The organism is Vibrio sp. V04_P4A5T148, from assembly GCF_963875605.1.
GTDB lineage: Bacteria > Pseudomonadota > Gammaproteobacteria > Enterobacterales > Vibrionaceae > Vibrio > Vibrio anguillarum.
In genome coordinates, this window is record NZ_CAWNMS010000025.1 from 173,015 (window position 1) to 253,974 (window position 80,960).

The window sequence follows — 80,960 nt, forward strand, 5'->3', positions numbered from 1 at the left end:
GCATCGATAATCATTGAGGAGCCCGGTTTTTCTGTTGCATCAAATGAGATTTCATCCATCAAACGCTCCATCACGGTATGCAGGCGACGTGCGCCGATATTTTCCGTGGTTTCATTCACTTTCCACGCGGCTTCCGCAATTTGAGTGATGCCATCCTCAGTGAATTCAATACTCACATCTTCCGTCTTCATCAGCGCAATATACTGCTCGGTCAGAGAAGCTTTCGGCTCAGTCAAAATACGTTTAAAGTCATGGCTCGATAATGCTTCAAGTTCGACGCGAATCGGCAAGCGGCCTTGCAACTCGGGGATTAAATCAGAGGGCTTCGCCACTTGGAATGCACCCGACGTAATAAAGAGGATATGATCAGTTTTAACCATGCCGTGCTTAGTCGAGACGGTACTGCCCTCAATCAAAGGTAGCAAATCACGTTGCACCCCTTCACGCGATACATCTGGACCTGAGCTTTCGCCGCGTTTACAGATTTTGTCAATCTCATCGATGAAGACAATACCGTTATTTTCAACATTAAAAATAGCTTGATCTTTCAGCTCTTCCTGATTGACCAATTTTGCCGCTTCTTCCTCAGTCAAAGCTTTGAAGGCCTCTTTGATTTTGAGTTTGCGTTTTTTCTTGGTATCCCCTGCAAGGTTCTGAAACAAACCTTGCAGCTGATTGGTCATCTCTTCCATGCCTGGAGGTGCCATAATTTCAACCCCCATTTGAGGGACAGCGACATTGATTTCAATCTCTTTGTCGTCGAGCTTTCCTTCACGCAACTTTTTACGGAAGATTTGGCGAGTGTTCGAGCTCTCTTCGCCCTTTTCATTCTCTCCCCAAGCATCACGAGCTGGCGGCAATAAAGCATCTAAAATACGCTCTTCTGCTTGCTCTTGCGCGCGAAATTGCACTTTTTCCATCGCTTGCTGGTGAGTCATTTTTACCGCAACATCGGTTAAATCGCGAATAATGGTTTCCACTTCTTTACCAACATAACCCACTTCGGTAAATTTGGTCGCTTCCACTTTAATAAATGGTGCGTTGGCAAGCTTGGCGAGACGACGAGCAATTTCCGTTTTTCCCACCCCAGTTGGACCAATCATCAAAATGTTTTTCGGCGTTACTTCGGCGCGCAAGCTCTCTTCGAGCTGCATGCGACGCCAGCGATTACGCAGCGCAATCGCCACCGAACGTTTGGCTTTATCTTGACCAATAATATGGCGATTTAATTCGTGAACAATTTCACGTGGAGTCATTTCAGACATCAGATTTTCCTTAATTCTTTACCCTAACACTGTCTTTATTTTTCGGTGGTCACTGTTTGTTGCAGTAGCAATTCCGCCGGTATTTCTAGTTCTTCGATAGTGTGGAAATGGTTGGTAAACACGCAAATGTCGCCCGCAATTTTCAGTGCTTTTTCAGCGATTTCACGTGCATCTAAATCGGTATTTTCTAATAATGCGGTCGCCGCAGCTTGGGCAAAATTACCACCCGAACCGATAGCAATCAGGTCGTTTTCTGGTTGAACGACGTCACCATTGCCCGTAATAATGAGTGATGCCGTTTCATCTGCCACCGCTAAAATCGCTTCTAGCTTACGCAGTGCTCGGTCACTACGCCAATCTTTTGCCAGCTCAACCGCGGCCTTAGTAAGATGACCTTGATGCATTTGCAGCTTACTTTCAAAGCGCTCAAACAAGGTAAACGCATCGGCTGTGCCACCTGCAAACCCTGCCAAGACTTGATTATTGTACAGACGGCGAACCTTGCGCGCGTTGCCTTTCATTACGGTATTACCGAGCGATACTTGTCCGTCACCGGCGATGACAACTTTATTATTACGACGTACAGAGACGATGGTAGTCACGACAGGACCTCTTATTTGTTTTCACGATGGAGTTAGCAAATATATGAGGATGGTTGGGGAAGATTTCAAGTCACAAAAAACACTCACCGCGAATCGATTGGATGCGGTGAGTGATCGCTCTTATTGTGGTTCAGTCCAAATGGCGCACGGCTCAATTTTAGCGCGTTGTAATTTATGCTCGTCACGCTGCGCATCACGCTTATATTTGTATGGCCCTAATACCACGCGATACCAACTGCTGCCTTCCGTTTTTCGGATTTCACTTTTTAAACCCTGAAACGCGATATCAAGTTTACGGCTTTCAGCCTGTGCCGAGGTTTTGTACGCCCCACACTGCATGATATAAGGGATTTCAGACACTTTTTGTTCTTTGGCTACCACTTCTACTTCACGTTTCGGCAAGCTATCCACGTAATCCCATTTTTCCTCTGGGGGCGGTGGGATCACTTTCTCTGGCTTAGGTTTTGCGACTGGTTTTGTAGGAACCACAACCGCTTGAGGCGGCTCAGGATCACGGCTGAGTAAGAACAGCCCATAACCAAAACCGGAAACGAGCAACAGTGCCAATAAGCCACTACGCCAAGGTTTACGACGTGGAGCTGTTTTTTTCGGGGTAGGCTTTTTCGGACTACGACCGCGCCTTACATAATCTTTATTAGCCACAGAGAATTCAAAAGTTGATGGTTTGTGCCAATGTTAATGCAGTTTCCAACGACTTAATAGTGTTGAAAGAGTTGCAGCGCATCAAAAATGCGCTGCATGTGGTTAGCTCAAGCGAGGAGGCGCTGCGCTTTCTCGAATCACTAACTTGGTTTCTAATAGTCGAGAACCTGCGCCAACCTCTTGACCGCGAAGAAGATCGAGCATCATGAGCATCGCTTGACGCCCTATCTCATAGCGCGGCTGTGAGATGGTCGTTAACGGTGGATCGCAGTAGAGCGCAAATTGAATATCATCAAATCCCACCACTGAAATATCTTGTGGAACGCGCAAACCCAATTTTTTGGCTTCCTTAATGACACCGATCGCCATACTGTCATTATGACTAAAAATGGCTGTGGGTGGCTCAGATAACGCCAATAATTGGCGCAGTGCTTTAGCCCCAGCTTCAAAAGTAAAATCACCATAAGTGCAATAATTAGGGTTCATGGTAATTCCTGCGCGGCGTAAAGCTTGTTGATAACCTTGATGGCGGAACTTACACAGCGTGGCCTCTGCTGGCCCCGATATTTGCGCGATGCGTTTGTGCCCGAGCTGCGTCAAATAGTTCACCGCTTCAAACGCTGAAGTAAGGTTATCAATATGTACCGTCGGCAACTCAAGTTCTGGCGCAAATTCACATGCCATGACCATAGGTGGCAGGTTTTTTTGCTCCGGCTTACTAACATCAAACGGCAAATCAGTTCCCAGCAACAACATGCCATCGGCCTGCTTAGTAAATACGAGGTTAACTAACGAACTTTCTCGCTTTTTCTGCTGACCACTATCACCCAACAGTACTAAATAACCATGTTCCATCGCCGCATCTTCGATACCACGAATGATCTCTGTGAAGTAAGGGTCACAAATATCAGGCACGATAGCGACAATGGTTTTAGATTCATTACGGCGTAAGTTGCGAGCGAGAGAATTTGGTGAGTAACCAGCTTCCAAAACAGCATCTTCGACACGCTTTCGCGTTGAAGATGATACTTTTTCAGGGTTCATCAACGCCCTAGATACTGTGGCGGTTGATACACCTGCAAGCTGGGCAACATCCTTCATTGTCGCCATAGAAATTAACCTCTTTAAAAGTTGTTACTGGGCTGAAATCACCCGTTGTTATGTTTATAAAATCCGGTTGTAAAATCTGGTTATCCATTTTGAACGCTGAGCTGTTATTCACAGCGGATATATGAGTGATAGTCTATTCATTTCCACCCAGAAAGTTACGGTCAGATTAACAAATTTTACATAATAAGCGTGAAGCCACTCACATTAGAGAGGATTAAATAGGCTGACAAAAATAACAGTAACCGTTTTAGCACTCGATTGCTTCAATATGTTACATCTCATTTCATCGAAAACGCTACGGAGGTTTAACTGAGATCTTGCGGTTCAATATCTAACGACCAGCGAATTTTCTTGGCTAATGGTAACAGTCCAATCGCAGGCTTAGCACTCATCAATAGTTTTTGCATTTTGGAGCGATGCTGAGTTTGCAGTAATAACTGCCAGCGATATTTGCCCGCTCTTTTCGCCAATGGGGCTGGGGTTGGCCCTAATACTAAGCACGAATCATCAAATAACGGATGCGCTTCTAACGTATGCCTAATTTGGCGTAAAAACTCTTCCACCATCGAAGCTTGATTGGATTCCGCTTTAAACAGTGTGAGATAGGTGTAAGGTGGCAACATCGCTATTTTCCGCTCTTCTAACGCGGTTTCTGCAAAATGACGATAATCCTTTTGCAACAATGCTTGCAGCAAACTGTGTTCCGGGTGATGCGTTTGTAAAATCACTTCGCCGGGTTTACTAGCGCGCCCTGCTCGACCTGCCACTTGAGTAAATAGCTGCGCCAAGCGTTCGGCGGCGCGAAAATCACTGCTGTATAGCGAACCATCCACATCCAATAACGCTACTAAAGTCACATCGGGAAAATGGTGCCCTTTAGCGAGCATCTGCGTGCCAATTAAAATCTGATACTCACCTTGGCGAATCGATGATAACGCACTTTCTAAACTGCCTTTACGACGCGTACTATCGCGATCAATACGCACCGTTTTATATTCGGGGAAAAGCTGCGCCAGTTGCGCTTCAAGTTGCTCGGTACCTACCCCAACCGTAACCAACTGAGTGGAACCACAACCTTGACACTGATGAACCACCGGACGTTGCGAGCCACAATGGTGACAACGCATGTCACTGCTATATTGGTGAAAGGTATAGTACGCATCGCAACGTTTACACTCGGCAATCCAACCGCATTCATGGCACATCAGCGCGGGCGAGAAGCCGCGGCGATTGAGAAACAGCATCACTTGGTTACCTGCGCTGAGGTGTTTTCTCATCTCAGCAATCAGCGGCGCTGATAAACCACTCTCTAAAAACAGGCCTTTCACATCCAACACCTTGTTTTTAGTGGGAACCGCTACGCCCGCACGCTGAGTTAAGCTTAAGTGATGATATTTGCCGCTCAATGCATTATGCAACGTTTCTAATGCTGGAGTGGCAGAACCAAGCACAATCGGGATCTGCTCAAGGTTTGCACGCATTACCGCAACATCTCTTGCATGGTAGCGTAGGCTATCTTGCTGTTTATACGAAGCGTCGTGCTCTTCATCAACAATGATGATACCTAGGTCTGCAAAAGGCGTTAGCAGCGCTGAGCGAGTACCAATGATAATGCCCGCAATATTATCACGCGCCGCTAACCACGCGTTGAGGCGCTCGGTTTCATTGAGCCCCGAGTGGACCACGGCAACTGGCACATTAAATCGCTTACGAAAGCGGTTAATGGTTTGTGGTGTTAGACCAATCTCAGGCACCAGTACCAATGCCTGACGTCCTTTTTCTAAAACGGGCTTGATTAAGTTTAGATAAACTTCGGTTTTCCCTGAACCGGTGACTCCTTCAAGTAAATAGCATGCGAAATGGTGATGGCTATTAATTGAAGCAATCGCGATCGCTTGTTCTTGGTTGAGCTTGGGCTTTTCCACATCCGCTTCAACATTTTGCGGCCAAGCCGTCAGTGTCGGCCGTTTTTCCAGTGATTCTATCCAGCCTTTCTCTTGTAAGGTTTTGAGTACGCTGCTACCTACCTCTTCATCAATAAACAGTTGATGGGGCACAGCGCCAGACTCAAGCATCGTCATCACTTTGGCTTGCTTTACCGCTCGCCCGAATCCTTGCATGAGTTGATCGCGCCCACTGGGCGTCAGTTGCCACTCCACTAAGGTCGAAAAATCGGCCGCTTTCCCTTTGCGTAATGCGCCAGGCAATGCATTAAATAGCGTGTCGCCTAATGGGTATTGATAAAACTGGCTACACCACAACAGCAATTGATAGAGTTTCTCTGGCCAGACTGGCTGGCTATCGAGCACCGCTTTTAGCGGCTTTAATTGATCGACTGAAAACTCAGACTCACTGACTATAGCGGTGACGATACCCACCAGCGTTTGCCGACCAAATGGCACCGACACTCGTCCACCAACAATCGGAAACAGATGACTTGGGATCTGATAATCAAACTGCTTATCCAATGGGACAGGTAAGGCAACGCGTGCAATGGTGGGGCGCATAATCGACCGTTCGTTCTACAAAAAATGTGAAAAGACAGTCTACTGGATGCGTCACCGAAATTCGAGCTTCGTCATTGGACAAAAATGTGGCGAAAATAGCGGCGAAATGGCTTGATCCACTGAAGAGGATTCATTAATATATCGCGCCTTGATGATATGGCTTCTTGCTTGATGTTAAGCAGTCAGCGGTATCAACATTTTTTTATTAACTACGTGTGGTGTCCGGCTTCGATTCGGATAGCGACGCGGCCCAATTTGAGGTTATCCCATGAAAGCTGGTATCCATCCAGAGTACAAAGCAGTTAGCGCGACTTGTTCTTGCGGCAACTCTTTCGAGTTCAGCTCAACGCTAGGCAAAGATTCTATCCACCTAGACGTGTGTGACAAATGTCACCCATTCTACACTGGTAAGCAACGTATCGTTGATACTGGCGGCCGTGTAGATCGCTTCAACAAGCGTTTCGGTGCTCTTTCTAGCAAATAATCTCTTTTTTGCTAGAAAATTAAAAAAGGATGCTTCGGCATCCTTTTTTGTTGGCATTTTTTGTATAGTTGTCAGTACGCACTGGTCTTATCTGCGACATTTTCTCCATTTTTTGATGAAGCACGTCAGGTTCCCGCCTAGGAAGTTTGAGCGACATCCATTAGAATTATGGACCTTTTCCAATCCAACACGAGCACTTATACCTATGTCTGATGACACTCACCAAGAATTAACGGCAGAAGAACAATTTCGCCAACGCGCACTCGATTACCATGCTTACCCAACCGCGGGTAAAATTGCCATTTCACTAACTAAGCCTGCCGACTCGGCTGAAGACCTTGCTTTAGCTTACAGCCCGGGCGTTGCTGAACCGGTTCGTGAAATCGCACAGAACATCGACAACGTTTATAAATACACTGCGAAAGGCAACACCGTCGCTGTGATCTCAAACGGCACGGCTATTCTTGGTTTAGGTAACTTAGGTCCGATGGCTTCCAAGCCCGTCATGGAAGGAAAAGCGCTACTGTTTAAACGCTTTGCTGGACTTGATTCAATTGATATTGAAGTAAAACACCGCACAATCGATGAATTTGTCGATACGGTTGCCAACATCGCCGACACCTTTGGCGGCATCAACTTAGAAGATATCAAAGCACCAGATTGCTTTGAGATTGAACGCCGTTTGATCGAACGCTGTAATGTGCCTGTTTTCCATGACGATCAACACGGCACTGCGATTGTTACCGCAGCTGGCATGCTCAATGCGATTGAACTGCAAGGCAAGAAACTCAACGAATGCACTATCGTCTGTCTTGGCGCTGGCGCAGCAGCCACCGCTTGCATGGAACTATTGATTAAGTGCGGCGCAATGCGTGAAAAAATCTACATGCTTGATCGCAAAGGTGTGATTCATACTCGTCGCGATGACATTAATGAATATAAGCAGTTGTTTGCTAATAACACCGACAAACGCACACTGGAAGATGTGATTGAAGGCGCTGACTTATTCCTAGGTGTGTCAGGCCCCAACCTGCTGCCTGCCGAAGCGCTAAAATTAATGGCCGATAAACCGATCGTATTTGCTTGCTCAAACCCGGATCCAGAAATTAAACCGGAACTCGCACGCGCGGTACGTGACGATTTAATTCTCGGCACAGGCCGTAGCGATTATCCAAACCAAGTCAACAATGTGTTGTGCTTCCCATTTATTTTCCGTGGCGCTTTGGATGTCCGTGCTAGTGAAATTAATGACCAAATGAAGCTAGCCGCAGTTGAGGCGATACGTGAACTGGCTAAAGAAGAAGTGCCGGCTGAAGTGTTGAAAGCTGCAGGCGTAAAAGCGTTAAGTTTCGGCCCTGAATACATCATTCCAAAACCGATGGACCCACGCCTACTGCCTCGTGTTGCTAAAGCGGTTGCTCAAGCAGCGGTTGACTCTGGCGTCGCTCGAATCGAGATGCCTGTCAATTACATGCAAGAATAATCACAAGCTTGAGCGGCTAAATGCCTCGCTCGAAAAAAAACCGCTGACTTTCAGCGGTTTTTTTATATTCTGAGACACAGAGCCAAAGTCACAATGGCAACTTACCCAGTATCCTCTCGATTTTATCTCGTTGTACCGCAATTACGCGCTACACTTCTTCATCATCATACGCTTCAAATTCAATGCCCATGGCGGTCATTAATGCTTTTGCTTCCGTCGGAATATCGTCTGGACGATCTTTTCTCAAATCTTCGTCGGTCGGTAAAGGTTGACCGGTATAAGCATGCAAGAAGGCTTCACACAGCAGCTCACTGTTCGTTGCGTGGCGTAAGTTATTGATTTGACGGCGAGTGCGCTCATCAGTTAATACTTTCAACACTTTCAATGGGATTGAAACGGTGATTTTTTTGACTTGCTCACTCTTCTTCCCATGTTCAGCATATGGGCTAATGTATTCCCCATTCCAGTCTGCCATTGCGCACCTTCGTTATCGTAATTGGTCGTTAAAAATTTGAAAGTTGGATTTTAGCGGGATTTACCGCCACAAGCAAAGACATATAGACGTCTAGATATATTGACGTCTTCTTTTGAGTTCAGTAAAGTGTGCCATTATCGACAAAGAGATACCCGAAATACTTGAAATTTCAGCAGAGCGGCAAGTCAAGGCAGCCAGACTATGTGATTGAAGTAGGTGAACCTAGCCAACATCGCAGCAACTTCAAGTTAGAAAGGGGATAGCAATCTCACGCACTATCGGATATAGCTAATACTCGAGACAATGGACGTTGCCCTTTCGTTGTCCCCAGATAAAGCAGGAACCCCTCAATAAAAGTCAGTTTATTGAGTTTAATTAAGTAAGGAAACCGTCATGACCACTCGCAAGCCAGCCACCATCGCCGTTAGAACCGGTATTGAATCCGACTCTCAATATCATGCTGTTGTGCCTCCAATTTATCTTTCGACAAATTATAGCTTTCCTGCGTTTGGTGAAGTGCCTAAATACGATTACACACGCTCTGGCAACCCAAATCGAGGTCTGCTCGAAAAAGCGTTGTTTGAACTCGAATCGGGTCAAGGCGCAGTGGTGACTAACTGTGGCACTTCGGCGCTGAATCTATGGGTTTCCGCCTTTTTAAGTCCTGACGATCTGATCGTGGCCCCGCATGACTGTTACGGTGGCACATATCGACTGTTTAATACACGCGCCAAAAAAGGCGATTTTAAGACACTCTTTATTGATCAATCCGATCCAAACGCTTTGCAGGCCGCTTTGGCGAAAAAACCCAAATTGGTACTCATTGAAACCCCATCCAACCCATTGGTTCGCGTGGTAGATATTGCTGATATTTGCCAACAAGCACACGCCGTCGGTGCATTAGTGGCGGTTGACAACACCTTCTTAACGCCAGTTTTCCAAAAACCATTAGAGTTGGGCGCAGATTTTGTCATCCACTCCACCACCAAATTCATCAACGGCCACTCCGATGTGATTGGCGGAGTTGTTATCACCAAAACAGAGCAGCACGCTGAAGAGCTAGCATGGTGGGGCAACTGCCTTGGCTCAACGGGAACCCCTTTTGATAGCTATATGACGCTGCGTGGCATTCGTACCTTAGGCGCAAGAATGCGCGTCCATGAGGAAAGCTCACGTGCCATTTTGGACTATCTGCAAAGCGAAGCCTTAGTAAAGGTCATTTATCACCCGAGTTTGCCAGAGCATCCTGGCCATGAGATAGCGAAAAAGCAGCAATCTGGCTTTGGATCTATGCTAAGTTTTGAGTTTGCGGGCAGCTTTGAACAGCTCAAATATTTTGTCTCTCAGTTAACATTATTCTCACTGGCAGAATCATTAGGAGGCGTGGAGAGCTTAATCTGCCACCCCGCTTCGATGACTCACCGAGCGATGGGCGAAGAAGCGTTGGCCGAAGCCGGTGTTTCACAGCAGCTATTACGCCTATCGGTCGGCTTAGAAGATGCCCAAGATTTGATTGACGATCTCGCTCAAGCCTTTGCTAAAGCGAAGGAGGCCTATTAATGACTGCCCTACGTCAATTACACAAGTTTGGCGGTAGCAGCCTTGCCGATCCTGAATGCTACAAACGGGTCGTTAATATCTTAAAAGAGTATTCTCAAGCTGATGATTTGGTGGTGGTTTCTGCCGCAGGAAAAACCACCAATCGTTTAATCGAATTTCTCGACGCTCTCAATAAAGATGGCCGAGTGGCTCATGAGAACTTGCAATCGGTCCGTCAGTACCAAATCGATTTAATCAACGCGCTGCTCGATGAAGATGCAGCGCAACCGCTCATCACTTTACTCACCAACGAAATTCGCACCTTGGGTCAGCTTTGCGCGCCCCTATCGCCAGCTCAACAAGCGGCGGTACTTGGCCATGGTGAAGTGTGGTCATCACGCTTATTGGCGGCGTTACTCAATCAACATAACCTTGCGGCTGTGGCACAAGACGCCCGCGAATTTCTTCGCGCGCAAGCAGGCACACAACCGGAAGTGGATCGCGCTCGCTCCTACCCTTTGCTGAAAGAAATTTTGGCACAACACGCGCATCACCGAGTGATCATCACAGGCTTTATGGCTCGCAGTGAACAAGGTGATACTGTGCTACTTGGGCGCAATGGTTCCGATTACTCCGCCACTATGATCGGCGCACTTGCGGAAGTAAACCGAGTAACGATTTGGAGTGATGTGGCCGGTGTTTATAGCGCCGACCCGCGCATTGTTAGTGATGCCTGTTTACTGCCGCTACTGCGTTTGGACGAAACCAACGAGTTAGCGCGCCTTGCCGCCCCAGTATTGCACAGCCGAACTTTGCAGCCCGTGGCGCAAAGCACCATGGATTTGCACTTGCGCTGCAGTTATCAACCCGAAGCAGGATCGACTCGTATTGAGCGTGTATTGGCATCGGGACGCGGTGCCAAAATCATTACTTCACTTGATGATGTGCTGTTGATTGAGCTTAATTTTGCTCACGGGCATGACTTCCAGCGCCTACAAAATGATGTACTGCGCAGCTTGCGTCGTGCTCAACTCGAACCGCTAGCTTTCGATACTCAAGCCGATCAACACCAACTGCGTCTTGCCTATACTGCTGAGATTTCAGGCGGAGCCCTAGCCCATCTGCAAGATGCCGCTTTTGAAGCGGAAATTAAACTCAAAGAAGGCTTTTCATTAGTGGGTGCTGTGGGTGCGGGAGTGACGAAAAACCCCAATCACTGCTACGGCTTTTATCAACAGCTACGTTCATCACCGATCGAGTTTATCTGTGAAGCCGAATCTGGGCTGAGTTTAGTCGCGGTACTGCGTAAAACGCCGATCACCCCCTTAGTGGTGGGTATGCATAACCAACTATTTCAGGCGCAAAAACGGGTCGCACTGGCACTGTGTGGCAAAGGCAACATTGGTTCGAGTTGGTTAAAACTTTTTGCTGAACAAAAATCAGAGTTAGAAAAACGCCATGGCATGAACTTTGAGTTGGTCGCGGTGGTCGATAGCCAAACCTATTGGTTTGATGAGCAAGGGATTGATGCGGCATCGGTTTTAAAGCATTTTGACGATGAAGCGATTGCCAGTGAAGGAATGGCTTGGCTACAACGATTAAGCAATATTCAAGGATATGACGAAGCGGTTGTGCTCGATGTAACCGCAAGCAAAGAACTGGCTGATCACTACCTCAACATTGCTGAAAATGGGATGCACCTCATCTCAGCGAATAAAGTCGCGGGCTCTTCCTCTAGCGTCGATTACCACCAAATCAAAGAAGCGTTCGCGAAAATTAGCCGCCATTGGCTCTACAACGCAACGGTTGGCGCAGGCTTACCCATTAACCACACGGTACGTGATTTGCGTGAAAGCGGTGATGAAATCGTCGCCCTCTCTGGTATTTTCTCTGGCACTTTATCTTGGTTATTTCAGCAATTCGACGGCTCAATACCGTTTAGCGAACTGGTCGATTTAGCATGGCAACAAGGACTTACCGAGCCTGATCCGCGCAGCGATCTGGATGGTTCAGACGTAATGCGCAAACTGGTGATCCTAGCCCGTGAAGCGGGATTACATATCGAACCGGAAAATGTCAAAGTTGAATCACTGGTTCCTGATGAGCTCAAGCACCTCTCACTGGATGACTTTTTAGACAAAGGCCAACTACTGAGTGAAAAATTAGCAGAGAGACTAACCAAAGCACAACGTGAAGATAAAGTGCTACGCTATGTCGCAAGGCTTGAGAAAAATGGCAAAGCAACGGTGGGGGTTGAAGCTTTAGAGCGTGAACACGCTTTGGCTAACCTTTTGCCTTGTGACAACATTTTTGCTATCGAGAGTAAATGGTATCGCGATAACCCGTTAGTGATTCGTGGCCCGGGCGCTGGTAGAGAAGTGACAGCAGGAGCTATCCAATCGGACCTCAACTTGCTGTCAAGCTTGCTGTAACACTCCAGCTTATTCCAGATTAAGGGGCCACTAGGCTCCTTAATTTAACTGCGAAAGGATGATATTAGGTCATGCATACCGAGGTTGAGCATGACTTGAAGGTCACTCACAATCAACATGAATAATATTCATAATTACAGTGTTGACATTAAATGCTATTCAATACATTCTGTGGACATATAGACGTCTAAACGTCAACTTAAGGAATGATAGATTGGCGCAAAAACGCCACAGGGAGAAATAAAATGGGATACACGCACGCCGGTCATATTGATGCACTCAACCAGAACGTGGCTGAGCTATCAGATAATATCAATGTCTCATTTGAGTTTTTTCCACCCAGCTCAGCGCAAATGGAAGAGACATTGTGGAATTCCGTTCACCGTTTAAAAACCCTGCAACCTAAATTTGTTTCTGTAACTTACGGAGCAAACTCTGGCGAGCGCGACCGCACCCATTCGATCATTAAAGAGATTAAAGATCAAACTGGCCTTATTGCAGCACCGCACCTCACTTGCATTGATGCCTCTCGCGATGAGCTGATTCAGATTGCCGATGACTACTGGCACAACGGCATCCAGAATATAGTTGCACTGCGTGGCGATATTCCCGCTGGTGGCGGCAAACCAGAAATGTATGCTTCCGACTTAGTTACTCTACTCAAATCTCGCCATGATTTTGATATTTCTGTCGCGGCATTTCCAGAAGTCCACCCTGAAGCGAAAAGCGCGCAATCCGATCTGGTCAATCTAAAACGCAAAATTGATGCAGGTGCAAACCGCGCAATTACTCAATTCTTTTTTGATGTTGAAAGCTACTTACGATTTCGCGACCGCTGCGTAGCTGCTGGTATTGATGCTGAAATTGTACCGGGCATTCTACCGGTATCAAACTTTAAACAAGCTTCTCGCTTTGCCGCGCAAAACAACGTTAAAGTCCCCGGATGGATGGCGAAACAATTTAATGGATTAGATGATGACCCAACCACACGCCAGCTCGTGGGTGCAAGCCAAGCAATTGACATGGTTCGCATTTTAAGCCGTGAAGGCGTCAAAGACTTCCATTTCTATACGCTCAATCGCGCTGAAATGACCTACGCATTGTGCCATACGTTGGGCGTAAGACCGAAAGCATAAACTTTCTCTGCACTCATAACGCTATTATTGGTAAATGTTGCTCGTGATAAAACGCGATGATTGATTAAAAGTAACGCCGACTTGATGTCGGCGTTGTGGTATCACTTAAGTGTGCAGATTATTCCACGTCGTCCATTTTACCAAGTAAGCTACGAATACGATCTTGCCATGCACTCTGCTCTTGCTCCATTTGTTGCGCTTTTTGCTCAAGCTCTTCACGCGCTACTTTTAGCTCATTCGCTTCATTCACGAGCTGCTGTTTCTCTTCTTTAAGCTCTTCCACTTCCATTTGTAGAAGTGCGATGGTGTCAACTGCGGTTTGAATTTTTGCTTCTAGTAGTTCTAATACTTCAAAAGACATGGTGCATACCCTTAGTTATTCGGTTGAGGTGAACAAAATTTCACTTATTGGTTCATTCTACTCAGCACAGCGCTCAGAAACACTCACTATATGCAAATTTTCTCGCTATTTGGCTAAAAAATCGGCTCAACTTAACCGTCAACTCACTTAAGCGCCAAACCTAGGCCGAAAAACACTTTATCTGACCATAGATTTGCTCAATTTGAGGCTTAGCTTTGATCAAGTGCAACCCTTGCGAACTAAAAAAGCAAACGTTTACTATTTGATATGCTAAAATTCCCGCCGAAATTTCCTATTCCCTTTTCTTTGGAGCTAGCATGAAACGCGATTTAGCAATGGCATTCTCTCGAGTCACTGAAGGTGCCGCACTGGCAGGTTACAAATGGCTTGGTCGAGGCGATAAAAATGCGGCCGATGGCGCAGCGGTAGAAGTCATGCGCAACCTACTCAATAAAACCGACATCCAAGGTGAAATTGTAATCGGTGAAGGCGAAATTGACGATGCTCCAATGCTCTACATTGGCGAGCTTGTTGGCCTTGGTGGCGATGCGGTTGATATCGCAGTGGATCCTATTGAAGGTACGCGCATGACGGCAATGGGCCAGTCAAACGCATTGGCTGTTTTGGCGGCTGGCGAAAAAGGCAGCTTCCTTAAAGCACCTGATATGTACATGGAAAAATTGGTGGTTGGCCCCGGCGCTAAAGGGTGCATTGACCTCAATAAGCCTTTAAAAGAGAATTTAGAAAATATCGCCGCCGCGCTGAATAAACCATTAAACACTCTAGTTGTGATCACCTTAGCGAAACCTCGCCATGATGCCACCATAGCGCAGATGCAAGAGATGGGTGTTCGCGTGTTTGCTGTGCCAGATGGCGATGTCGCCGCCTCGATCCTAACTTGTATGCCTGATAGTGAAGTCGACGTGATGTACTGCATCGGCGGTGCACCTGAAGGAGTGGTTTCAGCCGCGGTCATCCGAGCTCTAGATGGTGACATGCATGGCCGTCTACTACCACGTCATGAAGTCAAAGGCGATACGGAAGAAAACCGCATTTACGGTGCAAAAGAGTTAGCTCGCTGCGCGGAAATGGGTGTCGAAGCTGGCATAGTGTTGAAAATGGAAGAGATGGCCCGCAGTGATAACGTCATTTTCTCAGCTACTGGTATCACCAAAGGGGATCTGCTGGAAGGTATTACCCGCAAAGGCAACATCGCCACCACAGAAACGCTATTAATTCGTGGCCGCTGTCGTACCATTCGCCGTATTAAATCAATTCACTACTTAGAACGCAAAGACCCAGAAGTGCGCGCGATCATTTTGTAATCCGCCAGTGCTTTGCTCTGTTTTATTTTAACGACAAAGCATAGAGAGACAAAAAAGACCGCAATGCGGTCTTTTTTATTTACTCACTTTATACCGAGATGGAAGAAGCGATTAAAACAGCTCTTCAGCCACTTTATACAAATCAGTGCGAACTGGACGCTTCATATTTTCAATTGCGTCGATAATATCGTGGTGAACCAACTGCTCTTTCTGAATACCAACACAACGACCACCGTGGCCATCAAGCAGTAAATGTACCGCAAAATTACCCATGCGTGACGCAAGAACACGGTCAAACGCCGTCGGGCGACCACCGCGTTGAATATGACCCAGCACGGTAGCGCGAGTTTCACGTCCCGTTGCTTTTTCAATTTCTTTCGACAGTTGGTTAGCATCCATCATCAACTCAGTCAGTGCAATAATGGCGTGTTTCTTACCTTTCTTAATACCGTCTTGAACATTTGCAATCAGTTGCTCCATATTCAGGCCAGTTTCAGGGGTGATGATGTATTCACAACCGCCTGCAATCGCCGACATCAGAGTCAAATCACCGCAATGACGACCCATAATTTCAACAATAGAAATACGTTGATGAGAAGAGGAAGTATCACGTAAACGGTCAATCGCATCGATAACCGTATTTAATGCTGTTAAGTAGCCAATGGTGTAATCGGTACCTGCAATGTCGTTATCAATCGTGCCTGGTAAACCAACGCATGGAAAACCCATTTCGGTCAGCTTTTTCGCACCCATGTAAGAACCGTCACCGCCGATGACAACTAAAGCATCAATACCATGCTTTCTTAGGTTTTCGATCGCTTTTTCACGTACTGCGACTTCACGAAATTCAGGGAAACGCGCAGAACCTAGGAAAGTACCACCTTTATTGATAACGTCAGAAACGCTTGAACGATCCAATTTTTTAATACGATCTTCATAAAGACCAAGGTAGCCATCGTAAATACCAAATACTTCCAAATCAGCACCGAGTGCCGTACGAACAACACCACGGATTGCTGCGTTCATGCCAGGTGCGTCACCGCCACTAGTCAAAACACCGATCTTCTTAATCATGCTCACCCTCGATTTTTTGGGAACTTAATACTAATTTTTACGCTGTCCGTTAGCGATAAAACCGACAGCAAAATCTTTCTAATCTGTGCATAATGTTACCTTTCCTAAAGAGGAATACTACTGTTATTTGCACGAAATTATGTAAGTTTGCTACTTATGTAAGAGTATTACAGTTTTGAGTTAATGCTTTGTTGATTCATATCAGAATCAGGCTTATTTATTGTTCTTAAAAAGATAGTTAATAAGCGCGTTTTTGTCGCTACCACCCTTGTGATTTTTGCTTTTTTTCTGGTCCAAACACCACAGAATAAGGATCTTGGTGGATTAATACATCAGCTCCGGGAAAAGCCTCGAGTAGCTTATCTTCCACCTCATCGGAAATGCGATGCGCCTCAATCAAGCGGATATTGTCATCTAGTTCCAGATGTAACTGAATGAATCTTACAGGTCCAGACATGCGAGTTCTTAATTGATGCACACCCAACACACCAGCCACAGAAAGACATTCTGTGCGGATTTGCTTCAATTCTTCATCAGGTAACTTACGATCCAATAAGGTCTGAATGGCCTCTTGTACCATACGAAAAGCACTATAAAGAATATAAACGCCAATGCCGATCGCAAAGATGGCATCGGCCTGTTTAAAGCCAAACCAGCTCAATATAAGCGCGATCATAATCGCCGCATTCATGAACAAATCGGTTTGGTAATGCAATGAATCCGCAGCAATGGCTTGGCTGCCCGTTTTTTTCACCACATGCTTTTGGAACAACACTAAGCCAAAAGTCACTAGCATTGCAAACAGGCTGACATAAACGCCATATTCAGGAGAGGTTAATTCGTGTGGGCGGAAAAAACGGTCAACCCCATTGAGGATAAGAAAACAGGCTGAGCCTGAAATGAACATCGCCTGAGCAAGGGCTGCAAGCGATTCCGCCTTACCATGACCAAAGGCGTGCTCTTTATCTGCGGGCTGCAGTGCGTAACGCACCACAATTAAATTGACCACGGAAGCGGCAATATCAAGTAAGGAATCAATCAAGGATGCGAGTAGGCTGACCGAGCCAGTAACCCACCAAGCGATCACTTTTACTATCAGCAACAATGAGGCCACAAGGGTTGCTGTCCAGGCAGCAAGCGTAACAAGGCGTGCGTATTCTTGTTTCATATCACTAAAATCAACTTGAGAATGAGCAGGTAGTATACCTTCTCAAATTAAGAATGAATATGACACAAAAATGAACAGGCCTCACCCGAGGCCTAGTATCAATTATTAGCGGTTATCAATGACTAGCTATTTTTTTTCATGTGCTTAGGACCATTTTCCATGCACTTCTGCATGCGATCTTGTTGTAGCGTTTGCAGTTTTGCTTTTTGTTCCGGAGTTAGCACACTCATCATGTCATGACGTTTTTCTAGCATCTTGACACGGTGAGCGACCTGTTGATCGACCATCTCTTTGGCTAGTTCATTTGCCGCTGCCGCATCAAAGTTCTCAGCGAGCACGAGAGCCTGTACTTTGTCATGGTGCGCTTTCATTTTCGCTTGGCGTTGACCTTTGTGCTCACCCTTCATCGCTTCGCGATTCGCCTCACGCATTCCTTTCAACTTTGCTTGTTGATCAGACGTCAAATCAAGCTGCTGCATCATGCCGCGATCAAAACCGCCACAGTCATCATTTGGGCCTTTATGCTGCTCTTTACCACCAAATGCAAAGACGCTTGCTGTGCTAAGAGTCAGAGGAAGTATCACCGCCGCAAGTACTAATTTTTTTGCCATTTTCATCATCTATTCCTTCACTAAGTGGATTCTAACAAGCTGTATTCACAGCGCTTGAGTGTAGAATAGGGCCTGTACGGTAAAGCAACGTATAGTGAGCGTAAAGAATCGTAAAGAGCTTATTGCTCACTGAATATCTTGCCTATTTCGCAGTAAACTGTACCCATAACTTCCCCAACGACGAGGCGACACATGGCGCATATTCTTCTGATTGATGATGATACTGAGCTCACCAGCTTACTAAAAGAAGTCTTGAGCTATGAAGGCTTCGATGTCTCTGAAGCGAATGATGGAGAGAGCGGGCTCGCGGCCATTCATGATCGCATTGATCTTGTCTTACTCGATGTAATGATGCCTAAACTTAATGGGATGGAAACGCTGAAAAAGTTACGTGAAAACTGGCATACCCCGGTATTAATGCTCACCGCCAAAGGAGAGGAGATCGATCGCGTCATCGGTTTAGAACTCGGCGCGGATGACTATTTACCGAAGCCTTTCAGTGACCGAGAACTGCTGGCACGCATTCGCGCGATTTTGCGCCGAACCCAAACCACCAATGGCACCAAACATAATGAAGTCATTGAGTGCCAAGATATTCAAGTATACCCCAGCAAGCAGGAAGCCTATTGCCAAGGGCAATTGTTGGACCTTACCACCACGGAATTTGCCTTGCTGACTCATTTTGTGCAAAACCCAGGCGAAACCTTAACTAAAGAAGCGCTCAGCCTTGATGTTCTAGGAAAACGGTTGGCGGCCTTTGACCGCGCGATTGATATGCACGTCTCGAATTTACGCAAGAAATTACCTGAGCGTGTCGATGGTAAATCACGGATTAAAACGCTGCGTGGTCGTGGCTACCTCATGATTCTGGAGGATTAATGCGCCTACCTAAAATCAATAGCCTTTATGGCAGAATTTTTGCCATTTTTTGGTTTACGATGCTGCTGGTGCTGATCGCAGTATTAGCACTGCCGCACCTTGATCCTCGTAAAACCCGTGATATACCTAGCGATGAATACCAACGTCTTACACACTTAAAACAGAAAATAGAGAGTATGTTTAAAGATGAGCATGAACTCACACGCATCCTCTTTCGTTTAGAAAGTAGCAGCAACAAGCGTGGTGAAGGGCACATGCGCGAGAAGAACGGCACTCCACAATTCTTTATCACAACGCCAGATGGCACAATCCTCACCACCAAAACTCAAGCCGACTTTAAGTTTAAAGCACTCCAAAATTTCGTGACCAGCATTGAATCCATTGATAAGCCACAACAGAAGCTCTATGGCCGTTATATGATTTCAGGTCCATTGCCAATCACCCTTGCCAAGCAAGATCTACTCATGTTTGTCGGTATTCGCTGGAATGAGCCCCCCCCGTTCTTATTGCAACTGTTTGACCGTCCGTTCGGCCTACTGCTTGCCGTGATGCTCGTCAGTACACCACTACTCCTATGGCTCGCATGGGCATTGAGTCAACCCGCCAGCCGCCTCGAGCAAGCAGCCAAACGGGTCGCTCGCGGCGAATTTGTGGTCGACCCAAGCTTAGAAAAAGGCACCAGTGAATTTCGCCAAGCGGGACGAAGCTTTAACCAAATGGTAGAAGCCGTCAATCAGATGATTTCTGGCCAGCAGCGATTGCTGTCGGATATTTCACACGAACTGCGCTCCCCTTTAACGCGACTGAGAATGGCCAATGCACTTGCCACTCGAAAACAAGGTAGCAGCTCAGAATTGGAGCGGATCGACACCGAAGCACAGCGTTTAGAGCAGATGATCGGTGAACTTCTGACGCTTTCGCGTATGCAAACCAATAGCCATCTCAGCCGAGAAACTCAACCGCTATCCAGTTTATGGGAGGAATTATTGAGTGATGCCCAATTTGAGGCGGAGCAGATGGAAAAAAGACTCACCTATAATGCGATTCCACCGCACACGATTTCCGGCACACCAAAACTGCTGATGAGCGCATTGGAAAACATTGTGCGTAACGCCATTTACTATGGCAAAGATGAAATCAATATTACCTTTTCGGTCGAAAAAGGCAGACTATCGATTTGCGTGGAAGACAATGGTGAAGGCGTTCCCGAAAACGAGTTAGACGATATTTTCCGCCCCTTTTATCGTGTTTCCACTGCGCGTGATAGGCACAGTGGTGGTACAGGGTTAGGTTTAGCCATCACCGAAAGTGCCATTCGTCAACACAGCGGTACTATTCACGCAAGTCGCAGCCAATTAGGTGGGTTAAAAGTACAATTCACGCTCCCATTGGATAGTTAAATTCCACTTATGCCTATATCGCCAAATAACAGGTGACTTGTACTCAATAGGCTCGTCACCTTATACTTCCGGCCCACACTCTTTAAGAGCAGCTATACCATGTTTGATATCGCACTTTACGAACCTGAAATCGCCCCTAATACCGGAAATATTATTCGCTTGTGTGCCAATTGCGGCGCTAATTTGCATCTTATTGAACCGCTAGGCTTTGATCTAGAAGAGAAGAAAGTGCGCCGCGCAGGGCTTGATTACCACGATTTAGCGCGCGTAACGCGTCATGCCAACTTGGATGCCTTTATGGACTACCTCAATGCAGAGCGCGAAACGTACCGGATTTTTGCTTGTACCACTAAAACCACGGGGCACCACGTCGATGCGCAGTTTCAAAAAGGAGATGTGTTGATGTTTGGCCCAGAAACTCGTGGATTACCAGCGCAAGTCATCGCAAGCCTACCGATGACACAACGTATTCGTATTCCGATGATGGCAGAAGCTCGCAGTTTAAATCTCTCTAATGCGGTCGCTATTATTGCGTTTGAAGCGTGGCGTCAAATGGGCTTTGAAGGTGCGCAATAACAGCGCTAGTGCTCTAAAACGGTAGGAAGATAAATCACCAAATAGCAAAAAGGCCGCCTAGGCGACCTTTTTATTAATTCTAGATATTAGGCTAGATTACAGAACAGTTACTTGAGCTGCTTGTAGGCCTTTTTGACCGTTTTCTACATTGAAAGACACTTTTTGGCCTTCAATTAGAGTTTTGAAACCGTCAGAAGCGATTGCATTGAAATGTACGAACACGTCAGCGCCGCCGTTATCTTGAGTAAGGAAGCCGAAACCTTTAGTTTCGTTAAACCATTTTACAGAACCAGTTGTTTTGTTAGACATAATGTGTCCCTTTTATTTAAATTCATAAAGTTATCGCGCTTATGCGCAATGCACTGATAGATTGAATTATTTAATGTTACTAATAAGGTAAGGGAAACACTGAGGACATCAACTTTTACGATGGGATTCTGAGAATTTACTTTTACTTTTATTTTTTGTTTCATTAATAACCCCTGAACAACAGAGCGAGGTAACTATATTCGCTAACGTTGCACTAAGCAATCTATTTCGGCATTTAATTTTTACAACTCAAAACAATAGAGTAAGGAACACCATAAAAAGTCTTTTATTTCAAACTATTATGCTCATCATCTTTACGTTCAAATTCACCTTCGAAGGTTTTTCCCGTTTCAGATGGTTCAAAATCACGATCAAATGGGGCTTTGTTATGACGGCTATCATCAAACTGCGCCTGAAAACGGCCTGATACACCATTCACCACTACTTTATTCATCAAATAGTTGGCAAGCAAAGCCCGAGGTGCAGGCAATAGCACCACCATACCAAGTGCATCGGTCAAAAAACCCGGTACTAAAAGCAGCACACCCGCCACCGCCAGCATCACGCCCTCAATAATTTGCTGCGCAGGTAGCTCACCTTGGTGCAAATGGTGTTGAACGCTAAGTAAAGTTTGTATCCCTTGACTACGAACCAATGATGCACCAACAAATGCCGTAATCAGCACCAAGGCGATAGTTGGCCACATACCTAGCAAGCTGCCTACTTGGATAAAGAGACCAATTTCAATGATTGGCACAAAAATAAAAGCCAGAAGTAAGATTGGAAACACACGCCCTCCTTTGTTTATTGCTCTCACCTTACCGTCAACCACAGGCGACTACAACACTCAACGCTCAATCAAAGAGCACCACCTCACAGCCTAAATGACTAAATAGAGCCAGTATCTATCTTAAAATAGACCGAATATTGGCTCTATCTGAAATCCATTCATTCGCTCATTTTGCTAACAAAACCTGAACAAATCTCATACCACACAGACAAATCCAACCGCCGGCATCACAACTATTTATCAACGCGATAACTGTTTTTAAAACCTAAAAATAACGCATGTGAGTGCGTATCAAATTTTCATAAAATATTGACCTAAAAGGTGATCCACTTACTATTTTTTAAATCTAGGTTGAGTATGATGTGCCACAGAAGTCAGGACGGATTTTCCAGCCTAAAATTCTGACGAATGGATTCTTAAACTGCAGAAATGGCTAATAATTTCACTAATTATCAGAATAATTCTCTAAGGATCCTGTTATGGCTACCCTATCAGAAACGACAGCTGCTACAGCTAACTCGGCCACTCGTATTGAAGAAGATCTATTAGGTCAACGTCACGTTCCTGCTGACGCGTATTACGGCATTCATACGCTGCGCGCTATCGAAAACTTTAATATTTCAAAATCAACCATTTCTGATGTGCCTGAATTTGTACGCGGTATGGTGATGACCAAAAAAGCTGCCACGCTAGCCAACAAAGAGCTCGGCGTCATTCCAAGCCAAGTGGCCAACTACATCCTCCAAGCGTGTGACTTGATCCTAGAAACAGGTAAGTGCATGGATCAATTTCCGTCAGACGTATACCAAGGCGGAGCCGGCACTTCTGTCAATATGAACACCAACGAAGTGATCGCGAACCTTGCTCTGGAATTAATGGGTAAAGAAAAGGGTCAGTACGAGTTCATCAACCCGAACGACCACGTCAATAAAAGCCAATCGACCAACTGTGCTTACCCTACCGGTTTTCGCATTGCGGTATACAACAGCATCCTGAAACTGATTGATTCTATTGCGTACCTAAAAGGTGCGTTCGAGCTAAAAAGCCAAGAATTCTCAGGTATTTTAAAAATGGGTCGTACCCAACTGCAAGATGCCGTACCGATGACTGTAGGACAAGAGTTCCGAGCTTGGGCGGTCACTATTAATGAAGAGATCCGCAACCTAGAGTACACCTCTAAACTGCTGCTTGAGATCAACCTTGGTGCAACAGCGATCGGTACTGGCCTTAATGCGGCGCCAGGTTATCAAGCGGCTGCGGTGAAACACCTAGCCGCCGTAACGGGTTTACCTGTCGTTCCAGCAGAAGATTTAATTGAAGCAACGTCAGACTGCGGAGCTTATGTTATGGCGCACGGCGCGCTAAAACGCCTTGCTGTGAAACTCTCTAAAATCTGTAATGACTTACGTCTTCTTTCATCTGGCCCTCGCGCGGGTCTAAACGAGTTGAACCTACCTGAACTGCAAGCTGGGTCTTCCATCATGCCTGCAAAAGTAAACCCTGTGGTGCCTGAAGTGGTCAACCAAGTGTGCTTTAAAGTACTTGGTAACGACAACACTATTTCCTTTGCCGCAGAAGGTGGCCAATTACAGCTAAACGTGATGGAACCTGTGATTGCACAAAGCATGTTTGAGTCAATTGAAATTCTTTCAAACGCCTGCATAAACCTTCGTGACAAGTGTGTTGACGGCATCACTGTCAATAAAGAAGTGTGTGAAGCTTACGTATTCAACTCTATCGGTATCGTGACTTACCTTAACCCATATATTGGCCACCATGAAGGTGACATCGTGGGTAAAATTTGTGCGGAAACGGGTAAGAGCGTACGTGAAGTGGTGCTTGAGCGAGGCTTACTCACCGCCGAAGAGCTCGATGACATCTTGTCCGTCGAAAACTTTATGCGCCCTCAGTACAAAGCGAAACGCTACGAATAATCAAAAAAGGCTCTGATTCAGAGCCTTTTTACTTTCTACAAGTTATTAAGTGAGAAAAAATTGCGTTACATCATGGCGCAAAGCATACCGTTCAATATCGCTGAACCTGTAGAATGACCCTATTTTTCATTATCTTTAGGAGTATAAGATGTTCTTAATTGAGTTCCTTATCGTATTAGGATGTATCCTAATTGGTGCAAGGATTGGTGGTATTGGGCTTGGTGTGATGGGCGGTATTGGCCTTGCTGTACTGAGCTTTGGGTTTGGCATGCAACCAACCAGCCCACCGATTGATGTGATGTTGATGATCATGGCCGTGGTTGCAGCAGCAGCCTCAATGCAAGCGGCTGGCGGTTTAGATTATTTGATCAAAATTGCCACTAACATTTTGCATAAAAACCCTCGCCACATCACTTTCATCGCCCCTTTGGTAACTTACTTTTTTACAATGATGGCTGGTACAGGTCACGTGGCCTATTCAGTACTGCCCGTTATTGCTGAAGTGAGCCGTCGCAGTGGTATTCGCCCAGAACGTCCTTTAGGTATGGCGGTGATCGCGTCACAATTTGCGATTGTAGCTAGCCCAATTGCGGCCGCCGTCGTGGCGTTAGTCGCCTTCTTAGAACCACAAGGCATCACGCTAACGGATGTGTTGATGATCACCATCCCAAGTACCATTCTTGGTTTGGCTTGCGCGTGCTTATTCGTCAATAAAATCGGTGTTGAGCTGAAAGACGACCCAGAATATCAACGTCGCTTGCAAGACCCAGAATTTCGCGCAGAGATGGAACAAGAAGTATCAATTGCTGATATTCAAATCACGCCACAAGCGAAAAAATCGGTCGGGCTATTTTTGTTCGGTGCCATTGTGGTGGTGGTGATGGGTGCATTGCCTAGCTTGCGCCCACAATTTAACGGCTCAGCCATGGGGATGGCGCACACGATTGAAATCGTGATGCTGTCTATCGCGGCGCTGATCATTTTACTGTGCAAACCTGACGGCAACGCCATCAGCCAAGGTTCCGTATTCCATGCAGGTATGCGTGCCATCGTGGCGATCTTCGGTATCGCTTGGTTAGGTGACACCTTCATTGCTGGCCATGGTGCCATGGTCAAAGAAGCGGTCTCTGGCTTAGTGGAAGTCGCACCATGGACATTCGCGTTCGCATTATTTGCTCTGTCGGTGATGGTCAATAGCCAAGGCGCAACAACAGCCGTGTTAGTCCCTGTTGCAATAACCTTGGGTTTGCCACCAGCCATTATTATTGCGGTTTTCGTTGCCGTTAACGGTTACTTCTTCATTCCAAACTACGGCCCTATCATCGCATCTATCGACTTTGACCGGACTGGTACCACCCGTATTGGTAAGTATATTTTCAACCACAGCTTTATGCTCCCAGGCTTGTTAAGCATGGTGTTTAGTATTGGTTTTGGTTTGTTGTTCTCCAATATTTTGATGTAATCTCTACTATTGTTATAAGGGAGCTTTGGCTCCCTTTTTATTTGTCACGTATAAAATATTGATACATATCAATAAAGCAATAAATAATTACTTCTCTTCACTCATTCAGCTTAATGAATAAAATTTCAATATATTTACCCTACAACGATTATCCGCCTATCTCCATGTCTTCGAATAAAAAGCGTAAGAATATAATTCCATTATTTACACTCAATTACCCTAAATTAAATTCCCTAAAAAAATGGTGTGTAACTCGGTACTATTGTTTTGTGAAGCAAGACAAAGTTACGCTTTAAAACTCACCTTAGAATTTATACAGATATCTGAGCAAGTGAGCATTTATGTTCACTTAATAATAATTAAAACTTTTCATTTAACGTATTTAATTGAAGTTCCAATAACTTTTTATTCTTTCACCCCTAGTAGATAATATTTTAATGGGCTGGAAGACTGAAGAACATTAGCCGCTGAACACACTCAGAATCTCGTTGTTCTCTGAGTGTAAGGAGATCGCTATGACAACCCAAACTGTATCCACGGAACCTAAAGGTGGCTTCTTTGCTAACTTTAAGTTTCCTTCCGCTTACACCATCCTTTTCATTCTAATTGCTCTTGTGGCCCTTTTAACCTGGATTGTGCCTGCCGGTCAGTATCAGCGCACCATGAATGAAGAACTGGGCAAAGAAGTGCCTATTGCGGGAACTTATCAACACGCAGAAGGTAACCCACAAGGGGTGATCGATGTGTTGATGGCACCGATTGACGGCTTTTATGACCACAACAGCTACGAAGCGGCCGCGATTGACGTGTCTCTGTTCATTTTAGTCATTGGTGGCTTTTTGGGCCTAGTGACCAAAACAGGTGCGATTGATGCGGGCATTGAACGCGTAACAGCGCGGCTTGAAGGGCGTGAAGAGTTGATGATACCCATCCTGATGGCGCTGTTTGCCGCAGGCGGTACGATTTACGGTATGGCGGAAGAATCCTTACCTTTCTACACCTTACTCGTACCTGTGATGATGGCCGCTCGTTTTGACCCACTGGTTGCCGCCGCTACCGTACTGCTTGGCGCGGGTATCGGTACGCTGGGCTCCACTATCAACCCGTTTGCCACCGTAATTGCGGCCAACGCAGCGGGCATTCCGTTTACTGATGGCATCATGTTGCGCTTAGCAATGTTAGCTGTCGGCTGGGTTATCTGTGTACTGTACGTGATGCGCTATGCGAAAATGGTGCAAGCAGATCAAAGCAAATCGATTGTGTACGACAAGTACGAAGAGAACAAAGCTCACTTCCTTGGCAACCAAAGTGGAGAGAAACTCGAATTCACCGCCACCCGCAAAGTTATTTTGACCATTTTCGCGGCCGCTTTTGGCGTGATGATTTATGGTGTATCTGTTGCTGGATGGTGGATGGCTGAGATCTCAGCGATGTTCTTGGGCGCAACCATCATTATCGGTTTAATTGCTCGTATGAGTGAAGAGGAATTCACTACCAGCTTTATTGATGGCGCACGAGACCTACTAGGCGTAGCGCTGATCATTGGTATCGCACGCGGCATTGTGGTGATCATGGACCGCGGGATGATCACCGACACTATTTTGTTCTCAGCCGAGCAAATGGTTACTGGCCTTTCATCCATCATTTTTATTAACGTAATGTATTTACTGGAAATTCTTCTCTCTTTCCTTGTACCTTCGTCTTCTGGCCTTGCGGTATTAACCATGCCCATCATGGCTCCATTGGCTGACTTTGCAGGCGTTGGTCGCGACCTTGTCGTCACGGCTTACCAATCAGCTTCAGGGATAGTCAACCTCATCACGCCAACTTCTGCGGTAGTGATGGGCGGCTTAGCAATTGCTCGTGTACCTTATGTTCGCTGGGTGAAATGGGTCGCACCACTGTTAGGCATATTGTGCGTATTCATTATGCTATCTCTCAGCCTAGGTGCGATGCTATAGCGCCAAACTGATGAACGATATGTCGTAGGTGAAAACCGCGTCACACCCTCTAAAAGCCGCATGATTGCGGCTTTTTTATTGGCGGGCCGACTTAGGCTCATTGGCTGCGCAGCTACTCAGTTCTAAACATGATACGGTTAGCCAAATCACGAAATGATGGGTTTCAACGTCGTTAGATAACCATTAGTTTTGATGGCTATTTTTTTATAGCAATCGGCTGGGATAAATAACCACTTTTGGTGACTAAATAAAACGCGGCCTATATTCCTTTATCACCAAATTCAGATCGCCTGCTATTTCATCTCTCATTTTCCGTCCTCTATTACGCCAATTCAGACAAAACATCTACATTAGAAAGCCTGCGTGAGATCAAGTTTTATTAAGAAAGTTATGTTAACACAGCCCATTTCTTCGACTCATATTCAACTATATACCCTTTTCAAGTGCATATTCTTAACCCATTCGATGAATTATCGATGGGTTTTTGGTGCATAAAATTCCCAACCAAAATACCGATCCTATATGGAGTAGTGCTGCGTGAGATTTAAATTGAATGAACATCCATAAAAAAAGCAGTAATAAATATAACACTCACAATATAAACACTGCATAAACATTGTTAAAAAACTATTATTTTCGCCGAATTTCAATATAAATCATTCTGTGATGGACCTCTAAGAACATATACAGACCAAGGGTAATATTAATTGCAGAACAAAGAAGTGAATAAATAAATTCATACTGAATTCCCTACAGAAATAATTATGTATTTATCCAGAACAAGTTGAATTTAATGTCAAAAATATAACGGCATAAATGCATATAAATTAAGAGAGATACTATTATGAGTAAGTTATATGTTGGTTCTGAAATTGGTCAATTACGTCGAGTTCTTGTTCACCGCCCAAGACGCTCACTCACTCACTTAACACCATCCAACTGTCACGACCTTTTGTTTGATGATGTATTGGCCGTAGAACGTGCGGGGAAAGAGCATGATGCGTTCACACAAACGCTACGTGACCAAGGTGTTGAAGTTTTACTGCTGACCGATCTATTAGCCGACACGCTAGCGGTTCCCGTCGCAAAAGAGTGGCTCCTTACTCAACAAGTATCGGATTACCGCCTTGGCAAAACATTTGCGAATGACGTGCGCTGCTACCTCAGCGATCTGCCAAACCTTGAATTGGCAAAAATCCTGACAGGTGGTTTGTCTTACGCTGAAATGCCAATGAAATCCTCTTCAATGATGCAAGGCTTGCATGCACCAACCGATTTCATCATTGAACCACTACCAAACCATCTATTTACTCGCGATACGTCTTGCTGGGTATACGGTGGCGTGTCAATCAACCCGATGGCAAAACCTGCACGTCAACGTGAAACCAACCATGTGCGTGCGATTTACCGCTGGCATCCAAGCTTTGCGGGCCAAGACTTCATTAAATACTTCGGTGATGACGAGAGCATTAATTACGATAATTCAACCATTGAAGGTGGCGACGTTCTTGTGATTGGCAAAGGTGCAGTACTGATTGGTATGTCTGAGCGCACCACAGCGCAAGGTGTTGAACACTTAGCTGCGGGCCTATTTAAACATGGCCAAGCGAAGCAAATCATTGCGATGGAACTACCAAAACACCGCTCTTGCATGCACTTAGATACCGTCATGACACACATGCGTGAAGACACCTTCTCTGTTTACCCAGAAGTGGTACGCAAAGATGTGAAATGCTGGAGCCTCACAGGCGATGAGTCTGGTGCCGTGAACGTCAAAGAAGAAGGTTACTTCGTGACCGCCATCGAAAAAGCACTTGGCGTCGATAAACTCAACCTAATCACAACGGGCGGTGACAACTTCAACGCAGAACGTGAACAGTGGAACGATGCAAACAATGTCCTAACCGTCAAACCTGGCGTAGTGATTGGCTATGAAGGCAACACCTATACCAATGAAAAATACGACAAAGCAGGCATCACTGTTCTGTCTATTCCTGGTGACGAATTGGGCCGTGGCCGTGGCGGTGCACGCTGCATGAGCTGCCCAATTGAGCGTGACGGTATCTAGCCCTTAGGTTAATCAAATGGGTTGAGGCAAATTTCCTCTGCACGCCTCAACCCACCTTAGAAGAGATAGAATTATGAGCAAACAAACTGTTGTTGTTGCATTAGGTGGAAACGCGCTACTTCGTCGTGGTCAGCCATTAGAAGCAGATGTTCAACGTCGCAACATTGAAATTGCAGTCAAAACCATTTCCGAAATAGCCAAACACTATAACGTGGTGCTGGTGCATGGCAATGGCCCTCAAGTTGGCCTGCTGGCACTACAAGGTCTCGAATACAAAAAAGTAGCGCCGTACCCACTCGACGTATTGGGCAGTGAAACTCAAGGGATGATTGGCTACATGTTGATGCAAGAGTTCAAAAACATGCTGCCTGAACGCAACATTTCGTGCATGTTGACCCAAATGATGGTCGACCCGAAAGACCCTGCCTTTGCCAACCCAACCAAACCGATTGGCCCAGTTTATCAAGAAGCAGAAGCGCGTGAATTGGCTGAGAAATACCACTGGACAGTCAAGCCTGACGGCCAATACTTCCGCCGTGTGGTTCCGAGCCCTCAACCGATAGGCATCGTCGAACATGATGCGATTTCCCAGCTTATCAGTGCTGGTCATTTAGTGATTTGCACCGGTGGTGGCGGTATTCCAGTCAAACGTGAAAACGGCAAATTAGTCGGTGTAGAAGCAGTGATCGACAAAGACATGTCTGCTGCCTTTCTTGCCAAACAATTGAACGCCGACGCGCTGCTCATTTTGACCGATGCTGACGCCGTTTACCTTGATTGGGGTAAACCAACCCAACATGCGCTGCGCAGCACAACGCCAAGTGAGCTTGCCAACTATCAATTTGATGCTGGTTCTATGGGGCCAAAAATTGAAGCCTCGTGCGAATTCATTCAACAAGGCGGGAAAGTCGTTGGGATCGGCGCGTTAGAAGATGGCCTACGCATCTTAGAAGGCACAGCAGGTACCAATATTACGCGTGACTAACACATTGTTTTTAAAATCTATTTTATAAACCGAATCTGTTTTTAACTTTAAACAAATAGTAACGCTTTCTTCCACCCTCTCATCAGAAGCAAGCGTTGCAAATGAGGAAAAGATCATGGCTTTTAACTTACGCAATCGTAACTTTCTAAAACTTCTTGATTTCACTCCACGCGAAATCCAGCACCTATTGGATCTATCCCTTGAGCTGAAAAAAGCCAAATACAACGGTTATGAGCAGCCTCGTCTCAAAGGCAAAAACATTGCACTTATCTTTGAAAAAACCTCAACTCGCACTCGCTGTGCATTCGAAGTAGCAGCGTTTGACCAAGGTGCTCAAGTCTCCTACTTAGGCCCATCAGGCTCACAAATTGGCCACAAAGAGTCGATGAAAGATACCGCGCGCGTCTTAGGCCGCATGTATGACGGCATCGAATATCGCGGCTTTGGTCAAGAGATCGTTGAAGAGCTTGGTGCCTACGCTGGCGTACCAGTATGGAACGGCTTAACTGACGAATTCCACCCAACACAAATTCTGGCTGATTTCCTTACCATGATCGAACATGGCCGTGGCAAACGCCTCCATGAAATGAAATTTGCCTACCTCGGTGATGCACGCAACAACATGGGTAACTCCTTGATGGTGGGCGCTGCGAAAATGGGCATGGACATTCGCCTTGTTGCACCAAAAGCGTTCTGGCCAACCGAAGAATTAGTCGCGGAATGTCGCACTATTGCAAAGCAAACAGGCGCGAAAATTACGCTTACAGATGATGTTCAAGAAGGCGTTCAAGGCTGTGATTTCCTTTACACCGATGTTTGGGTATCGATGGGCGAAGCGAAAGAAGCATGGGCAGAGCGCATTGAATTGATGCTGCCTTACCAAGTGAACATGGCGATGTTAAAAGCTACTGGTAACCCACATGTGAAATTCATGCACTGCTTGCCTGCATTCCACGGCGAAGATACCACCGTTGGCAAAGAGCTTGCGAAAAACTACCCAGTGCTTGCCAAAGGCGTTGAAGTGACCGATGAAGTGATTGAATCTGAGCATTCCATCGTGTTCGATGAAGCTGAAAACCGCATGCACACCATCAAAGCCGTGATGGTGGCCACCTTAGGTAACTAACTTAGGTAACGAATAGTAGATAATGAATGTAGGCGATGAATCGTCTACTTCATCTCTTTGATGTTGAATCGATGCGAGCTTGAATAAAACTCGCATTTTTTTTCAGTCAATAACACTCACAAATCGCGCTTATGCTTTAGCTGTAAACGCGTAGTAAATAACATCGAAATCAAGCTAATTTCGCATAAAAATCCATTTTCTGGATATTTTCCAAAGAGTATTGCCAGCGTGTTTTTTGTCCGTATAATCCTTCGCAATTTGTCTAAACGGAGCAGAAAATGAACCGCAGCACTCCCCATCAACGCCATCCATTACACCCGGCGCCGGTCGAGTTAGCTGTTTTGTTTTTCTGTTCTGAACGTTATTGAAGCCTCCTATTTTAGGGGGCTTTTTTTTAAGCAAAATTTCGCAAAGGCTAGTAGCCAAAGCGAACCATACAGAGGGAAGACACGTTATGGCGCATTCGTTATTTAACAAGCACATCATTTCCATTCCAGAACTGAGCCGCGCGGAACTGGATCTGATTGTTGAAACTGCAACAAGGCTTAAAGCGGAACCAAACCCTGAACTTCTCAAAAATAAAGTGGTGGCAAGCTGCTTCTTTGAACCTTCTACACGTACCCGTTTGTCGTTTGAAACGGCAGTGCAGCGCCTAGGCGGCACAGTGATTGGTTTTGATAATGGCGGCAATACGTCACTTGCCAAGAAAGGGGAAACCTTAGCTGACTCGGTGCAAGTTATTTCCTCTTATGTCGATGCATTTGTCATGCGCCACCCACAAGAAGGCGCTGCACGTTTAGCCTCTGAGTTTTCCAACGGCGTTCCCGTAGTCAACGGTGGCGATGGTGCTAACCAACATCCAACCCAAACCTTGCTCGATCTGTTTTCCATTTATGAAACGCAAGGCAGGCTCGATAACCTTAACGTCGCGTTCGTCGGCGACTTAAAATATGGCCGCACCGTCCATTCGCTCACCCAAGCCTTATCGAAATTCAACAATGTACGTTTCTTTTTTATCGCCCCAGAAGTGCTGGCGATGCCGGATTACATTTGCGAAGAGCTCTCAGAGGCTGGCATTGCGTTTAGTTTGCACGCCAGCATTGAAGAGGTCGTGCCTGAACTGGATGTGCTGTACATGACGCGCGTACAAAAAGAACGCTTTGATGCATCCGAATACGCACATATGAAATCGGCTTACATCTTAACCGCAGAAACATTAAAAGAAGCGCGCCACAATTTAAAAGTGCTGCACCCACTGCCTCGGGTCGATGAAATCACCACCGATGTCGATAAAACACCTTACGCCTATTATTTCCAACAAGCCGAAAACGGCGTTTATGCGCGTGAAGCTTTATTAGCCCTTGTTCTTAACCCAACCTTATAAGTAGGAGATAAAATCATGGTAAAAGAGACCCAATTGCAAGTTGAAGCGATTCGTAACGGTAGCGTGATTGACCATATCCCTGCCAACCTTGGGATCAAAATTCTCTCTTTGTTTAAGTTAAATGAAACCAATCAACGTGTGACGATTGGCCTAAACCTACCCTCTTCTGCGTTAGGTAATAAAGATCTGATTAAAATAGAAAACCTTTATCTCACCAAAGAGCAAGCGAACCAATTAGCACTGTATGCCCCGAAAGCCACCGTCAATCAAATTGAAGAGTATAAAGTGGTCAACAAACTGACCCTCACTTTGCCAGAGAGAATTGACAGCGTATTTCGTTGCCCAAACAGCAACTGCATCTCTCATGGCGAGCCTGTCGAGAGCCGCTTTAAAGTGCAACTCAAACAAGAGAATGTGCATCTCAAATGCCACTATTGTGAGAAAGTATTCTCGCGCGAAATAATGACTGAACGTTGCTAAAACAGCACTAAGCGCGCATCCATCGCGTTTACAGCCCTGCCAGCCTCCAGCGTCCTAACTCGGCGCTGGACCAACTTACGAATCTTGCATATTTCCGTGCATATTATTCCATCAAATCAACATAAAACGCCAAAAATCAATCGGTAATCTAGTTTATTATTTGGTGATCCCCCGCAAAAAGCGACACATTGATTAATGTTAAGCTACAGGCATCAATAATAATCCCCCACCACTTATAGAGGGGAAAAGAGCAATGCTCAACCGTTGCGCCATTGGCGTTAAACATAACGTGAACTCACACTCTATGGCTTTGGGAGTGTGCTGGCATGGTAAGGATCACCGATACCCCAGACGCAGTAGCGTGTATAAAAGGAACCGCCCGTGAACAGAAAAATCCCCCACGGCGCAATGCAAACCGATGACAAAACGTTAGCTTCCGCTTGTAAAAAAATCCTACAACAACAAAGTTTTGCTAACCAAAATGAGCTACGACTCAGGCTAATAGAGCTCGGCTACGAAGGCATTAGCCAATCCACTGTGTCACGCTTGCTTTCCCAACTTGGTGTGGTGAAAGTGCAAAATGCGTGTGGGAAAAAAGTGTACTGCATTACGGTCGAAACCGCACCAGTGCGTGTTGAGTCATCTATCGCCTCACAAATTGAGTTTATCACTCACAATCAATCCACTGTGGTGGTGAAAACTCATCCTGGAAGTGCTCAATTGGTCGCGCGATTGGTTGATATTGATCCCCACACTGAGATTTTAGGAACGGTCGGTGGTAATGACACTGTGCTTATTATTCCCAAAGACATCAATAATATTGAAGCGTGTGAAGCGGTGGTGAAAACTCGCCTAGGTGTCGCTTAACCCCCATCGCCCAGCCAAGTGAGGTCCACAACCTCACTTGGCTTTTCTCGCTTCACTGCCTCATCAGCGACGATTTTTCCATCACTGTGAAACTTATTGCGCCGAAAAGCGGTCTGATTGGGTTAAGATGACACTCACCTAATGAAGACTCGATTTTTGTATGCGCCTACTCTTTTCCTTTGTACTGCTAGCTCTGCTGACACTTTCCCAACCTGCGTTGGCGGTCTTCGGCAATGACAATCCATTCAATAGTGGTAACAACCTCGGTTTGGCCTCAGCCGACAATCAATTTGTCCCAGTTGACCAAGCGTTTCCTTTTCATGCCGAGCAGCAAGGTAAGCAGATCTTCTTAGATTGGCAGGTCAAGCAGGGCTATTACCTCTACCAAGATCGGATCAGTATCAGCGCCGAAAATGCACAGCTTGGTGAAATCGAGATGCTCGATGGTCAGCCATATCACGATGAATTTTTTGGTGATGTGAAGATTTATACTGAGCCACTGTTTGTCGACGTACCGCTCCTCAGTGCAGCAGCGAACGCCAAATTAATTATCCAGTACCAAGGGTGTGCAAAAGCGGGCTTTTGCTATCCACCAGAAACGCGAATTATCGACCTTCAAGCTGTGGCAAGCGATACTCGCTCTGACAACAACACGGCGGCCAATATGGCGAAAAGCGAAACAGATTCGCCAAAAGCGCCCGTGGCTGAACAAGACGGGCTAGCAAACCGCCTCGCCGATTCTTGGTGGACACCGCTACTCTTTTTAGCACTTGGCGTTGGCCTAGCCTTTACCCCTTGTGTACTCCCTATGTACCCGATCCTCACCAGTATCGTGCTTGGTCGTGGTCAACTTTCACCACGGCGCGCGTTGATTTTGTCGTTTATTTACGTGCAAGGTATGGCGCTCACTTATACCGTACTTGGCCTAGTCGTCGCTTCGGCTGGGTTACAATTTCAAGCCGCGATGCAGCACCCTTATGTACTGATTGGTCTCAGTACCCTATTTGTGCTACTCGCCCTGTCGATGTTTGGCGTTTATACCTTGCAACTGCCAAGCAAAGTGCAGACGTGGCTAAACAGCCTGAGTAATAAGCAGCAAGGCGGTAGCAGTGTTGGCGTGTTTGCCATGGGCGCGATTTCCGGTTTGGTTTGCTCACCGTGCACCACCGCGCCTCTTTCTGGCGCGCTGCTGTATGTCGCGCAAAGTGGCGACCTATTCACGGGGGCGATTGCACTGTATGCCTTAGCTATGGGCATGGGGATTCCGCTGATTTTGGTCGCCGTGTTTGGTAACAAACTACTCCCCAAAGCCGGTGGCTGGATGGAGAGAGTCAAAACACTATTTGGCTTTATTTTACTGGCTGCGCCGATCTTCTTACTTGAACGCTTATTGCCACCAGTGTGGTCAACGGCGCTCTGGTCTGCGCTTGGGATCGTCGCGTTTGGTTGGCTCTATCATTGTAAAAACAGCTTGCCGTTTGGTGGCTGGAAACAGAGCATGGTTGGCATTATTGCGGTATTGGGTCTGTTTGCTTCAGCGCAACCTGCACTAGATGTGTGGTTTAAGCCAGAACAAACCAACCTAGCAAGCCGTAGCCATGTCGAGTTCATTCGGGTGAATAATATTGCCGAGCTCAACTTGCAGTTGAGCCAAGCCAAATTAGCAGGTAAACCCGTCATGCTCGATTTCTACGCCGACTGGTGCGTGGCGTGTAAAGAGTTTGAAAAGTACACTTTCCATCAGCAAGAGGTCGCGCAGAAACTGCAAAACTTTGTGCTATTGCAAGCGGACGTCACCAAAAATCAGCCACAAGATATTGAGCTGCTCAAGGCGATGAACGTGCTAGGGTTACCGACGATTGATTTTTGGAATGCGCAAGGTGAACGCGTTTCAAACGCACGTATCAGCGGTTTTATGCCAGCCGATCGCTTTTTAGCACACCTCATCGCCCACCAGCTTTAAGGTTTACCGATTATTGCCGACTGTTTGAGCAAGCCATTGCAACCGTCGGCAATAATAGCGCGTGAACGCCATCACTTCTTCTCGAACCGCCTGACATACACCACTCTCAGATCAGGCTCAGTCACTACTAAGTATCAGACAAAAAGTGGATACAGTTCAGACTTTTAGCGTATAAAGATTGTTCAGCGAGAGATCGCGGTCAATAATCGATTTAACGACATTGCTAAAAGTGTAAAACGTCATGGATTCGACCTACACCATCATCATTGCTGACGACCACCCTCTGTTTCGCAATGCGCTATTTCAATCGGTGCATATGGCGATAAGCGGTGCCAATTTATTGGAAGCGGATTCGCTAGATGCCCTGTTAGCCTTATTAACCAAACAGAGCGATGTGGATTTGCTGTTGTTGGATCTCAAAATGCCAGGCGCAAATGGGATGTCAGGGCTCATTCACTTGCGAGCCGAATACCCTGATTTACCGATTGTGGTGATTTCAGCCAGTGAAGAACCTTCGGTGGTAGCGCAAGTAAAAAACCACGGTGCCTTTGGTTTTATTCCTAAATCGAGTGACATGCGCGCGCTGATCTCGGCGCTCAATCAAGTCCTAGCCGGTGACCCATTTTTCCCTGAAGGGCTAATTGCCAATCACGCCGCATGCAATGATTTAACCAAGAAAATTGCCGCCTTAACCCCGCAACAATACAAAGTATTAGGCATGCTCTCTGATGGGCTACTCAACAAACAAATCGCCTATGAGCTTAATGTTTCTGAGGCGACCATCAAAGCGCATATGACGGCTATTTTCCGTAAACTTGGGGTGAAAAACCGCACTCAAGCAGTAATTTTACTCAATGAGTTGGGCGAGTAGTCGGCTACTCGCTCGCTTCATCTAACGTCTCTTCTAAAGGTAATCGCAAACCGACTTTGGTTGCTTGCCAATCGGCCACGTCCGCCACGACCAGATACAGACCTTGCCATTCAAAATGGTCACCCAGTACTTGTGTGGCTCCGAGCTCTTGGATCAGTAAATCGTTGAGCGTCATCTCTTGATTGAGGTGCTCAATCGTCAAACCATAATAAGCAGCAACGTCAACGAGTTTTGCATCCACATCCAAAAAGAAGTCACCAAAGAAGCGCTCTAACGAGGCTTTTTCTGGCGCTTCACTGAATAGGTTGCTCAGTGATTCGAGATCTTTCTCCTGTGCTAACACGCACAAGACATCGCCCTCTTGCAACTTGGTGCTGCCCGATGGGTGAAGCAGTTGCTCGTCACGAAATACAGCGGTAATACGTGTTCCTTCAGGCATAGAAAGGTTGCGTAATGGCTCACCAATACACCATTTATCTTGTTTGAGTTTATAGACCAACATTTCCCATTCGCTGCACGGGTATATCTCAACACCGGTACGTGAAATTGGCTCAGGTTTGGGCGGTAGTTCAACGCGAGCCAAAGCGGCCGCTTTCATCAAGGTTCCCCCTTGTACCACTAGCGACACCATCACCACGAAGAAGGCTAAGTTGAAATAGAGCTGCGCATTCGGTAAACCGGCCATCATTGGGAAAACCGCTAAAATAATGGGTACAGCGCCGCGCAGTCCAACCCAAGAGATAAACCACTTTTCACGCGCAGTAAATGCTTTGAATGGCAATAAACCAATCCATACAGAAATGGGGCGCGCAAACAAAATCATACCAAAGGCGAGCGCAAAGCCGGGCACCGCAATGGTCAGCAATTCAGAAGGTGTGACCAATAACCCAAGCACCAAGAACATACCAATTTGGCTAAGCCACGTCATCCCATCCAGTACGTTCAAAATGGAATAGCGGCAACGGGTCGGTTTATTGCCCAACAGTAAACCTGTCAAGTAGATGGATAAAATACCACTGCCGCCGAGTGAATTGGACAGCGCAAAGATAATCAAACCGCCACTGATGGCCAAAATAGAATAGAGCCCTTCTGGAAGTTGATTGCTATTAATCAGCTTCCAGAGCAGCCAACCTCCGGCTAATCCAAATAAAGCCCCGAGGCCAAATTGCTGGATAAAACTCAGCAGCAAGAATCCTGCGCTGAGATCATCGCCTTGGCTACCCAGTACCGCAATTAACGTCACGGTTAAAAACACCGCCATTGGATCGTTAGTGCCCGATTCTATCTCTAACGTTGAACCGACGCGCTCATTCAAGCTTCTCCCTTTAAGCAGGGAAAAAACCGCCGCCGCATCGGTTGAGCCAACAATCGCACCCACCAAAATACCTTGCAGTAATTCCAAATTAAACAGCCATGCCGCCATCAAGCCAGTGAGAATAGTGGTGATCGCCACCCCAAACGTCGCTAACGAAACTGACGGCCAAAAGGCAATCCGAAAACTGGCAACACGGGTACGCATGCCGCCATCCAATAAGATGATGGCAAGCGCTAAGTTACTGACTAAATAAGCAATCGGATAATTATCAAATAAGATGCCACCGGGGCCATCCTCCCCAGCCAACATACCCACCAATAAAAAAACGAGCAGAATAGGAATTCCTAACTTAGAAGAGACTGGACTTAACAACACACTTAATGCAATCAGCAAAGCACCTACGAGAAAAAAACCATTGATAGCGATTGCATCCATATTCCTTCCTTATTGATTTAATTATTATTGATTGAATAACCAACATAAATTCGCGTTCCATTGTGCCTTAGTTTAATCCGTTTTTAAGACAACTTTATGTAAACATTGATCGTTTTTATCGCGGCATGAATAACCAACCACATAAAAAATCGTTAACTCGCCATGAGCGATTTTCCAATCAAGAGCTTATGATCTTATACTTTTGGCTAATTTAACATTTATTCAACATAAGAAAGGCCTTCTAAATTGAGGCATTTCATTTAGTTACAATGAATTGGAAAAAACAACCTCCCGACTAAAGTTGCACAGACCCATCACCCTTTCACTGCTATCTTAGTTTTGTAACATTAAATTAACACTACGATATGCAAACCGAAGGAGAAGGTCATGGCGTTCCAATCAACCGAACATGCTCAAGCCTACTGGAAGGAAAACTTGGGAATTATGGGCTCACTGCTGGCAGTGTGGTTCTTGGTATCATATGGTGCAGGCGTTCTTTTCGTCGACGCACTTAATACGATTCATTTAGGCGGGTTCAAACTAGGGTTCTGGTTCGCACAACAAGGGTCCATCTATACCTTTGTCGCCTTGATCTTTATTTACGTTGTGCGCATGAATGCGCTCGACAAGAAATACAACGTGCAGGAAGACTAAGAGGTTTACGAAATGGATATTCAAACTTGGACGTTTATTCTGGTCGGTATTACGTTTGCACTCTATATCGGCATTGCCATTTGGGCCCGTGCAGGATCGACCAGTGAATTCTATGTTGCTGGCGGTGGTGTTCACCCTGTTGCTAACGGCATGGCAACCGCAGCGGACTGGATGTCAGCCGCTTCGTTTATCTCAATGGCGGGTATCATCTCGTTCATTGGCTATGATGGTACCGTGTACTTGATGGGCTGGACAGGCGGCTATGTGTTATTGGCACTTTGCCTTGCACCTTACTTGCGTAAATTTGGCCAGTTCACCGTGCCAGATTTTATCGGTGAGCGATACTACTCAAAAACCGCGCGTATGGTGGCGGTATTTTGCGCCATCTTTATCTCGTTTACTTATGTTGCGGGGCAAATGCGCGGCGTCGGCGTGGTATTCTCTCGCTTCCTCGAAGTGGATATTAACGTTGGTATCGTCATCGGTATGGGGATCGTGTTCTTCTATGCGGTACTCGGTGGCATGAAAGGCATCACTTATACGCAAGTTGCACAATTCTGCGTGCTCATTTTCGCCTTCCTTGTTCCCGCCATTTTCACCTCGATCATGATGACAGGTAACCCTCTGCCACAAATTGGTATGGGCTCAACCATTACTGGTACCGATGTTTACCTACTCGATAAACTCGATGGCTTAACTCAAGAGCTCGGCTTCACCGCTTATACCGAAGGCAACAAGAGCAAGGTTGACGTGTTCTTTATCTGCGCAGCCTTGATGGTGGGTACTGCTGGTCTTCCTCACGTCATTATTCGCTTCTTCACTGTGCCTAAAGTGCGTGATGCGCGTATCTCAGCGGGTTGGGCATTGCTGTTCATCTCTTTGCTATACACTACAGCGCCAGGCGTTGCTGCTTTTGCTCGCGTGAACATGATTGAGACCATTAATGGCCCAGACATGCAAGGCGTGCCCGCAACAGACGCGCCTACTTGGTTTAAGAACTGGGAGAATACTGGCCTTGTAAGCTGGAAAGATAAGAACAATGACGGTCGTATGTTCTACTCTGGTGATGAGCGCAACGAGATGAACATTAACCGTGACATCATCGTATTGGCGTCTCCTGAATTGGCAAAACTGCCAAACTGGGTGGTTGGCTTGCTCGCCGCTGGGGGTTTAGCTGCTGCGCTTTCGACAGCCGCAGGTCTTTTACTGGTTATCTCGACGTCAATTTCTCACGACTTATTGAAGAAAGGCTTCAAACCAAACATGACCGATAAACAAGAGCTGTTAGCCGCACGCTTAGCCGCCATCATTGCGATTGTGGGGGCTGGTTACCTAGGCATTAACCCACCGGGTTTTGTGGCTCAGGTGGTAGCGTTTGCCTTCGGATTGGCAGCCGCCTCCTTCTTCCCGGCCATTATTTTGGGCATCTTCTACAAGAAGATGAATAAAGAAGGCGCGATCGCGGGCATGGTCGCAGGGATTATCTTTACTGCAACCTACATCATCTACTTCAAATTCATTAACCCGGCAGCCAGCACGCCAGATAACTGGTTGTTTGGTATCAGCCCTGAAGGCATTGGTACGTTAGGTATGTGTTTGAACTTCGTGGTATCGATTGTGGTGAATAAATTTACCGCAGAAGTTCCAACCGAAGTGCAAGAAATGGTGGAGTCAATCCGCTTCCCGAAAGGCGCAGGTCAAGCTCACGACCATTAATCTTCACCTGCGAGCGTCATGCTCGATGTTCGCTCCGCAGTGAAGTGTGATACCCATAAAGCCGATGCCCACGCATCGGCTTTATGCTGCATGCTTAATTGACTCGATTCAACAGCGCGCGCAGTTTCAGCGGTTTTATTGGTTTGGGAATAAAGCTAAAGCCATTGAATTTAATCGCATCCATCATCTCTTCAGTGCGATCAGCGCTGATGATGACCCCTTCAAAGCTATCTCCAAGCCGCAAGCGACACTGCTGCAACACTTCTAAACCAGTGCGACCATTATCTAAGCGGTAATCCGACAAAATAACATCAGGCAACCAATTGTTTTCTAATGCTTTCAGGCTTTGCAGCAAGTCCGTTGCTACTTTGACATCACACCCCCACCTTGCGAGCAGATCGTTCATGCCAACTAAAATATCAGCTTCGTTGTCCACACACAGTACGCGCAGATGATTGAGATCAGATGGGATACCTTGCTCTATCGCCAGTGTCGGAGCCTGTTTAACAGGTTTAGCTCGCGTCAAAGAGAGCGAAAACACGCTGCCTTTTCCATGCCAAGAGCGCATCGAAATTTCATGACCCAGCACATATGCAATGCCTTTTGAAATCGCTAAACCGAGCCCCAAACCTTGGTCAGAACGGACTTGGCTACCACGGTTAAACTCTTCGAAGATTTCTTGCTGCTTATCTTGCTCGATACCAATGCCATTATCCCAAACATCAATCCTGACCTGATCTCGCACTCGGCGTACACCCAGCACCACTTTACCTTTAGGGTTGTAGCGAAACGCGTTAGTGAGAAAGTTTTGTACCACGCGACGCAATAATTTAGGGTCAGACATCACATAGAGCGAGGATGGGATCACTTTAAAATCAATCCCTTGCTGCTTAGCTAAGGCGCTAAATTCAGCGTTAAGATTCGAAAATACATCATTAATAGCAAAGCTATGAGAATGCACATCGAGCTTGCCGGACTCTAAACGTGAAATATCCAGCAAATCACCAATCAGATCTTCAGCCGCGCCCAGAGCACTCTCTATATAACCCGCCAACGTTTTCACTTCCGTCTCTTTGGCCACCTCCGAGAGCGAAGAGGCAAACAGGCGCGCAGCGTTCAACGGCTGCATTAAATCGTGGCTGACAGCGGCCAAAAAGCGCGATTTTGATTGCGATTCTTGGTCTGATTTTTGAGTTGCCGCCACCAAACGTTTATTAAGGGTTTCAAGCTCTAGGGTTCGTTGGTGCACGCGCTCTTCCAAGGTTTCATTTGCCTCTTTTAATGCCTGCTCCGCCTCGCGAAAAACGGTGATGTCGCTAAAGCTCATCACAAACCCGCCGCCCGGCATCGGGTTGCCTTGCACTTCAATAACTCGTCCATCAGGGCGAATACGCGCCGAAGTATGTCTGGTTCCTTGCTCAAGGTGATACACCCGCCGCCGCACGTGATCCTCAGGGTCACCAGGGCCACACAATCCGTGTTGCGCATTGTGCCGTATCACATCCGCAATCGGTCGCCCCACTTGAATCAGCCCAGCGGGAAACTCAAACAGTTCGAGATAGCGTTGGTTCCACGCCACCAGCCGCAGCTTTTTATCGACCACGGTAATTCCTTGACCAATATGCTCAATGGCCCCTTGCAATAAGCCGCGACTAAAGTCGTACAGCTCAGATGCTTCATCAACAATGGTCGCCACTTCCTCAAGTTGCATGTTGCGCCCTTGCAGTGCGGAAGTGAGCACTAATTTGGCCGAAGAAGCACCAAACACCCCCGCCAGCACTCTTTCTGTATGACGGATTAAGGTAGATGGCGCTTGTTGGTTAGGCAGTAACGTCTCTCGCTGCTGGCTCCAATATTGGCGAAAGGCGGTGCGAACACGAGTGCGCCCTACAAAACGGGCGGCCAACATTTCAAGCTCAGCCACTGTCACGCGGCTTTGATACAAGCTGAGATTCTCACTCTCAGGCAGCGGCGTACCGACAAAAGAAGCCGATTGCAAACGCTCACTCAAACTCGGACGAGTCACCATAGAGACAACAACGTAGCAGAATGTGTTGAGCGCAACACTGAGCATCATGCCCCAATCGGAGTTTTTCAGCCCCATCTGCACCAACCAATCCGGCGGGGTGATCATCCATAACAGAACGTTAGTTTGTGCATCGCCCGCCAGCATGTCGGTTTGGCTCATTAAGGTTACTAGCCACACAGTAAAACCGACCGCCAATCCAACATAAACGCCTTTGCGGTTGCCTTCACGCCAGTACATGCCACCAATCAATGAAGGGGCAAATTGGGTAATCGCCGCAAATGAGAGAAAACCGATCGCCGATAAAGAACCAATCGCATCCAACGCCTGATAAAAGCCCCAAGCACCAAGCAGCAGCAACAGAATCAACCCGCGACGGATGTTGAGCAACAACCCAGATAAATGACGGTAGTTGCGCTGAGTTAAGCGCATGCGGCGCAACAGAAGCGGCATCACCAAATCATTAGAAACCATGATAGCCAATGCGATGGTCGAGACAATCACCATGCCGCTGGCCGCTGATGTGCCACCTAAAAACGCCAGTAAGGCTATCTGCTCTGCGCCCACCGACATAGGCACGCTGAGTACATAAGTATCGGCAGGGCTGCCGCTTAACAAACTTTGCCCAACCCATGCAATAGGTAGAACAAATAACCCCATCAAAGTCAGGTAAAGAGGAAATAACCAGCGCGCCGTATGTAGATCTTGCGCGCGTTCATTTTCTACCACCATGGTATGAAACTGACGCGGTAAGCAGATGATCGCCATCATGGTTAATACGGTGTGGATCAACAGCGTTGGCCAGTTGGGCGCTTGATACGTCTGCTGAGCAATCGCACTTAGATCAACCGTTTCACGGCTTGAAGCCAGATAAATGATGAAACCGCCCACGGTTAAAAAAGCGACCAATTTAACAATCGATTCAAACGCAATCGCCATCATCATGCCGCGGTGGTGCTCGGTGTTATCAATATGCCGTGTACCAAACAGCATGGTAAATAGCGCTAAAGCCGCGACCACAAACCACGAGACGTGATAATTCTGATAACCAAATTGCGTAGCGAGGTTGGGGGCAACAATCTCAAGCCCCATAGTGATGCCGCGCAGTTGCAAGGCGATGTAAGGTAAAATGCCCACCACGGCAATCAAAGTTACGGTTACCGCTAATCCTTGTGATTTTCCGTAGCGAGCAGCAATAAAATCGGCGATGGAGGTAATATGTTCGCGCTTCGCAATCAAAATCAGCCGCGCCAACATACGCCAGCCAAGGGTAAACACTAAAATAGGCGCAATGTAGATAGGCAGAAATGACCAAGGGTTGCTAGCCGCTTGACCCACAGTGCCGTAAAAAGTCCAAGAGGTGCAATAAACCGCGATCGATAAGCTGTAGATCCACGGTCGCCATTTCGCCAGCCATTGGCTTTGCCTATCACCATACCAAGCAACGAGAAACAGCACGCCTAAGTAAGCGAGCGAAACGGGAACGACGATCCATCCTTGCATTTGATATCCTTATCGGTTCAAAAAAGCCTCTTCAAAGAAGAGGCTTCATTTAACTAAGGATAATTTTTAATCTCAATCAGTTAAGGTTAATTCTGTGCTTCAGGCGCTGCTTTCATTACCTCAGTACCTGACTCATTGGATGATGTGGGTTCGACTTTAATCAACAGCGCCAAGATGCCCATTGCCGCCATCGCCCAAAATACATTAGCGCCCCAGCGTTCATAACCCCAGCCACTCAAGGTGGTCATCAAAGCAATAAATGCCCCAAGTGGAATGGCATTATACAGCGCTTGCATAGCCACCATTTTGCTTTGCGGTGCGTGCTGAATGTATTGAATCGCCGCTATATGCGCCATCGCAAACGTCACCCCATGCAGCAGTTGAATCGTCCCCAGCGCAAGCAGCGCGGTGGTCGACGCCATTAACGTCCAACGCACCACAACCCCAATCGACGCGACAACAAATAATGTGCGTAGTGACCAGCCTGAAAAAAGGCGTTTGCTGAGCGCAAATACCGCGACTTCAGCGGCAACCCCTAAACTCCATAAATAGCCAATCAGCTCTTCCGAATGCCCCGCCGCTTTCCAGTGAATCGAACTGAAACTGTAATACGCCGCATGACTGCCCTGTATTAGCGCCGCTAGAATCAAGAATTTTATCACTGGCCACTCACGCAATAACTGCGTCAGTTTCGGTCGGACGGCATGTGCATTACCAACCGTCACGGGCATTGGGTTGGGATTGCGCAAGCTAATCAATAGCGAAACAAACACCCCAGCCAAGGCGGTGTAGAGGATCATGTCCGAACCATAACGTGCCACAAGTACGCCAACCACGGTAGAACCAGCGATAAAAGCCACCGATCCCCATAAGCGGGTGCGACCATAATCGAGCATTTTTAAGCGCGCATAATAGTTAGCCATCGCATCGGATAGCGGCACCACGGGGCCACAGCAAAGGTTAAACAACACAGTGGCTAACGCCATCAGCCAGAAACTGCCGCCCGTAAAGAAGTGAAAACCAATAAATAAAAACGCCGCCAAACTTAACCAACGCAGTGCTGGTAGAAGAAGCTCGGCCTTATGGATACGCGGCGTAATCACCAAATTAGCGACGCAACGCGTAGCAAAGCCCATACCGATTAATACGCCGATATCGGTTGCTGATACGCCTTGGTTTTCAAACCACAGCGCCCAAAATGGCAAATAGACGCCATACGCAAAGAAGAAACCAATAAAGTACTGCGATATCCAACCATATGGAGAGGGGTTAAGCATGATTCATCCTGAACAAAATGAGGGAGAGAAAACCGCCGTATTATGCAGGCAGTTTAGGCTTCTAAAAAGGGAAGTTTACTGACAAATCTGTTTCCTTATTCACAACCTTGCGGGTCATATCACTCATTAGACCAAAGTCGTCTGGAGGTAGTGGCGATTTTTGTCACACTTAGATAGGAATTTCTTCTGAGTGACGATCGTTATGCCTGACAAATTCAACATGCAGTCACCGCCCTTTGACCGCTTAACACCGCCGCAGCAACAGCGACTTCGCTCATCCTTGGATGTAGCGTATTTTCGTAGCAACGATCTGCTGCAGGCCAGTGACAGACCCAGCGTGTATCTACACGTACTGATCAAAGGCGCGGTCGAAGAACGCTCGCCAGATGGCAAAGAGATTTTTGCTCACTACGCCAACGATGACATGTTTGATGTACGCGCACTGTTTGAAGAAAAAGCCAAGCATCAGTACGTGGCGCTGGAAGATACCTTAAGCTATCTGCTGCCGAAAGCCGTCTTTCTCGAACTGTATAATGACAACGGTCAGTTCGCCGCCTACTTCGACAATAACCTCGCCAAACGCCAGGCTCTGCTTGATGTGGCGCATCAGCAGAAGAATTTAGCCGAATTTATTTTAACTAAGGTTGATGACTCGATTTACCATCCACCGATGATTTTAAGCCCAGATCAACCGCTCAACCAAGTAACCCAGCAATTACGCGATAACGGAGTTGATGCGGCCTTAGTTCGTCTTGCCGAGCATGATCAACGCTTAATCGAAAACCCCAGTGCGCACCCCTATGCTATCGTCACGCGCACCAATATGCTGCATTCCGTCATGCTCGATAACCACCCGCTCGATACCCCTGTTGGGGAAATTGCTACCTTTCCTGTGCTGCACATCAACGATGGCGATTTTCTGTTTAATGCGATGATTGCCATGACGCGCAACCGCATAAAACGAGTGATGGTGTGTGATGGTCATCAAGCCGTTGGCATGCTGGACATGACACAAATTCTCAGTGCTTTCTCCACTCATTCTCACGTGCTGACGTTAAGTATTGCTCGCGCCAACTGCGTGGAAGAGTTAGCTCTCGCCTCCAACAAACAACGGCAACTGGTTGAAAGCCTAATCAACAATGGCATTCGCACTCGTTTTATTATGGAGCTGATTTCAGCAGTCAATGAACAGATCATCGAAAAAGCCTTTCATTTGGTTGTGCCACCCGCGCTGCATGATCACTGCTGCTTGATCGTACTCGGCTCCGAAGGCCGTGGAGAGCAGATCCTCAAAACCGACCAAGATAACGCGCTGATCATCAAAGATGGCTTGCAGTGGCATCAAATGGGGGTGGTCATGGACACGCTCACCCACACCTTACAGCAGCTCGGCTATCCGCTTTGTCCGGGCAATGTGATGGTCAATAATCCCAAATGGGTCAAAAGCCAAAATGAGTGGAAAACCACACTTAGCCAATGGGTAAAAGCGGCCAAACCCGAGCAAGTGATGGACATTGCGATCATGGCCGACGCACACGCCGTCGCGGGCAACAAACACTTATTGGCCCCTATTAAACAGCACTTGAGCCATTTAATGGCCGACCAAGAATTGATTTTGATGGAGTTTACTCGCCCCGCGCTGAGCTTTTCTGTACCACTCACGCTGTTTGGCACCGTAAAACACTCCAAATCTGGCTTAGATATTAAACAAGGTGGCATTTTCCCGATTGTGCATGGCATTCGCGCCCTAAGCCTTGAACATCAAGTTCAACAAAACAACACCTTTGAACGCATCGAGGCGCTAGTAGAGCAACGGGTTTTGGAAAAAGAAACCGCCGATAATCTCAGTGAAGCGCTCAAACAGTTCTTTAAATTGCGCTTAGCTCAGCAACTGAGCAATCAACACAGCACCAATAAACTCGATTTAAAACAGCTCGACCGAACCGAGCGTGACCTGCTCAGGCACAGTTTACACGTGGTGAAAAAATTCAAGCAGTGGCTTGGCTATCACTATCAAATTCGCGAATAGTGGAGGCGAACAATTGAATTGGTTTACACGCCATTATTGGTTTCACAAGCTGAAAGACTCGCCTTATCAGCCGTTGTTTGCGACGCCGATGCAAGGGGAATATGTGTCGCTCGATTGCGAAACCACCAGCCTTGACCCGAATCGCGCCGAGTTAGTGACGATTGCCGCCACCAAAATCATCGACAACCGCATTTTAACCAGCCAGCCATTTGAAGTGCGTTTGAGCGCGCCACAATCGCTCGACTCGGGTTCAGTCAAAATCCACAAAATTCGCCATCAAGATCTGGTCGATGGCATCGACGAGCAAGAGGCCATCACTCACCTATTAGACTTTATCGGCAACCGACCTTTAGTGGGCTATCACATTCGTTATGACAAAAAAATCCTCGACCTCGCTTGTCGGCGACATTTAGGCTTTCCACTGCCCAATGCTCTCATCGAAGTAAGTCAAATCTATCATGATCAGTTAGAGAGAATGCTGCCGAACGCGTACATCGACCTCAGCTTAGAGGCGATTTGTCGCCATCTCGACTTGCCGATGCAGGATAAACACGACGCGCTGCAAGATGCCATCGCTGCGGCATTAGTGTTTGTGCGCTTGACCAAAGGTGATCTGCCTCCCTTTGTTGCACCTTACTCGCGCTAGCACTTACCCCACACTCATCCTAAAGTCTAATTGTAGAAAATCGCACTCTGACTGACAGTTACCCACATACAGATTTTCCTTTCAGCGCAATTTGATCGCCAATCAACAGGGAAATTGTTCAAATTCACAAGGAGAAAAGCAATGAGTGAAGCCCACGTTTATCCGGTAAAAGAGAACATCAAAGCCAAAACACATGCGGATAATGACACTTACCTAGCGATGTACCAACAATCAGTGACCGACCCAGAAGGCTTCTGGAGTGAACACGGCAAGATTGTGGATTGGATTAAGCCTTTCACTCAAGTGAAACAAACCTCGTTTGATACTGGCCATGTAGATATTCGCTGGTTTGAAGATGGCACATTAAACGTCTCCGCCAACTGCATCGATCGCCACCTTGCCACTCGTGGTGATGAAGTGGCGATTATCTGGGAAGGTGACGATCCGGCTGACGATAAAACCCTCACCTTTAAAGAACTCCATCAACAAGTGTGTCGCTTTTCTAATGTGTTAAAAGATCAAGGAGTTCGCAAAGGAGATGTGGTCTGTCTTTACATGCCAATGGTGCCAGAAGCAGCCGTTGCGATGCTCGCTTGTACTCGAATAGGCGCAGTGCATACTGTGGTGTTTGGTGGCTTTTCACCGGAAGCCCTTTCCGGTCGCATCATTGATTCCGATTCCAAAATAGTCATCACCGCCGACGAAGGTGTACGTGGCGGTCGCGCTGTGCCCTTGAAGAAAAACGTAGATGAAGCCTTGACCCACCCTGAAGTGAAAAACATCAGCAAAGTGATCGTCTTTAAACGCACTGGTGGCCAAATTGACTGGCACGAACATCGTGATGTGTGGTGGCATGAAGCAACCGCAAAAGCTTCCGACCACTGCCCAGCCGAAGCCATGAAAGCGGAAGATCCCCTCTTCATCCTCTACACCTCTGGTTCAACGGGTAAACCCAAAGGTGTGCTGCACACAACCGGTGGCTACCTTGTTTACGCGGCGATGACCTTCAAATATGTGTTTGACTATCAGCCGGGCGAAGTGTTTTGGTGTACCGCCGATGTGGGCTGGATCACTGGCCACACCTACTTGGTTTACGGTCCTTTGGCCAATGGTGCAAAAACCGTTCTGTTTGAAGGGGTTCCCAACTACCCAGACACCAACCGCATGAGTCAAGTGGTGGATAAACACCAAGTTAACATTCTTTACACTGCGCCGACCGCTATTCGCGCCTTGATGGCGAAAGGCAATGAAGCCGTCAAAGAGACGTCACGCGCCAGTTTGCGCATTATGGGTTCGGTGGGAGAACCAATTAACCCAGAAGCGTGGGAGTGGTACTACAAAACCATCGGTAACGAAAAATCACCGATTGTCGATACATGGTGGCAAACCGAAACGGGTGGCATTTTAATTACGCCACTGCCGGGCGCGACGGCACTTAAACCGGGTTCGGCCACACGGCCATTCTTTGGCGTGCAACCAGCCTTGGTCGATAACATGGGCAACATCATTGAAGGGGTTGCCGAAGGTAACTTGGTTATTTTAGATTCATGGCCGGGCCAAATGCGCACCGTTTATGGCGATCATGACCGTTTTGAACAAACCTATTTTTCAACCTTCAAAGGCATGTATTTCACCAGTGATGGCGCACGCCGCGATGAGGATGGCTACTACTGGATAACGGGCCGCGTGGATGACGTGTTAAACGTTTCAGGCCACCGCATGGGCACCGCGGAAATTGAATCAGCTTTGGTTGCTTTTGATAAAATTGCAGAAGCGGCAATTGTCGGCGTGCCACACGATATTAAAGGCCAAGCCATTTATGCTTACATCACCTTAAATGATGGCGTTTACCCCAGTGCCGAGTTGCACAAAGAGGTCAAAGATTGGGTACGAAAAGAGATTGGCCCTATAGCAACGCCCGATGTACTCCACTGGACCGATTCACTGCCCAAAACCCGTTCTGGCAAAATCATGCGTCGTATTTTGCGTAAAATCGCCACCGGCGACACCAGCAACTTGGGTGATACCTCAACACTGGCCGATCCTAGCGTAGTGGATAAATTGATCGCCGAAAAAGCAGAATTGTCTTAACGCTAACGATTCTACCTGCCGCGAGGCATTGAGATGATTAAGCCGTCACACTTGTGGCGGCTTTTTCTTTCCCTCTCAGTTCTTCTCATTCTGTTAACTCGGTTGCAGAATTAAATGAGTAAACTATCTGATAAGACCAGTAAATTGCTGCCATTTGCGCTGAATTAGCTATAATCTTGGGCAATTTCTTAAATTCAGGGAATTTTTGACGAAAAATTCACTCTGACCTAAGAATAATATGGGAATATTAATATTCGTTTCACGATATAGGGAGATGTCGACACAATGACTGCTAAATCTCGCATTCTGGTCTTAAATGGGCCGAATCTTAACCTGTTAGGGCTACGTGAACCTGCACATTATGGTTCTGACACCTTAGCGCACATTGTCGAGACATTACGCGAACAAGCGCAAAAAGCAGATATTGAGTTAGAACATCTTCAATCGAACCGCGAATATGAGCTGATCGAAGCCATCCATGCCGCTTACGGCAAGGTCGACTTCATCATCATTAATCCCGCCGCATTGACGCACACCAGTGTGGCACTGCGCGATGCGTTATTGGGTGTCGCCATCCCATTTATTGAAGTGCATCTATCCAACGTTCACGCACGTGAACCTTTTCGCCACCACTCCTATCTGTCGGATAAGGCGCAAGGGGTGATTTGCGGGTTAGGTGCACAAGGTTATGAATTTGCTCTTGCAGCTGCCATAAAAGCGCTACAGGCAAAATAACCCACAGACGATCAACGATAAACAAACACTCTACGGCCCAACCTTAAGGGCTGACGTATTCACAAGATAAAGAGAAAGAAAAGATGGATATTCGTAAAATCAAGAAGCTTATCGAACTGGTAGAAGAATCTGGCATTTCTGAACTAGAAATCTCTGAAGGTGAAGAATCGGTACGCATCAGTCGTAACACTGCGCCAGTACAGATGGCTCAGATGCATTACGCTGCACCAGCGCCAGCACAACAAGCCGCGCCAGTCGCTGCCCCTGCGCCAACGGCTGAAGCCGCCGCGCCTGTAGCGCCAAAAGGTCACCAAGTACTTTCGCCAATGGTCGGTACTTTCTACCGCTCACCAAGTCCAGATTCAAAAGCGTTCATCGAAGTCGGTCAAAGTGTTTCAGTCGGTGACACACTATGCATCGTTGAAGCGATGAAAATGATGAACCAAATCGAAGCCGATAAAGCAGGTATCGTTACGGCAATCCTACTTGAAGACGGCCAGACCGTTGAATTCGACCAACCGCTTGTTGTTATCGAATAATCGAGGTTTGCTTTATGTTAGATAAATTAGTCATCGCGAATCGAGGTGAAATTGCACTTCGTATTCTGCGCGCATGTAAAGAGCTTGGCATCAAAACTGTTGCCGTGCACTCCACTGCCGATCGTGATTTAAAACACGTACTGCTGGCCGACGAAACCATCTGTATTGGCCCAGCACGTGGTATTGACAGCTACTTAAACATTCCACGCATTATTTCTGCAGCAGAAGTAACTGGCGCAGTAGCAATTCACCCCGGTTACGGTTTTCTTTCTGAAAACGCCGACTTTGCTGAACAAGTCGAGCGTTCAGGCTTCATTTTTGTTGGCCCGAAAGCCGATACCATTCGCATGATGGGTGACAAAGTGTCAGCCATCAGCGCAATGAAAAAAGCGGGCGTTCCTTGTGTGCCGGGTTCTGACGGCCCACTTGATGGCGATGAAGTTAAAAACAAAGCTCATGCGAAACGCATTGGCTACCCTGTGATCATCAAAGCTTCTGGCGGCGGCGGCGGTCGTGGTATGCGCGTGGTTCGTAGCGAAAATGAACTAACCCAAGCGATCGCAATGACACGTGCCGAAGCCAAAGCGGCGTTCAACAATGACATGGTTTACATGGAAAAATTCCTAGAAAACCCACGTCACGTTGAAGTACAAATTATTGCGGATGGTCAAGGTGGCGCGATTCACCTTGGTGAACGTGACTGCTCAATGCAGCGTCGCCACCAAAAAGTGGTTGAAGAAGCTCCAGCACCAGGCATTACCGAAGAGATGCGTAAATACATTGGTGAACGTTGTACACGCGCTTGTCTCGAAATTGGCTATCGTGGTGCCGGTACGTTTGAGTTCCTATACGAAAACGGCGAGTTCTACTTCATTGAGATGAACACGCGTATTCAAGTTGAGCACCCAGTCACTGAAATGGTCACTGGCGTTGACCTCATCAAAGAACAGCTTCGCGTCGCCGCAGGTCAACCACTGTCGTTTACCCAAGATGACATCAAGATCCGTGGCCATGCAATTGAATGCCGTATCAACGCGGAAGATCCGGTTCGTTTCCTCCCTTCACCGGGCAAAATTGAACGTTTTCACGCTCCGGGCGGTATGGGCGTTCGTTGGGAATCGCACATTTATGCTGGCTACACAGTGCCGCCACATTACGATTCAATGATCGGCAAGCTCATCACTTACGGTGAAAACCGTGACGTGGCGATTGCGCGCATGAAAAATGCGTTAAACGAAATGATCGTCGATGGCATTAAAACCAACATCACCTTGCAGCAATCGATCATGCAAGATGAGAACTTCCAACACGGTGGAGCGAACATCCACTACCTTGAGAAGAAATTGGGTTTACAGCACTAATTTTCGCGTCGCGAGAGACCAAATGCTCACTTCGGTGAGCATTTTTGTTTTCGGCAGCCGAGTCAGTTTCTGCTAAACTCTGCGCCAACTGACGACATAACAGAGCAACTGACATGCCTTGGATTCAAATTAAACTGAACGCAACTAACGCCAATGCCGAGCCAATTGGCGACATGCTGATGGAAGAGACGGGCGCAGTATCCGTCACTTTTCTTGATGCTCACGACACCCCTGTTTTTGAACCGCTTCCGGGCGAAACTCGCCTTTGGGGCGATACTGACGTGCTAGCGCTATATGATGCCGAAGCCGATAGCGCATGGATCATTGACCAAATTCGCTCAAGCAAACTGCTGAGTGATGACTTTGCCTACAAAGTTGAACAGCTCGAAGATAAAGACTGGGAACGTGAATGGATGGACAACTTCCACCCGATGAAATTTGGTCAACGTTTGTGGATTTGCCCAAGCTGGCGTGAAATCCCAGAACCTGACGCTGTCAACGTAATGCTCGACCCGGGCCTTGCATTCGGTACAGGCACTCACCCGACGACCGCATTATGTTTAGAGTGGCTCGAAGGGCTCGATCTGACAGGCAAAACCGTCATCGATTTTGGTTGTGGTTCAGGCATCCTAGCCATTGCAGCGATCAAATTGGGCGCAGCCAAAGTCGTCGGTATTGATATCGACCCACAAGCACTGCTTGCTTCTAACGACAACGCAGGACGCAATGGCGTAGCTGACCAACTTGAAGTGTATTTGCCACAAGATCAACCTGAAGGCTTAATCGCTGACGTGGTTGTGGCCAACATTTTGGCCGGCCCACTGCGTGACCTGAATGGTGTGATCAAAGGGTTACTTAAGCCCAATGGCCAACTTGCGATGTCCGGTGTTTTGGACACTCAAGCCGAAGAAGTTGCCAACCATTATCGTGACGAGCTTCACATTGACCCGATAATTGAGCTCAATGAGTGGTGCCGCATCTCGGGTCGCAAGCAAGGCTAGATAAGACTTTGCGTGCTAATAGACTGTATTTTATACGATTTACTAAAACAAATTGTAAATGCTCAAATATTAGTCTTTTCACGCAGTAAAAAAATGCGTAAAATGCGCGCCCTTGCTGGTACAGAACTGTGATGACGTTTTGAAAATCGGAAACTATCAACTTAAGAACAATCTTATCGTTGCCCCTATGGCAGGAGTGACTGACAGACCATTTCGAGAGTTGTGTCTTCGCTATGGAGCAGGCATGGCCGTCAGTGAAATGATGTCCTCTAATCCTGCTCTATGGAATACGTCAAAGTCGATGCAACGTATGGTACATGAGGGCGAATCGGGCATTCGCTCGGTACAAATTGCGGGAGCCGACCCACAGCTTATGGCCGATGCAGCCCAATTTAGTGTTGAGAACGGTGCTCAGATCATCGACATCAACATGGGTTGCCCAGCAAAAAAGGTGAATAAAAAGCTAGCGGGTTCAGCCTTACTCCAATTTCCGGAGACGATTGAACAGATCTTGAAAGCGGTGGTGAACGCCGTTGATGTCCCAGTGACATTAAAGACCCGTACTGGCTGGGACACAGACAACAAAAACTGTGTCTACATCGCTAAATTAGCCGAAGACTGCGGCATACAAGCTTTAGCCCTGCATGGCAGAACCAAAGCGTGTATGTACAAAGGCGAGGCCGAATACGACAGCATTAAAGCGGTGAAAAACGCCATCTCTATTCCGGTTATTGCTAACGGTGATATCGATAGCCCAGAGAAGGCGAAATACGTGCTGGATTACACCGGCGCTGACGCTTTAATGATTGGACGCCCTGCCCAAGGTCGCCCGTGGATTTTCCAAGAAATCCAACACTATTTGGAAAACGGCACCACGATGTCTGAACTTCCGGCTGCGGAAGTGAAAGATATTATGCTTGGTCATGTACAGGCTCTCCACAGTTTCTATGGTGAGTATTTAGGCCCTCGCATCGCTCGTAAGCATGTGGGTTGGTATCTGAAAGAACATGAACAAGCGAGTGAGTTTCGCCGTACCTTCAACGCTATTGACGCAGCACCGCTGCAAATTGACGCGCTCGAAGGTTATTTTGATAACGTTGCATCATAATTAAGAGAAGAGCTAGACCGCATATGTTCGAACAAAACCTGACTTCAGAAGCTTTCACAGTAACAACCGTAACTTCACAAGATCAAATCACGCAAAAGCCACTACGTGATTCAGTTAAAGCATCTCTTAAAAACTACCTTGCGCAGTTAAACGGCCAAGAAGTGACAGAACTATACGAGTTAGTTCTTGCTGAAGTTGAACAGCCACTACTCGACACCATCATGCAGTACACTCGCGGTAACCAAACTCGCGCAGCAACCATGATGGGCATCAACCGCGGCACTCTTCGTAAGAAGCTAAAAAAATACGGCATGAACTAATCTAGCTACTGCACAAATCTAGCAACTAGATACCATCGCTTTTAAAACCGAGCCTCTGCGCTCGGTTTTTTCATTTTCACCCAACGGATAACTAAAATATCAACGGGCGGCTTTACTTTGCATTAATGCAATAAAGAGATCTGATTGTTTGAGCGGGCTCTCTCTTCTTCTGTTGTCGCATTTACGCGACCGCAACAAACTGGTTACATTGTGCATGTGATGGAAATTTACCGACCGATCCCCAAATCACTTGTCGTGAACAGTGCATACAATGAGTAAGGCTTTATCCCCCCAAAAATGGAGTGACTAAGATGAGCTCGGCGACGCAACAATCTAAACACCAAGTCAAATGGGCCTATAATGATAAAACCACTCGGAAGATTGACAAGGAGTGACGTCAATGAGCTTACTGAACTTGCGCCAGACCAAAATTAGAACGCGTTTATACCTGCTGACCACGGTCACCACACTGCTACTGTTGATCCCATTTGTCTCCATGCTCAATAGTTATCAACACGATTTAATGCAATCAAAACAGACGAAAACTCGCCACATCGTCGAAACAGGATACGGCGTATTAAGCTACTTCCACCAATTACAAATCGATGGCACCTTGTCCGAGCAGCAAGCACAGACTCAAGCCAAACAAGCCATCGCGAAACTGCGCTACGAGGCTGATGATTATTTTTGGATCAACGACCTTCAGCCAAGTATGATCATGCACCCAATGAAGCCCCAATTGGACGGTAAAGATCTCTCCAATGCCGCAGACCCGACCGGAAAAAAACTGTTTGTAGAATTTACTAAAGTCGCTAAACAGCAGGGTGAAGGCTTTGTCGACTATATGTGGCCCAAACCAGGTTCTAGCGTCGATGTGGGTAAAATCTCTTATGTAAAATTATTTAAACCTTGGGGTTGGATCCTCGGTTCTGGAGTCTACATCGACGATGTCAATGCGTTGATTTGGCAACGCCTACAATCGATATTGCTCATTCTTAGCATCGTCATTATTGTGATGCTGATTCTTTCAGTAGTGATAGGAAATAGCATCACTAAACCGTGTGAAGAAACCAAACAGGCACTCGAAGAAATCGCCAAAGGCGACGGTGATTTAACCAAACAGCTCTCTGTGCAAGGTAGTGATGAGCTGTCACACATAGCGCAAGCCTTCAATGAGTTCACAGAGAAGATTCGTCATACTATTACCAATATCACACCGATCACCGACAATGTTAACCACTCGGCAAATGAGCTTACTCAACTCTCACAACATGCCTCAATCAAAGCCTTAGAGCAGCAGCAATCCGTCGATACGGTTGCATCAGCGATGAACGAACTGCATGCGAGTAATCAAGAAGTGGCTAATGCGGCGAGTAGTGCCGCGAAAGCCGCGCATACGGCCAGCAGCAAAGGCAAAGAAGGCAGCTCGGTGATTGGCAAAGCTTCTGATTTTATGGACTCCTTGTCTGCACTACTGACCACCACTGACACCACCACTAAAAACCTCGCGAAAGAGACACAAGATGTCGGAGCGATACTGGCGGTCATCCAAGGGATAGCTGAACAAACCAACTTATTGGCCCTGAATGCGGCGATTGAAGCAGCACGTGCTGGTGAACAAGGGCGAGGCTTTGCGGTCGTCGCGGATGAAGTACGGGCGCTGGCAACGCGTACTCAAACCAGCACCAACGAGATAGAGCAGATAATCAATAGATTACAGGCTCGCGCAAAAGAGCTGGGAGAATTTATGGCTCAAACGCAGCAACAATCAACCGCCACACAGCAACAAGCCGTTTTAGCTCAGCAAGTACTCAATGAGATCGACGAGCAAGTAAAACAGATTCTCTCACTCAATGAACATATTGCTGAGGCAAGCGCCCAGCAAACCACCGCTACAGAAGAGATTAATCGCAATCTGACTCATATTGCCGAGCACAGCTCCCAAGCTGCAGCCCAAGCCGATCAAGTGTCGACAGCCAGTCAATATCTCTCAGACAGTGGCCAACAACTGAAACAGAGCATTAGCCATTTTAAAGTGTGAGCAACTCACGCCTTATCGGCTGATGAGATCACTCCAATGCCGCTAAAATTGAGCAGTGGCTGGCGTTGTCGTCTATATGACCGCAGCACGCATCGTTGATTTTTTTTAGCGCTTGACGAATCGCCGTTAACTCGGCGATTTTTTGATCAATCACCACCAGCTTAGCGCTGGTGATCGATTTCACTTCTGCACAGCTGTGTTCGGTCGCTTCCAGCTTTATTTCCAGTAACTCTTTGATCTCATCCAAACTGAGCCCTAGCTCTTTGGCTTTGAGAATAAAACTCACCTGCTGCTGATTTTTTTGATTATATAAACGATAACCAGACTCACTGCGTCCCGCCGGTTTTATTAGCGCATTTTTTTCATAAAAACGCAGCGTATCGGTTGAAACTTTACAGCGTTTGGCGAGCTCTCCAATTTGAAACATCTCATTCTCCTTTAACGTTTTTATTACGTTTGATACCCAATATCGCCGTTTTTATAAAAAAATTTGCGATGCCAAACGATTGCGCGAGCTTTTTGATGATTGTTTGGTTAGAATGTGCGCCATCAAATTTCCCATTAACTCCATGATTTGAGGAAGACCGAAGCATGAATAACGCTCGTCCTATTCACCGCGCATTGATCAGCGTATCAGACAAAACCGGCATTGTTGAGTTCGCTCAAGCTCTCGCGAAGCGAGGTGTCGATATTCTTTCTACTGGTGGCACCGCTCGCTTATTAGCAGACCAAGGTATTGCTGTTACAGAAGTTTCTGACTACACCGGTTTTCCTGAGATGATGGACGGTCGCGTAAAAACATTGCACCCGAAAGTACACGGTGGCGTGCTGGGCCGCCGCGGTCAAGATGACGACATCATGCAACAACACGGTATTAAGCCGATTGATATGGTGGTCGTCAACCTTTACCCGTTTGCCGAAACCGTTGCTAAAGCAGGTTGTACCCTAGCTGATGCGGTAGAAAATATCGACATTGGTGGGCCAACTATGGTGCGTTCTGCGGCGAAAAACCACAAAGATGTGACCATAGTGGTGAATGCATATGACTACGACCGTGTCATTGCCGAGATGGATGCGAACGACAATTCCCTAACACTCGAAACACGTTTTGACCTTGCGATTGCCGCTTTTGAACACACCGCTGCTTACGATGGCATGATCGCCAACTACTTCGGCACTATGGTTCCATCCTATGGAGAGAACAAAGAAGGTGATGAAGAGAGCAAATTCCCGCGCACCTTCAACCAACAATTCCTGAAAAAACAAGACATGCGTTACGGTGAGAACAGTCACCAAGCGGCCGCTTTCTATGTTGAAGCCAACCCAGAGGAAGCGTCAGTCTCTACTGCACGCCAACTCCAAGGTAAAGCGCTCTCTTACAACAACATCGCCGATACCGACGCCGCTCTTGAGTGTGTGAAAGAGTTCTCTGAGCCAGCGTGTGTGATTGTCAAACACGCCAACCCATGTGGCGTTGCCTTGGGCAGCGATATTCTTCAAGCTTACAACCGCGCTTACCAAACCGACCCAACGTCTGCCTTTGGTGGCATCATCGCGTTCAACCGCGAGCTAGACGCACAAACCGCAGCGGCGATTGTTGAGCGCCAGTTTGTTGAAGTGATCATCGCACCAACCGTTTCAGCGGAAGCGATTGAAGTGGTTGCGGCGAAGAAAAACGTGCGCCTGCTTGAGTGCGGTGAGTGGTCAGCGAAAACCACGGGCTTTGACGTGAAACGCGTCAATGGTGGCTTGCTAGTGCAAGATCGCGATCAAGGCATGGTTAGCCTTGATGATCTCAAAATCGTAACCAAGCGCCAGCCGAGTGAAGAAGAGAGCAAAGATGCTCTTTTCTGCTGGAAAGTGGCTAAGTACGTCAAATCAAACGCGATTGTTTACTCAAAAGATGACATGACTGTTGGCGTGGGCGCAGGCCAAATGAGCCGCGTTTATTCAGCCAAAATTGCGGGCATTAAAGCGGCCGATGAAGGCTTGCAAGTCGAAGGATGTGTGATGGCTTCTGATGCCTTCTTCCCATTCCGTGACGGCATTGATGCCGCGGCGCAAGCGGGCATCAAGTGTGTGATTCAACCGGGCGGTTCGATGCGCGATGACGAAGTGATTGCCGCCGCCGATGAACACGGCATGGCGATGATCTTTACTGGTATGCGTCACTTCCGTCACTAAAAACCTTACCCCACCCTAGCCCTCCCCTAAAAGGGGAGGGAACAGAACGAAATGACCTTACTTCCCTTTAGGGGAGGGAGAATAGAACGAAGTGACCTCACCTAACTTTTAGGAAGAAGTATTGTTCTCCAAGTTCCTCCCCCTTTTAGGGGGAGGTTAGGAGGGGGTAAATGGCAACAAACAAACTCTATACGTTAAAGGATACTCATAGATGAACATTCTGATTATAGGTGCTGGCGGTCGTGAGCACGCTCTGGGTTGGAAAGTCGCTCAAAACCCAAATGTTAAAACTGTCTTTGTTGCTCCGGGTAATGCGGGCACAGCGCTTGAGCCTAAACTTGAGAACGTCAACATTGCAGTGGAAGACATTGCTGGTTTGGTCGCTTTTGCTCAAGAAAAACGTATTGAACTGACCATTGTTGGCCCAGAAACACCCTTAGTGCTTGGCGTGGTGGATGCTTTCCGTAAGGCGGATTTACCCATCTTTGGCCCGACGCAAGCAGCAGCGCAGCTCGAAGGCTCTAAAGCGTTCACCAAAGATTTCTTAGCTCGTCATCATATTCCTACTGGGGCTTACGCTAATTTCACAGAAATTGAACCTGCTTTGGCATACGTCCGCCAGCAAGGCGCGCCGATTGTGGTCAAAGCCGATGGCCTTGCCGCTGGCAAAGGGGTCATTGTGGCGATAACGCTGCAAGAGGCCGAAGACGCGATTCAAGATATGCTCGCAGGCAATACCTTTGGCGATGCAGGCAGCCGCGTGGTGATTGAAGAGTTCTTAGATGGAGAAGAAGCGAGCTTCATTGTCATGGTCGATGGCGTAAATGTTCTCCCTATGGCCACCAGCCAAGATCATAAACGCGTCGGTGATAAAGACACTGGCCCCAATACTGGCGGCATGGGCGCTTACTCGCCAGCTCCGGTGGTCACGCCCGAGATCCATGAGCGCGTGATGCAAGAGGTGATTTATCCAACGGTGCGCGGTATGGCGGCAGAAGGCAACCCTTACACAGGTTTTCTGTACGCTGGGCTGATGATTGACGCACAAGGCACACCGAAAGTGATTGAGTACAACTGCCGCTTTGGTGACCCTGAAACTCAGCCGATCATGATGCGGATGCAATCGGATTTGGTCGAACTCTGCTTTGCCGCACTGGAAGGCAAACTCGATCAAGTGGAGTCAAAATGGGACCCACGCGCTTCTATCGGTATTGTTTTGGCCGCTGGCGGTTACCCTGCCGACTACGCGAAAGGGGATGTTATTTCTGGCTTACCAACGCAAGAAGTCGCAGGTGAGAAAATCTTCCACGCAGGCACAAGCGACCAAGCTGGAGAAGTCATCACCAACGGTGGTCGCGTGTTATGCGCAACCGCACTGGGTAACACGGTTTCACAAGCGCAGCAGCGCGCTTACCAATTAGCCAAACAGGTCAACTGGGATGGCATATTCTATCGCAGCGATATTGGCTACCGCGCGATAGCTCGTGAACAACAGACAACAAAATAACAACGACAAAGCTAGGTTATGATCCAATAAGGCGCTCATTGAGCGCCTTATTTTTATACTTCATATTCATACTTCTGTATTGGCTTGGTGTTAAACCCACTTCGAGATGAACTTAATCATCACTTCAACAATTGCGGTTTGTCGACACAGCCATGATTCTCATCAGCAAGCATTAATAGCTCTTCGATATAGACACGGTTATTGCGGATTTTACCTAAAAATGCGATGTAGTTATCCAATGATGCTAAACGACTGACCACAAAACTGGGCAGCGTTTGGTTAAATTCCATCTGCGTGTATTCATGACCCGTGCAGGTTTCAAACACTTCGCCATCCCACACCCCTTGAATCAGTTCTAACCCTTGGTTGTCTTTATTTTTGGTTTCTGAGATCAGGTATTGTGCCTGTTGCAGATAATGGGAAAGCTGCTCTTCATCGAGTGGCAGTATTTTTCCATCGACACGGTATTGTTGATAAATGGCCTCGCCAGCGTCATTAAAACGTAAGTGAACCGAATAAGGTACGAGCGATTTCTTTTGTAGCTGCTCACCTTCACGCTTGAGCTCTCTTAATGTCCCTTCATCCCAGCGATAATTAGTTTTATACCAACCATAATCACCTGATGCGACATAATCGGCGGCGCTGTTTGGAGAGGCTGAACGCTCGATATACCAATAAAAACTGGTGGCATCACCCATGGTTTGCCCACTGGTATAATTGGAATATTGTTCGAGACTAGGCGTATGGCTAGAGGAGGAGCACCCCACTAAGACTAGGGGAAATAGAATGGATAAAAGAATTTTCTTCATGGGAGAAATCTACGCCGAGAGAGTATCTCGGCGTAGTATAAATTATTTCACTGAATCTTTCAGTGCTTTACCGGCTACAAATGCTGGAACGTTAGCTGCTGCGATTTGAATCTCAGCACCTGTTTTAGGGTTACGGCCAGTACGCGCTGCACGGTGGTTTACTTTGAATGTACCAAAACCAATTAGTTGAACTTGGTCACCCTCTTTGAGAGCGCCTTCAACTGCGCCTAAAGTCGCTTCAAGAGCAGCTTTTGCTTGTGCTTTAGATAAGTCTGCTTTTTCAGCGATAAAGTCGATTAATTGGGTCTTGTTCATTAGGTTTCCCTTCTCATGTGTTATCGAATTGACCTCACTCTAAAACATAAAGCCCCCGTCTGGCAAAGGTTTGTCGCTGATCTTTTGTCTCTATGCCGCACTTTTAACCACAATATGAGCAATAACTCACAATTTGTTACTGATTGACAAAGAATATCCGCTTGTTTTTGACGCTGTAAGCCCTTATTTATAGCGTACTTATGCTTGGATACCTGATATTTCAGGTCACTTAAGCGACCTAATATATCAGTGCAATCCTACGCAGGAGAGCCGCCAATGACCGACATTGGCATGGAGCAAACTCAACGCAGTATTGATTTGGTATAGATTAAAACTAAGGAACAATCATGTTTTTGCTTACGGTTTATATTGCCGTTGCCATCGGTGTCTCTTTTATCTGTTCGGTTCTTGAAGCTGTGCTACTGAGCATCACACCAAGCTACCTTGCTCAGTTGCGCCAAAATGCTCATCCTTCAGCTGATAAATTAAGCAAGCTCAAAGCGGACATTGACCGTCCCTTGGCATCGATTCTCACGCTCAACACCATTGCTCACACCATCGGTGCCGCCAGCGCAGGCGCACAAGCGGCGGTCGTATTTGGTAGCGAATGGCTCGGCGTATTTTCTGCGGTGCTAACTCTAGGCATTTTGGTATTGTCGGAAATCGTACCGAAAACCATTGGTGCGACCTATTGGCGTCAACTTGCGCCAGCTTCTGCGGTGGTTTTACGCTGGATGGTGTGGGCGCTGACACCTTTTGTCTGGTTTTCAGAGCAGATCACCAAACGCTTAGCGCGTCACCATGAAGCGCCCAAAATGCGTGATGAACTCTCCGCAATGGCCATGCTGGCCAATGAAAGCGGTGAGTTTGCCGATGGCGAATCAAAAATACTCAATAACTTGTTGGCTATCCAACACGTCCCAGTGACTCAAGTGATGACACCGCGCCCGGTTTTGTTTCGCGCCAGCGCGCAACTCACTATCGACGAGTTTCTCGTGCAACATAGAGATACGCCCTTCTCGCGTCCGCTTATTTATGGCGAAAGCAAAGAGGACATCATCGGTTTTGTGCATCGCTTAGAGCTATTTAAACTGCAACAAAAGGGCCAAGGCAGTAAACGTTTAGAAGAAGTCATGAGGCCGCTTCATGCGCTGCTCAATAAAATGAGCTTATTAAAGGCGTTTGATCAAATGATGCAAAAACGGCTGCAATTGGCGTTAATCGTTGATGAATACGGCACAGTACAAGGCATTCTGACCTTAGAGGATATTTTTGAATACCTACTGGGTGAAGAGATCATTGATGAAGCAGATAAAACCACCGACATGCAGCAGCTCGCTTACCAGCGCTGGGAACGTTGGAAGAAAACACACGGCGTCATTGAAAACAGGGATGAGGAATAAAAAATAAAGGAAATAGAATGGAATCTAATCCTAAATCGACAAAAATGCGGCGTAGAACATTGCGTACTAACGCTACAGCATCAGAACAAAGTGTGTGGGCAAAGTTACGATGCCAACAACTAGGCACTAAATTTCGCCGTCAGTTTGGTATTGGTCCTTATATCGTGGATTTTTATGCGCCAAGTCATCGGCTGGTGATTGAAATCGATGGTGACTCTCATTTCAGCGAGTCTTCTTATATCTACGACCAAGCAAGAACTGATTATCTAGAGCAATTTGGCATTCGTGTTTTACGGTATACAAACGAGGAAGTACGAATACAACTTGATGATGTTGTTGAGGATATTTGTCGCTACTTAAACACCCCACCCTAACCCTCCCCTCAAAGGGGAGGGAATTTAAAAGCGATCACTGTAATCAGCACCTTTCGGCACCGAAACGAACGCTTTTAGTCCCTCACCCTTTTAGGGGGGAGGTTAGGAGGGGGTGTACAGAATTTAAAAGCGATCACTGAAATCAGCACATTTCAGCACCCAAAACGAACATGCTTTTAGTCTCACCCCTTCAAGGGAGACGAGGCCGCTTTTAGCCCCCCCTTCTAGGGGGAAGTTAGGTAGATGTACGAAATTTAAAAGCGATCACTGTAATCAGCACTTTTCGGCACCGAAACGAACGCTTTTAGCCTCTCCCCTTCAAGTCCCCTTCAAGGTAGACGAGAGTGCTTTTAGTCCCTCCCCTTCTAGAGGAAAGTTAGGTAGATGTACGGAATTTAAAAGCGATCACTGAAATCAGCACATTTCAGCACCCAAAACGAACATGCTTTTAGTCTCTCCCCTTCAAGGTAGACGAGAGCGCTTTTAGTCCCTCCCCTTCTAGGGGGAGGTTAGGAGGGGGTGTACTACAAACTCACGCCAATGTTGCTCACGCCTTCGTCGCGTAGCTCTTGGCGTAGGTCTTTAATCAAATCAATATCTCGCTCTACGGCTTCACGCAGAGGGCGGAAAATAGCCCACTGCACATCCCATTCGGCGCAAACCGCTTCATTTTGTTTTTGATTGTCGTTGGTGATCTCTTCGCCCGTTTGCGCTTCTTCTAACTGCGCCACTGTAAGCACCGACACCTGACTGATTTTTTGCATGTTTTCATACAGATAATCGCGATCAAGCAGGCCGTGAAGTAGGTGAGACAAAGCCACACACGCATCAATTGCTGGGTACACAGCGTAAACATCAAAATCTTCTGGGCTTGGAATGATCTCTTCCAACTTCTCCAATTGGTTCTCGAAATTGATTTTGGCACTTTTTACCGTGAGTAATTCCCAAACACTGTCGAGAATATCTCGATATACTCGCGTGTGAGCAAATTCAGTATTGTCGCAAAACATGGCATAGTTCGGGTACATACGTTCACACAAACACGCCATAAAAGTAATTTGTTGCCAAGGTTCAAATTTCTCAAGACGAACCTGCAGAGGGTTTTGTAGCATAATCACTCAATCGCAGCAGAAAAAGACAGCGGAAGTGTACTTGATAACCAACAGGGAAAAAAGCAAAGCCGATGAACAATTTCACTCATAAACTCTATATTCTGACCGAACACAACGATATTTATCGACAAGCGATTGAACAGGCGCAGTTGAGCGGCTTAGCCATCACTGACGATCGCAGCGAAGCAACCATTTTGCTGGCCGCACCACCACTGGCGGCAAAGTATTTGGACGATTTTCCGCAACTGGAATGGTTGCACTCGGAATATGCAGGCGTCGACACCTTAATGTCGCCACAACTTCGTCAAGATTATGAGCTCACCAACGTTAAAGGCATCTTCGGCCAGCAAATTGCTGAATACGTTCTGGGCAACCTGATTGCACACTTTCGCCACTTTGCTTGCTACGCGCAGCAACAAGCGGCTAAACAGTGGCAGACCCACCCTTATCAATCGATCAATGATAAAACCATGGTGATCCTCGGCACAGGCTCGATTGGCAGCCATTTAGCAAAAGTAGCCAAAGCCTTTGGTTTGCACGTGATTGGCGTCAACCGCACTGGCATCCCAGCCAAAAACGGGGGTTTTGATAAAACCTATCACATTAACGAGCTTGCTACTGCCCTCGCCCACGCGGAGGTTGTGGTCAGTACGTTACCCAACACGTCGCACACCAAAGGCTTACTCAATCAAAGTACATTGAGCCATTGCCACAATGCATTGCTGTTTAATGTCGGGCGCGGTAAAAACCTTGTTGAGAGTGATTTGATTGCACTGATTGAAGAGGGTCACATTCAACACGCTTACCTCGATGTGTTTGAAAAAGAGCCATTAAGCGAAGATCACCCGTTCTGGACGCACCCTGCCATTAGCCTTACCCCGCACATCGCAGCAGTGAGTTTTCCTGAGCAAGTGGTTGAGATTTTCACCCGTAATTACGGCTTGTGGCGCGACGGGTTCCAACTTGAAAACAGAATTGATTTTGAAAAAGGCTATTAGGTCAAATAGCGGTTAATAATCGGCACTAAGCCTAGGGAAACCTTAACTCAATGTTACTATAGACACGCAAACCACTTGCCATTGCTGTCGAGAATACACTGCCGCATCGAACACGGGTTAATGCGGTAAAACAGGAACGGTATCGCCTAATGACACAAGGAGCAAATCATGCCTTCAGCCATCACTTCGTGGCTACAATCACTGAACATTAATTTAGAACAACTGCTGCCGATTGCTGAAGCACTTGGGCTTATCGCGCTTATTTCTATCGTTATCCATTTAGTGTTGCACCGAGGGGTGAGCCTATGGCTACAGCGGCGCACAACGAACGCACAAGTTTTACAAAACATTCTGTTTAGCAAAAAGCTTTTCAGCCGCTTTGCCTTGTTAATTCAAGGGATTGTCATTTCAATCCAAACTCAGTTATGGCTTAGCCACGCCAGTGCGACTTACGAACTGCTACATACATTGACCTTACTGTGGATTATCCTGTTTGGCCTGTTAAGCAGTTACGCTCTGCTCAATGTGGTGGAAACGCTACTTTATCGCAGCGCAACCAGCCGTAACATTCCGCTCAAAGGCATTATTCAAAGCATCAAAATCATCGCATTTGTTATCGCGGCACTGTTTGCAACGTCGATTTTAATTGGCAAATCACCAGTGCTACTGCTGAGCGGTTTAGGTGCGATGACGGCGGTCATCATGCTGGTATTTAAAGACCCGATTTTAGGATTAGTGGCGGGGATTCAGCTTTCAGCGAACCAAATGCTAAGCGTCGGTGACTGGCTAGAAATGCCCAAATATGGCGCAGACGGTAACGTCATCGACATTAGCCTGACCACAGTCAAAGTGCAAAACTGGGATAAAACCATCACCACTATTCCGACTTATGCCTTGATCTCTGATTCGTTTAAAAACTGGAAAGGGATGCAAGAATCAGGCGGCCGACGCATTAAACGCAGCGTATTAATTGATGCCAATAGCATTCACTTTCTGACGCCAGAAGAGCAAAGCTACCTACGCAAAGCACAACTTTTAGAGCCCTACTTGGCCGAAAAAGAACAAGAGCTCAACGCCTATAATCAGATGAGCCAACTCGATTTAGCCTGCCGCATCAATGGCCGCCGCTTAACCAACATTGGCAGTTTTCGTGCCTATCTAGAACGTTACTTGCGTAACCATCCCCAAATTCACCAAGGCATGACATTAATGGTGCGCCAACTGGCCCCCACGCACGATGGCGTCGCGCTGGAGATCTATTGTTTCACCAATACGGTCGTGTGGGTCGAGTATGAAGGTATTCAGTCCGATATTTTTGACCACATTTACTCCGTACTGCCCGACTTCGGCCTACGCGTTTCTCAAGCGCCAACTGGCAGTGACTTTCAAGCACTCGCAAGGTAAACATGACATTGCCTGAGTTTCCTCCCCCTAATGGGGGAGGTTTAATCGTAAAGTGATCGAGAAGGGTTACAGTTTAAAGCGGTTAATTTCTTGCTGAAGCTCTTTAGATAAGCTAGAAAGCAATTCAGCTTGTTGGGAAGCTTCTTGCGCTTCTTTTGCCAGTTCATCCGACACATCACGTATACCTTGGGTATTACGCGTAATTTCCTCAGTGACCGACGCCTGTTCTTCTGCGGCGGTTGCAATTTGGGTTGCCATATCACTGATCGTACCGACCGCTTCACCAATTTTCACTAAGCTTTGCGCGGCCACGTTGGCATCTTCCACGCTACTTTCGGAAAGCTTGCTACTCTCAGTCATGATGTTCACGGCCTGAGTCGTGGTTTTCTGCAAGGTTTCAATTGTCTGTTGAATTTCTTGTGTCGAACTGTGCGTTCGTTGGCTGAGTACCCGAACTTCATCCGCTACCACCGCGAATCCACGCCCTTGCTCACCCGCCCTTGCCGCTTCAATCGCCGCATTCAGTGCCAGTAAGTTGGTTTGCTCAGCAATGCCCTGAATCGCTGACAAGATCGTATTGATGTTTTGTGCATGCTGGTTCAAGTTCTCAATGACTTCTTTGGCTACCGTCATCTCTTTCGACAACTCACTGATCGACTGTTGAGTATTTTTCACCTGCTCAACACCGTGGTTAGAAATTTTCACCGTATCCAAAGACGTGGCCGCGGTATTATCTGCATTGCCTGCAATCTCTTGCGTTGCGGCAGCCATTTCGTTAATCGCAGTGGCCACCATGTTGATTTCATCTTGTTGCACCATAATGCGTCGGGTACGCTCATGGGCTTGCGCTGCGGTGTTTTCTGCTTGCAGTGTTAACCCTTGCGACACTTCATGGAAGCGCTTGATCATGCCGTGCATATTACCGACGAACTGATTAAAGTTATTCGCCAGTGCGCCTACTTCATCTTGATAACGTGGTTCAATGCGCTGCGTAAGGTCAGCATCACCGTCTGCAATTTCCGCTAATGCTTGGGAGACTCGGCCCAAGTCACGCAGTAAGAAGCCAACCAATGCCGAAAACACGATCACGACCAAAATTGTAATGGCGACTGATATCGAGGTTAACTGCATAAAGAGCGCGCCAATATTGGTGTACTCCACCTCTTTATCGAGCTCAATGCCGAGCACCCAGTCAGTCTCAGGAACGGCGGTAAAGAATAATAATTTTTCGACATCACCAACCATCACGGTTTGTATTTTATTCTCTGCCATTGAGCGGTCGATGACTTGCTGCGTTAGGTTAGGGCTATAAGAAGCCAGCGGTTTGAGAATCAAATCTTTATTACGGTGTGCAACAATTAACCCTGTATCACGGTTGATCAACATAGCGTTTGATTTTGCCCCTGCATCAATCGCAATGACATCCTTCACCAATTGATCAATTAACACATCAGCACCAATAACGCCCCAAAACTGTCCGTCTTTCTTAATCGGTTCAGCGAGCGTTACCATCAAAGCGCCCGTGATCGCATCAGCATAGGCGGCAGTTAATATCGTGCCGGAGCTATTTTTCGCTTCTTGATACCATCCTCTTGTCCGAGGATCATAGCTTGCATTGTCTGCACCTCGAGACGGAATAGAACGGTGCATGGTGCCTTGCTCAGTGCCGAAATAGAGTAAATCAAACTGTGCGCCTTGCTGAGCTTGCTGTAAAAAAGGCAGTGAATCTTCCTTCATCGTGTGAGGGATCACCGCGCTAATAACTTTGCTACGAACATCCAGCCATTGGGTAATCGAACTCGTTGCCGATTTCGAGATACCATACACCCTTTCCTTAATGCCACTCTCCGTTTCATCTTTCAATAAATTTGCCGACAGTAACGTCAACACCACCGCCATCACAATAACAACAAGCAAACTTGTCATTATCAACTTACCTTTTAACGATAGATTCACAACTCACCCCCGTTGGTGAAATAGATTAGGTTTTGTTTGTAAGAATCGCCCACTACACATGTTCACTTTGCACTCATACTGCGTCGTAATTAACCGACAAAAAGTCCAAGCCACAGTCTAAGCCACAAAGCGTTATCGTTTAGTTGCTAATGGATACAAATCTTTTACACCTATTAAAAGTAAGTTACTGCTATTAACAATGCAATTAACACGGCAAAACATTGCGCTCAATCTATCACCTCATAACCTAAACTGCGCAACGTAGCAGCAAAAGCTTGCTTTGTGGTGGGCTCTCCATGAATCAAATGAATTTGCTTAGGCTTAGTCGCAATGCCCTCAATAAAGCGCAACAAATCGGCTTGGTCGGCATGGGCAGAATAACCCGACATACTGTGAACCTGTGCATTCACAAGCGCTTCATCGCCATCTATCATCACCGAGTGATCGCCTTGCGCAATTGCTCGGCCCAGAGTGCCTTGTGCTTGGAAGCCCGCAAAGATCACATCGGTTCTTTTATCAGGCAACAGCGCTTTTAAATAGGCCATCACTCGGCCACCTTCACACATGCCAGACGCTGCCACCACAATCGCCGCTTCCCCTGTTGAGGCTAAACGGTTGACCAATGCTTGATGGCTTCGATAATCTTGAACGGTAATACACTGTTCAAACGCAAGCGGATGCCTTTGCGCATCCAAACGCTTTTTCGCCTCTTTTCCCCACAATTTTTTAAACTTTCGGTAAGATTTCGTCACCTGTTGCGCCATGGGTGAATCTAAAATAATCGGAATATTGCCATCAATTTCACCGCTGAAGATCAATTGTTCAATATCAAACAGCAGCTCTTGTGTTCGGCCCACACTGAATGCTGGAATTAAAATGGTGCCACCGTCTTGCAAAGAACGGTTGATGATGTCCTTTAAGCGCTGCGCCCGCAGCTGCACATTGTCGTGGGTTTTGTTCGCGTAGGTTGATTCAATCAGCAGATAATCGGCGCGAGGCGGAGAGACTGGGTCTGGCAATAACGGTGTGTTGCTGGGGCCTAAATCCCCTGAAAACAGGACAATTTCATTATTTGGCAGTTTCACTTCAATAAACGCTGATCCTAAAATATGGCCCGCTGGCGTAAAGCGAAAATAAGTATTGTCTAAATCACGAGAAATACGCTGCCATACGCCATAATTCACCGGCTTTATTTGTTTATTGAGCCTTTCTAATATTCTTGTACGCTGTGCTTGCCCTAAACCAAGTTGAAGCTTTAAACCATCTTCTAACATTAACGGGAGTAATTCCGCGGTAGCGGGTGTGCAATAAATAGGCTGATGAAAACCCGCCGCTAATAACCAAGGTATACGGCCGATGTGATCAATATGCGAGTGGGTTAACAACAACGCCTGCAGATGAGTTAATGGAAAATCAATCGCCATTGGTCGGCTATCACGCCCTTGAAATAAGCCGCAATCAACCAAAATCCCTTTCTTCCCAAGCCTCAGCTCATGACAAGAGCCCGTGACGGTCTCTTTTCCACCGTGGTGGATGATCTGCATGTTCAATCCTTTCATTTTTTATGGAGTCATTGAATCGATAGTGCGCGCTATTTATTCATCACAACATATAGTCTGTTAAAAAATTCGTCGCAGCTGGCAAAGTTTCATTCTAACCGATGTATAGCTCACTAATATTTTTGCCCTAAAACGCAAAAGGGTTCATCACATGGTGATGAACCCTTTTATACCGTATCTGGTTTCGCTAATACGTTGCTAAGCACTCTTTGGACACTTCTCCTGGATTATTTCTCTTCCACACCAAGTCACAAATACCATCACTGGGGGTAAAACCTGTCGGTGCTTCAAGCAGCAGCTCACGAATACGCTCATGATCAAAGTTATGGCAAGCAATATCGAGCTCTTCCAAAAGATGCATGTATTGAGGTAACGGTAAGTTTACTTCTGTCGCGGTCATGATTCGTTCATGCGCCGTATGCTCAACATTGTCACCTATCAGAAGCTCTTCATACAGCTTCTCTCCAGGGCGTAGCCCGGTATAACTTATCTCAATGTCACCGTATGGGTTAGATTCGTCTTTCACTTCCAACCCAGAAAGCTGAATAAGATTTTTGGCAAGATCTGAAATACGCACAGATTCCCCCATATCGAGAACGAACACATCACCACCTTTGCCCATCGCTCCTGCTTGAATAACCAACTGCGCAGCTTCTGGAATGGTCATAAAATAACGCGTTATTTCAGGGTCAGTAACCGTTAAAGGGCCGCCTGTTGCTATCTGTTTTTTAAACAGTGGTACCACGGAACCAGAAGAACCCAACACATTACCAAAACGCACCATACAAAAACGGGTGCCTTTAGGCTTCTCATTTTCTTGCTCTGCCAAGGCTTGTAAACCTAATTCAGCCATGCGCTTAGTCGTACCCATTACATTAGTCGGCCTAACTGCTTTGTCTGTAGAGATAAGCACAAAAGACTCAACTTGAGCTTCTACTGCAGCTTTTGCGGTGTAGTAAGTACCAAACACATTGTTTCTTACCCCTTCAACGACATTGAACTCAACCAAAGGTACATGCTTATAGGCGGCGGCATGATAAATGGTTTGAATGCTAAAGCTTTTCATCACCATTGATAAACGATTAATACGCTGAACAGAACCAAGCAGAGGTACGATTTCAATATTTAGTTTTTTGCGGACAATAAGTTGACTAAGCTCTCGATCAATTTGGTATAGCGCAAATTCAGACAACTCAAAAAGAATCAACTTTTTCGGCTGGCTGAGAATAATTTGTCGACACAATTCTGAGCCAATCGAGCCCCCAGCCCCGGTGACCATAACAACTTTATCTTTAATGTTTGCTTCCATTAAAGAGCGCTGTGGTATAACCGGATCTCGCCCAAGTAAGTCCTCAATCGCAACGTCTTTTAGCTCATCAATACTCGCCTTACCTTCAACAATATCTTTCATATCTGGTACGGTAAGTACTTCCGCTGAAAGGTGAACCAAAGACACCAATATTTTCTTTCTTCGAGCACGCGAAGCACTTGGCACTGCGAGTAGTATCTGCTTTACATTATGTTTAGCAATGAGTCTTTCTGCCTTAGCAACATCACATACACAAAGCCCCATAATGACGGTATTTTCAAGGGTTTTATCTTCATCAATAAACCCGACTACCTTATGCGTTTCTGAATTTTTTAACGCTAGTGCAAGCTGCCTTCCCGCTGAGCCCGCACCATAAATAAGCACGGCTGTATTTCCTTTACCATTAAGTTGAGCAACGAGCACACGAACGATAAGCCGCGATCCTCCACAAAAGAGGCAAAGAAAGGTTCCATAAATAATGGGTAAAGAACGCGGAATAGGCGCACTAAAATAAAATGCAAGAACGGCAACAGAAGCCGCTGAAATCACCGTGCCAATACTGACCACCGCTAACGCATGAAAAGTAAGGTAACGCAATACCGCACGGTAGAGCCCAAGCCGTGTGAAAGAAAGGATGGTGATGATAGCAACACAACCCAGAAGATAAGGGACCGTTGGTGATTTGATCAGAACAATATCACCAATTCTTACCCAATAAGCGGCATAAAAAGAGAAGACGATAAAGAAAAGGTCAATAATGACGCTGATAATGCGCTTATTAACCCGCGATAAGTTCCAGATAAAGTTCAGCCTAGCCATGTAACGCCTTTATAAATTTCATTTAGTATTCATTATCAGAGAGTGGCCTCAGTTAAAACTCTCCGAATCATGGCACAACTTTTTTTCATTTCTTGCTCAGTCAAAGTAGGATGAACGAGGAACATTAAACTGGATTCGCCAAGTAGCAGAGCATTAGGTAGACGCTCTGCAGGGCGCCATGACGTGTTGTCAAAGGCTTTTTCGAGGTAAATTTCCGAACAGCTGCCTTGATATGCAGGCACACCCGAGGCGTTGATTTCTTCCACGATACGATCACGGTTCCACCCCTCCTTCAATCGCTCAGGATTAATGAACATGTAATGTTTGTATTCAGCATGCTCAATGTAGTCTGGTACTTGAACACACCGTACAACAACTAAATCAGATACAGCTTGGTCAAGCTTCTTACCATTACATTGACGCTTTGCTGTCCACTCAGCCATACGCCGGAGCTGAATTCTGCCCAATACTCCTTGGATCTCAGTCATACGCCAGTTAGTACCAAAGCTTTCATGTAACCAGCGAAAGCCCGGCGGGTGCTGACGATTGTATACAGCATCATAGCTTTTACCATGATCTTTGTAGGACCACATCAGCGACCAAAGCGCATGGTCATTTGTCGTCACCATGCCGCCTTCACCACCAGTAGTCATAATTTTATCTTGGCAGAAGGACCAAGCACCAATATGCCCAATGGTGCCGACACTGCGGCCTTTGTATCTCGCACCATGTGCTTGGGCGCAATCTTCAATCACATAAAAACCACGCTCAGCGGCGAGCGCCATGATCGCATCCATTTCCGCAGGCATACCAGCTAAATGAACCACAATTACTGCTTTGGTTTTTTCAGTGACTACGTCCGCAATGGTTTCAGCAGTAATATTTTGGCTGTTGAGATCAACATCAGCAAACACAGGATTGGCACCAGCAGTGACAATCGCAGAAGCAGAGGCCAAAAAAGTGCGCGAGGTCGTGATCACTTCATCACCCACACCAACACCCAACGCTTTTAAGGCTACATCAAGCGCTAAGGTACCGTTACCCAAGGCAATAGCGTATTCACAACCTGCCCATGTCGCGAATTCATTTTCAAACTCACGGCACTCGTTACCCGTCCAATAATTGACTTTGTTAGAAAGCAGCACGTTACTTACTGCATCAGCCTCTTCTTGAGTGAAACTCGGCCAAGGAGAAAAAGGGGTATTTAACACAGTTATAATTCCTTAGGGCAAATAGGTTTTGCAGGGACACCTACCACCATCTGATTCGCTAATACATCGTTTATCACTGTTGCTCCTGCTGCAACAACAGCGTTTGAACCAATTTTGATTAATTGCCTAATCTGACAACCAATTCCCAGCCAACTAGCTTGTGCGACTTCTACACCGCCGGCAAGGTGTACACCAGGGCTCAGATGTACTCCATCCTCAATGACACAATCGTGATCTACCGTAGCGGCAGTATTAATAATGCATGCCTGCCCAATACGGCTAAACGGGTTAATCACCGCACCAGCCATCACTACCGTACCATTTTCCACATTGGCATATCGACTAACTATGGCTGAGGGATGAACCAAAGGTAGACAGCTAGCTCCTGACGCAACTAGTTGATTGTACTTCTCTAAGCGAGTTGCGTTATTGCCTATAGCAACAACAACATTAGCATAATTCTGCGCTTGCTTGAGTAAGGTTTCACTGTTGCCTGACACCTGCCAAAGCTCTACTCGTCCTAGACTTGGCCAGCGGTCATCATAAAAATGGATATCAGAATAGCCATTGAGCTCAGCCATTTCAGCAATCACCTTGCCATGCCCGCTGGCACCGAGAATTGCACAAGAACCTAACGAGTTTTTACTCACAGGCTTAACGTTCATTACCTGTTCCTTGTTGATCTTTCCCTGTAAATGGGGCAATGGTGACATGACCATCCGCCGAAATACCTTCTTTAACAAACACCTTTTTTACAGTTAACAGCAGAATTCTTAAATCTAGCCAAAAAGAGTGATTATCAACATACCAAACGTCGAGTTTGAATTTTTCTTCCCAACTTATGGCGTTGCGACCATTAATTTGCGCCCACCCGGTCACCCCCGGACGGACTTCATGCCGACGAGCTTGCTCTTTGCTATACAGAGGTAAATATTGCATTAGCAATGGACGAGGGCCAACCAAGCTCATCTCACCTTTAATCACATTCCAAAGTTCTGGCAATTCATCTAGGCTTGAATTACGCAACTTGTCACCGAAAGGAGTCATGCGTTCAGAGTCCGGCAATGGGTTACCATTAGCATCCACAGCATCTTTCATGGTACGAAACTTGATCATTTCAAAAGGCTGACCATTTAAACCCGGCCTGATTTGGCGAAAAAGCACTGGGGAGCCAAGGTTTGAACGTATTTTCCAAGCAACGAGCACAGTGATTGGGGATAAAACAATGAGCACCACGAGTGAAATCAGGAAATCAAATATCCTTTTCATTATCTACCTATAAAATTCAGAACTATACTTAAAAATCATGAACATTCTCGTAAATAAAGGCTTCCCAATACCTTCAAAAGGCACTCTGGATCCATCACCCTTTTATGTTTAATAATCGCTTTCAATGTCGTTTCACTTCAGACTTAGTACTAAGGGTAATCTGGGATGGCGTCAACATGCATAAATGGGTGCTGGTTACTCATTGTTTAACCTCCAATTTGTCTATGGAGATATTAGAAAACACTGAAAATGATCATCGGTTAATTGTTTGTTGTGTGATAACGCTATCCAACAGAGCAACCAATCTATGGAATTCACCCTTTAAACATAGGCATGTTGATGATTTTTCTCTGAAAGTATGTACATCTAAAGTCAAGGATGTTCATGCGGTTACCTTGTCAGAAGGCACTTAGTTAAACAACACTTTTATCAATTGATTAGCCAGTTGCCCATACTCATACTGCTTAAGTGCAGCTTTACGGCCATTTTCCCCCATAGCCAGCCTTTCCTCTGCTGGCATCTGATAAAGGCTTAAGACAGCATCAGCCAGTTGCTCTGGAGCTTGGGCCGGGATTTGTAGCCCCGCCTTAGAGTCTTCGATTGGCTTATACTCACCAGACTCAATACCGTAAACAATCGGCTTACCTGAATAAAGGTAATCAAATAGTTTGTTAGGTGAGACACCAAATCGGAATAATGGGTCTTTTGTAAGCCCGATGTAACAAGCATCAAACTCGCTCAAAATAGACTGAATTTCAACTTTTGGAATGGGGTCAATAAAGAATATATTACGCAATTGTTTCTCTGCAACCAAAGACTGGAGAGCGGCTTTCTCTTTTCCCGCACCCACTAACACGAAGGCAATCTCAGTATATTCCTGCAACCGCTCAGCAGCTTCAATTAGCGTTTGCAACGCGTTAGCCACGCCCAGCGTACCTGTATAGCCAATGATAAATTTATTTTTTGGAAGCTGAGCGGCAGCAGTATGATTGAGTGGGATTTTTTGATTCACTTCATCTAAAGAGAACCCATTAGGCACCCAACTGAATTTATCACGCGCCATACCACGGCCAGCCATATGTTCAACAGAGTTTTTAAGATTAGATACAACCGCATCAGAGTCACGATAGGCTTTATCTTCCACCCACTGCATCAAACGAATAAAAGGATGCTTAGGTGAATAACCACCAATTTCAGTCAAGGTCAACGGCCAGATATCACGTACCTCAAAAACCAAACGGGCTTTGAATTTTTTAGCCAGTCGTTGAGCGCCTAAAAAAGCAATAAGTGAGGGAGAAGAAGATAAAACAGCATCCGGCTTATCAGCAATTTTTCGTGCCAATTTTTGAATCTGCCAAGGGAATAAAAACCAATTCAAAGCACGTTGCTTGCTGTGTGCTTCTGTATAATCAGGCATATTAACCCACACAAAATAGAAACCTTCTTCCAGCGTTTCTATTTTAAATGGCTGATTTAAAACTGGCTTTTCACGTAACAGATGGTGTGAAGCAGAAGCAATCAAATATACCTTATACCCCAGCTTTACTAGTTCACGCCCTAAGTAGTAATGGCGCCCTCCAATCCCCGTTGCCGGGGTAGACGCGTACTGTTGTACAATCCAAACTGTTTTACTCATATACTAGCCTTCAGGATAACATCCACAATCTGCTGTGCAGCTTTCCCGCCACCATACAGATTGTGTGTATCTTGGATTTTACGTCCAAGATTACGAGTAGCGGCTTCAATAATCTTTGTAATGTCAGCACCAACTAACTCATTAGCTCCCGCTTTTATCAGCTCTACCCATTCGGTTTGGTCACGCATCGTGACACAGGCCTTACCAAAGAAAAACGCTTCTTTCTGCACACCGCCGCTATCTGTCAGTACCAACTGGCAGTGATCTAGTAGCCAGACCATCTCAAAATAACCGACGGGATCAGTCAAATGAACGTTCAACTCAAGACCTTGTTCGGCGATCAGTTTGCGCGTCCGTGGGTGCAAAGGGAGTACAACAGGAGCCAAAGTCTGATGAAGTTGATTCAGTGCATTCACAATATTCGCCAAGCGCTCGGGGCTATCTGTGTTTTCAGCACGATGTAATGTAGCCAAAATAAACTCATCTGGCAGCTCACCTGCTGGTGCAACCGCTTTTTGGGCAAATAAGAGCGCCGCATCCTGCATTACGTCGCCAACTTGCAATACCCGTACCTGCTTGTTTGCAAAGCCTTCGTTATTCAGATTTTGCACTGCCGTATCCGTTGGGCAAAAGAGTAAATCACTCACTTGATCGGTGAGGATACGATTAATCTCTTCCGGCATTTGCATATTAAAGCTGCGCAAGCCTGCTTCAATGTGAGCAACAGGTATATGCAGTTTTGCTGCCGCAAGCGCGCCAGCAAGTGTTGAGTTGGTATCTCCATACACCAAGACACGATCTGGCTTATGGGTTAGCAAGGCCTGTTCAATTTCTTTCAGCATACGCCCGGTCATGTCACCGTGGCTACCACCGTGAATATCTAACTGAATATGCGGCCGTGGAATATTCAGTTGGTTGAAAAAAATATCCGACATATTGGCATCAAAATGCTGGCCCGTATGCAGCATAATCTCTTCAATACCGTCGACTTGCTGAATAGCGCGCGATACAACGCTAGCTTTAATAAACTGTGGACGTGCGCCTATGATGGTAAAAATTCTTTGCATCTTTGTCACTTATATGGATTTATAGAAATTAAGTAGTTTTTGCTCTTCGATACCCCAGTTGTACTTTTCCTGCACCGCTTTCTGGCCATTACGTCCCATTTGTTCAGCCTCAACAGGATGAGTAACCAGGTAGTCAATCGCTTCTGCTATCGTTTGAGGAGCCAGTGGATCAACACACAAGCCACACTGATTACCCTCAATAATTTGTTTCCAAAGGAGAAAATTAGAACCGATGACAGGAACACCAGCACTCATGTATTCAAACATTTTGTTGGGTTGCGCATCGATGTGGTTAGGTGAAGGTAAAAAAGTAACCAAACCACCGACACAACGAGACAGTATATCACGAACATCTTCCCTCCCAACAAAACCTAGTGCATCTACACGTTGCCAACCTTTATCAGCATGGGCGGCTGCTTCAACAACATGCTCATTAAATTTACCTGCTAGCTGTAAACGCGCATCTGAGTGCAACATACCCATAGCTTGAACAACTTGAGATATACCTCGAATCTGTCCAATACCACCAACATACCCAACCTGTGCTTTTTTCTGTGACCAATCGACCTCATCAGTTGAGAGCTCGCCTAATAGTGGATAGTTGTTGATATCCACAGAACGCACCCCTATCGCAATAAACTTATCACGAATGTAAGGGGTCGCTGCAATAACGGCATCCAACTGACGACAGGCCCAATGCTCATAAATGGCAAAGGTTTTAGACAGCAACCACTTGGCTGGCTTATTTAGATAGGGTTTACCCAACAACTGCTTGGGTACATCTTCATGGGCATCAAAAATCACCACCTTGCCGTGCTTTTTGAGTTTCAAACCAATGGGGATTAATTCAGGATCATGCAGATGGTAGATATCTGCATCCAAGTCCAAAGCTTTAGTCAACACACGACCAGGTGCATTACGAATGCGATCCAAACGCCCTTTAGATGCGCCTACATCGTAGATAGACACATTGTTTTTAGTTTCATCACCCTTACCGTCTGCTACGACCAGTGATACCGAGTACCCATTTTTAGCAAGGGTTGTACATTCCTTTAGGAAAATACGGGTGTCATAGCGAGTGTGTACTGAAGACAAGTGAGCAATTTTATTCATCTCTGTGCCTTATTCTTAAGGCGAAAACACACCTTTCCTAAAAGCGCAAAAACACGCATAAGAAAACTGTTGAGCCCCTTTTCCCAGACTTCTATAACATGTTGAATATCTGGGTTGTTGACTCGCTTATTGAGCCACTTGAGTTGTGTAATTTGAAGATTATGATAAGAGGGTGTGCAAAAATTTAAGCCCTTAGCCTTAACACTATCCTCATAAAGAGACCAACCTGCATAACACCAAATACTGATATTTTGACAAAGTGAGTTTACAAGCTTGTCAAATAAATCTTGATGAACGTTACTGCCCGTAACATCAATATATTCACCGAGGCCTATCAATGCATAAAGAAAGCCATTAAGAACATGAGTTGGTTTAAGTGAAGGATACTCCTCAAGGAAAATAGAACCATCAGGTAGTACAGACTGTACGCCACTCTCAGTGATAGGCAAAAACAATGGTGTAAGTGATTTTTCTGCCTGGAGTAAGTACTTGTCCTCACCCGTCAATTTGTAAGCTCTGATAAGAACACTTGCTGCTTCACCTTGAGCCATGCAGGAGATCCAGGGTGATTTAAGCTGCCCCCAATCAAAGTTATATTCATAGCGTGCATTATCCAGATCAAGAAACCAGTTAGCACACTTCATAAAAATTTCTTTATCATTATCAAAGGCCTTATCAATGTATCGGTTGAAATGGGCTAATCCATAGGCTGCTATTCGTGTCGGATTATATTGCACACCAACCGACTGATAAAACCTGTAGGGTATTCCATTATCATCTAAAAGATTATAATAAAACCTATTGTTTTCTAATGTGAAATTCAAGCAT

The 80,960-nt window shown here is 46.5% G+C and carries 67 protein-coding genes (1 of these 67 cut by a window edge); 38 read left to right on the forward strand and 29 right to left on the reverse strand.

The window, feature by feature from the left end; all coding sequences use genetic code 11:
• From hslU to priA, 5 genes are all read right to left on the reverse strand, one after another.
• Window positions 1-1,265 carry the 5' portion of an HslU--HslV peptidase ATPase subunit gene (hslU, locus tag AACT18_RS04375; protein ID WP_094124733.1) on the reverse strand. 67 nt of this gene lie to the left of the window's left edge, so the window shows 1,265 of its 1,332 coding nt (coding positions 1-1,265); it begins with the start codon at window positions 1,263-1,265; the stop codon falls past the left edge of the window.
• Window positions 1,266-1,300: 35 nt separating this feature from the next.
• Window positions 1,301-1,867 carry an ATP-dependent protease subunit HslV gene (gene hslV / locus AACT18_RS04380; protein WP_010317615.1) on the reverse strand — a complete coding sequence of 189 codons (567 nt, stop codon included), beginning with the start codon at window positions 1,865-1,867 and terminating at the stop codon, window positions 1,301-1,303.
• A gap of 120 nt (window positions 1,868-1,987) precedes the next feature.
• Window positions 1,988-2,530 (reverse strand): SPOR domain-containing protein, encoded by a 543-nt coding sequence (locus tag AACT18_RS04385; protein WP_013855850.1) that lies wholly within the window; start codon window positions 2,528-2,530, stop codon window positions 1,988-1,990.
• A 102-nt stretch (window positions 2,531-2,632) separates the two neighbouring features.
• Window positions 2,633-3,640: a DNA-binding transcriptional regulator CytR gene (gene cytR / locus AACT18_RS04390; protein WP_017043195.1), complete on the reverse strand. Its 1,008-nt coding sequence runs from the start codon at window positions 3,638-3,640 to the stop codon at window positions 2,633-2,635.
• Between the two features lie 305 nt (window positions 3,641-3,945).
• Window positions 3,946-6,147, reverse strand: coding sequence for a primosomal protein N' (gene priA, locus AACT18_RS04395; RefSeq protein WP_013855848.1), 2,202 nt, complete (start codon window positions 6,145-6,147; stop codon window positions 3,946-3,948).
• A gap of 268 nt (window positions 6,148-6,415) precedes the next feature.
• On the opposite strand from priA, the gene rpmE reads away from it, so the two are divergent.
• Window positions 6,416-6,631 carry a 50S ribosomal protein L31 gene (gene rpmE, locus AACT18_RS04400; RefSeq protein ID WP_010318344.1) on the forward strand — a complete coding sequence of 72 codons (216 nt, stop codon included), beginning with the start codon at window positions 6,416-6,418 and terminating at the stop codon, window positions 6,629-6,631.
• A 205-nt stretch (window positions 6,632-6,836) separates the two neighbouring features.
• A complete protein-coding gene (locus AACT18_RS04405) occupies window positions 6,837-8,114 on the forward strand; it encodes a malic enzyme-like NAD(P)-binding protein (RefSeq protein WP_026027888.1) in 1,278 nt (425 codons plus the stop codon).
• Between the two features lie 148 nt (window positions 8,115-8,262).
• Here AACT18_RS04405 and metJ read toward each other — a convergent pair whose 3' ends face one another.
• Window positions 8,263-8,589, reverse strand: coding sequence for a met regulon transcriptional regulator MetJ (gene metJ, locus AACT18_RS04410; protein WP_010318342.1), 327 nt, complete (start codon window positions 8,587-8,589; stop codon window positions 8,263-8,265).
• 393 nt (window positions 8,590-8,982) lie between these two features.
• Between metJ and AACT18_RS04415 the strand changes: the two genes are divergently transcribed.
• From AACT18_RS04415 to metF, 3 genes are all read left to right on the forward strand, one after another.
• Window positions 8,983-10,149 carry an O-succinylhomoserine (thiol)-lyase gene (locus AACT18_RS04415; RefSeq protein ID WP_017049224.1) on the forward strand — a complete coding sequence of 389 codons (1,167 nt, stop codon included), beginning with the start codon at window positions 8,983-8,985 and terminating at the stop codon, window positions 10,147-10,149.
• Window positions 10,149-12,560 carry a bifunctional aspartate kinase/homoserine dehydrogenase II gene (locus AACT18_RS04420; RefSeq protein WP_094124732.1) on the forward strand — a complete coding sequence of 804 codons (2,412 nt, stop codon included), beginning with the start codon at window positions 10,149-10,151 and terminating at the stop codon, window positions 12,558-12,560. Before AACT18_RS04415 ends, AACT18_RS04420 begins: the two co-directional genes overlap by 1 nt.
• A 245-nt stretch (window positions 12,561-12,805) precedes the next feature.
• On the forward strand, window positions 12,806-13,696 hold the full coding sequence (metF, locus tag AACT18_RS04425) for a methylenetetrahydrofolate reductase (protein ID WP_017043191.1): 891 nt from the start codon (window positions 12,806-12,808) through the stop codon (window positions 13,694-13,696).
• 118 nt (window positions 13,697-13,814) lie between these two features.
• On the opposite strand, the gene zapB is transcribed toward metF, so the two are convergent.
• Window positions 13,815-14,057: a cell division protein ZapB gene (gene zapB / locus AACT18_RS04430; protein ID WP_013855843.1), complete on the reverse strand. Its 243-nt coding sequence runs from the start codon at window positions 14,055-14,057 to the stop codon at window positions 13,815-13,817.
• Window positions 14,058-14,374: 317 nt separating this feature from the next.
• On the opposite strand from zapB, the gene glpX reads away from it, so the two are divergent.
• A complete protein-coding gene (gene glpX / locus AACT18_RS04435) occupies window positions 14,375-15,382 on the forward strand; it encodes a class II fructose-bisphosphatase (RefSeq protein WP_047690609.1) in 1,008 nt (335 codons plus the stop codon).
• A 111-nt stretch (window positions 15,383-15,493) separates the two neighbouring features.
• On the opposite strand, the gene pfkA is transcribed toward glpX, so the two are convergent.
• From pfkA to AACT18_RS04450, 3 genes are all read right to left on the reverse strand, one after another.
• Entirely contained in the window at window positions 15,494-16,456 is a 963-nt protein-coding gene (gene pfkA, locus AACT18_RS04440; RefSeq protein WP_029388378.1) for a 6-phosphofructokinase, read from the reverse strand.
• A gap of 259 nt (window positions 16,457-16,715) precedes the next feature.
• Complete coding sequence (fieF, locus tag AACT18_RS04445; protein WP_010318335.1) at window positions 16,716-17,624, reverse strand: CDF family cation-efflux transporter FieF; 909 nt, start codon at window positions 17,622-17,624, stop codon at window positions 16,716-16,718.
• Window positions 17,625-17,746: 122 nt separating this feature from the next.
• Window positions 17,747-18,244, reverse strand: coding sequence for a CpxP family protein (locus AACT18_RS04450; RefSeq protein WP_088729197.1), 498 nt, complete (start codon window positions 18,242-18,244; stop codon window positions 17,747-17,749).
• Window positions 18,245-18,427: 183 nt separating this feature from the next.
• Between AACT18_RS04450 and AACT18_RS04455 the strand changes: the two genes are divergently transcribed.
• The 3 genes from AACT18_RS04455 to AACT18_RS04465 all read left to right on the forward strand — a co-directional run bounded on the left by AACT18_RS04455 (window position 18,428) and on the right by AACT18_RS04465 (window position 21,090).
• Window positions 18,428-19,114 carry a response regulator gene (locus AACT18_RS04455; RefSeq protein WP_081245078.1) on the forward strand — a complete coding sequence of 229 codons (687 nt, stop codon included), beginning with the start codon at window positions 18,428-18,430 and terminating at the stop codon, window positions 19,112-19,114.
• Window positions 19,114-20,514 carry an envelope stress sensor histidine kinase CpxA gene (gene cpxA / locus AACT18_RS04460; RefSeq protein ID WP_094125366.1) on the forward strand — a complete coding sequence of 467 codons (1,401 nt, stop codon included), beginning with the start codon at window positions 19,114-19,116 and terminating at the stop codon, window positions 20,512-20,514. The genes AACT18_RS04455 and cpxA overlap by 1 nt, the downstream gene beginning before the upstream one ends.
• A 99-nt stretch (window positions 20,515-20,613) precedes the next feature.
• The gene (locus tag AACT18_RS04465; protein WP_094125367.1) at window positions 20,614-21,090 is read left to right on the forward strand and encodes a tRNA (cytidine(34)-2'-O)-methyltransferase; all 477 of its coding nucleotides are present in this window, start codon (window positions 20,614-20,616) and stop codon (window positions 21,088-21,090) included.
• Between the two features lie 96 nt (window positions 21,091-21,186).
• On the opposite strand, the gene cspE is transcribed toward AACT18_RS04465, so the two are convergent.
• Complete coding sequence (gene cspE, locus AACT18_RS04470; RefSeq protein WP_013855834.1) at window positions 21,187-21,399, reverse strand: transcription antiterminator/RNA stability regulator CspE; 213 nt, start codon at window positions 21,397-21,399, stop codon at window positions 21,187-21,189.
• Between the two features lie 286 nt (window positions 21,400-21,685).
• Window positions 21,686-22,189, reverse strand: a complete 504-nt coding sequence (locus AACT18_RS04475; protein ID WP_303396197.1) for an FxsA family protein — start codon at window positions 22,187-22,189, stop codon at window positions 21,686-21,688.
• A 479-nt stretch (window positions 22,190-22,668) separates the two neighbouring features.
• Here AACT18_RS04475 and aspA point away from each other — a divergent pair, with 479 nt between their 5' ends.
• The 11 genes from aspA (at window position 22,669) to AACT18_RS04530 (ending at window position 37,290) form a co-directional block, all read left to right on the forward strand.
• On the forward strand, window positions 22,669-24,123 hold the full coding sequence (gene aspA, locus AACT18_RS04480) for an aspartate ammonia-lyase (protein WP_094125175.1): 1,455 nt from the start codon (window positions 22,669-22,671) through the stop codon (window positions 24,121-24,123).
• 148 nt (window positions 24,124-24,271) lie between these two features.
• Window positions 24,272-25,585 carry an anaerobic C4-dicarboxylate transporter family protein gene (locus AACT18_RS04485; protein ID WP_017042196.1) on the forward strand — a complete coding sequence of 438 codons (1,314 nt, stop codon included), beginning with the start codon at window positions 24,272-24,274 and terminating at the stop codon, window positions 25,583-25,585.
• Window positions 25,586-26,100: 515 nt separating this feature from the next.
• Window positions 26,101-27,546: a YfcC family protein gene (locus AACT18_RS04490; RefSeq protein WP_094124620.1), complete on the forward strand. Its 1,446-nt coding sequence runs from the start codon at window positions 26,101-26,103 to the stop codon at window positions 27,544-27,546.
• 844 nt (window positions 27,547-28,390) lie between these two features.
• Window positions 28,391-29,614 (forward strand): arginine deiminase, encoded by a 1,224-nt coding sequence (gene arcA / locus AACT18_RS04495; protein WP_017046788.1) that lies wholly within the window; start codon window positions 28,391-28,393, stop codon window positions 29,612-29,614.
• A gap of 73 nt (window positions 29,615-29,687) precedes the next feature.
• Window positions 29,688-30,599 (forward strand): carbamate kinase, encoded by a 912-nt coding sequence (gene arcC, locus AACT18_RS04500; RefSeq protein WP_013855827.1) that lies wholly within the window; start codon window positions 29,688-29,690, stop codon window positions 30,597-30,599.
• Between the two features lie 115 nt (window positions 30,600-30,714).
• On the forward strand, window positions 30,715-31,725 hold the full coding sequence (locus AACT18_RS04505; RefSeq protein ID WP_013855826.1) for an ornithine carbamoyltransferase: 1,011 nt from the start codon (window positions 30,715-30,717) through the stop codon (window positions 31,723-31,725).
• A gap of 454 nt (window positions 31,726-32,179) precedes the next feature.
• Window positions 32,180-33,109 carry an aspartate carbamoyltransferase gene (pyrB, locus tag AACT18_RS04510; protein WP_094125584.1) on the forward strand — a complete coding sequence of 310 codons (930 nt, stop codon included), beginning with the start codon at window positions 32,180-32,182 and terminating at the stop codon, window positions 33,107-33,109.
• Between the two features lie 15 nt (window positions 33,110-33,124).
• Window positions 33,125-33,589 (forward strand): aspartate carbamoyltransferase regulatory subunit, encoded by a 465-nt coding sequence (pyrI, locus tag AACT18_RS04515; protein ID WP_017042201.1) that lies wholly within the window; start codon window positions 33,125-33,127, stop codon window positions 33,587-33,589.
• A gap of 408 nt (window positions 33,590-33,997) precedes the next feature.
• Entirely contained in the window at window positions 33,998-34,456 is a 459-nt protein-coding gene (locus AACT18_RS04520) for an arginine repressor (protein WP_088718009.1), read from the forward strand.
• A gap of 160 nt (window positions 34,457-34,616) precedes the next feature.
• On the forward strand, window positions 34,617-36,419 hold the full coding sequence (locus tag AACT18_RS04525) for a protein-disulfide reductase DsbD (RefSeq protein WP_094125585.1): 1,803 nt from the start codon (window positions 34,617-34,619) through the stop codon (window positions 36,417-36,419).
• Between the two features lie 241 nt (window positions 36,420-36,660).
• Window positions 36,661-37,290 carry a response regulator transcription factor gene (locus tag AACT18_RS04530; RefSeq protein ID WP_094125586.1) on the forward strand — a complete coding sequence of 210 codons (630 nt, stop codon included), beginning with the start codon at window positions 36,661-36,663 and terminating at the stop codon, window positions 37,288-37,290.
• 4 nt (window positions 37,291-37,294) lie between these two features.
• On the opposite strand, the gene AACT18_RS04535 is transcribed toward AACT18_RS04530, so the two are convergent.
• The gene (locus tag AACT18_RS04535; protein WP_013855819.1) at window positions 37,295-39,040 is read right to left on the reverse strand and encodes a potassium/proton antiporter; all 1,746 of its coding nucleotides are present in this window, start codon (window positions 39,038-39,040) and stop codon (window positions 37,295-37,297) included.
• 387 nt (window positions 39,041-39,427) lie between these two features.
• Between AACT18_RS04535 and AACT18_RS04540 the strand changes: the two genes are divergently transcribed.
• Complete coding sequence (locus AACT18_RS04540) at window positions 39,428-39,694, forward strand: DUF4212 domain-containing protein (RefSeq protein WP_013855818.1); 267 nt, start codon at window positions 39,428-39,430, stop codon at window positions 39,692-39,694.
• A 12-nt stretch (window positions 39,695-39,706) separates the two neighbouring features.
• Window positions 39,707-41,410 (forward strand): sodium:solute symporter family protein, encoded by a 1,704-nt coding sequence (locus tag AACT18_RS04545; protein WP_017048884.1) that lies wholly within the window; start codon window positions 39,707-39,709, stop codon window positions 41,408-41,410.
• A gap of 94 nt (window positions 41,411-41,504) precedes the next feature.
• Here AACT18_RS04545 and AACT18_RS04550 read toward each other — a convergent pair whose 3' ends face one another.
• Both AACT18_RS04550 and AACT18_RS04555 read right to left on the reverse strand, forming a co-directional pair.
• The gene (locus AACT18_RS04550; RefSeq protein WP_094125102.1) at window positions 41,505-44,939 is read right to left on the reverse strand and encodes a PAS domain-containing hybrid sensor histidine kinase/response regulator; all 3,435 of its coding nucleotides are present in this window, start codon (window positions 44,937-44,939) and stop codon (window positions 41,505-41,507) included.
• Between the two features lie 86 nt (window positions 44,940-45,025).
• On the reverse strand, window positions 45,026-46,216 hold the full coding sequence (locus AACT18_RS04555) for a 3-phenylpropionate MFS transporter (RefSeq protein ID WP_013855815.1): 1,191 nt from the start codon (window positions 46,214-46,216) through the stop codon (window positions 45,026-45,028).
• A gap of 202 nt (window positions 46,217-46,418) precedes the next feature.
• Between AACT18_RS04555 and AACT18_RS04560 the strand changes: the two genes are divergently transcribed.
• The 10 genes from AACT18_RS04560 to AACT18_RS04605 all read left to right on the forward strand — a co-directional run bounded on the left by AACT18_RS04560 (window position 46,419) and on the right by AACT18_RS04605 (window position 58,087).
• Window positions 46,419-48,245: a DUF294 nucleotidyltransferase-like domain-containing protein gene (locus AACT18_RS04560; RefSeq protein WP_094125103.1), complete on the forward strand. Its 1,827-nt coding sequence runs from the start codon at window positions 46,419-46,421 to the stop codon at window positions 48,243-48,245.
• A gap of 13 nt (window positions 48,246-48,258) precedes the next feature.
• Complete coding sequence (locus tag AACT18_RS04565) at window positions 48,259-48,891, forward strand: 3'-5' exonuclease (RefSeq protein WP_026027882.1); 633 nt, start codon at window positions 48,259-48,261, stop codon at window positions 48,889-48,891.
• A 141-nt stretch (window positions 48,892-49,032) separates the two neighbouring features.
• Window positions 49,033-50,982 carry an acetate--CoA ligase gene (gene acs, locus AACT18_RS04570; RefSeq protein WP_094125104.1) on the forward strand — a complete coding sequence of 650 codons (1,950 nt, stop codon included), beginning with the start codon at window positions 49,033-49,035 and terminating at the stop codon, window positions 50,980-50,982.
• A gap of 285 nt (window positions 50,983-51,267) precedes the next feature.
• Window positions 51,268-51,717 (forward strand): type II 3-dehydroquinate dehydratase, encoded by a 450-nt coding sequence (aroQ, locus tag AACT18_RS04575; RefSeq protein WP_013855811.1) that lies wholly within the window; start codon window positions 51,268-51,270, stop codon window positions 51,715-51,717.
• An 83-nt stretch (window positions 51,718-51,800) separates the two neighbouring features.
• The gene (gene accB, locus AACT18_RS04580; protein ID WP_013855810.1) at window positions 51,801-52,256 is read left to right on the forward strand and encodes an acetyl-CoA carboxylase biotin carboxyl carrier protein; all 456 of its coding nucleotides are present in this window, start codon (window positions 51,801-51,803) and stop codon (window positions 52,254-52,256) included.
• 14 nt (window positions 52,257-52,270) lie between these two features.
• On the forward strand, window positions 52,271-53,617 hold the full coding sequence (accC, locus tag AACT18_RS04585) for an acetyl-CoA carboxylase biotin carboxylase subunit (RefSeq protein ID WP_013855809.1): 1,347 nt from the start codon (window positions 52,271-52,273) through the stop codon (window positions 53,615-53,617).
• Window positions 53,618-53,730: 113 nt separating this feature from the next.
• Window positions 53,731-54,618 (forward strand): 50S ribosomal protein L11 methyltransferase, encoded by an 888-nt coding sequence (gene prmA, locus AACT18_RS04590; protein WP_013855808.1) that lies wholly within the window; start codon window positions 53,731-53,733, stop codon window positions 54,616-54,618.
• A 139-nt stretch (window positions 54,619-54,757) separates the two neighbouring features.
• Entirely contained in the window at window positions 54,758-55,726 is a 969-nt protein-coding gene (gene dusB / locus AACT18_RS04595; protein ID WP_010320339.1) for a tRNA dihydrouridine synthase DusB, read from the forward strand.
• 23 nt (window positions 55,727-55,749) lie between these two features.
• Window positions 55,750-56,046: a DNA-binding transcriptional regulator Fis gene (gene fis / locus AACT18_RS04600; protein ID WP_010320338.1), complete on the forward strand. Its 297-nt coding sequence runs from the start codon at window positions 55,750-55,752 to the stop codon at window positions 56,044-56,046.
• Between the two features lie 400 nt (window positions 56,047-56,446).
• Entirely contained in the window at window positions 56,447-58,087 is a 1,641-nt protein-coding gene (locus AACT18_RS04605) for a methyl-accepting chemotaxis protein (RefSeq protein WP_088721368.1), read from the forward strand.
• A gap of 28 nt (window positions 58,088-58,115) precedes the next feature.
• On the opposite strand, the gene zntR is transcribed toward AACT18_RS04605, so the two are convergent.
• On the reverse strand, window positions 58,116-58,514 hold the full coding sequence (gene zntR / locus AACT18_RS04610) for a Zn(2+)-responsive transcriptional regulator (protein ID WP_017046798.1): 399 nt from the start codon (window positions 58,512-58,514) through the stop codon (window positions 58,116-58,118).
• A gap of 164 nt (window positions 58,515-58,678) precedes the next feature.
• Between zntR and purH the strand changes: the two genes are divergently transcribed.
• On the forward strand, window positions 58,679-60,271 hold the full coding sequence (gene purH / locus AACT18_RS04615; RefSeq protein ID WP_094125105.1) for a bifunctional phosphoribosylaminoimidazolecarboxamide formyltransferase/IMP cyclohydrolase: 1,593 nt from the start codon (window positions 58,679-58,681) through the stop codon (window positions 60,269-60,271).
• A gap of 211 nt (window positions 60,272-60,482) precedes the next feature.
• Complete coding sequence (gene purD / locus AACT18_RS04620) at window positions 60,483-61,778, forward strand: phosphoribosylamine--glycine ligase (RefSeq protein WP_094125106.1); 1,296 nt, start codon at window positions 60,483-60,485, stop codon at window positions 61,776-61,778.
• A gap of 119 nt (window positions 61,779-61,897) precedes the next feature.
• On the opposite strand, the gene AACT18_RS04625 is transcribed toward purD, so the two are convergent.
• Entirely contained in the window at window positions 61,898-62,587 is a 690-nt protein-coding gene (locus AACT18_RS04625; protein WP_017046802.1) for a DUF1481 domain-containing protein, read from the reverse strand.
• A 42-nt stretch (window positions 62,588-62,629) separates the two neighbouring features.
• Window positions 62,630-62,902, reverse strand: a complete 273-nt coding sequence (hupA, locus tag AACT18_RS04630) for a nucleoid-associated protein HU-alpha (RefSeq protein ID WP_010320328.1) — start codon at window positions 62,900-62,902, stop codon at window positions 62,630-62,632.
• A 347-nt stretch (window positions 62,903-63,249) separates the two neighbouring features.
• Here hupA and AACT18_RS04635 point away from each other — a divergent pair, with 347 nt between their 5' ends.
• Window positions 63,250-64,305: a CNNM domain-containing protein gene (locus tag AACT18_RS04635; protein WP_017048893.1), complete on the forward strand. Its 1,056-nt coding sequence runs from the start codon at window positions 63,250-63,252 to the stop codon at window positions 64,303-64,305.
• Between the two features lie 17 nt (window positions 64,306-64,322).
• The gene (locus AACT18_RS04640) at window positions 64,323-64,679 is read left to right on the forward strand and encodes an endonuclease domain-containing protein (RefSeq protein ID WP_017042616.1); all 357 of its coding nucleotides are present in this window, start codon (window positions 64,323-64,325) and stop codon (window positions 64,677-64,679) included.
• A 524-nt stretch (window positions 64,680-65,203) separates the two neighbouring features.
• Here the strand turns inward: AACT18_RS04640 and AACT18_RS04645 are convergent.
• The gene (locus tag AACT18_RS04645) at window positions 65,204-65,791 is read right to left on the reverse strand and encodes a YjaG family protein (protein WP_094123436.1); all 588 of its coding nucleotides are present in this window, start codon (window positions 65,789-65,791) and stop codon (window positions 65,204-65,206) included.
• A 71-nt stretch (window positions 65,792-65,862) separates the two neighbouring features.
• On the opposite strand from AACT18_RS04645, the gene AACT18_RS04650 reads away from it, so the two are divergent.
• Together AACT18_RS04650 and AACT18_RS04655 are read left to right on the forward strand one after the other, a co-directional pair.
• Window positions 65,863-66,789, forward strand: a complete 927-nt coding sequence (locus AACT18_RS04650; RefSeq protein WP_017048894.1) for a D-2-hydroxyacid dehydrogenase — start codon at window positions 65,863-65,865, stop codon at window positions 66,787-66,789.
• 168 nt (window positions 66,790-66,957) lie between these two features.
• Window positions 66,958-68,193: a mechanosensitive ion channel family protein gene (locus AACT18_RS04655; RefSeq protein ID WP_017045418.1), complete on the forward strand. Its 1,236-nt coding sequence runs from the start codon at window positions 66,958-66,960 to the stop codon at window positions 68,191-68,193.
• A gap of 66 nt (window positions 68,194-68,259) precedes the next feature.
• On the opposite strand, the gene AACT18_RS04660 is transcribed toward AACT18_RS04655, so the two are convergent.
• The 10 genes from AACT18_RS04660 to AACT18_RS04705 form a co-directional block, all read right to left on the reverse strand.
• A complete protein-coding gene (locus tag AACT18_RS04660; protein WP_017045419.1) occupies window positions 68,260-70,149 on the reverse strand; it encodes a methyl-accepting chemotaxis protein in 1,890 nt (629 codons plus the stop codon).
• Window positions 70,150-70,376: 227 nt separating this feature from the next.
• Entirely contained in the window at window positions 70,377-71,693 is a 1,317-nt protein-coding gene (locus AACT18_RS04665) for an MBL fold metallo-hydrolase RNA specificity domain-containing protein (RefSeq protein WP_094125107.1), read from the reverse strand.
• 202 nt (window positions 71,694-71,895) lie between these two features.
• Window positions 71,896-73,836: a polysaccharide biosynthesis protein gene (locus tag AACT18_RS04670; protein ID WP_094125108.1), complete on the reverse strand. Its 1,941-nt coding sequence runs from the start codon at window positions 73,834-73,836 to the stop codon at window positions 71,896-71,898.
• A gap of 35 nt (window positions 73,837-73,871) precedes the next feature.
• Window positions 73,872-75,047 carry a DegT/DnrJ/EryC1/StrS family aminotransferase gene (locus AACT18_RS04675; RefSeq protein ID WP_094125109.1) on the reverse strand — a complete coding sequence of 392 codons (1,176 nt, stop codon included), beginning with the start codon at window positions 75,045-75,047 and terminating at the stop codon, window positions 73,872-73,874.
• A 2-nt stretch (window positions 75,048-75,049) separates the two neighbouring features.
• A complete protein-coding gene (locus tag AACT18_RS04680; protein WP_094125110.1) occupies window positions 75,050-75,712 on the reverse strand; it encodes an acetyltransferase in 663 nt (220 codons plus the stop codon).
• Window positions 75,702-76,316 (reverse strand): sugar transferase, encoded by a 615-nt coding sequence (locus tag AACT18_RS04685; RefSeq protein ID WP_094125111.1) that lies wholly within the window; start codon window positions 76,314-76,316, stop codon window positions 75,702-75,704. Before AACT18_RS04685 ends, AACT18_RS04680 begins: the two co-directional genes overlap by 11 nt.
• A 409-nt stretch (window positions 76,317-76,725) precedes the next feature.
• Window positions 76,726-77,952 carry a glycosyltransferase family 4 protein gene (locus AACT18_RS04690; protein WP_094125112.1) on the reverse strand — a complete coding sequence of 409 codons (1,227 nt, stop codon included), beginning with the start codon at window positions 77,950-77,952 and terminating at the stop codon, window positions 76,726-76,728.
• Complete coding sequence (gene wecB / locus AACT18_RS04695) at window positions 77,949-79,019, reverse strand: non-hydrolyzing UDP-N-acetylglucosamine 2-epimerase (protein WP_010317083.1); 1,071 nt, start codon at window positions 79,017-79,019, stop codon at window positions 77,949-77,951. The genes AACT18_RS04690 and wecB overlap by 4 nt, the downstream gene beginning before the upstream one ends.
• 9 nt (window positions 79,020-79,028) lie before the next feature.
• On the reverse strand, window positions 79,029-80,132 hold the full coding sequence (locus AACT18_RS04700; protein WP_094125113.1) for a glycosyltransferase family 4 protein: 1,104 nt from the start codon (window positions 80,130-80,132) through the stop codon (window positions 79,029-79,031).
• Window positions 80,129-80,960 (reverse strand): D-glucuronyl C5-epimerase family protein (locus AACT18_RS04705; RefSeq protein ID WP_094146615.1); only part of this gene is annotated, 832 nt, incomplete at its 5' end. The genes AACT18_RS04700 and AACT18_RS04705, both read right to left, overlap by 4 nt.

Bases quoted from the DNA above. Each gene is read 5' to 3' on its own strand.
- fieF (WP_010318335.1), bottom strand. From the start codon at position 17,624: ATGAAACAAGAATACGCACGCCTTGTTACGCTTGCTGCCTGGACAGCA.
- metJ (WP_010318342.1), bottom strand. From the start codon at position 8,589: ATGGCAGACTGGAATGGGGAATACATTAGCCCATATGCTGAACATGGG.
- AACT18_RS04690 (WP_094125112.1), bottom strand. From the start codon at position 77,952: ATGAGTAAAACAGTTTGGATTGTACAACAGTACGCGTCTACCCCGGCA.
- purH (WP_094125105.1), top strand. From the start codon at position 58,679: ATGAATAACGCTCGTCCTATTCACCGCGCATTGATCAGCGTATCAGAC.
- glpX (WP_047690609.1), top strand. From the start codon at position 14,375: ATGAAACGCGATTTAGCAATGGCATTCTCTCGAGTCACTGAAGGTGCC.
- purD (WP_094125106.1), top strand. From the start codon at position 60,483: ATGAACATTCTGATTATAGGTGCTGGCGGTCGTGAGCACGCTCTGGGT.
- AACT18_RS04490 (WP_094124620.1), top strand. From the start codon at position 26,101: ATGACAACCCAAACTGTATCCACGGAACCTAAAGGTGGCTTCTTTGCT.
- cspE (WP_013855834.1), bottom strand. From the start codon at position 21,399: ATGTCTAACAAAACAACTGGTTCTGTAAAATGGTTTAACGAAACTAAA.
- aroQ (WP_013855811.1), top strand. From the start codon at position 51,268: ATGACTGCTAAATCTCGCATTCTGGTCTTAAATGGGCCGAATCTTAAC.
- cytR (WP_017043195.1), bottom strand. From the start codon at position 3,640: ATGGCGACAATGAAGGATGTTGCCCAGCTTGCAGGTGTATCAACCGCC.
- AACT18_RS04420 (WP_094124732.1), top strand. From the start codon at position 10,149: ATGACTGCCCTACGTCAATTACACAAGTTTGGCGGTAGCAGCCTTGCC.
- AACT18_RS04685 (WP_094125111.1), bottom strand. From the start codon at position 76,316: ATGAAAAGGATATTTGATTTCCTGATTTCACTCGTGGTGCTCATTGTT.
- metF (WP_017043191.1), top strand. From the start codon at position 12,806: ATGGGATACACGCACGCCGGTCATATTGATGCACTCAACCAGAACGTG.
- wecB (WP_010317083.1), bottom strand. From the start codon at position 79,019: ATGCAAAGAATTTTTACCATCATAGGCGCACGTCCACAGTTTATTAAA.
- AACT18_RS04485 (WP_017042196.1), top strand. From the start codon at position 24,272: ATGTTCTTAATTGAGTTCCTTATCGTATTAGGATGTATCCTAATTGGT.
- AACT18_RS04405 (WP_026027888.1), top strand. From the start codon at position 6,837: ATGTCTGATGACACTCACCAAGAATTAACGGCAGAAGAACAATTTCGC.
- hupA (WP_010320328.1), bottom strand. From the start codon at position 62,902: ATGAACAAGACCCAATTAATCGACTTTATCGCTGAAAAAGCAGACTTA.
- AACT18_RS04520 (WP_088718009.1), top strand. From the start codon at position 33,998: ATGCAAACCGATGACAAAACGTTAGCTTCCGCTTGTAAAAAAATCCTA.
- pyrB (WP_094125584.1), top strand. From the start codon at position 32,180: ATGGCGCATTCGTTATTTAACAAGCACATCATTTCCATTCCAGAACTG.
- AACT18_RS04535 (WP_013855819.1), bottom strand. From the start codon at position 39,040: ATGGATGCAATCGCTATCAATGGTTTTTTTCTCGTAGGTGCTTTGCTG.
- AACT18_RS04640 (WP_017042616.1), top strand. From the start codon at position 64,323: ATGGAATCTAATCCTAAATCGACAAAAATGCGGCGTAGAACATTGCGT.
- AACT18_RS04665 (WP_094125107.1), bottom strand. From the start codon at position 71,693: ATGCAGATCATCCACCACGGTGGAAAAGAGACCGTCACGGGCTCTTGT.
- acs (WP_094125104.1), top strand. From the start codon at position 49,033: ATGAGTGAAGCCCACGTTTATCCGGTAAAAGAGAACATCAAAGCCAAA.
- AACT18_RS04540 (WP_013855818.1), top strand. From the start codon at position 39,428: ATGGCGTTCCAATCAACCGAACATGCTCAAGCCTACTGGAAGGAAAAC.
- aspA (WP_094125175.1), top strand. From the start codon at position 22,669: ATGGCTACCCTATCAGAAACGACAGCTGCTACAGCTAACTCGGCCACT.
- accC (WP_013855809.1), top strand. From the start codon at position 52,271: ATGTTAGATAAATTAGTCATCGCGAATCGAGGTGAAATTGCACTTCGT.
- rpmE (WP_010318344.1), top strand. From the start codon at position 6,416: ATGAAAGCTGGTATCCATCCAGAGTACAAAGCAGTTAGCGCGACTTGT.
- AACT18_RS04545 (WP_017048884.1), top strand. From the start codon at position 39,707: ATGGATATTCAAACTTGGACGTTTATTCTGGTCGGTATTACGTTTGCA.
- AACT18_RS04650 (WP_017048894.1), top strand. From the start codon at position 65,863: ATGAACAATTTCACTCATAAACTCTATATTCTGACCGAACACAACGAT.
- AACT18_RS04645 (WP_094123436.1), bottom strand. From the start codon at position 65,791: ATGCTACAAAACCCTCTGCAGGTTCGTCTTGAGAAATTTGAACCTTGG.
- accB (WP_013855810.1), top strand. From the start codon at position 51,801: ATGGATATTCGTAAAATCAAGAAGCTTATCGAACTGGTAGAAGAATCT.
- AACT18_RS04550 (WP_094125102.1), bottom strand. From the start codon at position 44,939: ATGCAAGGATGGATCGTCGTTCCCGTTTCGCTCGCTTACTTAGGCGTG.
- AACT18_RS04605 (WP_088721368.1), top strand. From the start codon at position 56,447: ATGAGCTTACTGAACTTGCGCCAGACCAAAATTAGAACGCGTTTATAC.
- arcA (WP_017046788.1), top strand. From the start codon at position 28,391: ATGAGTAAGTTATATGTTGGTTCTGAAATTGGTCAATTACGTCGAGTT.
- AACT18_RS04450 (WP_088729197.1), bottom strand. From the start codon at position 18,244: ATGATGAAAATGGCAAAAAAATTAGTACTTGCGGCGGTGATACTTCCT.
- AACT18_RS04700 (WP_094125113.1), bottom strand. From the start codon at position 80,132: ATGAATAAAATTGCTCACTTGTCTTCAGTACACACTCGCTATGACACC.
- cpxA (WP_094125366.1), top strand. From the start codon at position 19,114: ATGCGCCTACCTAAAATCAATAGCCTTTATGGCAGAATTTTTGCCATT.
- AACT18_RS04465 (WP_094125367.1), top strand. From the start codon at position 20,614: ATGTTTGATATCGCACTTTACGAACCTGAAATCGCCCCTAATACCGGA.
- zntR (WP_017046798.1), bottom strand. From the start codon at position 58,514: ATGTTTCAAATTGGAGAGCTCGCCAAACGCTGTAAAGTTTCAACCGAT.
- AACT18_RS04455 (WP_081245078.1), top strand. From the start codon at position 18,428: ATGGCGCATATTCTTCTGATTGATGATGATACTGAGCTCACCAGCTTA.
- AACT18_RS04560 (WP_094125103.1), top strand. From the start codon at position 46,419: ATGCCTGACAAATTCAACATGCAGTCACCGCCCTTTGACCGCTTAACA.
- fis (WP_010320338.1), top strand. From the start codon at position 55,750: ATGTTCGAACAAAACCTGACTTCAGAAGCTTTCACAGTAACAACCGTA.
- AACT18_RS04530 (WP_094125586.1), top strand. From the start codon at position 36,661: ATGGATTCGACCTACACCATCATCATTGCTGACGACCACCCTCTGTTT.
- AACT18_RS04555 (WP_013855815.1), bottom strand. From the start codon at position 46,216: ATGCTTAACCCCTCTCCATATGGTTGGATATCGCAGTACTTTATTGGT.
- arcC (WP_013855827.1), top strand. From the start codon at position 29,688: ATGAGCAAACAAACTGTTGTTGTTGCATTAGGTGGAAACGCGCTACTT.
- AACT18_RS04505 (WP_013855826.1), top strand. From the start codon at position 30,715: ATGGCTTTTAACTTACGCAATCGTAACTTTCTAAAACTTCTTGATTTC.
- pyrI (WP_017042201.1), top strand. From the start codon at position 33,125: ATGGTAAAAGAGACCCAATTGCAAGTTGAAGCGATTCGTAACGGTAGC.
- AACT18_RS04415 (WP_017049224.1), top strand. From the start codon at position 8,983: ATGACCACTCGCAAGCCAGCCACCATCGCCGTTAGAACCGGTATTGAA.
- prmA (WP_013855808.1), top strand. From the start codon at position 53,731: ATGCCTTGGATTCAAATTAAACTGAACGCAACTAACGCCAATGCCGAG.
- pfkA (WP_029388378.1), bottom strand. From the start codon at position 16,456: ATGATTAAGAAGATCGGTGTTTTGACTAGTGGCGGTGACGCACCTGGC.
- AACT18_RS04655 (WP_017045418.1), top strand. From the start codon at position 66,958: ATGCCTTCAGCCATCACTTCGTGGCTACAATCACTGAACATTAATTTA.
- AACT18_RS04680 (WP_094125110.1), bottom strand. From the start codon at position 75,712: ATGAACGTTAAGCCTGTGAGTAAAAACTCGTTAGGTTCTTGTGCAATT.
- AACT18_RS04625 (WP_017046802.1), bottom strand. From the start codon at position 62,587: ATGAAGAAAATTCTTTTATCCATTCTATTTCCCCTAGTCTTAGTGGGG.
- AACT18_RS04670 (WP_094125108.1), bottom strand. From the start codon at position 73,836: ATGGCTAGGCTGAACTTTATCTGGAACTTATCGCGGGTTAATAAGCGC.
- zapB (WP_013855843.1), bottom strand. From the start codon at position 14,057: ATGTCTTTTGAAGTATTAGAACTACTAGAAGCAAAAATTCAAACCGCA.
- AACT18_RS04525 (WP_094125585.1), top strand. From the start codon at position 34,617: ATGCGCCTACTCTTTTCCTTTGTACTGCTAGCTCTGCTGACACTTTCC.
- priA (WP_013855848.1), bottom strand. From the start codon at position 6,147: ATGCGCCCCACCATTGCACGCGTTGCCTTACCTGTCCCATTGGATAAG.
- AACT18_RS04635 (WP_017048893.1), top strand. From the start codon at position 63,250: ATGTTTTTGCTTACGGTTTATATTGCCGTTGCCATCGGTGTCTCTTTT.